This window comes from uncultured Pseudomonas sp. (genome assembly GCF_913774235.1).
Classification (GTDB): domain Bacteria; phylum Pseudomonadota; class Gammaproteobacteria; order Pseudomonadales; family Pseudomonadaceae; genus Chryseomonas.
In genome coordinates this window covers 112,082-223,631 of sequence record NZ_CAJYDW010000006.1, presented here as the reverse complement: position 1 = coordinate 223,631, position 111,550 = coordinate 112,082, and the positions used below count along the sequence as shown (strand labels likewise).

107 protein-coding genes (2 of these 107 cut by a window edge) are annotated in these 111,550 nt (G+C 66.4%); 62 read left to right on the top strand and 45 right to left on the bottom strand.

Annotation, left to right across the window (positions count from 1 at the left end):
• The 7 genes from QZ471_RS06210 to mntR form a co-directional block, all read right to left on the bottom strand.
• Nucleotides 1–292, bottom strand: partial view of a class II aldolase/adducin family protein gene (locus QZ471_RS06210; RefSeq protein WP_295461844.1) — the 5' end (the start) only. Its footprint begins 461 nt before the window's first position; the window shows 292 of its 753 coding nt (coding positions 1–292); it begins with the start codon at nt 290–292; its stop codon lies off the left edge, out of view.
• On the bottom strand, nt 289–1,839 hold the full coding sequence (locus QZ471_RS06205; RefSeq protein ID WP_295461842.1) for an amino acid ABC transporter permease/ATP-binding protein: 1,551 nt from the start codon (nt 1,837–1,839) through the stop codon (nt 289–291). Before QZ471_RS06205 ends, QZ471_RS06210 begins: the two co-directional genes overlap by 4 nt.
• Before the next feature lie 55 nt (nt 1,840–1,894).
• A complete protein-coding gene (locus QZ471_RS06200) occupies nt 1,895–2,689 on the bottom strand; it encodes an ABC transporter substrate-binding protein (RefSeq protein ID WP_295461840.1) in 795 nt (264 codons plus the stop codon).
• A gap of 28 nt (nt 2,690–2,717) precedes the next feature.
• A complete protein-coding gene (locus QZ471_RS06195) occupies nt 2,718–3,752 on the bottom strand; it encodes a 2-oxoglutarate and iron-dependent oxygenase domain-containing protein (protein WP_295461838.1) in 1,035 nt (344 codons plus the stop codon).
• Nucleotides 3,753–3,762: 10 nt separating this feature from the next.
• The gene (locus QZ471_RS06190; RefSeq protein ID WP_295461836.1) at nt 3,763–4,608 is read right to left on the bottom strand and encodes a TIM barrel protein; all 846 of its coding nucleotides are present in this window, start codon (nt 4,606–4,608) and stop codon (nt 3,763–3,765) included.
• A 207-nt stretch (nt 4,609–4,815) separates the two neighbouring features.
• Entirely contained in the window at nt 4,816–6,129 is a 1,314-nt protein-coding gene (locus QZ471_RS06185) for a PAS domain-containing methyl-accepting chemotaxis protein (protein WP_295461834.1), read from the bottom strand.
• 101 nt (nt 6,130–6,230) lie between these two features.
• On the bottom strand, nt 6,231–6,680 hold the full coding sequence (mntR, locus tag QZ471_RS06180; protein ID WP_017640022.1) for a manganese-binding transcriptional regulator MntR: 450 nt from the start codon (nt 6,678–6,680) through the stop codon (nt 6,231–6,233).
• Nucleotides 6,681–6,892: 212 nt separating this feature from the next.
• On the opposite strand from mntR, the gene QZ471_RS06175 reads away from it, so the two are divergent.
• Both QZ471_RS06175 and QZ471_RS06170 read left to right on the top strand, forming a co-directional pair.
• Nucleotides 6,893–8,242 (top strand): Nramp family divalent metal transporter, encoded by a 1,350-nt coding sequence (locus QZ471_RS06175; RefSeq protein WP_295461830.1) that lies wholly within the window; start codon nt 6,893–6,895, stop codon nt 8,240–8,242.
• A 104-nt stretch (nt 8,243–8,346) separates the two neighbouring features.
• The gene (locus tag QZ471_RS06170; protein ID WP_295461828.1) at nt 8,347–9,357 is read left to right on the top strand and encodes a hypothetical protein; all 1,011 of its coding nucleotides are present in this window, start codon (nt 8,347–8,349) and stop codon (nt 9,355–9,357) included.
• Between the two features lie 80 nt (nt 9,358–9,437).
• On the opposite strand, the gene QZ471_RS06165 is transcribed toward QZ471_RS06170, so the two are convergent.
• Nucleotides 9,438–9,995: a TetR/AcrR family transcriptional regulator gene (locus tag QZ471_RS06165; protein ID WP_295461826.1), complete on the bottom strand. Its 558-nt coding sequence runs from the start codon at nt 9,993–9,995 to the stop codon at nt 9,438–9,440.
• Nucleotides 9,996–10,090: 95 nt separating this feature from the next.
• Here QZ471_RS06165 and QZ471_RS06160 point away from each other — a divergent pair, with 95 nt between their 5' ends.
• Complete coding sequence (locus QZ471_RS06160) at nt 10,091–11,263, top strand: MFS transporter (protein WP_295461824.1); 1,173 nt, start codon at nt 10,091–10,093, stop codon at nt 11,261–11,263.
• Here QZ471_RS06160 and QZ471_RS06155 read toward each other — a convergent pair.
• On the bottom strand, nt 11,260–12,183 hold the full coding sequence (locus QZ471_RS06155) for a DNA/RNA non-specific endonuclease (RefSeq protein ID WP_295461822.1): 924 nt from the start codon (nt 12,181–12,183) through the stop codon (nt 11,260–11,262). The genes QZ471_RS06160 and QZ471_RS06155 overlap by 4 nt on opposite strands.
• Nucleotides 12,184–12,327: 144 nt before the next feature.
• Here QZ471_RS06155 and QZ471_RS06150 point away from each other — a divergent pair, with 144 nt between their 5' ends.
• Nucleotides 12,328–13,689 carry an OprD family porin gene (locus QZ471_RS06150; protein WP_295461820.1) on the top strand — a complete coding sequence of 454 codons (1,362 nt, stop codon included), beginning with the start codon at nt 12,328–12,330 and terminating at the stop codon, nt 13,687–13,689.
• Nucleotides 13,690–14,311: 622 nt separating this feature from the next.
• Here QZ471_RS06150 and QZ471_RS06145 read toward each other — a convergent pair.
• The 3 genes from QZ471_RS06145 to QZ471_RS06135 all read right to left on the bottom strand — a co-directional run bounded on the left by QZ471_RS06145 (nt 14,312) and on the right by QZ471_RS06135 (nt 21,635).
• Nucleotides 14,312–19,444 carry a DUF4011 domain-containing protein gene (locus tag QZ471_RS06145; protein ID WP_295461819.1) on the bottom strand — a complete coding sequence of 1,711 codons (5,133 nt, stop codon included), beginning with the start codon at nt 19,442–19,444 and terminating at the stop codon, nt 14,312–14,314.
• A gap of 140 nt (nt 19,445–19,584) precedes the next feature.
• The gene (locus QZ471_RS06140; RefSeq protein WP_295461817.1) at nt 19,585–20,967 is read right to left on the bottom strand and encodes a heavy metal sensor histidine kinase; all 1,383 of its coding nucleotides are present in this window, start codon (nt 20,965–20,967) and stop codon (nt 19,585–19,587) included.
• Nucleotides 20,964–21,635: a heavy metal response regulator transcription factor gene (locus QZ471_RS06135; protein ID WP_093254533.1), complete on the bottom strand. Its 672-nt coding sequence runs from the start codon at nt 21,633–21,635 to the stop codon at nt 20,964–20,966. Before QZ471_RS06135 ends, QZ471_RS06140 begins: the two co-directional genes overlap by 4 nt.
• A 120-nt stretch (nt 21,636–21,755) precedes the next feature.
• On the opposite strand from QZ471_RS06135, the gene QZ471_RS06130 reads away from it, so the two are divergent.
• From QZ471_RS06130 to QZ471_RS06110, 5 genes are all read left to right on the top strand, one after another.
• Nucleotides 21,756–22,367, top strand: a complete 612-nt coding sequence (locus tag QZ471_RS06130; RefSeq protein ID WP_295461813.1) for a hypothetical protein — start codon at nt 21,756–21,758, stop codon at nt 22,365–22,367.
• A 55-nt stretch (nt 22,368–22,422) separates the two neighbouring features.
• A complete protein-coding gene (locus QZ471_RS06125) occupies nt 22,423–23,049 on the top strand; it encodes a cytochrome b/b6 domain-containing protein (RefSeq protein WP_295461811.1) in 627 nt (208 codons plus the stop codon).
• Nucleotides 23,036–23,791 carry a molybdopterin-dependent oxidoreductase gene (locus QZ471_RS06120; RefSeq protein WP_295461809.1) on the top strand — a complete coding sequence of 252 codons (756 nt, stop codon included), beginning with the start codon at nt 23,036–23,038 and terminating at the stop codon, nt 23,789–23,791. The genes QZ471_RS06125 and QZ471_RS06120 overlap by 14 nt, the downstream gene beginning before the upstream one ends.
• Nucleotides 23,792–23,856: 65 nt before the next feature.
• Complete coding sequence (locus QZ471_RS06115) at nt 23,857–24,738, top strand: NAD(P)-dependent oxidoreductase (protein WP_295461807.1); 882 nt, start codon at nt 23,857–23,859, stop codon at nt 24,736–24,738.
• A 66-nt stretch (nt 24,739–24,804) separates the two neighbouring features.
• Nucleotides 24,805–25,632 (top strand): AraC family transcriptional regulator, encoded by an 828-nt coding sequence (locus QZ471_RS06110; RefSeq protein WP_295461805.1) that lies wholly within the window; start codon nt 24,805–24,807, stop codon nt 25,630–25,632.
• On the opposite strand, the gene QZ471_RS06105 is transcribed toward QZ471_RS06110, so the two are convergent.
• The gene (locus QZ471_RS06105) at nt 25,618–26,205 is read right to left on the bottom strand and encodes a LysE family translocator (RefSeq protein ID WP_295461803.1); all 588 of its coding nucleotides are present in this window, start codon (nt 26,203–26,205) and stop codon (nt 25,618–25,620) included. The genes QZ471_RS06110 and QZ471_RS06105 overlap by 15 nt on opposite strands.
• A 189-nt stretch (nt 26,206–26,394) precedes the next feature.
• Nucleotides 26,395–28,617, bottom strand: coding sequence for an ATP-binding protein (locus tag QZ471_RS06100; RefSeq protein ID WP_295461801.1), 2,223 nt, complete (start codon nt 28,615–28,617; stop codon nt 26,395–26,397).
• Between the two features lie 253 nt (nt 28,618–28,870).
• On the opposite strand from QZ471_RS06100, the gene tadA reads away from it, so the two are divergent.
• A complete protein-coding gene (gene tadA, locus QZ471_RS06095) occupies nt 28,871–29,374 on the top strand; it encodes a tRNA adenosine(34) deaminase TadA (RefSeq protein ID WP_295461799.1) in 504 nt (167 codons plus the stop codon).
• On the opposite strand, the gene QZ471_RS06090 is transcribed toward tadA, so the two are convergent.
• From QZ471_RS06090 to QZ471_RS06070, 5 genes are all read right to left on the bottom strand, one after another.
• The gene (locus tag QZ471_RS06090) at nt 29,371–29,769 is read right to left on the bottom strand and encodes a SufE family protein (RefSeq protein WP_295461797.1); all 399 of its coding nucleotides are present in this window, start codon (nt 29,767–29,769) and stop codon (nt 29,371–29,373) included. The genes tadA and QZ471_RS06090 overlap by 4 nt on opposite strands.
• Nucleotides 29,766–30,974: an aminotransferase class V-fold PLP-dependent enzyme gene (locus QZ471_RS06085; protein ID WP_295461795.1), complete on the bottom strand. Its 1,209-nt coding sequence runs from the start codon at nt 30,972–30,974 to the stop codon at nt 29,766–29,768. Before QZ471_RS06085 ends, QZ471_RS06090 begins: the two co-directional genes overlap by 4 nt.
• Before the next feature lie 50 nt (nt 30,975–31,024).
• Nucleotides 31,025–32,059 (bottom strand): 2,3,4,5-tetrahydropyridine-2,6-dicarboxylate N-succinyltransferase, encoded by a 1,035-nt coding sequence (gene dapD / locus QZ471_RS06080; RefSeq protein WP_295461793.1) that lies wholly within the window; start codon nt 32,057–32,059, stop codon nt 31,025–31,027.
• A gap of 73 nt (nt 32,060–32,132) precedes the next feature.
• Nucleotides 32,133–32,495: an ArsC family reductase gene (locus QZ471_RS06075; RefSeq protein WP_295461791.1), complete on the bottom strand. Its 363-nt coding sequence runs from the start codon at nt 32,493–32,495 to the stop codon at nt 32,133–32,135.
• A 130-nt stretch (nt 32,496–32,625) separates the two neighbouring features.
• Nucleotides 32,626–33,066, bottom strand: a complete 441-nt coding sequence (locus QZ471_RS06070) for a DUF1043 family protein (RefSeq protein WP_295461789.1) — start codon at nt 33,064–33,066, stop codon at nt 32,626–32,628.
• Between the two features lie 185 nt (nt 33,067–33,251).
• Here QZ471_RS06070 and QZ471_RS06065 point away from each other — a divergent pair, with 185 nt between their 5' ends.
• From QZ471_RS06065 to rpsI, 6 genes are all read left to right on the top strand, one after another.
• The gene (locus QZ471_RS06065; protein ID WP_295461787.1) at nt 33,252–33,887 is read left to right on the top strand and encodes an alpha/beta fold hydrolase; all 636 of its coding nucleotides are present in this window, start codon (nt 33,252–33,254) and stop codon (nt 33,885–33,887) included.
• A 33-nt stretch (nt 33,888–33,920) separates the two neighbouring features.
• Entirely contained in the window at nt 33,921–35,270 is a 1,350-nt protein-coding gene (locus QZ471_RS06060) for a tryptophan--tRNA ligase (RefSeq protein ID WP_295461785.1), read from the top strand.
• Between the two features lie 84 nt (nt 35,271–35,354).
• Entirely contained in the window at nt 35,355–36,449 is a 1,095-nt protein-coding gene (zapE, locus tag QZ471_RS06055) for a cell division protein ZapE (RefSeq protein WP_295461783.1), read from the top strand.
• A 54-nt stretch (nt 36,450–36,503) separates the two neighbouring features.
• Entirely contained in the window at nt 36,504–37,205 is a 702-nt protein-coding gene (gene nfi, locus QZ471_RS06050; protein ID WP_295461781.1) for a deoxyribonuclease V, read from the top strand.
• A gap of 206 nt (nt 37,206–37,411) precedes the next feature.
• The gene (gene rplM, locus QZ471_RS06045) at nt 37,412–37,840 is read left to right on the top strand and encodes a 50S ribosomal protein L13 (RefSeq protein ID WP_007160609.1); all 429 of its coding nucleotides are present in this window, start codon (nt 37,412–37,414) and stop codon (nt 37,838–37,840) included.
• A 15-nt stretch (nt 37,841–37,855) separates the two neighbouring features.
• Nucleotides 37,856–38,248, top strand: coding sequence for a 30S ribosomal protein S9 (gene rpsI, locus QZ471_RS06040; RefSeq protein ID WP_058764621.1), 393 nt, complete (start codon nt 37,856–37,858; stop codon nt 38,246–38,248).
• Between the two features lie 631 nt (nt 38,249–38,879).
• Here rpsI and rne read toward each other — a convergent pair.
• On the bottom strand, nt 38,880–42,125 hold the full coding sequence (gene rne / locus QZ471_RS06035) for a ribonuclease E (RefSeq protein ID WP_295461778.1): 3,246 nt from the start codon (nt 42,123–42,125) through the stop codon (nt 38,880–38,882).
• 707 nt (nt 42,126–42,832) lie between these two features.
• On the opposite strand from rne, the gene rluC reads away from it, so the two are divergent.
• The 3 genes from rluC to sppA are packed head-to-tail and all read left to right on the top strand — an operon-like array spanning nt 42,833 to nt 45,450.
• On the top strand, nt 42,833–43,786 hold the full coding sequence (gene rluC, locus QZ471_RS06030) for a 23S rRNA pseudouridine(955/2504/2580) synthase RluC (RefSeq protein WP_295461776.1): 954 nt from the start codon (nt 42,833–42,835) through the stop codon (nt 43,784–43,786).
• Complete coding sequence (locus QZ471_RS06025) at nt 43,779–44,465, top strand: HAD-IA family hydrolase (protein ID WP_295461773.1); 687 nt, start codon at nt 43,779–43,781, stop codon at nt 44,463–44,465. Before rluC ends, QZ471_RS06025 begins: the two co-directional genes overlap by 8 nt.
• Nucleotides 44,458–45,450, top strand: coding sequence for a signal peptide peptidase SppA (gene sppA, locus QZ471_RS06020; protein ID WP_295461771.1), 993 nt, complete (start codon nt 44,458–44,460; stop codon nt 45,448–45,450). Before QZ471_RS06025 ends, sppA begins: the two co-directional genes overlap by 8 nt.
• An 18-nt stretch (nt 45,451–45,468) precedes the next feature.
• Here the strand turns inward: sppA and QZ471_RS06015 are convergent, their stop codons facing one another.
• Entirely contained in the window at nt 45,469–46,047 is a 579-nt protein-coding gene (locus QZ471_RS06015) for a Maf family nucleotide pyrophosphatase (RefSeq protein WP_295461769.1), read from the bottom strand.
• Between the two features lie 99 nt (nt 46,048–46,146).
• Here QZ471_RS06015 and QZ471_RS06010 point away from each other — a divergent pair, with 99 nt between their 5' ends.
• The 13 genes from QZ471_RS06010 to QZ471_RS05950 all read left to right on the top strand — a co-directional run bounded on the left by QZ471_RS06010 (nt 46,147) and on the right by QZ471_RS05950 (nt 56,146).
• Entirely contained in the window at nt 46,147–46,674 is a 528-nt protein-coding gene (locus QZ471_RS06010; protein ID WP_295461767.1) for a YceD family protein, read from the top strand.
• A 10-nt stretch (nt 46,675–46,684) separates the two neighbouring features.
• The gene (rpmF, locus tag QZ471_RS06005) at nt 46,685–46,867 is read left to right on the top strand and encodes a 50S ribosomal protein L32 (protein ID WP_007160601.1); all 183 of its coding nucleotides are present in this window, start codon (nt 46,685–46,687) and stop codon (nt 46,865–46,867) included.
• Between the two features lie 6 nt (nt 46,868–46,873).
• On the top strand, nt 46,874–47,863 hold the full coding sequence (plsX, locus tag QZ471_RS06000; protein ID WP_363286812.1) for a phosphate acyltransferase PlsX: 990 nt from the start codon (nt 46,874–46,876) through the stop codon (nt 47,861–47,863).
• Nucleotides 47,864–47,945: 82 nt separating this feature from the next.
• Nucleotides 47,946–48,881, top strand: a complete 936-nt coding sequence (gene fabD, locus QZ471_RS05995) for an ACP S-malonyltransferase (RefSeq protein ID WP_295461760.1) — start codon at nt 47,946–47,948, stop codon at nt 48,879–48,881.
• Between the two features lie 16 nt (nt 48,882–48,897).
• Nucleotides 48,898–49,641 carry a 3-oxoacyl-ACP reductase FabG gene (fabG, locus tag QZ471_RS05990; RefSeq protein ID WP_295461758.1) on the top strand — a complete coding sequence of 248 codons (744 nt, stop codon included), beginning with the start codon at nt 48,898–48,900 and terminating at the stop codon, nt 49,639–49,641.
• Nucleotides 49,642–49,807: 166 nt separating this feature from the next.
• A complete protein-coding gene (gene acpP / locus QZ471_RS05985) occupies nt 49,808–50,044 on the top strand; it encodes an acyl carrier protein (RefSeq protein WP_007160597.1) in 237 nt (78 codons plus the stop codon).
• A gap of 137 nt (nt 50,045–50,181) precedes the next feature.
• On the top strand, nt 50,182–51,426 hold the full coding sequence (gene fabF / locus QZ471_RS05980; protein ID WP_295461752.1) for a beta-ketoacyl-ACP synthase II: 1,245 nt from the start codon (nt 50,182–50,184) through the stop codon (nt 51,424–51,426).
• Entirely contained in the window at nt 51,426–52,238 is an 813-nt protein-coding gene (pabC, locus tag QZ471_RS05975) for an aminodeoxychorismate lyase (protein WP_295462180.1), read from the top strand. The genes fabF and pabC overlap by 1 nt, the downstream gene beginning before the upstream one ends.
• 3 nt (nt 52,239–52,241) lie before the next feature.
• Nucleotides 52,242–53,300: an endolytic transglycosylase MltG gene (mltG, locus tag QZ471_RS05970; protein ID WP_295461750.1), complete on the top strand. Its 1,059-nt coding sequence runs from the start codon at nt 52,242–52,244 to the stop codon at nt 53,298–53,300.
• Nucleotides 53,297–53,935, top strand: a complete 639-nt coding sequence (tmk, locus tag QZ471_RS05965) for a dTMP kinase (RefSeq protein ID WP_295461749.1) — start codon at nt 53,297–53,299, stop codon at nt 53,933–53,935. Before mltG ends, tmk begins: the two co-directional genes overlap by 4 nt.
• Complete coding sequence (locus QZ471_RS05960) at nt 53,928–54,911, top strand: DNA polymerase III subunit delta' (RefSeq protein WP_295461747.1); 984 nt, start codon at nt 53,928–53,930, stop codon at nt 54,909–54,911. Before tmk ends, QZ471_RS05960 begins: the two co-directional genes overlap by 8 nt.
• Before the next feature lie 39 nt (nt 54,912–54,950).
• On the top strand, nt 54,951–55,307 hold the full coding sequence (locus tag QZ471_RS05955) for a PilZ domain-containing protein (RefSeq protein ID WP_059226680.1): 357 nt from the start codon (nt 54,951–54,953) through the stop codon (nt 55,305–55,307).
• A gap of 56 nt (nt 55,308–55,363) precedes the next feature.
• Entirely contained in the window at nt 55,364–56,146 is a 783-nt protein-coding gene (locus tag QZ471_RS05950) for a TatD family hydrolase (protein ID WP_295461744.1), read from the top strand.
• Nucleotides 56,147–56,364: 218 nt separating this feature from the next.
• On the opposite strand, the gene QZ471_RS05945 is transcribed toward QZ471_RS05950, so the two are convergent.
• Complete coding sequence (locus QZ471_RS05945; RefSeq protein ID WP_295461742.1) at nt 56,365–57,495, bottom strand: aminotransferase class V-fold PLP-dependent enzyme; 1,131 nt, start codon at nt 57,493–57,495, stop codon at nt 56,365–56,367.
• Between the two features lie 169 nt (nt 57,496–57,664).
• Between QZ471_RS05945 and QZ471_RS05940 the strand changes: the two genes are divergently transcribed.
• The 4 genes from QZ471_RS05940 (at nt 57,665) to QZ471_RS05925 (ending at nt 60,623) form a co-directional block, all read left to right on the top strand.
• The gene (locus QZ471_RS05940) at nt 57,665–58,306 is read left to right on the top strand and encodes a TetR/AcrR family transcriptional regulator (protein ID WP_295461740.1); all 642 of its coding nucleotides are present in this window, start codon (nt 57,665–57,667) and stop codon (nt 58,304–58,306) included.
• Between the two features lie 64 nt (nt 58,307–58,370).
• Nucleotides 58,371–59,339 (top strand): radical SAM protein, encoded by a 969-nt coding sequence (locus tag QZ471_RS05935; RefSeq protein WP_295461738.1) that lies wholly within the window; start codon nt 58,371–58,373, stop codon nt 59,337–59,339.
• 87 nt (nt 59,340–59,426) lie between these two features.
• Nucleotides 59,427–60,041: a DUF4823 domain-containing protein gene (locus QZ471_RS05930; protein ID WP_295461736.1), complete on the top strand. Its 615-nt coding sequence runs from the start codon at nt 59,427–59,429 to the stop codon at nt 60,039–60,041.
• A gap of 21 nt (nt 60,042–60,062) precedes the next feature.
• A complete protein-coding gene (locus QZ471_RS05925; RefSeq protein WP_295461734.1) occupies nt 60,063–60,623 on the top strand; it encodes a DUF1285 domain-containing protein in 561 nt (186 codons plus the stop codon).
• Between the two features lie 177 nt (nt 60,624–60,800).
• On the opposite strand, the gene QZ471_RS05920 is transcribed toward QZ471_RS05925, so the two are convergent.
• On the bottom strand, nt 60,801–62,450 hold the full coding sequence (locus QZ471_RS05920; RefSeq protein ID WP_295461732.1) for an electron transfer flavoprotein-ubiquinone oxidoreductase: 1,650 nt from the start codon (nt 62,448–62,450) through the stop codon (nt 60,801–60,803).
• A 293-nt stretch (nt 62,451–62,743) separates the two neighbouring features.
• Here QZ471_RS05920 and QZ471_RS05915 point away from each other — a divergent pair, with 293 nt between their 5' ends.
• From QZ471_RS05915 to QZ471_RS05895, 5 genes are all read left to right on the top strand, one after another.
• Entirely contained in the window at nt 62,744–63,496 is a 753-nt protein-coding gene (locus tag QZ471_RS05915; RefSeq protein ID WP_027599021.1) for an electron transfer flavoprotein subunit beta/FixA family protein, read from the top strand.
• Nucleotides 63,496–64,425, top strand: coding sequence for an FAD-binding protein (locus QZ471_RS05910; RefSeq protein ID WP_295461728.1), 930 nt, complete (start codon nt 63,496–63,498; stop codon nt 64,423–64,425). The genes QZ471_RS05915 and QZ471_RS05910 overlap by 1 nt, the downstream gene beginning before the upstream one ends.
• 218 nt (nt 64,426–64,643) lie before the next feature.
• The gene (locus QZ471_RS05905; protein WP_295461726.1) at nt 64,644–66,077 is read left to right on the top strand and encodes a PLP-dependent aminotransferase family protein; all 1,434 of its coding nucleotides are present in this window, start codon (nt 64,644–64,646) and stop codon (nt 66,075–66,077) included.
• A gap of 104 nt (nt 66,078–66,181) precedes the next feature.
• The gene (locus tag QZ471_RS05900) at nt 66,182–66,706 is read left to right on the top strand and encodes a hypothetical protein (RefSeq protein WP_295461725.1); all 525 of its coding nucleotides are present in this window, start codon (nt 66,182–66,184) and stop codon (nt 66,704–66,706) included.
• Nucleotides 66,707–66,807: 101 nt separating this feature from the next.
• Entirely contained in the window at nt 66,808–67,917 is a 1,110-nt protein-coding gene (locus QZ471_RS05895; protein WP_295461723.1) for a Gfo/Idh/MocA family oxidoreductase, read from the top strand.
• A 63-nt stretch (nt 67,918–67,980) separates the two neighbouring features.
• On the opposite strand, the gene QZ471_RS05890 is transcribed toward QZ471_RS05895, so the two are convergent.
• Nucleotides 67,981–68,148 carry a DUF2897 family protein gene (locus tag QZ471_RS05890; protein ID WP_295461721.1) on the bottom strand — a complete coding sequence of 56 codons (168 nt, stop codon included), beginning with the start codon at nt 68,146–68,148 and terminating at the stop codon, nt 67,981–67,983.
• A 48-nt stretch (nt 68,149–68,196) separates the two neighbouring features.
• Entirely contained in the window at nt 68,197–68,652 is a 456-nt protein-coding gene (locus tag QZ471_RS05885) for a multidrug/biocide efflux PACE transporter (RefSeq protein ID WP_295461719.1), read from the bottom strand.
• A gap of 84 nt (nt 68,653–68,736) precedes the next feature.
• On the opposite strand from QZ471_RS05885, the gene QZ471_RS05880 reads away from it, so the two are divergent.
• From QZ471_RS05880 to QZ471_RS05860, 5 genes are all read left to right on the top strand, one after another.
• Nucleotides 68,737–69,612 (top strand): LysR family transcriptional regulator, encoded by an 876-nt coding sequence (locus QZ471_RS05880; RefSeq protein ID WP_295461717.1) that lies wholly within the window; start codon nt 68,737–68,739, stop codon nt 69,610–69,612.
• A gap of 106 nt (nt 69,613–69,718) precedes the next feature.
• Nucleotides 69,719–70,417 carry an orotidine-5'-phosphate decarboxylase gene (pyrF, locus tag QZ471_RS05875; protein ID WP_295461715.1) on the top strand — a complete coding sequence of 233 codons (699 nt, stop codon included), beginning with the start codon at nt 69,719–69,721 and terminating at the stop codon, nt 70,415–70,417.
• Between the two features lie 102 nt (nt 70,418–70,519).
• Nucleotides 70,520–71,437, top strand: coding sequence for an AAA family ATPase (locus QZ471_RS05870; protein ID WP_295461713.1), 918 nt, complete (start codon nt 70,520–70,522; stop codon nt 71,435–71,437).
• Nucleotides 71,434–72,390, top strand: a complete 957-nt coding sequence (locus QZ471_RS05865; RefSeq protein WP_295461711.1) for a DUF58 domain-containing protein — start codon at nt 71,434–71,436, stop codon at nt 72,388–72,390. The genes QZ471_RS05870 and QZ471_RS05865 overlap by 4 nt, the downstream gene beginning before the upstream one ends.
• On the top strand, nt 72,387–74,381 hold the full coding sequence (locus QZ471_RS05860; RefSeq protein ID WP_295461709.1) for a DUF3488 and transglutaminase-like domain-containing protein: 1,995 nt from the start codon (nt 72,387–72,389) through the stop codon (nt 74,379–74,381). Before QZ471_RS05865 ends, QZ471_RS05860 begins: the two co-directional genes overlap by 4 nt.
• Nucleotides 74,382–74,398: 17 nt before the next feature.
• Here QZ471_RS05860 and QZ471_RS05855 read toward each other — a convergent pair whose 3' ends face one another.
• From QZ471_RS05855 to QZ471_RS05845, 3 genes are all read right to left on the bottom strand, one after another.
• On the bottom strand, nt 74,399–74,578 hold the full coding sequence (locus tag QZ471_RS05855; RefSeq protein WP_295461707.1) for a hypothetical protein: 180 nt from the start codon (nt 74,576–74,578) through the stop codon (nt 74,399–74,401).
• 74 nt (nt 74,579–74,652) lie between these two features.
• Entirely contained in the window at nt 74,653–75,927 is a 1,275-nt protein-coding gene (locus tag QZ471_RS05850; protein WP_295461705.1) for a methyl-accepting chemotaxis protein, read from the bottom strand.
• A gap of 160 nt (nt 75,928–76,087) precedes the next feature.
• Nucleotides 76,088–76,918, bottom strand: a complete 831-nt coding sequence (locus QZ471_RS05845) for a TatD family hydrolase (protein ID WP_295461703.1) — start codon at nt 76,916–76,918, stop codon at nt 76,088–76,090.
• A gap of 88 nt (nt 76,919–77,006) precedes the next feature.
• Here QZ471_RS05845 and QZ471_RS05840 point away from each other — a divergent pair, with 88 nt between their 5' ends.
• Together QZ471_RS05840 and QZ471_RS05835 are read left to right on the top strand one after the other, a co-directional pair.
• Nucleotides 77,007–78,437 (top strand): transglycosylase SLT domain-containing protein, encoded by a 1,431-nt coding sequence (locus tag QZ471_RS05840; protein ID WP_295461701.1) that lies wholly within the window; start codon nt 77,007–77,009, stop codon nt 78,435–78,437.
• A 153-nt stretch (nt 78,438–78,590) separates the two neighbouring features.
• On the top strand, nt 78,591–78,896 hold the full coding sequence (locus tag QZ471_RS05835; protein WP_295461699.1) for a hypothetical protein: 306 nt from the start codon (nt 78,591–78,593) through the stop codon (nt 78,894–78,896).
• A gap of 3 nt (nt 78,897–78,899) precedes the next feature.
• On the opposite strand, the gene greB is transcribed toward QZ471_RS05835, so the two are convergent.
• Genes greB through QZ471_RS05820 form a run of 3 tightly spaced genes read right to left on the bottom strand, consistent with a single transcriptional unit; the run spans nt 78,900 to nt 82,588 of the window.
• Nucleotides 78,900–79,403: a transcription elongation factor GreB gene (gene greB, locus QZ471_RS05830; protein ID WP_295461697.1), complete on the bottom strand. Its 504-nt coding sequence runs from the start codon at nt 79,401–79,403 to the stop codon at nt 78,900–78,902.
• 3 nt (nt 79,404–79,406) lie between these two features.
• Nucleotides 79,407–81,917 carry an FtsX-like permease family protein gene (locus tag QZ471_RS05825; protein ID WP_295461695.1) on the bottom strand — a complete coding sequence of 837 codons (2,511 nt, stop codon included), beginning with the start codon at nt 81,915–81,917 and terminating at the stop codon, nt 79,407–79,409.
• Nucleotides 81,914–82,588: an ATP-binding cassette domain-containing protein gene (locus QZ471_RS05820; RefSeq protein ID WP_295461693.1), complete on the bottom strand. Its 675-nt coding sequence runs from the start codon at nt 82,586–82,588 to the stop codon at nt 81,914–81,916. The genes QZ471_RS05825 and QZ471_RS05820 overlap by 4 nt, the downstream gene beginning before the upstream one ends.
• A 133-nt stretch (nt 82,589–82,721) precedes the next feature.
• On the opposite strand from QZ471_RS05820, the gene QZ471_RS05815 reads away from it, so the two are divergent.
• From QZ471_RS05815 to QZ471_RS05805, 3 genes are all read left to right on the top strand, one after another.
• Nucleotides 82,722–83,291 (top strand): arylesterase, encoded by a 570-nt coding sequence (locus QZ471_RS05815; protein ID WP_295462178.1) that lies wholly within the window; start codon nt 82,722–82,724, stop codon nt 83,289–83,291.
• A gap of 99 nt (nt 83,292–83,390) precedes the next feature.
• The gene (locus QZ471_RS05810; protein ID WP_059226706.1) at nt 83,391–83,672 is read left to right on the top strand and encodes a hypothetical protein; all 282 of its coding nucleotides are present in this window, start codon (nt 83,391–83,393) and stop codon (nt 83,670–83,672) included.
• 75 nt (nt 83,673–83,747) lie between these two features.
• Nucleotides 83,748–84,725: a L,D-transpeptidase family protein gene (locus tag QZ471_RS05805; RefSeq protein WP_295461690.1), complete on the top strand. Its 978-nt coding sequence runs from the start codon at nt 83,748–83,750 to the stop codon at nt 84,723–84,725.
• A gap of 127 nt (nt 84,726–84,852) precedes the next feature.
• Here the strand turns inward: QZ471_RS05805 and QZ471_RS05800 are convergent, their stop codons facing one another.
• Nucleotides 84,853–85,104, bottom strand: a complete 252-nt coding sequence (locus QZ471_RS05800) for an Lpp/OprI family alanine-zipper lipoprotein (protein WP_007160560.1) — start codon at nt 85,102–85,104, stop codon at nt 84,853–84,855.
• 442 nt (nt 85,105–85,546) lie between these two features.
• Between QZ471_RS05800 and QZ471_RS05795 the strand changes: the two genes are divergently transcribed.
• Nucleotides 85,547–85,828 carry a GNAT family N-acetyltransferase gene (locus QZ471_RS05795; protein WP_295461686.1) on the top strand — a complete coding sequence of 94 codons (282 nt, stop codon included), beginning with the start codon at nt 85,547–85,549 and terminating at the stop codon, nt 85,826–85,828.
• A 55-nt stretch (nt 85,829–85,883) separates the two neighbouring features.
• Here the strand turns inward: QZ471_RS05795 and QZ471_RS05790 are convergent, their stop codons facing one another.
• Nucleotides 85,884–86,963, bottom strand: coding sequence for a 3-deoxy-7-phosphoheptulonate synthase (locus tag QZ471_RS05790; RefSeq protein WP_295461684.1), 1,080 nt, complete (start codon nt 86,961–86,963; stop codon nt 85,884–85,886).
• Nucleotides 86,964–87,128: 165 nt separating this feature from the next.
• Between QZ471_RS05790 and QZ471_RS05785 the strand changes: the two genes are divergently transcribed.
• The 3 genes from QZ471_RS05785 (at nt 87,129) to cysB (ending at nt 89,185) form a co-directional block, all read left to right on the top strand.
• On the top strand, nt 87,129–87,455 hold the full coding sequence (locus QZ471_RS05785) for a thioredoxin family protein (RefSeq protein WP_295461682.1): 327 nt from the start codon (nt 87,129–87,131) through the stop codon (nt 87,453–87,455).
• A gap of 159 nt (nt 87,456–87,614) precedes the next feature.
• Nucleotides 87,615–88,097, top strand: a complete 483-nt coding sequence (locus QZ471_RS05780) for a universal stress protein (protein ID WP_295461680.1) — start codon at nt 87,615–87,617, stop codon at nt 88,095–88,097.
• Between the two features lie 113 nt (nt 88,098–88,210).
• The gene (gene cysB, locus QZ471_RS05775) at nt 88,211–89,185 is read left to right on the top strand and encodes an HTH-type transcriptional regulator CysB (protein ID WP_295461678.1); all 975 of its coding nucleotides are present in this window, start codon (nt 88,211–88,213) and stop codon (nt 89,183–89,185) included.
• Nucleotides 89,186–89,291: 106 nt separating this feature from the next.
• On the opposite strand, the gene QZ471_RS05770 is transcribed toward cysB, so the two are convergent.
• Nucleotides 89,292–90,215 carry a LysR family transcriptional regulator gene (locus tag QZ471_RS05770; RefSeq protein WP_295461676.1) on the bottom strand — a complete coding sequence of 308 codons (924 nt, stop codon included), beginning with the start codon at nt 90,213–90,215 and terminating at the stop codon, nt 89,292–89,294.
• 102 nt (nt 90,216–90,317) lie between these two features.
• Between QZ471_RS05770 and araD1 the strand changes: the two genes are divergently transcribed.
• Together araD1 and QZ471_RS05760 are read left to right on the top strand one after the other, a co-directional pair.
• Nucleotides 90,318–91,313: an AraD1 family protein gene (gene araD1, locus QZ471_RS05765; protein ID WP_295461674.1), complete on the top strand. Its 996-nt coding sequence runs from the start codon at nt 90,318–90,320 to the stop codon at nt 91,311–91,313.
• A gap of 151 nt (nt 91,314–91,464) precedes the next feature.
• Complete coding sequence (locus QZ471_RS05760) at nt 91,465–93,042, top strand: aldehyde dehydrogenase (NADP(+)) (protein ID WP_295461672.1); 1,578 nt, start codon at nt 91,465–91,467, stop codon at nt 93,040–93,042.
• A 203-nt stretch (nt 93,043–93,245) separates the two neighbouring features.
• On the opposite strand, the gene QZ471_RS05755 is transcribed toward QZ471_RS05760, so the two are convergent.
• From QZ471_RS05755 to QZ471_RS05720, 8 genes are all read right to left on the bottom strand, one after another.
• Nucleotides 93,246–94,394, bottom strand: coding sequence for an aldose epimerase family protein (locus QZ471_RS05755; protein WP_295461670.1), 1,149 nt, complete (start codon nt 94,392–94,394; stop codon nt 93,246–93,248).
• Between the two features lie 120 nt (nt 94,395–94,514).
• Nucleotides 94,515–96,254 carry an IlvD/Edd family dehydratase gene (locus QZ471_RS05750; protein ID WP_295461668.1) on the bottom strand — a complete coding sequence of 580 codons (1,740 nt, stop codon included), beginning with the start codon at nt 96,252–96,254 and terminating at the stop codon, nt 94,515–94,517.
• Nucleotides 96,255–96,336: 82 nt separating this feature from the next.
• Nucleotides 96,337–97,305, bottom strand: a complete 969-nt coding sequence (araH, locus tag QZ471_RS05745; protein WP_295461666.1) for an L-arabinose ABC transporter permease AraH — start codon at nt 97,303–97,305, stop codon at nt 96,337–96,339.
• Between the two features lie 37 nt (nt 97,306–97,342).
• Nucleotides 97,343–98,869, bottom strand: coding sequence for an L-arabinose ABC transporter ATP-binding protein AraG (araG, locus tag QZ471_RS05740; protein ID WP_295461664.1), 1,527 nt, complete (start codon nt 98,867–98,869; stop codon nt 97,343–97,345).
• 63 nt (nt 98,870–98,932) lie between these two features.
• Entirely contained in the window at nt 98,933–99,937 is a 1,005-nt protein-coding gene (locus QZ471_RS05735; protein WP_295461662.1) for a substrate-binding domain-containing protein, read from the bottom strand.
• Nucleotides 99,938–100,158: 221 nt separating this feature from the next.
• The gene (locus QZ471_RS05730; RefSeq protein ID WP_295461660.1) at nt 100,159–101,028 is read right to left on the bottom strand and encodes an SMP-30/gluconolactonase/LRE family protein; all 870 of its coding nucleotides are present in this window, start codon (nt 101,026–101,028) and stop codon (nt 100,159–100,161) included.
• An 81-nt stretch (nt 101,029–101,109) separates the two neighbouring features.
• Nucleotides 101,110–101,796 (bottom strand): FadR/GntR family transcriptional regulator, encoded by a 687-nt coding sequence (locus QZ471_RS05725; RefSeq protein WP_295461658.1) that lies wholly within the window; start codon nt 101,794–101,796, stop codon nt 101,110–101,112.
• A gap of 28 nt (nt 101,797–101,824) precedes the next feature.
• Nucleotides 101,825–102,577: a FadR/GntR family transcriptional regulator gene (locus QZ471_RS05720; RefSeq protein ID WP_295461656.1), complete on the bottom strand. Its 753-nt coding sequence runs from the start codon at nt 102,575–102,577 to the stop codon at nt 101,825–101,827.
• A 264-nt stretch (nt 102,578–102,841) separates the two neighbouring features.
• Here QZ471_RS05720 and QZ471_RS05715 point away from each other — a divergent pair, with 264 nt between their 5' ends.
• A complete protein-coding gene (locus QZ471_RS05715) occupies nt 102,842–104,152 on the top strand; it encodes an MFS transporter (RefSeq protein WP_295461654.1) in 1,311 nt (436 codons plus the stop codon).
• Here QZ471_RS05715 and QZ471_RS05710 read toward each other — a convergent pair.
• Genes QZ471_RS05710 through pabB form a run of 3 tightly spaced genes read right to left on the bottom strand, consistent with a single transcriptional unit; the run spans nt 104,125 to nt 107,476 of the window.
• Entirely contained in the window at nt 104,125–105,405 is a 1,281-nt protein-coding gene (locus QZ471_RS05710; RefSeq protein WP_295461652.1) for an MFS transporter, read from the bottom strand. The two genes, QZ471_RS05715 and QZ471_RS05710, sit on opposite strands and share 28 nt — an antisense overlap.
• Before the next feature lie 58 nt (nt 105,406–105,463).
• Complete coding sequence (locus QZ471_RS05705) at nt 105,464–106,084, bottom strand: phosphoadenosine phosphosulfate reductase family protein (protein WP_295461650.1); 621 nt, start codon at nt 106,082–106,084, stop codon at nt 105,464–105,466.
• A gap of 48 nt (nt 106,085–106,132) precedes the next feature.
• A complete protein-coding gene (gene pabB, locus QZ471_RS05700; RefSeq protein WP_295461648.1) occupies nt 106,133–107,476 on the bottom strand; it encodes an aminodeoxychorismate synthase component I in 1,344 nt (447 codons plus the stop codon).
• Nucleotides 107,477–107,630: 154 nt separating this feature from the next.
• Here pabB and QZ471_RS05695 point away from each other — a divergent pair, with 154 nt between their 5' ends.
• From QZ471_RS05695 to prpD, 4 genes are all read left to right on the top strand, one after another.
• Nucleotides 107,631–108,332: a GntR family transcriptional regulator gene (locus QZ471_RS05695; RefSeq protein WP_295461646.1), complete on the top strand. Its 702-nt coding sequence runs from the start codon at nt 107,631–107,633 to the stop codon at nt 108,330–108,332.
• Nucleotides 108,333–108,336: 4 nt separating this feature from the next.
• Nucleotides 108,337–109,221: a methylisocitrate lyase gene (gene prpB, locus QZ471_RS05690; protein WP_295461644.1), complete on the top strand. Its 885-nt coding sequence runs from the start codon at nt 108,337–108,339 to the stop codon at nt 109,219–109,221.
• Between the two features lie 55 nt (nt 109,222–109,276).
• The gene (gene prpC, locus QZ471_RS05685) at nt 109,277–110,404 is read left to right on the top strand and encodes a 2-methylcitrate synthase (protein WP_295461643.1); all 1,128 of its coding nucleotides are present in this window, start codon (nt 109,277–109,279) and stop codon (nt 110,402–110,404) included.
• A gap of 93 nt (nt 110,405–110,497) precedes the next feature.
• A protein-coding gene (prpD, locus tag QZ471_RS05680) for a 2-methylcitrate dehydratase (RefSeq protein WP_295461641.1) crosses the window boundary here: on the top strand, nt 110,498–111,550 show its 5' portion. It continues 432 nt past the right edge of the window; 1,053 of the gene's 1,485 nt are visible here — the first part of the coding sequence; its start codon is at nt 110,498–110,500; the stop codon falls past the right edge of the window.

Sequence of the window (111,550 nt, the reverse complement as noted above, 5' to 3'; positions counted from 1 at the left end):
CGGCGTGGATCGCCGAGTGGATGACGAAGCCGGCGACATTGACCAACTGTTCCCCGAAGGGGCCGGGCTGCGGACGGCCGTCCAGGTCGATCAGCACCAGATCGCTGGCGGTCATGCGCTCGAAGGGCACGCCGTATCTATTGATCAGGAACAGCTCGCTCGTGGCCGGCAGGCGCAGGGTGATGTGGGTGTCGATCAGATCGGTCATGCGGTAATGGGCGAGCAGCTGGTACAGCGCGGCCAGCTCGCAGCGCGCCTGCCATTCACCGGGGCGTAGCTCGGGATGGTTCATGGGGTGACTTCCTCGGCGACAGGGGCGGTGGCGGGGGCGGTGAGCCCCATGAACTGGCGGATGCGCGGATCGCAGTGTCCCTGGCGGATGGCCTCGGGCGCGGCATCGGTGTGGATCACGCCGTTCTCCATGAAGATCACCCGATCAGCGATGGACAGGGCGAAGTCCATCTCGTGGGTGACGATCAGCAAGGTCATGCCTTCGTCGGCCAGGGTGCGGATCACCTTGAGCACCTCGCCCACCAGCTCCGGGTCCAGCGCCGAGGTGGGTTCGTCGAACAGCATGATGTCCGGCGCCATGGCCAGAGCGCGGGCGATGGCGACGCGCTGCTGCTGGCCACCGGAGAGCTGGTGCGGATACTTGTGGGCATGGGCCAGCAGGCCGACCTTGTCCAGCAATGCCAGGGCGCGCTGGCGCAGTTCGCCAGCCTGGGCCGCGCGTTGCTGACGGGGTGCCAGGGTGATGTTGCCCAGCAGGGTCAGGTGCGGAAAGAGGTTGAAGCCCTGGAATACCATGCCCAGGTGCCGCAGCCCTTCGCGTAGCCGGCGCCGCGGCGTGCGCTCGCCAGCGCGGATGAAGCCTGCGCCGAACAGCAGGATCTCGCCGTCATCCAGGCTTTCGAGGCCATTGAGGGTACGGATCAGAGAGGTCTTGCCCGAGCCCGAGGGGCCGATCAGTGCCAGCACCTCGCCACGGCCGACCTTGAGGTCGATGCCCTTGAGCACCTCCTGGGCGCCGTAGCGCTTGCGTACGCTGCGCAGCTCCAGCACCGGCGGATCGCCCGCGCGGGGAGCGGGGAAGCGCGGACCGGCATCCTTGGGCAGGTCGGCCCTCAGGGCCGCTTCGGCGGGGCCGTCGAGGGTGCCCGGGCGGCGCCGGCCGAGGTCGAGTCGCCGCTCCAGCGCCTGCAGCAGCCAGCCGAACAGGGTGACGATGAGTACGTAGTAGACGGCTACCGCGGCCAGGGTCTCCAGCACCAGGAAATTGGCGGCATAGAGTTGCTGGCCGACCTTGAGGATTTCGGTCAGGGAGATCACCGAGATCAGCGAGGTCAGCTTGACCACGGTGATGTATTCGTTGATCAGGGTGGGCAGGGCGATGCGCAGGGCCTGGGGGATGACGATCAGCCGCTGGATGCTCAGGGTGCCCAGGGCCAGGGCGCGCCCGGCTTCACGCTGCCCCTTGGCCACCGCCAGCAGGCCGCCGCGATGGATCTCGGCCATGTAGGCGGTTTCGGTGAGCACCAGCGCCAGCAGGCCGGAAATGAAGGGGTTCGACAGCAGCGGGCCACTCACGGGCAACAGCTGCGGCAGGTTGTAGACGAACACCACCAGCACCAGCAGGGGGACGCTGCGGAAGAACCAGATGTAACCGCCCAGCGGCCAGCGCAGCCAGGCCGGCCCGTGCAAACGCGCCGAGGCGACCAGGAAGCCCAGCGCCAGGCCGATCAGCCAGGCCAGGCCGCTGAGCTGGACCACGGTGACGCAGGCCTTCCAGAAAGCCGGCAGGGAAAACAGCGAGAAGAAGTAGGGCCAATCGAATTGCATGGGGATCACCAGGCGTCGCCGCCACGGCGGGGGCCGTGGCGGCGACGCTCCTCGCTCAGTTCGCCGGGGCGTCTTCCAGGTTGTACTTCTTCAACAGGGCGGCGTAGTCGCCGGAGGCCCGCACCTTGGCGAAGGCTTCCTCTAGGGCCTGCTTCAGGGCCTCGTTGTCCTTGCGCAGGTAGATGCCGAGGGTCTCCTTGTACACCAGCTCCGGCGAGGTGATGCGCACCCGACCGCGGGAGCGCTCGACGATCTGGCTGGCGGCGCCGCCGATCTCCATCTGGGCGTCGACGTTGCCGGCGAGCATGGCCTGGGTGGCTTCCGGCGCGGAGGGGAACTCGCTCACGGCGATGGCGCCCTTGCCCTGGGGCACGCAGTAGTCGGCGGAGAGCTTCTGCAGCTTGGCGACCCAGGTGGTGCCGCGCTGCAGGCCCACCTTCAGACCGCAGAGGTCTTCCGGCACCTTGGGCGCCTGGGCGCCACCCGCTTTGGTCATGATGGCCGCGCCGGTGCGCGCATAGGGGATGGCCAGCGCCTGGGCGGTGCGTTCCGGGGTGATGTACATGCCCGAGATCACCGTATCGAAGTGATTGGACTTCAGGCCCAGGATCAGCCCGGCGAACTCGGTGTTGACGAAGTCGGCCTTGAGTCCCAGTTGCTTGGCCAGGTCGGTGGCGAAGTCAGGGTCCGACCCCACCACCTTGTCGCCATCGAAGGATTCGAAGGGCGGGTAGGTGATGTCCATGCCGACCTTCAGCACGCCAGGGGTGACGGTCTTGACCTCGGCCTGGGCCGCGCAGGCCAGGCTGCCCAACAGGATGACGCTCAGGGATTTGCGCAGGATGTTCATGGGGATGCTCCGGGGGTTGTCGTTATGGTCAGGCGTGGTTTTTCAAATGGCCGAAACTGGAGGTCTTGCGGGCGTGTTCCGGCAGGGCCAGCTCGCCGGCGGCGACCTTGGCGCGCAGGTAGCGGTAGGTCTGCAACGCCTGGCTCCACATGTGCTCGCCGATGGCCAGGGCCTCGTAGCCCTCGGCGCCCGCGGCGAACTGGGGGAGCGGCGCGATGCGGGTGTGGTAGTCACAGGCGTAGAACAGCGGGAAGGAATAGCGCTCGGCCTTGACCTTGCGCACCCGGTGGGCGGTGGCGACGAAGGCGCCGGCGGTCATCACCTCCAGCATGTCGCCGATGTTCACCACCAGGGCACCGTCCAGCGGTGGGGCGTCGATCCACTGGCCGGCTTCGTTCATCACCTCCAGGCCCGGCTGGTCGGCCAGCAGGATGGTGAAGCACTCGTAGTCGGTATGGGCGCCGATGCCGGGGGCATCCTCGGCGCTGGCGTCGAAGGGGTAGTGGATCAACCGCAGCTTGGACGGTGGCCGGCTGACCAGCGGATCGAAGGTGTCTTCCGGCAGCTCCAGCGCCAGGGCGAAGCCGCGGAACAGCTGGCGGCCGAGGGCGAAGGCCGCCGCGTAGTAGGCCTGGACCCGCTCACGAAAGCCCGGCAGGGCCGGCCAGGCGTTGGGCCCCAGCAGCGGGGTGCCGGCCAGTACCAGGGGATCGTCCGCCGCCACCTCGAAGCCGACGTCGAAGGCTTCCTTGTGGTCGGGCTTGCCGGTGCCGTAGATCTCCTCGCCCTCGGGTACGAAGCCCTTGTGCGAGGCCGAGGTGCCGATGTAGTGGCCCATCTTGGTCGCCAGTGGCTGGGCGAAATAATCCCGCGCCGCCTGGCGCAGGCCCTCGATCAACGCGGGGTCCAGGCCATGGTTGCGGATGTAGAGAAAGCCCACCTCGCGGGCTGCCTGGCCCAGTTCGGCGGCGACGGCCTGGCGCGCGGCCAGGTCGGGGCTGAACAGGCCGGCGATGTCCACCACGGGGATGGTCTGGAAGGCGGCATCTTGGGCGTCGGGCATGGCGAGCTCCTTAGGCGTGGCGGAGAAAGCGCTGGAAGTGTTCGCGCTGGGTGTCGGCCATCCAGCGGTTGAGGTCCCAGAGATCGGCGATGGGCATGCCGGTAAAGGGCAGGCGGAAGGTGTAGCCATCGGGACCGAATTCGGGGGTGAGGGTGGTGACCGGATAGCCGCGCTCGCGCTGGCTCTGCCAGACCGCTTCCCAGTGACGCTGGTGGAAGGCCAGCTCGCGGGCGTATTCCGGCGCGGCGGGGTGGGGCACCTGGGGGCCCTGGTCGTAGCCGACCCGAGCCTGGATGTGATGGACGCGACTGACGAAGTCGGCAAGGTCGTCGGCGGGATCGTCCAACAGCCGCTCGCAGCCCACCACCCAGTGGCTGATGTCGGTGGTGAACAGCAACTCGGGCAGTTGCCGCGCGATCTCCAGGGTGACCCAGGGGGTAGCCAGGCAGCGCGCGCGGTGGGTCTCGAAGCTGCACAGGTGACCGCCGCGTCGGGCGATTTCCTGGGCTTGGCCGAGGAAATCCAGCTGCTGCGCGGTGGACCAGCGATCATTGCCGGCCAGCACGTTGATGAAGCGCGGTTCGAGTTCGGTGGAGGCGTCCAACTGGCGGTCCAGGTCGCGCAGGTGCTCGGCTGGGGTGAGGCCCTGGTCGGGCAGCACGGCGCCGCCGGTGAAGAGGATGGCGATATAGGCGAGGCCTTCGCCCGCGAGTAGCGTGCCCAGTTCGCGGCGTTCGGTAGCGGTTGGCGGCAGCCGTGCCTCGATGCCGGAGAAGCCGGCGCCGCGGGCTTCGCGGCAGGCGCGCTCACGCTGCTCGGCGTGGCCCCAGAGGCTGCGGAAGAGGTCGAGTTTCATGCGGGCAACGGCCTCCCAGGGATGGGTTCGGATGAGGGCAGTTGCAAGGAAAAGCGGAGGCCGCAGCTCTAGAGGCTAGGTGCCGAGAGCCATCTTGCGGCGGGCGGGACCGCCATTGAATAGGCGGCGGCAAAAACTTACTTCAGAAATTTCACAACTGAAGGCGGCGACGGGAAGGCCCTCGTCACCGCCTGGGTAGGATATGACTCAGCTCAACCGGCGGGCGAACTGACCCACCGCACCGACCACCCGTTGAGCGCCGTCCTGGATCTCGGTGATGCGGCTGCCGGCGGCATTGGCCAGTTGCAGGCCCTGTTCCGCCTGATGCTTGCTCGCCGCCATGTTGGCCACGGCGGTCTGCGCCAGCTGCTGGTTCTGCTGCACCACGCCGACGATCTCCTCGGTGGCCTTGCTGGTGCGGCCGGCCAGTTGGCGGACCTCGTCGGCCACCACGGCGAAGCCGCGGCCCTGCTCACCGGCCCGCGCCGCTTCGATGGCGGCGTTGAGCGCCAGCAGGTTGGTCTGCTCGGCGATGCCACTGATGGTCTTGACGATGGTGCTGATCACCAGCGATTGCTCGCCCAGGGCCTCGATGCCATTGGAGGCCACCTGCAGCTCTTCGGCGATCTTGCGCATCACCGCCACGGTGTCCTGGACCACCTCCGCGCCCTGGCGCGCACTCTCGTCGGTCTGCTGGGAGATGTCGAAGGCCACCTTGGCGGCCTCGGCCACGGCCTGTTCCTGCTCCACCTGCTCGGTGATGACGGTGGCGAACTTGACCACCTTGTACAGTTCGCCACGGGTATTGAGCACCGGGTTGTAGGAGGCTTCCAGCCAGACCGTACGGCCATGGCTGTCGAGGCGCTTGAAGCGGCTGGCGATGAACTCGCCCCGGTTCAGCCGCGCCCAGAAGCTCTGGTACTCGGCGGAGTGGGCTTCTTCACTGGTGCAGAACATCCGGTGGTGCTTGCCCTGGATCTGCGCCAGGGAATAGCCCATACCTTGCAGGAAGCGGTCGTTGGCGGTGAGCACCTCGCCGGCCAGGTTGAATTCGATGACCGCGGTGGATCTCAGCAGGGCGTTGATCAGGCCGGCGTGTTCGGTGGAGGTTTCCACCTGTTCGGTGCGGTCGTTGCCGTAGCAGATGGTCCTGTGGATACGCCCCTCGGCATCGCGCAGCGGTTGCCAGGTCGCATAGAGCCAGGCCTCTTCGCCGTTGGCCCGCAGCAGGCGGTACATGCCGCTGGTCTGCTGGCCCTGGCTGAGGGCGTTCTTCAGATCCCGATAGCAGGGCAGTTGTTTGACGTATTCCGGAATGAAGGCGTCCAGCGGACGACCCACCACGTTCTCGGCGCGGTAGCCCATCTCTCGGCAGAAGCGCTCGTTGACCCGCTCGATGTTGCCGCGGTCGTCCACGGTAAGACTGAGCGCCTGGCTTTCGAAGCCAGCGTGCAACTGACGTAGTTCGGCGACCTCGGCACGCAACTGGGCGAGTTCGGTCTTGAGAGAGCGATTGAACATGGCAGGACACCGAGAGGAGTGAAAGTATGACTTCCACTACTTCGACGGTACCGGGAATTTCTTAAGGGAGGCGCAGCGACTTTCGACTAAAGCCGCAGCCGTCAGGCCTGACGGCTGGCGATGAAGCGGCGGAAGACCGCCAGGGTGGCCTCGCTGACATGGTGCTCCATGCCTTCGGCATCGCGCCGCGCGGTATCGGCGTCCACGCCCAGGGTCAGCAGGAAGGTCTCCACCACGTGGTGGCGCGCGCGACTGGCTTCGGCCAGGGCTTCGCCTTCCGGGGTGAGGAAGACGCCGCGATAGGGGCGCTGCACGATCAGGCCGGCGGCAGCCAGGCGCTTGAGCATCTTGGCCACGGTCGGTTGGGCCACGCCGATGCGGGCGGCGATGTCCACCTGGCGGGCTTCACCGCCGTCCCGGATCAGATCGGAGATGAGCTCGACATAGTCTTCGATCAGCTCCTGACGATGCGCCTCGCGGACCTGTTGAAAACCTTCCATGTGAATGGATGGATCGACCAACCGATTCAGCAGTTCGTCGTCCTTAGTCATGTTGCCCACCTGAATGACCTTCTCCGCAAGAGCAGTGCGACCCGACGGGCCGTTCGGGCGCCATTTTGACCGAGTTGCGGATAAACGCCAAAGCTTCCTTTACCAGCGGTGATTATCAAGGGACGACATAGAGATTTTTTATTGCCGGATGTGTGAATTTTAGCCTAGGCTAAATTCTCCAACGCAGAGTCCGATTCCCGCGCGAGCCCGCCATGAAAGAGTCCGCCCGCTACGCCGATCCCGCCTGGCAGGAGCCTGAGGCTCCCGCCCGGCCCAGCCTGGGGCGGATGAACGCCAGCGTGCCGGTGCCCCAGGGCGGTGGTTGGTTGCGGCGGTTGCTGGCCTTCATCGGCCCGGGCTACATGGTCTCGGTGGGCTACATGGACCCGGGCAACTGGGCCACCGACCTGGCCGGTGGCTCGCAATTCGGCTACCTGCTGCTGTCGGTGATCCTGCTCTCCAACCTCATGGCCATCCTGCTGCAAGCCCTGGCCGCGCGCCTCGGCATCGCCACCGGCCTGGACCTGGCCCAGGCCTGCCGCGCACGTTATTCACGACCGGTGAGTTTCCTGCTGTGGATCGCCTGCGAAATCGCGATCATCGCCTGCGACCTGGCGGAGGTGATCGGCACCGCCATCGCCCTCAACCTGTTGTTCGGCATCCCGCTGATGTGGGGCGCCATCCTCACCGCGCTGGACGTCTTCCTCATCCTGCTGCTGATGAATCGCGGTTTCCGCTGGCTGGAAGCCTTCGTCATCGCCCTGCTGACGCTGATCTTCGTCTGCTTCGGGGTGCAGATGGCGCTGGCCCAGCCGCCCCTCGCCGCGGTGCTCGACGGCTTCCTGCCCAAGGCGGAGATCGTCACCAATCCGGCTGCGCTGTACCTGGCCATCGGCATCATCGGCGCCACGGTTATGCCCCATAACCTCTATCTGCATTCCTCCATCGTGCAGACCCGCGCCTATCCGCGCACCGAGGAAGGGCGGCGCATGGGCCTGCGCTGGGCGGTGGCCGACAGCACCCTGGCGCTGATGCTGGCGCTGTTCGTCAACGCCGCCATCCTCATCACCGCGGCGGCGGTGTTCCACAGCGCCGGGCGCACCGACGTGGCCGAGATCCAGGACGCCTACCATCTGTTGTCGCCGATGCTGGGTGTCGGCATCGCCTCGCTGCTGTTCGCCGTGGCGCTCTTGGCGTCGGGGATCAACTCCACGGTTACCGCCACCCTGGCCGGACAGATCGTCATGGAGGGCTTCCTCTCGCTGCGCATCCCTGACTGGGCGCGGCGGCTGATCACTCGCGGCATCGCCGTCATTCCGGTGGTGGTGGTGACCGGTTTCTATGGCGAAAGCGGCACGGCCAAGCTGCTGGTGCTGAGCCAGGTGGTGCTGTCCATGCAACTGCCCTTCGCGGTGATCCCGCTGGTGCGTTTCGTCTCGGATCGCCAGCTGATGGGCTCCTTCGTCATCGGCCGGATGACCGCGCTACTGGCCTGGGCGGTGGCCGGTTTGATCCTGGTGCTCAACGCCAAACTCCTGATGGATATGGTGTTCGGCAATTAGGGCGATGCTCTGGCGTGAGGGTTTGGGAACTTGTCGCAGCGAAGCGGAATCCATTCGTTACGACAATAAGAAGTCCTTTCCCCAAACCCCTCGGAGCACTCGCCATGTCTCTCGACACTCGCCACACCCCTGCCTACGCGGCCCCCACCACCGCCACCGCACCGCTGCTCAAGCGCATTTCCTGGAGCTCGGTCATCGCCGGCGTGGTCATCGCCCTGACCGTTTCGCTGCTGCTCAGCCTGCTGGGCACCGCCATCGGTTCGGCGTCCATCGACCCGCAGCAGGAAGCCAATCCGCTGGCCGGCCTGGGCAAGGGCACCGGTATCTGGGTCGGCCTCAGCGCCGCCATCTCGGTGTTCGTCGGTGCCTGGATCGCCGGCCGCCTGGCCCAGCGTGAAGGTGCGCTGCACGGCATCCTGGTCTGGGCCACGGTGACCCTGGTCAGCGTCTACCTGGTGTCCAGCGCCGTGAGCGGCGTGGTGCGCACCGGTCTCAACGTGGCAGGCAGTGGTCTGTCCATGATCGGCAGTGGTATCTCCCAGGCCGCCCCGGCCCTGACCAACCAGGTCCAGGATCAGCTGCGTCAGCAGGGCATCCAGTTCGACCTGAGCGACCTGCAGAACGAGTTGGAAACCGCGTTGCGCCAGACCGGCAAGACCGAGCTGCAGCCGGAGAACCTCAAGCAGCAGGCCCAGGGTGCCGAGCAGGATGCCAAGAACACCGCCGAGAACAGCGCCAATAACCCGCAGCAGACCGATGACCAACTGAGCGCCTTGCTGGATCGTCTCAAGCAGCGTGGCGACCAGGCCTGGAACGCCGCCGACCGCCAAGCCCTGGTGAACCTGATCAAGGCCCGTACCGGCAAGAGTGATGCCGAGGCCAACGCCATCGTCGACAAGGCCCAGCAGACCTACCAGCAGGCCTATGCCAAGTACCAGGAACTCAAGGCCCAGGCCGAGCAGAAGGCCCGTGAAGCCGCTGACGTGGCCGCGCGCAAGGTCTCCCAGGCCAGTTGGATCCTGCTGATCAGCCTGGTGATCGGTGGTGTCGTCGGTGCCATCGGCGGGGCCCTGGGTCGTCGCACCCAGCCGGCCAACAAGGTGGTTGCCGTCTAACCAGGCGTTTCAGCGCGGCTGAAAGGTCGCTGCGAGGCCCGAATCGGAAGGTTCGGGCCTCGTCGTTTTCAAGTGATGAGTTAGCCGTCAGGACGCAAGGCGCGGGCGAGCAGGCGCTGGCACAGCTGGTTATCGGGCCGCTGGGCGCGAAACAGCGTCCGATAGACCAAGGGGGCGACCAGGCCATCCATTAAGACCTCCAGGCTGGGCACCGGCTCACCGCGGGCCTGGGCGCGTTCGAGCATGAGCTGCAGGCGTTCCCGGGTCGGCTCGGTGCAGCGTACCGCACAGCCTGGGTCGGTGGCGGCCAGGGCGTCCCTGAGCATGGCTTGGCCAGGCGTGGAGGCCAGGTCGTCGACATAGTCTTCAAGCCAGCGCTCAAGATCGCCTCTCAGGCTGCCCGTGTCCTCCGGTGGCTGATCCGGGCGCAGGCACTGCAATTCGACGTCGGTCAACAGACTGGGCAGGTTGCCCCAGCGACGATAGAGGGTGGACGGGGTGACCCCGGCGCGCGCAGCGATCATGGGCACCGTCAAAGACTCCCGCGGCTGTTCCTGCAGCAGGGCCAGGACGGCCTCGTGGATGGCTTGCTGAACCCGGGCACTGCGGCCGCCGGGACGAGATTGCTTGGTGGTCATGCCGCCAGGATACCTTCGCTTTAACGCAAACGCATTGCTTTTGTCTTGGGAAGGGTTCAGTCTCTAAAGCAATTACTTAGCTTTAGGGTTCGACCATGACCTCTTCGCCTGCTTCGCGCCTAGCCCTGCTCGGAGTCGTGCTGCTGACCTTCCTGGCAGCGTCCAGCGCGCCGACACCCCTCTATGCCAGCTACCAGCAGGCTTGGGGCTTTTCCACCTTTTGGCTGACCCTGGTGTTCGCGGTCTATGCCCTGGCGCTGCTAGCTGCCTTGCTGGTGGGCGGGCGGCTCTCCGATCACCTGGGGCGCCGCCCGGTGATCCTGGGCGCTCTGGTGCTGGAGATCCTCGCCATGCTGCTGTTCCACCAGGCCGAAGGGCTGGCAGACCTGGTGCTCGCCCGCACCTTGCAGGGCCTGGCGACCGGCATCGCCACCAGCGCCCTGGGCGCGGCGCTGCTCGACGTGGACGCTGAGCGTGGTCCCTGGCTGAACAGCCTGACGCCGTTGCTGGGCATGGCGGTCGGTGCCCTGGGCTGTGGCCTGCTGGTGGAATTCGCGCCCGCGCCCTTGCAACTGGTCTATCGGCTGTTCCTGCTGCTCTTCGTGCTGCAAGGCCTGTTGCTGCTGCGCCTGCCCGATAGCCTGCCGCGCCGGCCGGGACTGCTCGCCGCCTTGCGTCCACAACTGGCGGTCCCGCCGCAGGCGCGCGCCATGCTGTGGCGGGTGCTGCCGCTGGAGCTGGCCGTCTGGGCGGTGGGCGGTTTCTATCTGTCGCTGATGCCGGGGTTGATCAAGGCGGCTACCGGCGCCACCTCGATCCTGGTCGGCGGTGGGGTGGTGGCTGGCCTGACCCTAACCGGTGCGGCCTGCCTGCATGGCCTGCGCGGCTGGTCACCGGCCCGGCTGCTGCGCCTGGGCGCGAGCACCCTGGTGGCCGGGCCGGTACTGCTCTGGTTGGCGGTAGTCAGCGGTCAGCTGGGACTCTTCGCCCTGGGCACCCTGGTGACCGGCGTCGGCTTCGGCAGTGGCTTTCTCGGCGCCACCCGCAGCCTGCTGCCGCTGGCGGAGCCAGCCCAGCGCGCCGGCCTGCTGGCGGCCTTCTACGTCCTCAGCTACCTCGCCTTCTGCCTGCCGGCCCTGGCGGTCAGCACCCTGGTGCCGCGGCTGGGGTTGGCGGGCGCCGCCGAGCTGTACCTGGCCGGGGTGATCCTGCTGGCGGTGCTGGGGGTGCGTAATAGCCTGCCGCGTCCCTGCGTACAGCCGGGTTAGAGCAGGATATCGGCTGGACCGAAAATGGCTCGCTCGACCGAGGCCCCGGTGGCGCGCTCTTCATTGGAAAAGCCGTCGTAAGCGCTCAACGAGCCGAAGTCGATACCGGTCAGTTGCTCGATATGCAGCACGCTGCACTGGTAGGTGCGCAGTCGGCCGAAGGCGATGGACAGCGCGTCCAACTCGCGGCGTTGGTCGATCAGGTAGGCGCTGGCGGAGGGCTTGCCGTCGTCGCCGAGAAAGGCCACCACCTTCCAGAAGGCTTCAGGAATCCGGGCGTCGCGATAGGCGCGATCGTCGGCGCGCAGCACCGGGCCGCTGAAGACGCTGACTCGCGCCTGCCAGCGCTGGGTGTTGTCAAGGATATAGTCCTCCAGCTCCAGCCAGGTCTTCTGATTGAAGGCCGCCATCTGCGGTGCGCAGTTGGTGAAATGGAAGGTGTCTTTATTGGCCTGGTTGGCCTCGGGTCCCCAATTGGGGTCCTGGCGACGCACCAAGTGACCACGGTCGAGCAGATTGTCGGCATAGAGTGACTCGCCGAGCTGGGCCTCCAGCGGTACCCGGCCATCGTAGGCCCAGGCGTCGCGGCTGCGTGGCACCTCCACCGCCTGGCCACCGTCGATGTTGACGCCCACCCACAGCGCTATCCGCCGGCTACGCGACAGGGTCACGGAGAAATGGGTGTAGTCCAGGCGGTCGCCGCTGGCAGGAATGGGCAGGACGTCGCTGGCCAAGGCCGCGCTCGGCTGCGGCCAGGGCACTGGGAAGTCGCCAAGGAAGTCGGCGGCATAGCCCTGCCGATCCGCCAAGTCGGCGGCGGGGGTGATTCGTGGACCGCCGCGCAGCCCGCTGGCCGCGTCGGGCAGGAGCGGGCGCAGATCGGCGAGGCGAGGGCGGTAGGCGAGATCTATGGTGGTCATGGCGGGCCTCGGGATAATAGGTAGAGGCTAGCGCAGCAGATCGGTATTACCAGGGCGTGACAGGCCGGGCTGCCGCGGCAAAGGGTGAACTCAGTCGTCCTACGACGGTCTCCAACCCGTTATCCACCCGCTATCGAGACGCCCATGAATCGCCTGTCACTGTCTTCACTCCGTCCTCTTCGCCACCGGGCCTGGCTGCTGGGCGTACCCGGTCTGCTGCTCACCGGCGCGGCCCTGGCCAGCCAGCAGTCCGACGCCAAGGGCTTTGTCGAGGACGGCGACCTGACCCTGCTGCTGCGCAACTACTATTACCTGCGCCAGAACGAAGGCGATGGCCACGGCGCCGAGCCGCGCAACAGCCGCGATCCGCGCAGCTGGACCCAGGCCTTCCTGCTCAACTACACCTCGGGCTTCACCCAGGGCACCGTGGGCGTCGGCGTGGATGCCTTCGGCTATCTGGGACTCAAGCTGGACGGGGGTGATGGCCATGCCAATACCCCGAACATGCCGGTGGACGGCGACGGCAGCCAGCGTGACGAATTCAGCCGGGGCGGGGCGGCGGTCAAGCTACGCGTCTCCAACACCGTGCTCAAGTACGGCGACCAGCAGCCCACGGCGCCGGTACTGGCGGCGGGTGGCAACTGGCTGTTCCCCCAGACCGCCCGCGGCTGGAGCCTGGTGAGCCAGGAGGTCGATCACCTGATGCTCGAAGGTGGCCACTTCACCTCGGCCACCGCGCCGCGCACCACCAGCTCGGACGGCGGTATCTACGCGGGCTACGCCGGGGTCGAGGCCTCCTCCGCCAGCTACGCCGGAGGCGTCTACAAGTTCAGCGATCACCTCAGTGCCTCGCTCTACACCGGGCACTTCGAAGACGTCTGGGACCAGTACTATGGCAACCTGAACTACGTGGTGCCCCTGGCCGCCGAGCAGAGCCTGACCTTCGACGCCAACCTCTATCGCACCCTGGACGCCGGCAGCGCCAAGGCCGGCAGCATCGACAACACCGCCTGGTCGCTGGCCGCCGCCTTCCAGACCGGCGCCCATACCTTCACCCTGATCCACCAGCGCATCCATGGCGACGAACCCTTCGACTACGCGGTCTTCGGCGCACCGGTGCCGGGGTCCTTCGGCGATTCCATCCTGCTCGGCAACTCCATGCAGTTCTCCGACTTCAACGGCCCGGGCGAACGCAGCTGGCAGGCGCGCTACGACCTCGATATGGAAAGCTACGGCGTGCCGGGCCTGAGTCTGATGGTGCGGCATACCCGCGGCAGCGGCATCGACGGTACCCAGGTAGCCGCCGATTCGGCCTACGCCGGTCTCTATGGCGATGGCGAGAAGGAGCACGAGACCGATCTGGAGGCCAAGTACGTCCTCCAGGACGGCCCGGCCAAGGATTTGAGCTTCCGCCTGCGCCAGGCCTGGCACTCCGGCAGCCAGAGCACCGGCGGCACCGTGGCCGAGACCCGGCTGATCACCGAGTATCCGTTGAACATTCTTTGACGGCTTCGCGTCGGTTGGGCTGGGTGCAGCGAAGCCCATTGGTCCGTTGGCCATCGGCCTGTCCGGGGATACCCTCACCCCAGCCCTCTCCCAGGGGGAGAGGGGGTGGTTCGGTGTGATCAGGCGCTTGGTGGGTTGGCGCTGAATGCAGCGAAGCCCAACGGTCCGTTGGCCATCGGCCTGTCCGGGGATACCCTCACCCCAGCCCTCTCCCAAGGGGAGAGGGGGTAGTTCGGTATGATCAGGCGCCTGGTAGGTTGGCGCTGAACGCAGCGAAGCCCAACGGTCCGTTGGCCATCGGCATGTCCGGAGATACCCTCACCCCAGCCCTCTCCCAAGGGGAGAGGGAGTAGCCCCGCAGGATGGCTAACGGCGCTTTATCCACGTCTAGGTGCAGTTGATCAGTGGAAAACGCGGCGCGGTTTTCCACGCGACGGAGGCCTTGGCAGCGCGATACCAGGGGACGAGCCACCACCCGCGCCGGACCCAATCGCCCCCTCTCCCTCGGGGAGAGGGCCGGGGTGAGGGTTGCCCCACACCCGAACATCCGACTCGCTGCGCTCAACCTGGGTATCACAGCCTAGGTTGCCGCTGAGCGCGGCGAAGCCAAATAGCCCTTACCTCAGGCTTTCGCCCGCGATTCTTCCAGCAGCCGCTCGATCTCCCCATGCAGCCGCTCGGTGGCACCGGCCCGATCGATCCACCACTCGGTCGACCAGACGCGCAGCAGCGTCCAGCCGAGGCCCTGGAGGATGGCGCTGCGGGTCTTGTCGCGGTCGCGGGCGGTGGCGGCGCTGTGGTAGGTGGCGCCGTCGCATTCGATGCCGACCAGGTAGTCGCCCGGCCGGTCGGGGTGGACGATGCCCAAGTCGATGCGGAAACGCGAGACGCCGATCTGTGGCACCACCTGCCAGCCCTTGGCCTGCAGCGCCTGGGCTACGGCTTCCTCGAAGGGCGAATCGTGGCCGCCCAGGGAGCCCTTGACCGCGGCGGCCAGGGCCTGGGGCCCGCGCTGGGCGAATTCGAGGAACAGCTTGAGATCCCGTACCGCCCGGGCATTGGTGCGGTTGAGGTCGATCAGTCCTGGATCGAAGGAGGAGAACACCAGCATCTCCCGCCGCGCCCGGGTCACGGCGACGTTGAGCCGGCGCCAGCCGCCGTCCTTGTTCAGCGGACCGAAATTCATCGACATGCTGTTGGCGCCCGGCTCGGTGGGGCCGAAGCCGATGCCGAGCATGATCAGGTCGCGCTCGTCACCCTGCACCGTTTCCAGGTTCTTCACCACCACCGGCTCGGCCAGGTCTTCGGCGAAGTGCGCCTCGATCTCCGGGTGCTGCTGGCGCGCCCGGTCGAGCAGGTCGGTGACCAGCCGCTGCTGTTCGCTGTTGAGGGTGATGATGCCCAGGCTGAGCCCGGCGAAGGCCGGATCGAGCAGGCGTTTGACCGCCTCGGCGACCATGGCCTGGGCTTCCAGGGCGTTGTGGCGGCCCTTGCCCTTGGCATAGACGCCGTCCACCCGCCGCCACTCCACCGCGCTCGGACGGATCTCCGGGGCGGGGAAGGTGATCAGCTTGCCGTCGTAGTAATGGTGGTTGGAGAAGGCGATCAGGCTCTCGTGGCGACTGCGGTAGTGCCAGTTGAGGCTATGGCTGTAGGTGCCGGCGCCCAGGCATTCGTCGAGGATGCTTTCCAGGTCCTCGGCGGTGTCGTCCTCGCCGGCGGCGCGGTCGAAGAAGCGCGTCGGCGGCATCTGCCGGGGGTCGCCGGCGATCACTACCTGCACGCCGCGGGCGATGGCACCCACCGCGTCCCAGGGCGCGATCTGCGAGGCTTCGTCGAAGATCACCAGGTCGAACAGACCGCCGTCCGGCGGCAGGTACTGGGCGATGGACAGCGGACTCATCAGCATGCAGGGCGCCAGTCGGGCCAGGGCGTCCCCCATCTCCAGCGCCAGTTGGCGCAACGGCTTGTGCCGGCGCTGCTTCTGCAATTCGTGCTTGAGCACGGCGAAGCCGCCACCCTGGCGCGCGGCGTCGTTCTTCGGCGGCAACTCGCCGCAGAGGCGGGCGCGGATATGGCGCACGGCGAGTTGCTGCAGGCGGTCGTCGAGCCGGCGATAGGCCTGGATGTCGCTCTCGTGCTCGGCGGGGACGAAGTCGCGCAGCAAGGGCTCGGCGTCCAGGGCGGTGGCGGCGAACCAGCGCGCATAGGCGGTTTCGAAGACGGCCGCGAGATCCTCGGCGGAGCCGAGCGTGACCCGGGCGAGCAGCGGTGCCAGGCCCAGGGTCTGCGCCTCTTCGCGGACGCGCTGCCAGTCGCACCAAGCCTTGAGCTTGCCGGGCTGGCGCAAGAGGGCCGCAGCGGTGCGGACCAGGTCGGCAGCTGGGGTGTCCTCCGCCAATCCCGCCTGCTCGGCGAAGGCCTGGCGCGCCGACTCTGCCGCCGCGAGGGCCTGGGCGAAGGCACGGCTGGCCGGGGCCAGGGTGGTGTCTTCCGGCTGGTCCTCGGGATGCTGCAAGCGACGCGCCGCGGCCTGGCGCAGGGCCAGCAACTGCTCAGGGGTGTCCGCCAAGGTCGGCAGGGCCGCGTTGAGTTTTTCCGCCAGGGCACGGCGGGCGAGCAGGGCGTCGAGATCGCTGGCCACGCCCTGCCAGCCGGCGATGTCGGAGAGCGTCGGCGCCAGGTCGTCCAACTCGGTGACCAGGCTGCGCTGGCGGCGCAGCCGCGGCAGGTCGGCGGCCGCGTCGGGCTGGCCCTGGGTTTCGCCCTGGCGGGCGAGGTCCTGGGTGACCTGACGCTGGGCGCGGGTGGCGAAGATCCAGAAGCGCTGACCGGCGGCGTCCCAGGCGCCTTCCAGCTGGGTGAGGGCGATGCGGCGACAGGCTTCGGCGGCATAGGGTACCGACAGCTCGCGCTCCAGTGCCTGGTAGTCCCGCAGCAGCTCCAGGGCGCGGCCGAATTGGCGCTGGCGTTCTCCGGCACCGGGGCCGAAGGCGAAGCCCAGGTCCTGGCCAGCGGCGCTCTGCAGCAACTCGGCGAAGTCCAGTAGCCGCTTGGGCGCTACCTGCTCGGCCAGCGGCAGGCCGAGGACGTCGCGCAGTCGCTGTCGCGCTTGCTGAAGTGCCTGCTGGGTGTCGCGCAGCCGTTCGGCGGCGCTGACCAGGGCGTCCTGCCAGGCGTTGGACCAGGGATGGGCCGGCAGGAGGGCGAAATCCGCCGCCAGGCTGCGGCCGGTCTCGGCATGCAGCGCCAGGCGGCGCACGGCAGTGCGCAGCTCGGCCAGGGCCTCGGCATCGTGGGCGTCGGCGGTGGCCCAGGCCAGGCGCGGGGTGTCGGGGGCGGCGTCGCGCAGCACACGGCCGATGCTCTGTTGCAGGGTCAGGCCATTGGGCCAGCGACGGTGCAGGCGCTCGACCACGGCATTGAGGCGATCACGCAGGCGCTCCACCTCGGCGGCCTCGGCCAGCCATTCCTCTTCGTCGAGACCGTCGCGGGTGTCCCAGGCGCGCTCCAGCTGCTTGAGCACCTCGGCCTTGGAGGCCTTGCTCGAATGCAGTTCCAGGCAGAATTCGCCCAGGCCCTGGGCCTCCAGGCGGCGATAGACCACGTCCAGGGCCGCGCGCTTCTCGGCGACGAACAGGACCCGCCGACCGAGCGCCAGGTTGTGGGCAATCATGTTGGCGATGGTCTGGGACTTGCCGGTGCCGGGCGGGCCGTCGAGCACGAAGTCCTGGCCACCGGCCGAGGCCAGCACCGCCGCCAACTGCGAGGAATCCGCCGGCAACGGGGTGAAGAGTTCCGCCGGGGTGACCTGGCGATCCAGCTCGCGCTCGCGGGGAAAGCTGCCACCGCTGAGATAGGCGCCGGATTCCGTCGTACGCTCCAGCAGGTGGCGCACCAACGGGCTTTCCAGCAGTTGGTCGCTGCGCTCGGTGAGGTCCTTCCACATCAGGTACTTAGCGAAGGAGAACTGGCCGAGCAGCAGTTCGCTGCTGACCTCGAAGCCGGGCAGGTCGCGCACCGCCCGCCGGACCTTCGTCCAGATACCGTCTACGTCGATACCGTTGCCATCGCCGGGCAGCGGGCCGTCGAGGCCGGGGATGTCCAGGTCGAAGTCGTGGCGCAGGAGTTCCAACAGGGTCAGGTTGAAGCGCGGCTCGTCCTCGAACAGGTGCAGGGTGATGCCGCTGGCGGCGCTCTGGCGTTCCAGGCGCACCGGCAGCAGGATCAGTGGGGCGCGATAGTACTTGGGATCGTCGGCGGCCTTTTTCCAGCGCAGGAAGCCCAGTGCCAGGTAGAGGGTGTTGGCGCCGCCCTCGTCGAGATCGCTGCGGGCGCGGCGATAGAGTTCCACCAGCGCTGCATCCAGCTTGGTCGCCTCCAGCGGGGCGACCACCTCGCCACGGCCCAGGGCGCCGCGGGCGTATTCGTCTTGCAAATTCTCGTGTTCGCGGGCTTCGTGCAGCACGGCGTCGCGCCCGCTCACCGCCAGGTCCGGCAGCGGCACCAGGCGCAAGGCCCGGCCCTCGGCCAGGCGATCTTCCAGCGCCGCCGGCTCGGGGCAGAGCAGGGGCACGCTGCGGGCGTTGTCCGGCACATGCAGCAGGCGATTGCGGGTGGTGAGATCGAGCAGCTTGCGCTGCCACAGCGCCAGGCGACCGACCGGAGTGGTCGGCGGCGCCTCGACATCCACGTCGAAGGCCGGCAGCGGCGGGGCCTCTTCCAGGGCTTCGCCCGGCAGCAGCAGGCCGTCCGCCGTGGCCGCGAGTTGGCCGGGCACCGCCAGCGGGCGGATGCGTTGCAGACGGGCGCGACGGATATCCAGGGCCAGCACGAAGGACTCGTCGTCCAGCTGCCGCTCGGCCAGTTGCACCGCCTGGCTAAAGGACGGCGGCGGCGCGGCGGTGGCCTGGGTGGTCTCGAACACCAGCAGGTCCTTGAGCGCCACCCGCTTGCGCACCGGCTCGGCCTCGTCGGTGAGCAACTGGGCGAATTCCTGGGGCTGCAGCCAGACCCCGGCGAAGGCATGGCCGCGGGTGATGACCAGCAGCGGATTGAGCCCGGCCTGTTCCAGCGCCGCGCAGGCGAGCAGGGCGAGATCCAGGCAGGTGGCCAGGCCGCCGTCGAGGATGCTACCCGGTGTGCGGATCTTCTGGCCCTGGCGCTCGAAGCTGGCCGGCGGCACCGCATAGGTCAGCTGCAGACCGCACAGCGCCGACCAGAGCGCCGAACTCAGCTCCCAGACGCGACGCCGCGAACCGCCTTCATAGCCATCCAGCGCCGTGGACTTGCCGGCGCGCCGCAAGACCTCGGCGGCCGCGCCCAGCAGGCGATCTACCGCCGGGTCGTTGGGCATGACGAAGGCCGCGGCCAGCTCGGGCATGCTGTCCACGCCGCCCCATTGGTTGCGCGCCAGCAGCTCGACCGGATAGCGCCGCGTCTGCAGGACCTCTTCGCCCTGGCGCACCGTGAAGGTCAGCTGGGCGACCAGGCTTTCCTGCAGACTGCCGAGCAGAGCGGCGTCGAATTCGAGGTCGCGATCATCGAGATGGAGGGTGCCCTGGGGATCCAGGCGCTCCAGGTGCCAGGTACGCGGCACCACGAAGGCTGGCTCGGCGGTCACCGTCAGGCTGAGGTCGACCAGGGGGGCCTGGCCGCTGTGGGTGAGGCGCAATTCGCGCAGCACGGGCACCGCGTTCTGGTGCGCCGCAAAACCGATCTTGCCGGCCAGCACCAGTTCGACATCCACGCTCATCGCCTACCACCCTTGCTTATTGCCTAAGGTAGATGAATGTACAGTAGTAGGCGGGTCGATGCAGCCCATAGCCGGCCTGGGCAAGCGGAAAAAGTCCTTTGGTGACGGGCGGTTGCGTGGTTTGAGGGCTAGGTCGCGCTTCAGGCCGCCGCGGTGGGGAAGACCAGGCTGAAATGAATGCCCCGCGCGTCCTGGTCGACCTCGGCGCGCCCACCGTGCAGGCCCATGATGGCGGCGACGATGGCCAGGCCCAGGCCGTTGGAATCATGGGGCTGATGACGCGAGGGGTCGGCACGATAGAAGCGGTCGAACAGCCGTTGCAGGTGCTCCGGTGCCAAGGTGGGACCGGCATTGCTGACGCAGATGCGGCCACCGTCCGCCTGCAGGCGGATCTCGCCATCCGGCTCGGCATAGCGGATGGCATTGGCCACCAGGTTGCTCAAGGCGCGGCGCAAGAGCAGCGGATCGGCGACCACCTGACCGCCACCGGCCACCACCAGGCGCAGGCCGCGCTCGTCGGCCGGGCCTTCGAAATAGTCGGCGATACGTGCCAGCTCTTCGTCCAGCTTCAGCGGCTGCGGCGTCAGCACCGCCTGGGCGTCGTCGGCGCGAGCGAGGAAGAGGATGCTCTCCACCAGCCGCGAGATGCGCTCCAGCTCTTCCAGGTTGGACGCCAGCAGCGCCTGGTAGTCCTCGGTGCTGCGCTCCTGGCGCAGGGCGACCTCGGTGTGGCCCATGAGGGCGTTGATCGGGGTGCGGATCTCGTGGGCGAGGTCGGCGGAAAATTGCACCAGTCGGCCATAGCCGTCGGCCAGTCGCGCCAGCATGGCGTTGTAGTTTTCCACCAGCGGCTGCAGCTCGCGCGGGGCATCGGCTAGCTCCAAGGGCGCGGCCAGGCGGGTCGGGGTGATGCCGCCGGCATGGCGAGCGATGCGTCGCAGCGGTGCCAGGCCGCGTCGCAGCAGCAGATAGCCGAGGCCGGCGGTACACAGGAAGGCCAGGGTCACTGCGCCGATCAGGCCAAGGCGGAAATCGGCCAGGGTGGTGTCTTCGTTGCGCAGCACATGGGCGGCGGTCAGTTCCACCGGCCCTTCGGCGGTGTTCACCGCGACCCGGGCGGCGCGCCAGCGGGTGCCGTCGGCCAGTTGGCCTTCGCGCAGATCGGCGCGGGTCGGCCGCCGCGTCTGGGGAATGACGGGGAGGTCGGGAAGGGCGATCTGCAGAGGATTGGAGGCGATCACCGGCTTGGCGCCTGGCGCGCCGATGAGAAAGACGTCCTGCTCGTTGCCCAGCATGTTGGCGAACAGCTGGGGGCTGTGGCCGAGGGTCTCCAGCGACAGGTCGGTACTGAGCAGGCTGCGAAAATGCGCCAGGCGGCCGAGCAGGGCGTAGTCGGCGCGCTCCAGCACGGTACGTTCCAGGCTGTGGTAAAGAAAGGCGCCCGCACCGCCCACGGCCAGCAGGGCCACCAGGGCGAAACCCAGGGTGGCGCGCAGGATCAGCGAGGGTGAGCGCGCGCTCAAGGCCGTACCTCGCAGACATAGCCGATGCCGCGCACGGTATGGATCAGCTTGACCGGGTAGGGGTTGTCGACCTTGGCCCGCAGCCGCTTGATGGCCACGTCCACCACGTTGGTGTCGCTGTCGAAATTCATGTCCCAGACCTCGGCGGCGATCAGGGTGCGCGACAGCACCTCGCCTTCGCGGCGCAGCAGCAGGTGCAGCAGGGCGAATTCCTTGTTGGTCAGCACGATGAGGTCGTCGCCGCGGGTCACCCGCCGGCGCAGGAGGTCAAGTTGCAGGTCGGCCAGGTGGAAGTGCTCGGGCTCGCGCACCACGCCACGGCGCAGCAGGGTGCGGATGCGCAGCAGCAGCTCGACGAAGGAGAAGGGCTTGACCAGGTAGTCGTCGGCGCCCAGTTCCAGGCCGCGGATGCGATCCTGTAGGCCGTCGCGGGCGGTGAGAAAGAGCACCGGCACGTCGAGCTTCTTGCGCAGCACTTCCATGATCTGCCAGCCGTCGATGCCGGGCAGCATGACGTCGAGGATGACCAGGTCGTAACGGCCGTCCAGGGCCAGGTGCAGGCCATCGGCGCCGTGCTGGGTCCAGTCGACCGCATAGCCGGATTCGCCGAGGCCCTTCTTCAGGTACTCGCCGGTCTTCTGGTCGTCTTCGATGAGGAGGATGTGCATGGCGTAATGGTAGGGCCTCCGGTCGCTTGGCTGGGTGACATTTTTGTCATTCACCGGTCATCTTGCTGACCCCCCACGCGTCGCACTGTGGCGGGGCGATTCCCTATCCCAGGAGGCTTCATGCGTACCCAGACTCTGCTCCGCGGTTCCCTTGCCCTGCTGCTCGCCAGCAGCGCCCTGCTGGCCCAGGCCGCGCCCATGCCCACCGTCAAGCCCATGCGCGGCACCGTGGACAGCGTCCAGGGCGACACCCTGGCCTTCACCACCCGCAATGGTGCCCACCAGACCCTGACGCTGGATGACAAGACCAGCTATCGCGCCGTGTCCAAGGCCAACCTGGACCGCATCGAAGCCAACAGCTTCATCGGCTCCGCCGCCACACCCCAGCCCGACGGCACCCTCAAGGCGCTGGAAGTCACGGTGTTCGAAGCCAGCCTGCGTGGCACCGGCGAAGGCCACTACGGCTGGGAAAATGCCGACGGCAGCACCGGCACCATGACCAACGGCACCGTGGGCGAACTCAAGAAGGCCAACGGCCGCACCCTGACAGTGCAGTACAAGGGCGGCGAGAAGCAGCTGGTGGTGCCGGAAGACGTGCCCATCGCCTACGTCGAGAAGGGCGACCGCAGCCTGCTCAAGCCCGGTGCCAAGGTGGTGCTGTTCCCTGCCGAAGACGGCAAGCATGTGAAAGGCGTGGCCGTTGGTAAGGACGGTTTCACTCCGCCCATGTAAGACCCGTACGCGGTCCTTTGCGACCGCGTCCATCCCAAGGTGAAGAGGGACTCCCATGACCATCTCGCGACGGCGCCTGGTGCACCGCTGGCCGGTGCGCCTCACCCATTGGCTCAACGCCCTGGCGATGCCCTGCATGTTCATGAGCGGCTGGGCGATCTACAACGCCTCGCCGCTGTTCCCCTTCACCTTTCCCGCCTGGGCCACTCTGGGTGGTTGGCTGGGCGGCGCCATCGCCTGGCACCTGGCAGTGTTCTGGCTGCTGGTGGTGAATGGCCTGATCTATCTGCTCTATGGTCTGTTCAGCGGCCATTTCCGGTGGGACTTTCTCCCGCTGTCGCCGCGCGCCATCGGCCGGGATTTCGTCGCCGCCTTGCGGCTGCGCCTCGGCCACCAACTGGGTACCTACAACGCCGTACAGCGCCTGCTCTACTGGGGCGTGCTGGCCCTCGGCGTGCTGGTGGTGCTCTCGGGGCTAGCCATCTGGAAACCGGTGCAGTTGCAGGTACTGGCCGCACTGCTGGGCGGCTACGACACCGCCCGCTACGTGCATTTCTTCGCCATGGCCGGCATCGGCGCCTTCGTCGTCGTGCACCTGGCCCTGGTCATCCTGGTCCCCCGCACCCTGCCGCCGATGATCACCGGCCGGGCGCACGAGGAGGTGAATGATGAGTCGGCGTGAACGCCTGCGCCTGGAGCCGGCGCAACAGCGCCAAGTGGAGAGTTTGCAACGGCGGCTGCTGCTCAAGCAGGGTCTCACCGTGGGTGCCCTGGCCATGCTCAGCGGCTGCAACCTGCAGGACGGCGACAGCGTCGACAAGGTGCTCTGGTCCATGTCGCGCTTCAACGACCGGGTGCAGGCCTGGCTGTTCGGCCGCGAGCGTCTGGCGCCGACTTATGCCGCTAGCCAGATCACCAATCCTTTTCCCTTCAACGCCTTCTATCCCGAATACAACGTCCCGGAAATCGATCTCAGCGACTACCGCCTTGAGGTCTCCGGCCTGGTCGCCAACAAGCAGGCCTGGACCTTGGAGGAGCTGCGCCGCCTGCCGCAACGGGCCGACATCACCCGCTTCATCTGCATCGAAGGCTGGAGTGCCATCGGCCAGTGGGGCGGGGTGCCGCTGTGCACCTTCCTCGAACGCATCGGCGCCGACACCAGCGCCAAGTACGTCGGCTTCAAGTGTGCCGACCGCTACTACTCCAGCATCGACATGGCCTCGGCGCTGCATCCCCAGACCCTGCTGGCGCTGGACTTCGGCCAGGTGGCCCTGCCGCCGGACTACGGCTATCCGCTGCGGCTGCGGGTACCGACCAAGCTCGGCTTCAAGAATCCCAAGCACATCCAGGCGCTGTTCGTGACCAACGACTATCCCGGCGGCTATTGGGAGGATCAGGGCTATAACTGGTTCAGTGGCATCTAGCCCGCGGAACCCCGGCCATGGGCGACAGTCGAGATACCACCCACCCCTTACCCAGGAGTCTCGTCATGTCCGCCCATCCCTCGATCGGTTTCATCGGCTTCGGTGCCATGGCCCAGCGCATGGGCGCCAACCTGCGCGAGGCCGGCTATTCGGTCATGGCCTATGCCGAGCACCAGCAGGACGGCGAGCGCCACGGCACGCCCATGGAACCGCTGGCGACGCTGCTGCCCCAAGCCGAGGTGGTGATCGTCTCGTTGCCCAACGACGCCATCCTCGAACAGGTCCTGCTCGGGCCCGATGGCGTCATTGCCCGCCTGCAAAGCGGGCGTCTGCTGATCAACACCAGCACCAACTCGCCGGCCCTGGCCCTGCGCCTGGAGGAGGCCGGTCGTGCCCGTGGCATCGCCGTGGTCGAGGCGCCGGTGTCCGGCAGCACCCCCGAGGCGGAAAAGGCCCAACTGGTGGTGCTGGCCGGCGGCGAACCCGAGGCGGTGGAACGTGCCCGCCCGATCCTCGAAACCCTGGGTAAGACCGTGCACCACGTCGGTCCGACGGGGCAGGGCGCCGCCATCAAGCTGGCCATCAACGGCCTGATGGGCGCCGGTCTCGCCGCCCTGGCCGAAGCCCTGGCCTATGCCACCCGCGCGGGACTGGATGCCGAGGTGCTGTTCGAGGTCTTCGGCGATCTGGCGGTGCTCTCGCCCCATCACCAGCGCAAGTTGGCCGCCCTGCGCGAGGGCGACTTCGCCGCGCAATTCCCGGCGGCGCTGATGCACAAGGACATGGGCCTCTTGCTGGCCGAGCTCAACGCCACCTACCAGGGCGCCCCGACGCTCGCCGCTGCGGCGCAGCAACTGGCGCTGGGCGCCGAACTGCACCCGGACGCTGACTATGTCATCACCGCCGATATCCTGCTGGAAGAGGCCGAGGACGCCGCCACCCGCTGACGCCTGGCTTTCACCCTTCCGGGACGACTAGACTGATCCGGTCAGTCGTCCCGGAAGTCCTGCTGCATGACCGCTACCGGCACCGTCCCTCAGTTCTGGCGCGACCCCGCGCTACCTTTTCTCGAGGCGCGCTCCATCCAGGACGGCCGCGAACTCTGCTATGCCCCGCATTCCCACGAGACCTTTTCCATCGGTACGGTGCTGGGCGGTCGCAGCCGCTATCACAACGGCCCGACCCGCGAGCTGGTAGGGGCGGGCACTCTGGTATTGATGAATCCCGGCGACGTCCATGCCTGTAATCCCCAGGGCGAGGAAGCCTGGCGCTATCGCATGCTGCACGTGGATGCCGCCTGGCTGGCCGACCTGCAGCGTCCCGGTGCCGACGACTTCCAGCCGCTGGCGATGCAGCTGTCGCGGGACGATCATCTCTACCGGGGGCTGGAGGCGCTGCACGCCTGCCTGGTCGATCCGGACAGCCTGTCCCTGGAGCGCCAGAGCCAGGCAATACTGTACTTCGAAGCCGTACTGGCGCGTCTCGGTCGCACGCCCGTCGCGATGACGCTGAGCCGCGAGGATCGCCGCCTGCGTCGCGCCGCCGACTTCCTCGATGCCTACTGCGCCGAAGGCGTCAGCCTCGACCATTTGAGCGAGGTCGCCGACCTGTCGCCCACCCATTTGATCCGCAGCTTCAAGCGCCGCTACGGGCTCACGCCCCACGCCTACCTGATCGATCGGCGCATCCGCCTGGCCCGCCAGCGCCTGCGCCAGGGCGAGGAACTGGCCGAGGTCGCCCTGGCCACCGGCTTCGCCGACCAGGCCCATCTGCAGCGCACCTTCAAGCGCCTGGTGGCGGCCACCCCCGGTCAGTATCGCGCCGCTTCAGCCCTCCCATAGCAGCGAAGCGGCGCAAAGCACCAGCAGCGCGGCGAGGACGCGATTGAGCAGGCGCAGGCGACTTGGCGTCAGGGCGCGGCCACGCAGCCACTGGCCGGCCACCGCCCAGCAGGTCAGGGAGGCGAAACAGATCACCAGGTAGAGTCCGGCGAATAGCGCCAGGCGCAGGCGATCCTCGCCGACGAACAGCGCTATCCCCGCCGCCGCGGCCAGCCAGGCCTTGGGATTGAGCCATTGCAGCAGGGCGCCATCGCGAAAGCCTGGGCAGCCATCCCTTGGGCGGCTGCCCAGGTCGCCCGCCGCCCGGGCCAGCTTCCAGGCCAGGTAGAGCAGGAAGAGGGCGCCGGCCACACGCAAAATGTCGAGCAGCCGCGGCCAGGCGGTCAGCAGCTCGTGCAGGCCACAGCCCACCGCCAGCAGCAGTGCGACGAAGCCCAGCGTAGCCCCGGCGACGTGGCGCAAGGCTGGGCGCCAACCATGGGTGAGTCCGGTATTGAAGCCCACCAGGTTGACCGGACCAGGGGAGAGGGAAGCCACCAGGGCGAAGGCGGCCATGGACAGGATCAGCGTCATCTCGAAGTCTCTCGCTAAGGGAGACTCGCACGCTAGCTGGCGGCGTCAGCGGCGGTATTGAAGAAAATGACCCTGCTGTGCCCGACGGAAGGCGGGAATTCGAAGCGCTACCAGGGCGTCCATTGTTGCGAGCCCAGCGCTCCCCCGGTGGTTTCAACGTCGCTGTCGGCCACCGGGGATTTTCTTCTGCTAGTTGGCCAACGGCAGGGTGAAGCTGAAGGTACTGCCCTGGCCGAGGGCACTGGTGACGGTGAGGGTGCCGCCGTGGGCCTCGACGATACCCTTGGCGATGTAGAGCCCCAGGCCGTGGCCGGTAGGGTTGTCTTCCTGCACGTGCCAGAAGCGCTCGAATACCCGTGCCTGCTGGGCCTGGCTCATGCCGCGACCGTTGTCGCTCACGCTGACCTCGGCCATGCCGTCGACCCGGCGCATGCTCAGCTGCACCAGGCCACCCGGCGCGGTGAACTTGATGGCATTGCCCAGCAGATTCATCAGCACCTGGAAGATGCGCTCGGCTTCCGCTCGCACCTCGATGTCTGGATCGGCCGCGAACTCCAGGCTGATCGTCTTGCTCTCCGCCAGGGGCCGCGACAGCAGGATGGGTTGGGCGCAGAGATCCACCAGTCGCGTCTCTTTCAGCTCCAGGCTCAGGCGGTCCGATTCGATCTTCGACAGATCAAGCAGATCGCTGATCAGCGCATTCATGCGCTGGGCGGCCGTCTCTATCACCTCCAGCGAGCTGCCGAGTCGCTCGTCGCCCACGGCGAGCTTCTCCAGCAGGCGCTGCAGCATGCCCACCTTCATCAGGATGATGGTGATGGGGCTGCGCAGGTCGTGGGAAACCGCCGCGACGATCTCGTCGCGCAGCCGCACGGCCTGGCGCTCGCGTTCCACCTGGCGCGCCAGATCGATCTCGACGGCCGAGCGGCGCAGGTCCTTGGCGGCGAACAGGTCGGCAGGACGCCAGCGTTCCGAGCGCAGCTGCACCAGCTCCTTCCAGGCGTCGAAGGAACGCCGCGGATGGGGATAGTTGAGTCCCGTGCCCAGCGCCGGGGCAGCGGTCTCCAGCTTGGCCGGATTACCGCTCCAGACAACGGTGGTGACGATTTCCGGACGGAACCACAGCACCAGGTTGCGGACCGGCTTGGGCAGGGCCAGGGCGAGCAGGCCGCTGGCACGGTCGCTATAGCGGCGCGCCTCGGGCAGTTCGTCTGCCAGGCAGCGCGTCGCATAGATGCCGGAGGCGTCCATCTCGGCAGTGACCCAGGCGGCCAGAGTGCGGATGTCCTCGGCGCCCGGGCATTCGCCCTGGATGCAGAGTTCGTCTTCCACCAGCACTGCAGCGCCCGTGGCATTGACCAGCTCCAGCAGCTGCGTGGCATGTTCACACAACCCGCCGAGCACCTCGCCCCGGCTATCGCACATGCCCTGGATCAGCGCGGCCAGCTGGGCTTCCCGCGCCTCTATCTCACGCTGCACCTGGCGATTGTCCAGCGCCCGAATCATCAGCGAGACCAGCACCCCTATGGAGCGGCAGGCCATCCGGGTGCGGAAGGGCAGGTACAGCGGTTCGCGATGGCCACAGCTGATCAGGCCCCAGAGCTGGTCATCGCTGATCAGCGACACACTCATGGAAGCCCGCAGCCCCTGGTTGCGCACGTACTGGCAGTGGATGGGCGACACACTGCGCAGCACGGCGTGGGTCAGGTCGATCGGGTCCTTCTCGGTGCCGTGCCGGAAGCCGGGCACCAGCGACACGGCCTCGTAGGCTGCGTCGGGAATGTTGCGAATCCAGTTCTCGTGGTAGAGCGCGCGGGCCTGGGCCGGGATGTCACTCGCCGGGAAGTGCATGCCCAGATAGCTATCGATCTCCGTGACCCTATCCTCGGCGACCACCTGGCCGTCACCACCGTCGTCGAAGCGGTAGACCACCACCCGGTCGAAACCGGTAAGGGCACGCACCTCCCGCACTGCTCCCTCGCACAGCTCGGCAAGGGTCCGTGCCTGTTGCAGTCGAGCCAGGGCGCGCGCCAGGCCGGCCGGCTCGACGCCACCGTGGTCGTCGGGCTCGAACTCCAGGAACACCAGGTTCTCACTGCGGTGCAGGATCACGTCCATGTCTCGCGTCGGCCGGCTCCAGCCGAGCGGATTGGCTTCCTCCAGGTGTTCCAGCGTCAGCGCCTGCTGCACCCGCGCGAACAGTTCCTCCGGTAGCACCTGTGCCAGGGGGCGATCCAGCAGCTCAAGCTCGGTCTTGCCCAGCAGCTCAGGCAGGTTGCGACTGATATGTCTGACTTGTCGTTCCGACTCGTCGAACGCCAGAAGATAACCATGCGCCTGGATCGCGCCTGGAATGCGGATTGGCTCGCTTTCACAGCTCTGCAGCGACTGACCAGGGGGTGCAGCTATCATGCGACTGTCTCAGATGAACTCTTGAATGGGACCACGCGCCGCCGCGCCTGTTGAAGTTATAGCGCCGAATCCGCATCTATGTGACGCAGGTCACTTCAGGCAGCGAAGGCCTTTAGTCATTCTTTCATCTGATTGCTTCGATAACGATTGTTGCGATCCTTTTTTGGGAAAGTGTGCGCCAGCACTCGTGAATCACCGCGGCTGGTCTCGGCCGACAGGGGCGGTATCATTGGCCTTTGTCCAGAGTTCAGCCATGGCCCGCTTTCGTCCGCTCCCCATCATCGACCGCAGTCGAGATGACCTCTTCATGCGCGAAGCGCTGGTACTGGCGGAGCAGGGCGCCCAGCAGGGCGAGGTGCCGGTCGGGGCGGTGGTAGTGCTGGACGGCGAAATCATCGGCCGCGGCTTCAATCGTCCCATCGGCGCCCACGATCCCAGCGCCCACGCCGAGATGGAGGCCATCCGCGCCGCCGCCGCGCGCCTGGCCAACTACCGGCTACCGGGTGCCACCCTCTACGTCACCCTGGAGCCCTGCAGCATGTGCGCTGGATTGATCGTCCACAGCCGCATCCAGCGACTGGTCTATGGCGCCAGCGAACCCCGCGCGGGCATGGCAGCAAGCCGCGGGCGCTTCTTCGAGCAGGATTTTCTCAACCACCGGGTGCTGGTGGAGGGCGGGATACTGGCCGAGGCTTGCGGCCAGGTGCTGACCGACTTCTTCCGCGCTCGCCGCAACCCCGCGTCAGGTGAGGGCTAAGCGGCTAATTCGCGCATCCTTGCCAATACCGCGTTCAACCCGTTGCTGCGCGACTGCGACAGCTGTCGCTCCAGGCCCAGTTCGGTGAGCCAGCCATGGATATCGAGCCGCGCCAATTCCTCGCGAGTGAGACCGTTGGCGCGGACCAGCACCACGGCGAGCAGTCCCTTGAGCACCCGGGATTCGCTGCTGGCACGGAAGAAATGGCGATCGCCCTGGGCTTCGTGGGTCAGGCGCACCCGGCTTTCGCAGCCCTGTACCAGGTCCTCGTCACGCTCTTCCAGTACCGCGGGCAAGCGCTCCGCCCATTGCAGCAACAGGCGCGAGCGTGCCTCCCAGCCCTTGGCGATGACGAAGGCGCGGCGGGCTTCCGCCGCATCGGGAAGCAGATTCATCGCAGCAGCTCCAGGGCGTTGTCCAGCGCGGTGAAGAAGCGCTGTAGATCCTCGGCGTCGTTGTACAGACCCAGAGACACCCGCAGCGCGCCAGGCGCTTGCAGGGTCTGGAACAGCGGCATGGCACAGTGCTGACCGGCGCGTACCGCGATGCCCTGTTCCCCCAGCAAGTGGGACAGATCGCCGACGTCCACGCCCTCCACCCGGAAACTGGCCAAGGCGATCTGCGGCTCACCGAAGATCCGCACCCCGTCGCGCGCGGCGAGACCGGCCAGCAGCTTCAGGCTCAGCGCCTGCTCGTGACCGCGGATCAGCGTCTCGTCCTGGCCCTGCAGCCAGTCCACCGCCGCGCCCAGGGCAATGGCCGCGCCGATGGGCGGCGTGCCGGCCTCGAAGCCCATAGGCGCGGCATGGAAGCGGGCCTCGTGGAAGGTGGTGTGGTGCACCATCTCGCCGCCGAATTGCCAGGGCTTGAGCTGTGCCAGGCAGTCGGCCTTGCCCCAGAGCACGCCAATGGCCTCGGGCGCATAGAGCTTGTGGCCGGAAAAGACATAGAAATCGGCGTCGAACTCGCCCGGGCGGTGACGGCCGTGGACCGCGCCCTGGGCTCCGTCCACCACCAGCCAGGCCGGTGAACGGGCGCGCACCAAGGCGGCCAACTCCGCCAGCGGTTGCCAGGTGCCGAGCACGTTGGACAGCTGGCTGACCGCGACCAGGCGAGTTCTAGGCCCCAGCAGTGTCTTGGCCGCGTCCAGGTCCAGATGACCGCTCGGGGTCAGGGGGATCACCTTCAACAGCAGGCCCCGGCGCTGCGCCAGCTGCTGCCAAGGCAGCAGATTGGCGTGGTGCTCCAGAGCGCTGATGAGGATCTCGTCACCCGCCGCGAAGGCGTCTTCCAGACCATAGGCCAGCAGATTGAGCGCCTCGGTCGCGCCGCGGGTCAGCACCACCTCTTGCGGCGAGGCAGCGCCCAGCCAGGCGGCGATCCGTCCACGGGCGCCTTCGTAGGCGGCGGTGGTCCGCTCGGCAGCCCAGTGCTGGGCGCGGTGCACATTGGCCGCGCCCAGGCTATAGCTGGCCAGCAGGGCATCCAGCACCACCTGGGGCTTCTGCGCCGTGGCGGCGCTGTCGAGGTAGGTGATGCCGTCGGCGGCGAAGGCGCTGAAGGCCGGAAACTCGGCTCTCCAGGGGGAGGGTAGCAACATGGCGACAGCTCCGGGGTAGCCCGCGCGCGGCGGGCTGCCCGGTGGTGGACTCAGTTGTGCGCGTGCAGCGCTTCGTTGAGTTCGATGGCGGTCTTGTTGGTCTTGCACTCGACCGCGCCGGTCTCCGAATTGCGGCGCAGCAGCAGATCGCTCTGGCCGGCCAGCTCACGGGCCTTGACCACCCGCACCAGCTGGTTCTGGTCGTCCAGCACCGCCACCTTGGTACCCGCGGTCACATAGAGGCCGGATTCCACGGTGCAGCGATCGCCCAGCGGGATGCCGATGCCGGCGTTGGCACCGATCAGGCAGCCTTCGCCGACGCTGATGATGATGTTGCCACCGCCCGACAGGGTACCCATGGTGGAGCAGCCGCCGCCCAGGTCCGAACCCTTGCCGACGAAGACGCCCGCGGAGACGCGGCCTTCGATCATGCCGGGGCCGGCGGTGCCGGCGTTGAAGTTGACGAAGCCTTCGTGCATCACCGTCGTGCCTTCACCCACGTAGGCACCCAGGCGCACCCGGGCGGTATCGGCGATGCGCACGCCGGCCGGCACCACGTAGTCGGTCATCTTGGGGAATTTGTCCACCGAGAAGACTTCCAGCAGCTTGCCGCGCAGGCGGGCTTCCAACTGCTCGGCCGGCAGCTCGGCCAGGTCCACGGCGCCCTGGTTGGTCCAGGCCACATTGGGCAACAGGGCGAAGATGCCGCTGAGATTCAGGCCGTGCGGCTTCACCAGGCGATGGGAGAGCAGGTGCAGCTTCAGGTAGGCCTCGGGGGTGGAGGCGGGCGCGGCATCTTCGGCCAGCAGGGTGGCCACCAGCGGCTTGGTGCTTTCGGCCAGGCGGGTCAGCAGCGCCGACTGCACGGCATCGATGCCCTTGAGCGCCTCGGCCAGGCCACGGGCCTGGGCCGGCGCGAAGGCGATGGCCTGGTTGCCGCCCTGGTAGTCGAGCAGGGGCGCGACCGCCGCCACCAGCTCGGCAGCGGGATTCAGCAGGGGCTGTGCATAGAAGACTTCCAGCCAGGCGTCCTGGCGATTCTGGGTGCCGACACCGAAGGCGATACTGAAGAGGGCATTCGACATGAGACTTTTCCTTTGCAAAGGCACCGATCCGGTCGGTGCGAGATGTTCGGTAGTAGGGGCGGTGGCCGCGGGGTCAGTTCAGGGTCGCGGCATAGAGCTCGGGCTTGAAGCCCAGCAGGGTACGATCGCCGAGATCGAGCACGGGTCTCTTGATCATCGAAGGCTGCGCCAGCATCAGGTCGATGGCCTTGGCGGTATCCAGATCGGCCTTCTGGGCCTCGTCGAGCTTGCGGAAGGTGGTACCGGCGCGATTGAGCACCTTGTCCCAGCCATGCTCCGCACACCAGGCCGCCAGCCGCTCGCGGTCGATGCCACTCTGCTTGTAGTCATGGAAGTGATAGGCCTGGCCGTGCTCGTCGAGCCAAAGGCGGGCCTTCTTCATGGTGTCACAGGCCTTGATGCCGTAGAGGCTCAGGCCACTGGCCGCTGCGGGCATGGCGTTCTCCTGCGAAAGACTGCAACCGCGGATTATGCCATGTCAGGCCGGAAAAGGGCCGAGCGTCGAACCTAGAGCAGGAAGGTGACGTAGGAAAGAAAAAGGCCGGGACAGTGCCCGGCCTCTGGGATCAACCGCGGCTTTTCACGCCGTAGGTTTCGTCCAGGGTGCCGGGGGCGCCATCGCCCTTGGGCGCATAGTCCCGCGGCGCTTCGGTCGGACCGTCGATGCGCTCGCGGCTGGTGGGGTAGCGCTGCTCGGCGCTGTGCAGCGAGGCCAGCAGGTGCTGGCGGGTCAGTTCATCCTGGGCCAGGCGCTCGGCACCTTCGGACAGGTGCGACTGCATGTCCTGGTAGGTCTGGGTCAGCTTGCGCACCAGGCCGGCGGTGGTGCTGAAGTGGCTGGTGACCTCGTGCTGATAGTCGTCGAACTTCTTCTGCAGGTCATCCAGCTGGCGCTGCACCCGGCTCGGCGCGGCACCCGGCACCAGGCGCGCCAGCAGAAAACCTATCCCGACCCCGATCAGCAGCGCGACCAGGGGCAACAACCAGGTAGTGAGCGACTGTTCCACGAAACTTCCTCTATGAGCGGCTTTGCTTTACGGTAACGGCAGACCGGCGAGCCTGTACACTGGGTTGCGTCATCTGCCATTCGCTGGGCGTCATCATACCCCGCACTCAGGCATCGCGCAGGATCGACCCTATCAAAATCAATTCCTTGGATGAGCACTGCGCGTCCGGGGTCACGGAGTCAAACGTGTCAGCCCGTGAAGAATCCCTGCTGCTGGAGGGCCCCGCGGGCACTCTGGAAGCCCTGTACCAGAGCCCGGCCGAACCCACCGGCGCGGTGGTGCTCTGTCATCCCCATCCGCTCCACGGCGGTACCATGCAGAACAAGGTGGTCGCCACCCTGCAGCGCATCGCTCGGGACGCGGGTCAGGCTACCCTCAGATTCAACTTCCGCGGCGTCGGTGCCAGCAGCGGCGTGCATGCCGGCGGCGAAGGCGAAATCGACGATGCCGCGGCCGCCGTGGCCTGGCTACGCGCGCGCCATCCCGAGCTGCCGCTGACGCTCTGCGGCTTCTCCTTCGGCTCCTGCGTCGCGGCCTGCCTGGGCGGTCGCCTGGAGGGCGAGGGCGTGGCGGTGGAGCGCCTGTTCATGCTGGCGCCGCCGGTGGAGCGCTTCACGGTCGACGGCCGCCTACCCAAGCAGGCGCGGCTGACCGTCATCCAGCCCGAAGCCGACGAAGTGGTCACCCCCGAGCGCGTCTACGCCTGGTCCGCCAGTCTCGATCTGCCCCACGAACTACTCCGCGTTCCCGAGTGCAGCCATTTCTTTCATGGCAAACTCGTCGAACTCAAAGATCTGGTCCTGCCCCGCCTGCAGGCCTGACCCTCGTTAGTCTCTCGGATTCCCAGCGCCTCCATGACCACTCGCATCCTCACTGGCATCACCACCACCGGTACCCCGCACCTGGGCAACTACGCCGGGGCCATCCGTCCCGCCATCCGCGCCAGCCTGGCCGACGATGCCGACTCCTTCTATTTCCTCGCCGACTACCACGCCCTGATCAAGTGCGACGACCCCGCGCGCATCCAGCGTTCGCGCCTGGAGATCGCCGCCACCTGGCTGGCCAGCGGCCTGGACCCGGAGCGGGTCACCTTCTATCGCCAGTCCGACATCCCCGAGATCCCCGAACTGACCTGGTTGCTCACCTGCGTCGCCGGCAAGGGCCTGCTCAACCGCGCCCATGCCTACAAGGCCGCGGTCGACCGCAACCTGGAGCAGGGCGAGGATCCCGATGCGGGCGTGACCATGGGCCTCTACAGCTATCCGGTGCTGATGGCGGCAGACATCCTCATGTTCAACGCCCTGCGCGTGCCGGTCGGCCGTGACCAGATCCAGCATGTGGAAATGGCCCGCGATATCGGCCAGCGCTTCAACCATTTGTTCGGCAATGGCCGCGACTACTTCGCCCTGCCCGAGGCGGTCATCGAGGAAAGCGTCTCCACCTTGCCCGGTCTCGATGGCCGCAAGATGTCCAAGAGCTACGACAACACCATCCCGCTGTTCGGCAGCGCCAAGCAGCTCAAGGACGCCATCGCCCGCATCGTCACCGATTCGCGCCTGCCCGGCGAGCCCAAGGACCCGGACAGTGCCCACCTCTTCACCCTCTACCAGGCCTTCGCCACCCCCGAGCAGAGCGCGGCCTTCCGCGAAGCCCTGCTTGGCGGCCTGGCCTGGGGCGAGGCCAAGAGCCAGCTCTTCGAGTTGCTCGACGCCGAGCTGGGCGAGGCCCGCGAGCGCTACGCGACGCTGATCGCCCGTCCCGATGACCTGGAAGACATCCTGCTGGCCGGTGCCGCCAAGGCCCGCCGCTACGCCACGCCCTTCCTCGGCGAACTGCGCGAAGCCGTGGGCCTGCGCTCGCTCAAGACCCAGGTCGCCACCGGCTCCACCAAGAAGAAGGCTAGCAAGACCGCTCGCTTCGTCAGCTTCCGCGAAAGTGATGGCAGCTTCCGCTTCCGCCTGCTCGATGCCGACGGCACCGAACTGGCGCTCTCGATCCCCTTCGCCGAAGCCAAGACCGCCGGCATCACCAGCAAACAGCTGATCACGACACCGGCCCTCGTCCAGGCAGGGGAGGGCAATAGCTTCCAGCTGCTGCTGGACAACCTGGTCGTGGCCGAAGGCGCCTCCAGCGATTCTCCTGCCGCCCGCGATGCCTTGGTCGAGCGCACCCGCGCCGCCCTGGCGCAATTGGCCGAAGGCTGACGGCACCTGCGGTCCCCGGCGTTGTCAACGCCAGGGACCGCCATTACAGTGACCACCCTTTTTTCCACCCGACCAGAAGCCGCCATGACCCCCCTCGAGCGTTACCAGGCCGACCTCAAGCGCCCGGAGTTTTTCTACGATGCCGCCCAGGAAGAGGCCGTCCGCCACCTGCAACGGCTCTATGACGACTTGCTCGCCGAGCCAGCCGCCAAGGGCGGTCTGTTCGGCAAGCTGCTCGGGCGCAAGACGGTCACCCCGATCAAGGGCCTGTATTTCTGGGGCGGGGTAGGGCGCGGCAAGACCTATCTGGTCGATACCTTCTACGACGCCCTGCCGTTCAAGCAGAAGATGCGCACCCACTTCCACCGCTTCATGAAGCGGGTCCATGAAGAGCTGCGCACCCTCAAGGGCGAGAAGAATCCGCTGACCATCATTGCCCGTCGTTTCGCCGACGAGGCGCGGGTGATCTGCTTCGACGAATTCTTCGTCTCCGACATCACCGACGCCATGATCCTGGCGACCCTGCTGGAAGAGCTGTTCAAGAACGGCGTCAGTCTGGTCGCCACGTCGAACATTGTGCCTGACGGTCTCTACAAGGATGGTCTGCAACGCGCGCGCTTCCTGCCGGCCATCGCCCTGCTCAAGGAACACACCGAGATCGTCAACGTCGACAGCGGCGTGGACTATCGCCTGCGTGCCCTGGAACAGGCCCAGCTCTACCATTATCCGCTGAGTGAAGCCGTCGAGGCGGCGATGGCCAAGAGCTTCCGTTCGCTCACCGTCGAGTGCACCGATCTCTGCGAAGACGTGCCGCTGATGATCGAGAACCGCGAGATCCGTGCCCGCCGCACCTGCGAAGACGTCGCCTGGTTCGACTTCCGTGCCCTCTGCGACGGTCCGCGCAGCCAGAACGACTACATCGAGCTGGGCAAGATCTTCCAGACCGTGCTGGTCAGCAATGTCGAGCGGATGGATGCCCTCAAGGACGACATGGCGCGGCGCTTCATCAACCTGGTCGACGAATTCTACGATCGCCAGGTCAAGCTGATCCTCTCCGCCGAGGTCGAGCTCAAGGACCTCTATTCCGGTGGTCGGCTGGAGTTCGAATTCCAGCGCACCCTCAGCCGCCTGCTGGAGATGCAGTCCCACGAGTACCTGGCCCGTCCGCACAAGCCCTGAACCCTGCCGGAGTTGGAGGATCAATCCTTTGACTCAGGTGCTTGGGAGCTGCTCGTGAATTCCAACCCCTTCGCCGACTGGGACGGCTCGGCCGCCCAGGCGCGCATCCTGCAGAAGCAACTGGCCACCGAGGTCCGCCTGGATGACGACTTCGGTGCGCCGCGCCGTTACGCCGGGGTCGACGTGGGCTTCGAGGAGGGCGGCGCAATCACCCGCGCGGTGGCCGTCCTGCTGGATGCCGAGACCCTGCAGCCCCTGGCCCATGCCATTGCCCGCATCCCTACCGTGATGCCCTATGTGCCGGGGCTGCTGTCCTTCCGCGAACTCCCGGCGCTGCTCCAGGCGCTGGAGGAACTGCCGGAGGTGCCCGAGCTGGTGTTCTGCGACGGCCATGGCATCGCTCACCCGCGCCGCCTGGGCATCGCCGCTCATCTGGGGGTGGTCACCGGTCTACCGACCATCGGCGTCGCCAAGAAGATTCTCACCGGCCATCACGGCGAACTGGCCGAAACCCGCGGTGCTCAGGTCGACTTGCTGGATCGCCAGGGGGAGGTGATAGGGTCGGTGCTGCGCAGCAAGGACAGGGTGAAGCCACTGATCGTCTCGCCCGGTCATCGCGTCAGCCTGGCCACCGCTCCCAGGCTGGTCATGGCCTGCGTCAGGCGCCATCGGCTGCCGGAACCGACGCGGCTGGCGGACCACCTGGCCTCTCGCCGTCAAGGGTCGGTGGCCACCCAGGCGCTATTTTCTTTCTAACTTTCAATTGCTTTTTCGTCCTGAACGGGTATCATGCCGCAGCTTTCTTGGCGGGGGATGCCTAAGCCTGCCGAGATCGCCGTAGCGGACGCCGACCCGAGCCCCCGAAGAGCGTCTGTTTCCGGCTGCCCCTGACTTGTCTGGGGTTGCACTGTTGTGTAGAATTTGCCGTCTTTTTACCAGGGCGGCCTCTGAGGCCATAGAGAATGAAAACTTTCACCGCAAAACCGGAAACCGTTAAGCGCGACTGGTACGTCGTCGACGCTGCTGGCCAGACTCTGGGTCGTCTGGCTACTGAAATTGCCACTCGCCTGCGTGGCAAGCACAAGCCCGAATACACCCCTCACGTTGACACTGGCGACTACATCGTCGTCATTAACGCCGAGCAGGTTCGTGTGACCGGTGCCAAGACTACCGACAAAATGTACTACCATCACTCCGGTTTCCCGGGTGGCATCAAGTCGATCAACTTCGAAAAGCTGATCGCCCGTGCTCCCGAGCGCGTCATCGAGACCGCCGTCAAGGGTATGCTGCCGAAGAACCCGCTGGGCCGCGACATGTATCGCAAGCTCAAGGTGTACAAGGGTGCGAACCATCCGCACACCGCTCAGCAGCCCCAAGAACTCAAGTTTTAATCGGGATAGTAGAACATGTCGGCAACTCAAAATTACGGTACCGGCCGTCGTAAGACTGCCACCGCTCGTGTCTTCCTCCGTCCGGGCACTGGCAAGATCTCCATCAACGATCGCACCCTGGATACCTTCTTCGGCCGCGAAACCGCGCGCATGGTCGTCCGTCAGCCCCTCGAGCTGACCGAGACCCTGGAGAAGTTCGACGTTTACGTTACCGTCGCTGGCGGTGGTGTGAGCGGCCAGGCCGGTGCCATCCGTCACGGCATCACCCGCGCTCTGATCGAGTACGACGAAGGCTACCGCAGCTCCCTGCGCAAAGCCGGCTACGTCACTCGTGACGCCCGTGAAGTCGAGCGTAAGAAAGTCGGTCTGCGCAAAGCGCGTAAGCGTCCGCAGTACTCCAAGCGTTAATCCTTCGGGATTCGCTCGAAAAACCCAGCCAAGTGGCTGGGTTTTTTTATGCCCAGGATTTCTCTATTGACAGTGGCGGGATGGCGCCTTGGCTGGCGGCCTGGCTCAAGCAGCGTGCTGAAAGGTCGGTGGTGGATGGATTCGCCAGTCTGCTGTCCGAATGTTCAGGGCGGGCGTTGACGCTAAGGGCATAGCTGTCGAATGGGGGCGAAGTCTTTCCTTTGGCAGCCCCAATGCGCAGGCCCTGTCATCGTTCGCTAAGCTTGGTGCCTACTGGTGTCGAATCGTCCAGGCGCTATTGGTTGGGTTGGTGCGCCATCGCCAGGGCCCAGCCTTCAAGTCGCGTCTGGGGTATCCGAGTGCCATGGGGCGCGGCGGATCCACCCTGGCAGGCGCTTGGGTCTTAGATCGCTGAGTGCTCTGGTTGGGAGGGGGCGCTATCGGCAAAGCCTGGACAGTCGCTCTAGGTTGAGCGCCGGAGGCTCAGCCGCTATCTCCGGCTTTGCCGGTGGCGCAAGAATCCTATTTCCGCTGCACGGCTTCAGTGCTAGGTCTCTTTGAGAGCAGGCATGGAGAAATCGCAGGGATAAAAAAGGGGCGCCTGAGCGCCCCTTTCCGTTAACGCCAAGAATCAGCTGGGATGGTTTTCCCGCGATTCGTTGCGCTTGCGCTCGAGCTCGGATTCCGCCCGCTTGGCTTCCTCTTCCGTCGATGCCTCTGCCTTGGGCTCTTCCTGCGCGGTGACTTCCTCGGCAAGCGGAGCGACAGCGGCCGGTTCTTCCTGGGCTGCGCTGGGCGCGATTTCGGCGGGCTGTTCGATCACGACCGGAGCCGATTCCGCTTCAGCGGCAGGGACTTCCTCTTGAGCTGCAGGCGCCTCCTGCGGCTCCACGGTTCCTACCGCTGCGGTAGCGAAGGTTTCCTCGGTCTCGGCGATGGCGCCCAAGGTGGGTGCCTGAGCGTCCTGCTCAGCCTGCTTGGCGCGTGCCGCTTCGGCTTCGCGGGCCAGGCGCTCACGGCGACGACGCTCACGTGGGTCGTTGGAGGCGCGACCAGCGGCCGATTCGGTGGCTTCGGTCTCGACCGGGGCAGCCGGGATGGGCGCCGTGGTCGTCACGGGGGCGACCTGCTCGGCGACCGGGGCGGCGATCTCCACGTCCTGGTGCGGCGCACGCTCGTCCTGCAGCTGGCTCGCGCTGGGCGTGAGGATTTCCGGCTGGGCAGGTGCCTCGGCAATCGGCTGTTCCGCCGACGTCTCCACGGCAGCTTCAACAGCGGGAGTGTCGGCCACAGTTGCCGGCGCCTGCTGATGCGCTTCGCGGACCTCTTCCTGGGTGGCGACGGCGGTCACGCTCTCGCTGACCACGACGGCGGTGCCCAGGGCGACCGCGGCTGGCGCGACAGGGGCGTCGGTGGCTACAGCAGTTTGCTCTTCGTCGTCGATGAAGTTGCCATTGGCATCACGCTGACGTTCGCGACGGTTGCTGCGACGGCGCTGACCACGGGAACGGCGACGCGGACGCTCTTCGCCTTCTTCCAGTTCGTCGTTGCCTTCCAGTACTTCTTCTTCGTTCAGCTCTTCGGCACTGGCTGCAGCCTGACGCTCTTCGCGAGCCTTGCGTTCTTCACGGGGCTGACGCTCTTCGCGCGGCTTGCGCTCTTCGCGGGGCTGACGCTCTTCGCGAGCCGGACGCTCTTCGGCGCTCACGCGCCCTTCGCTGGGCTGGCGCTCTTCACGGGGCTGACGCTCTTCGCGAGCGGCGCGTTCTTCGCGGGGCTGACGCTCTTCACGAGCGGCGCGTTCCTCGCGGGGTTGGCGCTCCTCGCGGTTGGCGCGTTCCTCGCGCGGTTGGCGCTCTTCACGCGGCTGGCGGTCTTCGCGAGCGACCCGCTCTTCACGGGGTTGACGCTCCTCGCGAGGCTGACGCTCTTCACGCGGCTTGCGCTCTTCCCGAGCCGGACGATCGCTGCGTTCGCCACGGTCGGCGCGCGGCTGGCGTTCTTCGCGGGGCTTGCGCTCGTCATCGCGACGGCCTTCGCGGCGGCGATTCTGCTGGCGGCCGTTACGGCGTTCGTCCTGGCGGCGCTGCTCGTCGCTGCTCTTGGTCGCTTCGGGGGTGGCGATAGTCTTGTCGGCCAGCGGCTGCTCTTCGGTCTTGCCGGCGAACAGGCTGACCAGGGACTTCACCAGGCCCTTGAACAGATTGGGCTCGGCGGCCGGCTTGACTGCCACCGGGGCGGCCGGGGTCACGACGTCGGCGGTGACGGATGTCGGTGCCGGGGCGCGCTCGGGCGCTACCTTCACCGCGGCTTCCTGGCGCACCAGGGTCCGGGTGGAGCTAACCGGCAACACTTCCTCGGCTTCGGTGTTGGCCATCTCGTAGCTGGACTGGCTGTTCAGCAGCTCGGGATTGTCGTCACGCAGGCGCTGCACTTCGAAGTGCGGAGTCTCGATGTGGTCATCCGGCAGGATGATGATGCGCACGCGGGTGCGCAGCTCGATCTTGGTGATGCTGTTGCGCTTCTCGTTGAGCAGGAAGGAGGCGACCTGGATCGGCACGTGGGCGCGAACCTCGGCGGTGCGATCCTTCAGGGCTTCCTCTTCGATCAGGCGCAGGATGGCCAGCGACAGGGATTCCACGTCGCGGATGATGCCCTGGCCGTTGCAGCGCGGGCAGACGATGCCGCTGGTCTCGCGCAGGGAAGGGCGCAGGCGCTGACGAGACATTTCCAGCAGGCCGAAGCGGGAGATACGACCGATCTGCACGCGGGCGCGGTCGGCTTCCAGGGCTTCGCGGACGCGGTCTTCCACGGCGCGCTGGTTCTTCACCGGAGTCATGTCGATGAAGTCGATGACGATCAGGCCGCCGATGTCGCGCAGACGCAGCTGGCGGGCGATTTCCTCAGCCGCTTCCAGGTTGGTCTGCAGGGCGGTTTCTTCGATGTCACCGCCCTTGGTGGCGCGCGCCGAGTTGATGTCGATGGACACCAGGGCTTCGGTGGGGTCGATGACGATGGAGCCGCCCGACGGCAGCTTCACTTCGCGCTGGAAGGCGGTCTCGATCTGGCTTTCGATCTGGAAGCGATTGAACAGCGGGACGCTGTCCTGGTACAGCTTGATCTTGCTGGCGTACTGCGGCATCACCTGGCGGATGAAGCTCAGGGCTTCTTCCTGGGCTTCGACGCTGTCGATCAGGACTTCACCGATGTCCTGGCGCAGGTAGTCGCGGATGGCGCGAATGATGACGTTGCTTTCCTGATAGATCAGGAAGGGGCCCTTGCGCTCGCCCGAGGCTTCGGTGATCGCGGACCAGAGTTGCAGCAGGTAGTCGAGGTCCCACTGCAGTTCTTCGGTGCTGCGGCCCAGGCCGGCGGTTCGCACGATCAGGCCCATGTCGCCGGGGGCGTCCAGGCCGTTCAAGGCTTCGCGCAGTTCGTTGCGCTCTTCACCCTCGATGCGGCGGGAGATGCCGCCCGCGCGGGGATTGTTGGGCATCAGCACCAGATAGCGACCGGCGAGGCTGATGAAGGTGGTCAGGGCGGCGCCCTTGTTGCCGCGCTCTTCCTTTTCGACCTGGACGACTACTTCCTGGCCTTCGGAGAGCACTTCCTTGATGTTGACGCGGCCTTCCGGGTTCTTCTTGAAGTATTCCCGGGAGATTTCCTTCAGCGGGAGGAAGCCGTGGCGATCGGCGCCGAAGTCGACGAAGGCGGCTTCCAGGCTGGGTTCGATGCGGGTGATGCGGCCTTTGTAGATGTTGGCCTTTTTCTGTTCGCGGGCACCGGACTCGATGTCCAGGTCGAACAGGCGTTGACCGTCGACCAGGGCAACCCGCAATTCCTCGGGCTGGGTCGCGTTGATGAGCATTCTTTTCATGTAATACCACTACGTTCCGGGCTCTCGGTCCGCGTGGTGGCAACAGGATTCGAAAGAAGGGTGCGCGGGGGTCGTATCGAAGCCGGATAAGACCGGCCTTCGTGTCCAGCAGCAGGCCCGGGGGCGTGCCGCGACTACGTCTCCTGCAGGCGCTCGAGCGACTGCCTTTGCAGCTCCACAGGAGGAGGAATCAACCAGGCATGGTGCGGGCGTGACAGCCGAAAGGCTCGGGCAGCCGGGTCGTCGCTGGATTCGTGTCAGGTGTCGCTCGGTTGGAGCATCGGCCGTTGGCCTCGAGGCTTCCACCTGCGATCGTCACCTTGGCCGAAGCTGGGCGCGAAGCGGGCTGCAGGCGTACTGTCAGGCTACGCGATACGCTGGTTGTGCATCTCCATCCTGCACACAATCTTCAGTAATCAGGTGCCGCCCGCAAGGTCCGGAGCGGTTGTCGTTTTACAGCTGGCACCCTGGGTGCCGCTGCCTTGGTTACCAGGCGGATCGCGGATCGCCACTCACCCCCTTGGGTAGAATCGGCGGTCCGCTGGACGGCCAGACGTCCAGTGACTATTGCATTTGCAGCTTCTGTTTCGCAGGCGGAATCGACGGCCTCGCGAGCGGTGCCGTCCAGACAGGACTGATAACCGCCTCCGGACTATAGCAGCAAGCTTTAAGTGCTTCAAATAAGGGAAAATTGCTATCATCCACCGATGACTAAGCCTCCTTCTCCCAGCACCGGCGTTCAACTGCTCGATGTGCCCGCCGACTATGCCGGTCAGCGCATCGACAACTTCCTGCGTACCCAACTCAAGGGTGCGCCCAAGACCCTCATCTATCGCATCCTGCGCAAGGGTGAAGTACGGGTAAATAAGGGGCGCATCAAGCCCGATTATCGCCTGCAGGCTGGTGATCAGATTCGCGTGCCGCCGCTGCGGCTGTCCGAGCCCGACGAGCCGGCACCCCTGGCCAAGGGGCTGCTCGAGCGCCTGGAGGACTCCATCGTCCACGAGGACAAGGCCCTCATCGTCATCAACAAGCCGGCGGGCATCGCCGTGCACGGTGGCAGCGGTCTGTCCGGTGGGGTCATCGAAGTCTTCCGCCAACTGCGTCCCGAGGCGCACGACATCGAATTGGTCCACCGTCTCGATCGGGATACCTCCGGGCTGCTGATGATCGCCAAGAAGCGCAGCATGCTGCGTTTCCTGCACGAAGCCCTGCGCGGCGACGGCGTCGACAAGCGCTATCATGCTCTGGTGCGCGGCCATTGGCCGGCGGCCAAGAAGAAGATCAACGCCCCGCTGCTGAAGAACACCCTCAGATCCGGCGAGCGCATGGTCGAGGTCAATGATGAGGGTAAGGAGGCGCTCACCGAATTCCGTGTGCTGCGCCGCTACGGCGAGTTCGCCACCCTGGTGGAGGCGCGTCCGGTGACCGGGCGCACCCACCAGATTCGCGTCCACGCCCGCCATGCCGGTCATGCCATTGCCGGCGATCCCAAGTACGGCGACGAAGACTTCTCCCAGGAGATTCGCGAGCTGGGCGGCAAGCGTCTGTTCCTGCATTCGGCGAGCCTGGTGATTCCCCTGCCCGAAGGTGGTGAGTTGCGCCTGGAGGCGCCGGTCGATAGCACCTGGAGCCAGACGCTGGAGCGTCTGGATGCCTGATTACCAACTGCTCATCTTCGACTGGGACGGCACCCTGGCCGACTCCATCGGCCGCATCGTCGAGGTGATGCACGTGGCGGCCGAGCAGTTGGAGTTGCCGCCGCGCAGCGACGCGGCCATCAAGGGCATCATCGGCCTGGAACTGGTCGCCGCCATCCAGACCCTCTATCCGCACCTGGTGACCCAGGCGCAGATCGAGGGCTTCCGCGATGCCTACAGCGCTGAATTCGTTCGCCGCGAGCAGACGGCCTCGCCGCTGTTTCCTGGTGTGCTCAGCGAACTGCAGCGCTTTCGCGCCCAGGGTTACCAGTTGGCCGTGGCGACGGGTAAGAGCCGTCGCGGCCTGGCCCGTTCGCTGCAGCAGCATGGCCTGAGCGAGTTCTTCGACATCACCCGTTGCGCCGACGAGGCTGCCGGCAAGCCCGATCCGCAGATGGTGCAGGAAATCCTCGCCCATTGCCGCGTGGCGCCAGAGCGCGCCCTGCTGGTCGGGGATGCGGTATTCGACTTGGAAATGGCCCGGCGCGCTGGGGTCGATGCCGTTGGCGCCGGCTATGGTGCTCAACCGGCCGAGGTGCTGAGGGATTTCGCGCCGCGGTTGGTGATCGAAGCTTTCGCGGACCTGGCGCTATGGCTGGGTGATAACGATGTGGTCAGGAGAGAAGTCGGGCATGGCTGATGAATGGAAAGAAGAGCGCGGGCAGGTGCGTCCCTCCGACGACAAGACCTGGTCCCTGATCGAGAAGACCATGCTCGCCAGCGTGCAGGAGCAGCGGCGGGCGCGGCGTTGGGGCATCTTCTTCAAGCTGCTGACCTTCGCCTACCTGATTCTCATGCTGGTGCTGTTCACGCCCCTGTTGTCGCTGGGCAAGAAGGGCGGGGTGACCGAGTCCGGTGCCCACACCGCGCTCATCGAACTCAAGGGCGTGATCGCCGACGACGAAAAGGCCAGTGCCGACAACGTGGTGACGGCGTTGCGCAAGGCCTTCGACGACAGCAATACCCGTGGTGTAGTGCTGCGCATCAACAGTCCGGGCGGCAGTCCGGTGCAGTCCGGCTACATCTATGACGAGATCAAGCGGCTGCGTGGTCTGCATCCCGACATCAAGCTGTACGCGGTGATCACCGACCTGGGCGCTTCGGGGGCCTACTATGTGGCCAGTGCGGCCGATGCCATCTATGCCGACAAGGCCAGTTTGGTTGGCTCCATCGGCGTGACCGCGGCGTCCTTCGGCTTTGTCGGCACCATGGAGAAGCTGGGCGTTGAGCGCCGGGTCTACACCTCTGGCGAACACAAGGCCTTCCTCGATCCCTTCCAGCCGCAGAAGCCCGAGGAAACCCGCTTCTGGCAACAGGTGCTGGACACCACTCACCAGCAGTTCATTGACAGCGTCAAGAAGGGCCGTGGTGATCGGCTCAAGGTCGAGGGTCATCCGGAGCTGTTCTCCGGGCTGGTCTGGTCCGGCGAGCAGGCGCTCTCCCTGGGGCTTATCGATGGCCTCGGCAGCGCCAGCTACGTGGCGCGGGACGTGGTCAAGGAAGAGCGCCTGGTCGACTACACCCAGGAAGACTCGCCCTTCGACCGTTTCGCCAAGCGCCTGGGCGCCAGTGTCGCCGAGCGCCTGGCGCTCTACATGGGCTGGCAGGGTCCGGCGCTGCGCTAGGGCGACAGCCTGCAGGTCTCAAGGGACCTGCAGGCCAGCCTCCCGCAGCAATGCGGCGAGGCGGATGAGAGGGAGGCCGATCAGGCTGGTCGGGTCGTCCCCCTGCATGGCTTCGAACAAGGCGATGCCCAGGCCCTCGGCCTTGAAGCTGCCGGCGCAGTCATAGGGTTGTTCCGCCAACAGATAGCGGTCGATGGTCGCGCCATCCAGCTGACGAAAGCGCACCTGGAAATCCACCACCTCGCTACGGCACTCGCCGCTTCGACTGTCCAGTACGGCCAGCCCGGTATGGAACACCAGGGTGCGCCCACTGGCTCGTGCCAGTTGTTGATGAGCTCTTTCATGACTCAGGGGTTTGCCCAGGATTTCGCCATCGATGGCGGTGGCCTGATCCGAGCCGATGATGAGGGTGGCTTCCGGCTGATCGCCGAGGGCTGCGGCCTTGGCTCGCGCCAGGCGCTCCACCAGCGCCCGCGGCTGCTCGCCGGGGAGAGGGGTTTCATCGATGTCCGGCGACCGATGAATGAAGGGCAGGCCGAGCCTTTCCAGCAATTGGCGGCGGTAAGGCGAGCTGGAAGCGAGTAGAATACGGGGCATCAGTTTGTTCTCGGGCGAGGCCGACCAGAGGTCGGTCGGTGTCGCTTCGGGGTTAATTTCCTTTGACAGCCGTAAGGCCGTCCCTATAATGGCGCGCTTATGTTGAATGGGCCAATTCCACCTCAGGTCGATCCTCGCAAATTGGCGGATCGCGGCGTAACCCTTAAGGGTGAGCTGCCTCTCGCGAACATGCGGCGTGTCGGCGAGCAGCTCGTGAAGTCCGAAGGCGCGGTAGCCGTCGTCCTCGACTTCGGGCGTGATCAACAAAGGCAATTCGTCATCCATGGTGTCCTGGATACCAAGGTCGAGATGATATGCCAGCGTTGTCTGGAGCCGGCAGTGCTTCCCATCCACAGCGAATTCGATTTCGCCGTGCTCTGGGAGGGGCAGTCGGCCGATGCCTTGCCACAGGGTTACGATGCCCTGGAGGTTGGCGAAGATCCCCTGGATCTGCATAGCCTGGTCGAAGAGGAGCTGCTGCTCGCGCTACCGATCATTCCTGTGCATCCAGAAGGGGCTTGCCAGCATCCGGAAGGTTTCGAGGCGCCCGAAGAGCCGGCGGACGAGGAAAAGCGACCCAACCCGTTCAGTGTACTTGCGCAGTTGAAGCGTGACCCAAACGTTTAGGAGTTAAATCATGGCTGTTCAGCAGAACAAAAAATCCCGTTCCGCTCGCGACATGCGTCGTTCGCACGACGCCCTCGAAGCGAACGCTCTGTCCGTGGAAAAGAGCACCGGTGAAGTTCACCTGCGCCACCACGTGTCGCCCGACGGTTTCTACCGCGGTCGCAAAGTGATCGACAAGGGTTCCGACGAGTAATCCTCGATCGAAACCGTCATCGCGATCGATGCAATGGGCGGGGACTTCGGTCCCCGCTGCGTTGTTCCCGCTGCAATAAGCGCTCTCGAGCGTTTTCCCGCCCTACGTCTTCTCCTCTGTGGTCAGCGCGACGCCCTGTCGACCTGGTCACCGCCCGCTTCCCTCGCCACTCGCCTACAGTTCGAATACGTCGACGCCGCCGTGGGTCCCGATGAGCGGCCAGCTAGTGTCGTGCGCAGCCGTACCCGTACCTCCATGCATGCCGCCCTGGAAGCCGTCCAGCAGGGGCGCGCCCACGGCTGCCTGAGCGCCGGCAACACCGGTGCCTGGATGGCACTGGCGCGGCTCATTCTGGGAACGCTGCCGGACATCGACCGGCCCGCCATGATGTCGGCCTTGCCCGGCCGGGGGGAGCATCAGTCGCTGCTGCTCGATCTGGGCGCGAATCTCGATACCTCCGCCGAACAGCTGGTGCAGTTCGCCTATCTCGGTGCCGGCGCGGCTCAGGCGCGCGGTCTAGCCAGGCCGCGGGTCGCCTTGCTCAATGTCGGTCGCGAGCCGGGCAAGGGGACGCCGGTGATCCAGGAGGCGGCGCGGCGACTCGCTCAGAGCCAGGCCTTCGACTTCATCGGCTTCGTCGAGGGCAGCGATCTCTATGAAGCCGTCGCTGACGTGGTGGTCTGCGACGGCTTCACCGGCAATGCGGTGCTCAAGTCCGGCGAGGCTTTGCTGCGGCTGGTAGTAGAGCGGTCCGGACGAGCGTCCTGGCTGGAACGGCGGCTGTTGCAGCCTTGGCTCGCTCGGCGGTTTCGTCACTGGGATCCGGAGCTACGCAATGGGGCGAGCTTCCTCGGCTTGAACGCCGTGGTGGTGAAGAGTCACGGCGCAGCGAGCGAAGTCGGTCTCGTTCAGGCCATCGAGCGAGCCCGGCGCGATGTGGAGACTGATCTCCCGCAACGTATCCGGTTAAACTTGGCGGCCCTGAAAGCGGTGTGACCGACCGGTCGACACCGACATCTCAGTCTATCCGTGGCGGAACAGAGCTTTCGCCAGCAATGGACCTACAAGAGAACTGCCTATGTCTGCCTCTCTCGCTTTCGTCTTTCCCGGCCAGGGTTCCCAAGCCCTGGGCATGCTGGGCGAACTGGCCGCGCACCATGCGCTGATCGGCGAAACCTTCGCGGAAGCTTCCGCCGTGCTCGGCTACGATCTCTGGGCGCTGACCCAGCAGGGCCCGCAGGAGTCGCTCAACCAGACCGACCGTACCCAGCCCGCCATCCTGACCGCCTCCATCGCGCTGTGGCGGCTGTGGCTGGCCGAAGGGGGCGCCAGGCCCGCCTACGTCGCCGGCCATAGCCTGGGCGAGTACTCCGCGCTGGTCGCGGCGGGTAGCCTGCCGTTCGCTGAAGCGGTACGTCTGGTGGCGCGTCGCGGTGAACTGATGCAGCAGGCCGTGCCGGCTGGGCAGGGCGGCATGGCCGCCATCCTCGGTTTGGAAGATGCCCAGGTCCAGGCGGCCTGCGCCGAAGCCGCTCAGGGCGAAGTGGTGAGTGCCGTCAATTTCAATGCCCCGGGTCAGGTGGTGATCGCCGGTGCCGCGGCTGCCGTGGAGCGTGCCATCGAAGCCTGCAAGGCGCTAGGTGCCAAGCGCGCCGTCGCCCTGCCGGTGAGCGTGCCCTCCCACTGCGAACTGATGCGTCCGGCGGCCGAGCGCTTCGCCAAGGACGTGCGTGGCTGCACCTGGACTCAGCCGGAGATTCCGGTGGTGCAGAACGTCAATGCCGGGGTGAACACCGACCTGGCCAGCCTGCAACAGGATCTGCTGGCCCAGCTGTACAGCCCGGTGCGCTGGGTCGAGTCCGTGCAGTACCTGGCGGCCCAGGGTGTCACTCACCTGGTGGAGTGCGGTCCGGGCAAGGTGCTGGCCGGTCTGAACAAGAGATGCGTCAAGGGCGTGGAAACGCTGGCCCTGGATACCCCCGACGCCTTCGCCGCCGCGCGTGCGGCTTTTTGAATCCGAGGAAAACGAGATGAGTCTGCAAGGTAAGGTCGCCCTGGTCACGGGCGCCACCCGTGGTATCGGTCAAGCCATCGCCCTGGAATTGGGTCGGCTCGGCGCTACCGTGATCGGTACCGCGACCAGCGAGGCGGGCGCCCAGCGCATCGCCGAGTCGCTCAAGGCCAATGGCATCGAAGGCACTGGCCTGGTGCTCAACGTGTCCGATAGCGCTTCCGTCGCGGCTGCACTCGAGCAGGTCCAGGCGCAATTCGGCGCTCCGTCAATCCTGGTCAACAATGCCGGCATCACCCGCGATAACCTGATGCTGCGGATGAAGGACGATGAGTGGTTCGACGTGATCGATACCAACCTCAACAGTCTGTTCCGCCTGTCCAAGGCCGTGCTCAAGGGCATGACCAAGGGCCGCTGGGGTCGGATCGTCAGCATCGGCTCGGTGGTGGGTGCCATGGGCAACGCCGGTCAGGCCAACTACGCTGCCGCCAAGGCCGGTCTCGAGGGCTTCACCCGGGCCCTGGCCCGCGAAGTGGGGTCGCGCAACATCACCGTCAACGCAGTGGCCCCTGGTTTCATCGATACCGACATGACCCGTGAGCTGCCGGACGCCCAGCGCGAAGCGCTGCTGACCCAGATTCCTGCCGGTCGCCTCGGGCAGGCCGACGAAATCGCCAAGGTGGTGGGCTTCCTGGCGGGTGAGGGCGCGGCCTATGTGACCGGCGCCACGATCCCCGTGAACGGCGGAATGTACATGAGCTGACCGGCGTTACCCCGCGCGGCTATTGCGCTAAGCTGGTAAACTGTCGGACCAGCAATGGCCGCGCATACGTCTTGATGTCGCGTCAGCTTGAAATACGGAAATCCCTTTCTATACACTTACGCGCAATCCGTTGTGCGGATTTTTCCTTTAGGAGTGAGAACACGGTATGAGCACCATCGAAGAACGCGTTAAGAAGATCGTCGCTGAGCAGCTCGGCGTGAAGGAAGAGGAAGTTACCAACAGCGCTTCCTTCGTCGAGGATCTGGGCGCCGACTCCCTTGACACCGTCGAACTGGTGATGGCTCTGGAAGAGGAATTCGAGACCGAAATCCCGGACGAGCAGGCTGAGAAGATCACCACCGTCCAGGAAGCTATCGACTACATCGTTGCTCACCAGCAATAAGTAGCCGTCAGTTTCGGACACAAAAAGCCGCACGTCCTGTAGGGCGTGCGGCTTTTCTTTAGGTCCAGGGTTCAGCTCGTTGGAATCGGCTTTTTTCAAGAGGGGTGGCCGCCCCGGAAGGACAAGAGGAGTTGGGTGTGTCGCGTAGACGTGTCGTGATCACGGGTATGGGCATGGTATCGCCGCTTGGCGCGGACGTAGCCAGCAGCTGGGAAGGCATCCTTGCCGGCCGCAGTGGCATTGCGCCGATCGAGCATATGGACGTCTCTGCCTTCAGCACGCGGATCGGCGGATCGGTCAAGGGATTCGATGTGGAGCAGTATCTGTCCGCGAAGGAAGCCCGCAAGCTGGATCTGTTCATCCAATACGGTCTCGCTGCCAGCTTCCAGGCCATGCGTGACAGCGGCATCGAGGTCAACGATGACAACCGTGAGCGCATTGGTGTCGCCATGGGTTCGGGCATCGGTGGCCTGACCAACATCGAGGCGAATTGCCAGTCGCTGCTCGAACAGGGTCCACGCCGCATTTCCCCCTTTTTCGTACCGGGCTCCATCATCAACATGGTGTCCGGTTTCCTGTCGATCCACCTGGGTCTGCAGGGCCCCAACTATGCCATCGCCACCGCCTGTACCACGGCGACGCACTGCATCGGCATGGCCGCGCGCAACATCGCCTACGGTGAGGCCGATGTGATGGTGGCCGGCGGTTCCGAGATGGCGACTTCCGGCCTGGGTCTGGGTGGCTTCGGTGCCGCCCGTGCCCTGTCGACCCGCAACGACGATCCGACCCGCGCCAGCCGTCCCTGGGATCGCGACCGTGACGGCTTCGTGCTGTCGGACGGCGCCGGTGCCCTGGTGCTGGAAGAATACGAGCACGCCAAGGCGCGGGGTGCCCGCATCTATGCCGAGCTGATCGGCTTCGGCATGAGCGCGGATGCCTTCCACATGACCGCACCGCCGGAAGACGGCTCCGGCGCCGCGCGTTGCATGAAGGCGACGCTCAAGGACGCCGGCATTGCCCCGGAAGCGGTCGACTACGTCAATGCCCACGGCACCTCCACGCCGGCCGGTGACCTGGCCGAAGTGGCTGCGCTCAAGCAGGTGTTCGGTGACCAGGCCAAGCGCCTGAGCGTGAGCTCCACCAAGTCCATGACCGGTCACCTGTTGGGTGCCGCGGGCGCGGTGGAAGCCATCTTCACCGTGCTCGCCCTGCGCGACCAGGTGGCACCGCCCACCATCAACCTGGACAACCCCAGCGACGGCTGCGATTTGGACTTCGTACCCCACGAGGCGCGGCAGCGGCCCATCGAAGTGGCCCTGTCCAATTCGTTCGGCTTTGGTGGCACCAACGGCAGTCTGGTGTTCCGGCGCTTCCACGCTTGATCCAGGACTGGCTCAACGGCCAACCGCTGGGCGCCGGCCTGCAGCGCGACCGGGGTCTGGCCTATGGCGATGGGTTGTTCGAGACCATCGCCGTGCGCCGGGGCCAGCCCCGGTTGCTGGAGCGGCATCTGCAGCGGCTGGCCACGGGTTGCCAGCGGCTGCGTATTCCCTGTGACATCGCCCAGCTGGACGCCGAGATCCGCGCCTACGCGGCGCTGCTGGGAGAGGGCGTCGCCAAGTTGCTGCTCACCCGCGGCGATGGCTTGCGTGGTTACGCCCCGCCGGCCGAGCCCGAGGTGCGCCGGCTGTTGCTGGGCTCGCCTGCGCCGGCCTATCCCGCGGTCCATGCGGACCAAGGCATCACCCTCTATCCCTGTGCGACGCGCCTGGCCTGCCAGCCGCTGCTGGCCGGGCTCAAGCATCTCAATCGGCTCGAACAGGTACTGGCCCGCGCCGAGTGGAGCGGTACCGAATACGCTGAGGGGCTGATGCTGGACCAGGAAGGCCGACCCATCGAAGGGGTGTTCAGCAACCTGTTCCTGGTCCACGCCGGTCGGCTGCTGACTCCGGCGCTCGACCGCTGTGGCGTGGCTGGGGTGATGCGCGGTCTGATCCTGGACGTCGCCGCTCGGGAAGGTTTCGAGGCCGAAGTCCTGCCACTTTCGTTGGACGATCTGCTGCAGGCCGACGAGGTTTTCCTCTGCAACAGCCAGTTCGGTATCTGGCCCGTGCGCCGGTACGCAGCCGCGAACTGGTCGGTGGGGCCGCTGACCCGTAAACTGCAAGGTTCGATAAACGAGATTCTGGAATAGCCGATGCGCAAGGCGAGAGCTCTGCTGACGGCGCTGCTGGCAGTCGGCGGCCTGCTGGTGATCCTCGCCGGCTGGCGCCAACACCAGGCGCTGGTCCAGCCGCTGAAGGTCGAAGGCGAGCAATTGTTCGAGATCGGCAAGGGTGCCACTCCGGGCGGTAGTCTGCTGCGCCTCGAACAGGAGGGGGTGCTGAAGGGCGCCTTCTGGTTACGCCAATACTGGAACTTCAACCTCGCCGATCAGACGCTGCACAGCGGTGAATATCGCCTGACGCCCGGCATGACGGTGCAGGATCTCTTGGCCCTGTGGCGCAAGGGCGAGGTCGTGCAGTACGGCGTCACCCTGGTGGAAGGCTGGAATTTCCGCCAGGTCCGTGCCGCCCTGGCGCGGCAGCCCAAGCTGGAGCATGACACCGCCGGCCTGGACGATGCCGCCCTGATGAAGCGCCTGGGCCTGGATGGGCAGCACCCCGAGGGACGCTTCTTCCCCGACACCTACCGCTACGTGAAGGGTCAGCGCGAATCGGACCTGCTGCGCCAGGCCAACCAGCGCCTGCAGGCTGTACTGGATAAGGAATGGCAGGAGCGTGATCCCGCGGTTCCCTACCAGGACGCCTACCAGGCCCTGATCATGGCCTCGCTGGTGGAGAAGGAGACCGGCGTACCCGAAGAGCGCGACGAGATCGCCGGCGTCTTCGTACGCCGCCTGGCGGCCGGGATGCTACTGCAGACCGATCCCACGGTGATCTATGGCATGGGCGAGCGCTACAGTGGGCGCATCACCCGCGCTGATCTGCGCGAGCCGTCGCCCTACAACACCTATCTGAATGCGGGGTTACCGCCCACGCCCATCGCCATGCCCGGACGCGAGGCCATCCATGCCGCCCTCCATCCCAAGGACGGCGACAGCCTCTACTTCGTCGCTCGAGGTGACGGCAGCCACGTCTTTTCCAAGTCACTCGACGAGCACAACCAGGCGGTGCGCGAATTCCAGCTCAAGCGGCGCGCCGATTACCGCTCCAGTCCCGCGCCCCAGACGTCTGAAACCAAGGAAACGCCATGACGGGAAACGGCCTGTTCATCACCCTCGAAGGCCCTGAGGGCGCCGGCAAGAGTACCAACCGCGACTATCTGGCCGAGTTGCTGGGCGCTGCCGGGCGCGAGGTGGTCCTGACCCGCGAGCCGGGCGGTACGCCCCTGGCCGAGCGCATCCGCGAGATCCTGCTGGCCCCAGCTGCCGAGCCCATGGCGGTGGATACCGAGCTGCTGCTGATGTTCGCCGCACGCGCCCAGCACCTGGCCCAGGTCGTTCGTCCTGCATTGGCGCGCGGTGCCCTGGTGCTCTGCGACCGCTTCGTCGATGCGACCTATGCCTATCAGGGCGGTGGTCGTGGCGTGCCCACGGCGCGTATCGCCACCCTGGAAGCCTTCGTGCTCGGCGATCTGCAACCCGACCTGACCCTGGTATTCGATCTGCCGGTGGAGATCGGTCTGGCCCGGGCGGCCCGTCGCGGCGCCCTGGACCGCTTCGAGCAGGAGCAGCGGGCCTTCTTCGAGGCCGTGCGCCAGACCTATCTGGAGCGCGCCCAGGCGGTGCCGGAGCGCTATCGCATCATCGATGCCTCGCGCTCCCTGGCCGAGGTGCAGGCCGATCTGCGGACACTGGTGGCGCACCTGGAGCCGACGCTCGGTGGCTGACGTCTATCCCTGGCAGGCAGAGCTCTGGGCGCGGATCTGGCCCCGGCGCCAGCACCCCCATGCCTATCTGCTGCACGGTCCGCGTGGCATCGGCAAGCGCGACCTGGCCGAACGCCTGGCCCAGCTGCTGCTGTGTCAGTCGCCCCAGGGCGCAGCGCCCTGTGGTCAATGCAAGGCCTGCGCCCTGCTCAAGGCCGGTACCCATCCGGATTACTGCGTGATCCAGCCGGAAGAGGCCGAGAAGCCGATTCGGGTCGACCAGATTCGCGGTCTGGTGGACTTCGTCACCCAGACCGCGCAACTCGGCGGGCGCAAGCTGATCCTGCTCGAGCCGGTCGAGGCGATGAATCTCAACGCCGCCAATGCCCTGCTCAAGAGTCTGGAGGAGCCCTCGGGCGCCACTGTGCTGTTGCTGGTCAGTCATCAGCCAAGCCGGCTGCTGCCCACCGTGCGCAGCCGCTGCGTGCAGCAGGCCTGCCCCGTCCCGACGCGGGCGGCGAGTCTCGCCTGGCTGGGCGAACGCCTGCCGGAGCTCGATGAGGAGGTGCGCACGCAACTGCTCGTGCTGGCCGGCGGTTCGCCATTGGCGGCGCTCCGTCTGCATGGCGAAGAGGTGCTCGCCCGCCGCGCCCTGGTGGTGGACGGGGTCAAGCGGCTGCTCAAGCGCCAGGCTGCGCCCAGCCAGTTGGCCGAGAGCTGGAATGCCGTGCCCCTGCCGCTGCTGCTGGACTGGTTCTGCGAATGGACCCATGGCGTGCTGCGCCAGCTATGGGGTGGGGCGGATACGGAAGCGGCGCCGGACATGGCCAAGGTGCTGGGCTATCTGGCGGAGAAAACCACAGCGACCGAGGTCCTGGCCGTACAGGAGTGGCTGCACGCCGAGCGGCAGAAGGTGCTGGGCAAAGCCAACCTCAACCGCGTATTGTTGCTGGAGTCGCTGTTGATCCGCTGGGCCGGCCTGGTGCCTGGCCGCTAGCGATCCGCTCGCCCGTATCGCCCGTCTCGAGAGAACTTCATGAGTTTGCCGCAGAACCTGAGTCCGCGTAATGGCATCCTGTCGCTCACCATCAAGGACAAGTCGGTGCTCTACGCCGCCTACATGCCCTTCATCCGCAACGGTGGCCTGTTCATCCCGACCGGCAAGACCTACAAGCTGGGCGACGAGGTCTTCATGCTGCTGAACCTGATGGACGAACCGGACAAGATCCCGGTCGCCGGCAAGGTGGTGTGGATCACGCCCAAGGGTGCCCAAGGCAATCGGGCAGCCGGTGTCGGCGTCCAGTTCAACGATGGCGACAACACGGCACGCAACAAGATCGAAACCTATCTGGCCGGCTCCCTGAAGTCGGACCGTCCCACCCATACCATGTGATCGGCCGCCGTCCCGTTCGGGACGGGGCGTTCTCCGCGATTCAAGGCTAGTTTCCCGTGCATTTCGTCGACTCCCACTGTCACCTGGATCGACTCGATCTTTCCCTTCACGATGGCTCCCTGGACGCAGCGCTGGACGCTGCGCGCGCCCGTGGCGTCAGCCAGTTCCTCTGCATTGGCGTCGATGCCAACAATGCACCCACGGTGCAGGCCCTGGCCGAGCGATATGCCGATGTCTATTGCGCGGTAGGTATCCACCCGCTGGATGCCGCCCAAGGCAGCCCCATCGATCTCGACTGGCTGCTGGAGCGCCTGGCTCATCCGCGCGTCGCCGCCATCGGCGAGACCGGACTCGACTACCACTACCAACCGGATACCGCCGAGATCCAGCAGCGCTCCTTCGCCCTGCATCTGGAGGCGGCCCGGCGCACGGGGCTGCCCCTGGTAATCCACACCCGCGAGGCGCGCGCCGATACCCTGGCGATGCTGGCCGACGCCGAGCTGCCTGGGGCTGGGGTGCTGCACTGCTTCACCGAGGACTGGGCAACGGCCAAGGCGGCGCTGGACCTGGGCTTCTACATCTCCTTCTCGGGCATCCTGACCTTCCGCAATGCCGCCGACTTGCGCGAGGTGGCGCGCCAGGTGCCGGCCGATCGCCTGCTGGTGGAAACGGATTCGCCTTACCTGGCGCCCGTGCCGCATAGGGGCAAGGCCAACCTGCCGCAATTCGTGGTGGAGGTGGCCGAGTGCCTCGCCGACGTCCGCGGCGTCACCCTCGAGACCCTCGCCGAGCAGACCACCGCCAACTTCCACCGGCTGTTTCCGCGCGCAGTCTGCTGATCTGAAAAAATGGCCCGGGTATCCAGGGGGATACCCGGGCCGGACCAGCGGTTCGCCTGAGGAGGACCGCCTCCCTGGCTCGCGCCGCGGGGGTCGGCGCGACCAGTCACCTGAGTATTGGTCAGCCTGGGCAAAGGTCCAGTTCTGATTGGACATTTTTTAAACAGTTTTGGAATAGCGCTGCTGCGACACTGGCTATCCCGGACCTTTCGGCCCGTTCAGAAGCGGGCCAGGGCGCGGATCAGGTCCAGCGTCTGCTCCAGCACGTGCTCGCTGGTGTAGAAATGCGGCGACAGGCGGATGCCCGGTCCGCGCTGGGCACAGATGACATCGGCGGTCTTCAGCCGCTCGAACAGTTGGCGGTTGTCCCAGCCTTCGAGGGAGAAGGTGAGGATGCCGGAGCGTCGTGCGCCCTTCACCGGGGAGTGCAGCACCGCGCCGGGCAGTTTGCGGATGTCGCTGTCCAGCAATTCGACCCGTGCCAGCAGTTCCTCGCCCACCTGGGTCATGCCGGCGTCTTCCAGCAGCGACAGGCTGGCCTCCAGCGCCACCGCGCCGAGCATGTTGGGGCTGCCGCATTCGAAGCGCATGGCCGTCTTCGCCGGTTGCCAGTCGCGCTGGCTGTAGTCACCGGCGTTATCCAGCATGTGCCAGCCGTATTCGTGTAGCTTCAGTTGCTCGCGCAGGTCGGCGCGGCAGTAGAAGACCCCCAGGCCTTCGGGGCCGAGCATCCATTTGTGGCCATCGGCCATGGCGAAGGCGCAGTTGCAGGCCTGGACGTCGAAGGGCAGGGCCCCCAGCTGCTGGATGGCGTCGACGCACAGCAGCACGCCCTTGGTCTCGCAGCCCTGGCCCAGGGTGGGCAGGTCGAGCCGCAGGCCACTGGCGTACTGCACGGCGCTGATAGCCATCAGTCGCGTCCGCGGACCGCAGGCGGCCAGCAGATTGGCCTCGGGCGTCTCACCCAGGGCCACTTCCACCACCTCGACGCCGAAGCGCGCCAGGGCTTCCCAGACGATCCGGTTGGACGGGAACTCCTCGTCGCTGATCACCACCTGGTCGCCGCTCTGCCAGTCCAGGCCGAAGGCGACGAAGGAGAGCGCTTCGGAGGTATTCTTGACCAGGGCGATGTCGCTGCTCGCCGGGGCATTGAGCAGGCGTGTCAGGCGCTCGCGCAGGCGCTGCTCCAGGCCCAGCCAGGTCGGATAGTTGCGCGCGCCGTACTGGCAGTTTTCGGCAGCGAACTCGGTGACGGCCTGGGCCGCGCGTTTGGGCCAGGGCGCCACGGCCGCATGATTGAGGTAGCGCATGGCATACGCCTGGGGGAACTCGTGCTTCCAGGAAGACATTGACTCGATCCGTACAATCTGGGTGTGATGGGGCATAATAAGGGGCACGCCGGCGCTGTTCACCGATCCCATCGGTTGAGCCCGCCCAAGGTGTGACGAAGTGCCGGTAAGCCGAGGGGTAGCCGGTGGTTCGAGGCCCTATCCCTTTGAAAACAACAAGTGGGCTGCTATGCAGAAAGAATCCCGCAAGGTCCGCGAGTTCCGTCGCCGTGAGCAGGAAATTCTCGATACCGCGCTGCAACTCTTCCTTACCGAAGGAGAAGACAGCGTCACCGTCGAGATGATCGCCGAGGCCGTCGGCATCGGCAAAGGCACCATCTACAAGCACTTCAATTCCAAGGCCGAGATCTATCTGCGGCTGATGCTGGATTACGAAAGGGACTTGGCAGAGTTGTTCCAGTCGGACAACGTCGCCCGAGATCGCGAAGCGCTCTCCCGCGCCTATTTCGAGTTCCGCATGAGCGATCCGCAGCGCTATCGGCTGTTCGACCGGCTCGAGGAGAAGGTGGTCAAGACGCGCCAGGTGCCCGAACTGGTCGAGCAACTGCACAGCATCCGGACCTCCAACTTCCAGCGGCTGACCAGCCTGATCGAAGGGCGGATCGACGAAGGCAAGCTGGAAGACGTGCCCCCCTATTTCCACTACTGCGCCGCCTGGGCGCTGGTGCACGGCGCCGTGGCCCTTTACCATTCGCCGTTCTGGCGCGACGTGCTGGAGGATCAGGAAGGTTTCTTCCAGTTCCTCATGGACATCGGCGTGCGCATGGGCAACCGCCGCAAGCGAGACGTCGAAACGCCTGTGCGATCCTAGGGTCCGATAGAGGCAAGGGATGCCGTGCCATCCCTTTTCTCTCGTAGCAGTGGAGTCCCCAACGATGATCGTCGACCGCCAGGGTAGGGCGTTTCGCAACTTGCGGATCAGCCTCACGGCGGCCTGCAACTATGCCTGTACTTATTGCGTGCCCAACGGCAAGCGACTCGTGGCTGCGCAGGACGAACTCAGCGCCGAAACCATGGCCCGGGGCGTGGAATACCTCATCGATGCCGCGGGCATCGAGCGCCTGCGCATTACCGGCGGCGAGCCCCTGGTGACTCCGCGGCTGGAGCCGTTTCTCGCCCGCGTGTCCCAACTCGGCCTCAAGGACATCAGCCTGACCACCAACGGTCAGTTGTTGCCGCGCAAGCTGGATTTCCTCATCGACCATGGCATCCGTCGGCTGAACGTGTCCTTGGACACCCTCGACGCCGAGGCCTTTCCGCGCCTGGCGCGCGGTGGCGATCTGGCGACGGTGCTGGCCGGCCTCGAAGCGGCCCACGCCGCCGGTCTCAAGATCAAGCTCAATATGGTGCCGCTGCGTGGGCAGAATCTCGATCAGGTCCTGCCCTTGCTGGAGTACTGCCTGGAGCGTGGCTTCGAACTCAGGTTCATTGAGCTGATGCGCATGGGACATCTGGCCAAGGATCCCAAGACCTTCAACAACCAACTGGTGCCCCTGGCCGAGTTGCTGGAGATCATCGGCTCGCGCCATGCCTATGTGCAGGCCGATGCGCCGGTGGATTCCACCGCCCTGCGCTACCGGGTCGAAGGCGGTGGCCACTTCGGCATCATCGCCAACGAGAGCGTGCCCTTCTGCCGTACCTGCTCGCGGCTGCGGCTGTCGTCCACCGGCTGGCTGCACGGCTGCCTGTCGTCGAGCAATCGCCACTATGTCGGCGACCTGCTGGACAAGCCGCGCCACCTGGCCCTGCCGGCGTTGCAGCGACTGCTGGTCAAGGCGCTTGGCGACAAGCAGGACCTGGCGTTCTCCGGCGGGGTCACGGTGATGAAGATCATAGGCGGCTGATTCATCGGCCGCATCTCGGGCTGGCGCGAAAGCTGCTAAGGCCCCTGTATCGACGGCATCTTGGCGCCGGACAGGGGCTTTGTTTCCATGATTAATCTGCGTGTGCTGGTCATCTCCACCTTGCTGGCCTGCCTGGGCGGCTGCATGAACGTCAGCGACATGGCGTCGGGCGTCGAGTATCACCTGCGCGATGCCGGGCTGCTCGACCACAGCAAGACCCAGCGGCTGAACAACTTTCGGCTGCAGGCCGACTCCTACATTTACATAGCCCAAGGTGCCTTCGTCCCCATCGGACATCCCTATGCCCGTCCGAACGTGGTGGCGGAAGAGGCCTTCAAGGGCTTCGTGGAGTACTTTCCGCGAGTGAGGCGGGCGGACAAGCCGGAGGGCTTCGACGATGCCATGGCCAAGGCGCGGCAACTGGGCGCCCACTACCTGCTCTACACCCGTTTCGCCGGTGCGGACGACCGCATCGGTACCTGGGAGGAACTTGAGGATCAGGATGACATCGGCAGGGTAGGTCGTGATCGCAGTTCGGTGCAGATGATGCTGGTGGAGGTCGCGACCTTCCGCCTGGTGGACACGGCCAGTATCCGCAGCCGTGGCGGCTTCTTGACGTTCTATGACGAGCGCCCTGAAGACCTGCTCGGGCCGGCATTGAACGAGTACGCCCAACGCCTGTTGGGATTGGGGCCTAGATAAAGATCCACAGAGGAGAAGGGCGTGAGCCAGGTCGACGTGACACGGAATCTGCTGGCGCAGTTGCCGGCCAGCGAAGAGGGGCGCCTGCCGCCCGTGGAACGCTGGCATCCGCCGTTCTGCGGTGACATCGACATGCGCATCGCCCGCGACGGCACCTGGTATCACCAGGGCACGCCCATCACCCGGCCGGCTATGGTGCGGCTGTTCTCCACCATCCTGCGGCGCGATCCCGAGCGCTTCGTGCTGGTGACCCCCGTGGAGTGCGTGGGCATCCAGGTGGAAGACGTGCCATTCCTTGCCGTGGATGTCGAATGGAGTGGCAGCGGTACCGAGCAGATTCTGGATTTCCTCACTAACGTCGGCGACCGGGTTGGCGCTGGCGCCGAGCATCCGCTGCGCTTCGAAACCCACGATGAGCAGCCAGTGCCCTATCTGCGGGTGCGCGGCGGGCTGGACGCTCGGCTCAATCGAGCGGTCTTCTACCGGTTGATGGACAGGGTCGAGCAGGGCTTTTACGAGGGGCGGACGTGGCTCGGCCTCTGGAGTCGTGGGACGTTCTTCCCCGTCGCTCCCGCCGAATGAAGAAAGGGTCCCGAGGGACCCCTTCTTTTATCGCTTAGAGCCTGTTCAAAGGCTCGCGAGCTAGAGGCAAACAAGGCGAAAATGGCTGAGGAAGCGGAGTTTACAAGTAGTAAATGAGCATTCCGAAGCCATTTTCAACGCCGTTTGACCGACGCGCAGCAGCCTTTGAATAGGCTCTTACATGTTGGGGTAGTTGGGGCCACCGCTGCCTTCCGGCGCCACCCAGGTGATGTTTTGCGCCGGGTCCTTGATGTCGCAGGTCTTGCAGTGCACGCAGTTCTGGGCGTTGATCTGGAAGCGCGGCTCGCCGCCATCGCGGACCACCTCGTAGACCCCGGCCGGGCAATAGCGCTGGGCGGGTTCGTCATACAGCGGCAGGTTCTGGGCGATGGGGATCGACGGGTCCTTGAGCTTCAGATGAACCGGCTGGTCTTCCTCGTGGTTGGTGTTGGAGAGGAACACCGAGGACAGCTTGTCGAAGCTCAGCTTGCCATCCGGCTTGGGATAGCTGATGCGCGGCGCCTCGTCGGCCTTCTTCAGGCAGGTGTGGTCCATGCGCCGGTCGTGCAGGGTGAAGGGCAGGGCGCCACCCAGCAGGTTGTGCTCGACGAAGGCGAAGGCCGGACCGAGCAGCGGACCGAACTTGTGCATGGCCGGGCCGAAGTTGCGGCTGGCATGGAGTTCTTCCTGCAGCCAGCTGCCCTTGAAGCCGTCGACGTAACCCTGGAGTTCATCACCTTCGCGACCGGCCGCCAGGGCGGCGACGATGGCGTCAGCGGCGAGCATGCCGGACTTCATGGCGGTGTGACTGCCCTTGATCTTGGCCGGGTTGAGGGTGCCCAGGTCGCAACCGATCAGGGCGCCGCCGGGGAAGACCATCTTCGGCAGGGAATTCAGGCCGCCCTTGACCAGGGCGCGGGCACCGTAGGAGACGCGCTTGCCGCCTTCTAGGTACTGGGCCACCACCGGGTGGTGCTTGTAGCGCTGGAATTCGTCATAGGGCGACAGGTGCGGATTGCTGTACGCCAGGTCGACGATAAGGCCGACCACCACCTGGTTGTCTTCCAGGTGATAGAGGAAGGAGCCGCCCGGATTTTCCTTGTCCAGCGGCCAGCCGGAGGTGTGGATCACCAGGCCCTGCTCGTGCTTGGCCGGATCTATCTCCCATAGCTCCTTGATGCCGATGCCATAGTGCTGCGGATCGGCGCCCTCGCCGAGTTTGAATCTCTGGCCGAGCTGCTTGCCCAGGTGTCCACGGCAGCCTTCGGCGAACAGGGTGTACTTGCCGCGCAGTTCCATGCCGGGGGTGTAGACCCCCTCCTTGGGCTGGCCCTCGCGATCCACGCCCAGGTCGCCGGTGATGATGCCGCGCACCACGCCCTGCTCGTCGATCAGCGGCTCCTGGGCGGCGAAGCCCGGATAGATCTCCACGCCCAGGGCTTCGGCCTGCTGGCCCAGCCAGCGGCAGAGATTGCCCAGGGAGATGATGTAGTTGCCTTCGTTGTGCATCGGCTTGGGCACGAAGAAGTTGGGCACCTTGGTGGCCTGGCGCTCGTCCTTGAGCAGGTAGATGTCGTCGCGCTTGACCGGGGTGTTGAGCGGCGCGCCCAGTTCCTTCCAGTTGGGGAAGAGCTCGTCCAGCGCCCGTGGTTCGAAGACCGCACCGGAGAGGATGTGGGCGCCCACTTCGGAGCCTTTCTCCACCACGCAGACGCTGATTTCCTGGCCCTGTTCGGCCGCCTGCTGCTTGAGGCGACAGGCCGCGGACAGGCCCGCGGGGCCGGCCCCGACGATCACCACGTCGAATTCCATGTATTCGCGTTCCACGGCTCACTTCTCCTCAGGCAAAACTCACGATCTGGTTATGTATGTAGGGGTACAACAAAAGACTTCATTATATCTGGGGTGCTCCCTGACACCCATTCAAACGTTTGTTTAAATTTTCTGCAAGCCTGTTAGACTCGGTAGTGGCTGGCCCCTGACGGACTGTCGCGTTGACCCCTGCTGCCGTGGAGGTCAACATAGGAAGAATTTGCAACAAGGTTGGATCGGCAGGGGTCGTGTCCAACGCAAGGCCGCCTTGGCGTCCTGTTTATTCACCAGAATAAATCGAGGGATTCATGAAGGTTCTCGTAGCTGTCAAACGCGTGGTGGACTACAACGTCAAGGTCCGCGTCAAGGCCGACCAGACCGGGGTCGATCTGGCCAACGTCAAGATGTCCATGAACCCCTTCTGCGAAATCGCCGTGGAAGAAGCGGTGCGCCTGAAGGAAAAGGGTATCGCCAGCGAGATCGTGGTGGTGACCGCCGGTCCCGCCCAGGCGCAGGAGCAACTGCGTACCGCCCTGGCCCTCGGCGCCGACCGCGCCGTGCTGATCGACACCGGCACCGCCGAGCTGTCCTCGCTGACCACCGCCAAGCTGCTCAAGGCCGTGGTGGACAAGGAACAGCCGCAGCTGGTGATCCTTGGCAAGCAGGCCATCGACAGCGACAACAACCAGACCGGCCAGATGCTCGCCGCCCTGACCGGCTTCGCCCAGGGCACCTTCGCCTCCAAGGTGGAGCAGGCCGGTGACGGCCTCAACGTGACCCGCGAGATCGACGGCGGCCTGCAGACCGTGGCGCTCAAGCTGCCGGCGGTGGTGACCACCGACCTGCGTCTCAACGAGCCGCGCTACGCCTCCCTGCCCAACATCATGAAGGCCAAGAAGAAGCCGCTGGAAACCCTGACCCCCGACGCCCTGGGCGTGGCGGTGAAGGCCTCCTACGAGGTGGTCAAGGTGGAAGCCCCGGCCGGTCGCCAGGCGGGCATCAAGGTCAAGTCCGTGGCCGAACTGGTCGAAAAACTCAAGAACGAAGCGAAGGTGATCTGATGGCCATTCTCGTCATTGCCGACCACGACAACGCCAACCTCTTCGGCGCTACCCTGAACACTGTCGCCGCGGCCCAGGCCATAGGCGGCGACATCCATGTGCTGGTCGCCGGCCAGAATGCTCAGCCGGTCGCTGACGCTGCCGCCAAGGTCGCCGGTGTCAGCAAGGTGCTCTTGGCCGACAACGCCGCCTACGCTCATCAACTGCCGGAAAACGTCGCGCCCCTGGTGGTCGAGCTGGCCGCTAACTACAGCCACGTCCTGGCCGCCGCCAGCACCAACGGCAAGAACTTCCTGCCGCGCGTCGCGGCGCTGCTGGACGTCGACCAGATCTCCGAGATCATCGCCGTCGAATCCGCCGACACCTTCAAGCGGCCGATCTATGCCGGTAACGCCATCGCCACCGTGCGCTCCACCGCACCGATCAAGGTGATCACCGTGCGTGCCACCGGTTTCGATCCGGTCGCCGCCGAGGGCGGTTCCGCCGCCATCGAGGCCGTGGGCCTGGTCAAGGATGCCGGCATCTCCAGCTTCGTCGGCGAAGAGCTGGCCAAGTCCGATCGTCCCGAGCTGGGTGCCGCCAAGGTGGTGGTCTCCGGTGGTCGCGGGCTGCAGAACGGCGACAACTTCAAGATCCTCTACGCCCTGGCCGACAAGCTGGGTGCGGCGGTAGGCGCCTCGCGCGCCGCGGTGGACGCCGGCTTCGTGCCCAACGACATGCAGGTCGGCCAGACCGGCAAGATCGTCGCGCCGCAGCTGTACATCGCCGTGGGCATCTCCGGTGCCATCCAGCACCTGGCGGGCATGAAGGATTCCAAGGTGATCGTCGCCATCAACAAGGACGAGGAGGCACCTATCTTCCAGGTGGCCGACTACGGCCTGGTGGGCGATCTCTTCGAGCTGGTCCCGGAACTGGAAAAGGCCATCTAAGGCCTTTTCGCTCCAAAAAAGCCCGCCTTCTGGCGGGCTTTTTCATGAGCGTGGAAATCCTTATCGCAGAGGCGTTGGTGTCAAATAGGGGTGCGCCGATTCTTTGTCGTTTTTGGGCATTGCCGCTCTGGGAGCCTAGGGGGTAAGGTCAGCGCTATCTGTACCGGTATACCTCCAGGGTAGCCTGCTACTGTTCCGCTTTCGTCCAGGAAGACGCCATGACCAACCTGTTGCTCTATCAGCGTATCGCCCAGCAATTGGCGAACGACATTCGCAAGGGTGTCTACAAGCCCGGCGAGCGGGTGCCTTCGGTGCGCAAGCTGAGTCAGCAACTGGGCGTGAGTCATGCCAGCGTCCTGCAGGCCTACGCGACCCTGGAGGACCAGGGGCTGATCCGCGCCCGGCCGCAGTCCGGTTTCTATGTGCACCAGACCCCGGCGCTGACCGCGCCGACGCCGGACATCGCCACGGTGGAACGCCCGAGTCTGGTGACCCGCGCCGGCATCATCAGCCAGGTACTGGCCGAGTCCCGCCGCGAAGGGGTAGTGCCCCTGGGCATGGCGGTGCCCCAGACCGATTACCTGCCGTTGCGGGCGTTGCACCAGCAGCTGTCCAAGGTCACCCGCTTCCAGGCCCGCGCGGCCTTCTCCTATCTGCACAGTCCCGGCTTCGAACCCCTGCGGCGCCAGGTGGCCATCCGCCTGCGCGATGCCGGCGTGGTGGTAGGCCCGGAAGAGGTGGTGATCACCCATGGCTGCGTGGACGCCCTGCAGATGTCGCTGCGGGTGCTGACCAAGCCGGGCGATCTGATCGCCACCGAATCGCCGTCCTACTACGGCCTGCTGCAACTGGCCGAGGTGCTGGGCCTCAAGGTGATCGAGATCCCCTGCGATCCCGATACCGGCCTCAGTGTCGAGGCCTTGCAGCTGGCGGCCAGCCAGTGGCCGGTCAAGGCGCTGGTGGTGACGGCGCGGCTGAGCAACCCCATGGGTAGCAGCATGCCGGAGGCACGGCAGAAGCAGCTGCTCAAGCTGGCGACCGAGCGCAACATCGCCATCGTCGAAGACGACATCTATGGCGAGCTGACCTACGAGAGCGGCTCCAAGGCGCTCAAGGCCCTCGACAAGCAGGGACGCGTCATCTACTGCTCGAGCTTTTCCAAGACCCTGTCGCCCGGGGTACGCATTGGCTGGGTGGTGGCTGGCCCCTACCAGGACGATATCTGCCGGTTGCAGACCTTCACCACCCATTCGGCCTGCAGCGTGACCCAGATGGGAGTCTCCGCCTACCTGGAGAACGGTGGCTACGACCGCCACCTGAGGGCCATCCGCCAGGAATACCGGCGCAACATGACGGCTTTCCAACTGGCGATCCAGGAACACTTCCCGGAAGGGACCCAGATGAGCCGACCCGGTGGCGGTTTCGTGCTCTGGGTCAGCCTGCCGGTGCGGGTGGATACCCGGCTGCTGCACCAGCGCGCCCTCGACCAGGGGGTGAGCATCGCGCCGGGGATGATCTTCAGCAACACCGATCAGTTCAACCACTGCATCCGCCTCAATTGCGGCCTGCCCTGGGGGCGTGACGCCCAGCGGGCGCTGATGACGCTGGGCCTGCTCGCCCGTCAGCTCTGTCAGGAAACCCTGGCCGCCTAGCGGCCTCTCTGGAACCCGCCGAGGAGCGCTGGGTCGGTTGTAGGGACTGATCCTGCCGGGCTCGCCAAGCGGCGAGCGACGGCCCTGGCTGGGTGGTGGACCCTATGCGCGGATATCTGGCTGCGGTGGCAACGACGGCGCTCCTGTTCCTGGCCGGCTGCGATGGCGATTCCCCGCCGCCGGCAGCCAAGGCACCGGCCACTCCGGTGTCGCCGGTCGCCAAGGCACCGCCTTCAGCGAGTCAGGGTGACAGCAGTGCTGCCGAGTTGCGCGCCCTGCGCCTGGACCCGCTGCCTGCCAAGGCCCTGGTCCTGCCGGAGCCGCCGCCGAAGAAAAAGGATTTGGCGAAGAATACCCAGCTGAAAAAGCCTGCCCCGACCAAGGAGGCCGCGGTGATCCAGCGACCACTGGATCTCAGCGTGCCTGGCGATCTCGACAAGCCCCGGACCCTGGCCCCCCAGCGTGCCGCGGGTCATACCGAGCAGACGGTGGCCGAGTCGGGTTTGCTGCCGCCGTTGTTTCGCAGCGACAGCGATCCCGGTCGCTTCCAGCTGGGCGGGCGGGTCATCAGTCGTGATCGCAGCGACGACTTCGAGGGGGCAGAAGTGGAATTGCGCTTCCGGCGCTGAGCCGGGCCGCAGCTGAAACCGCTATCGGAACTTCATCGGCCCCGCGCTTGCCGACAGTTCAGGTGGTGGACACGTCGTCCGCCTGGCTGAGGGAGCGTTCCATGCCCAGTGCGACAGGCAAGATTCGTTATGCGGTGGTAGGCGGTGGTTGGATTTCCCAGGGCGCCTTCATGCCGGGGATCGGCCAGACCAGCAACTCCGAGATGACCGCCCTGGTCACCGGCGATCCGATCAAGGCGCGCGACCTGGCCGCCAAGTACGGTCTCAAGAGCTATACCTACGAAGAATTTCCGACGCTGCTGTCGTCCGGTGAGATCGATGCGATCTACCTGGCGACGCCCAATTTCCGCCATCTGGAATTCGCTGTACCGGCGCTGGAAGCCGGTATCCACGTCCTGCTGGAAAAGCCGATGGCGATCAGCGAGGAAGAGTGCCGCGCGATCAACGCCGCGGCTGAACGCTCCGGCGCCAAGCTAATGATCGCCTATCGTCTGCATTGCGAACCGGGCACGGTCGAAATGATCGAGCGGGTGCGCAATGGCGAGATCGGTGATCCGCGACTGTTCACCTCGACCTTCGTCCAGCCGCTCGACACCGCCAATCATCGAGCGCAAAACGGTTTCTGGGCGGGTCCGGTCACCGACATGGGGCCTTATCCGCTCAATGCCGTGCGCGGGCTGTTCGGCGATGAGCCCATCGAGGTCAGTGCCGTGGGTGCGCGGACACCTGGGCGTGACGTCACCACCTGGGATGCCGTGAGCGTGACCCTGAGGTTTCCGCAGGACCGCCTGGCCACCTTCACCGTCAGTTTCAGCGGCCCCAACACCGAGCGCTTCCAGTTGGTGGGCAGCAAGGGCGAGATCGAGGCGTCGCCGTGTTTTGGCTTCGGCGAAGGCGTCGCCATCGGCTACCGCCTGACGGTGGACGGCGAGACCAGCGAGCACAAGGCGCCGGTGGTCGATCATTTCGGCGGCGAAACGGCCTATTTCTCCGACTGCATCCTCCAGGATCGTCTGCCGGAGATGGACGGCGAGGAGGGCTGGCGCGACGTGCGGGTGCTGGCAGCCATCGAGCGGGCGCTGGAGACGGGCCAGGTGCAACGCCTGGAGCCGCTGCCCAAACGCCAGGGGCCGACTCGCGAGCAGGTACGCAGTCTGCCACTGGCCAAGGTGCCTGAGTACGTCAATACCAAGGAGCCACTGGAGTCCTGAGACGACGAGGCCCTGCGGCACGGAGGTGCGGCAGGGCCCCGCTCAGCAAGTCAGGTTACGCGTTCAGCGGTCCTGGGCCTCCTTAGCGTCCATCTCGGCATTGCGCTGCCGAATCTTGGCTTTCTGTTCGTCGGTCAGGGGCACCTTGCGGGCGGTGTCCTTGAGCATGAATAGGCCGCCGACCACGGAGCCGATGGCGACCAGCAGGATCAACCAGGCATACCAGGGCATCTGTCTTCTCCTTGAGTGGCTATGATCCTTCGACCACGGGAGAGCTTATCAGTGCGCCCGGCAGGGGGCGTTATCGCGTTTGCGCCAGGCGGCGTAACCCAGGTCGTAGAGCCAGTTGAACGCCAGGGTGTAGGGCAGGAAGAACAGCAGCAACCCGAGATCCAGCAGGAAGGCTTCCCACAGGCCGGTGGACAGCCACCAGGCAGCGAGGGGCACCAGCATCACGACCAGTCCGCCTTCGAAGCCAAGGGCGTGGAGCAGGCGGATGCCGAGGCCGCGCTGGAAGCCCAGGCGCTGCTGCAGGTGGTCGAACGCCAGGTTGAAGAGCAGGTTCCAGACCATGGCGACGGCGGAGAACGCCGCGGTGAGCAGACCCAGGTGCACCAGGGATCTGTCCAGTAGCCAAGCGAGGGTCGGCGCGCAGAGCAGGATGGCGATACCTTCGAACAGCAGGCTGTGCAGCACACGGGCAGCGGCTGGGCGGTGGGTGAGGGCGGTGGACATGTGGCGTCTCCCCTTGATGGACAGGGCCCTAGTCTCATCGGCTAAGCTAGGGAGATCAAAGTGGGTCCCATAGGCTGAGCCGATATGTATCCCAATGCAGATGCCCTGGAAGCCTTCGTCGAGTCGGCCACGGCGGGCTCCTTCAGCGCAGCGGCACGCGCGCTGGGCAAGCGTCAGTCCAGCATCAGCGAGAGCATCGCCCGCCTCGAAGACGAACTGGGCGTGACCCTGTTCGACCGCCAGGGCCGCTATCCGCGGCTCACCGCCGCTGGCGAGCAGTTACTCGACCAGGCCCGCGCCGTGCTCTCGGCCCACGACCGTCTGGCCAATCGCGCGACTCAGCTGGCGGCCGGGGTGGAGCCGCGCTTGACCCTGGTGATCTCCGATACCTACCAGCCTACCCGCTACGAAGCCCTGCTGGCGGAGCTGGACCAGCGCTATCCCGATCTCGAATTCGAATGCCTGATCGCCGAGGATGCCGATGTGCTCAGCCTGGTGCAGGGACGGGCCGACCTGGGCCTGCTGGCCGCCCAGCCGCCCTATCCGGCGGACATCGAGGCGGCTACCCTGGACGGCCTGGTGACCTTCGGCCTGTACGTCGCAACCGATCATCCCTTGGCGGCGTTGCCAGCGGTCACGCCGGCAGACCTTGCGCCTTATCGGCTATTGCGCCTGAGCACCGTGACCGAGTCGGCGCGCCAGGCCTGCCATCTGCCGGATACCCGAGGGCGGTGCTGGTCGGCGCCGGACTATCTGTTGCTGCTGGACATGGCGGTGCAGGGCTTTGGCTGGGCGGAATTGCCGCTCTGGCTGGTGGCGACCTTCGGTCAGGAGCGCCTGGTGGAACTGGCCGTACCCGGCTGGCCGCAGCGGGTGGCGGTGGATGTGGTCTGGTCGCGCCGTCGGCCGCTGGGACCGGCCGGCAACTGGCTACGCGAACGCCTGCTCAAGCCCGGTTGAGGTAGGGGTGGACAGTGGCGCCGAGACCCTGGCGGGCAGCCGACGAGTGCCCGCGCCGCGCTTTTCTGCGAAAATGCCGGCCTTTGCCGTTTTGCCGAGAGCCTCCATGTCCGCCTGCCCGTCCCCGATCATCGTCGCCCTGGATTTCCCCTCGTCGTCCGCCGCCCTGGCGCTGGCCGACCGGCTTGACCCCGCCACCTGCCGGGTCAAGGTGGGCAAGGAGCTGTTCACCGCCAGCGCTGCCGGCGTGGTGGAGGCCCTGCGCGCACGCGGCTTCGAGGTCTTTCTCGATCTCAAATTCCACGACATCCCCAATACCACCGCCATGGCGGTGAAGGCAGCGGCGGAAATGGGCGTCTGGATGGTCAACGTCCACTGCTCGGGCGGCCTGCGCATGATGACCGCCTGTCGCGAGACCCTGGAGGCCTTCAACGGACCCAAGCCGCTGCTGATCGGCGTGACCGTGCTGACCAGCATGGAACGCGAGGACCTGGCCGACATCGGCCTGGACGTCGATCCCCAGGAACAGGTGCTGCGCCTGGCCGGTCTGGCCGCTCGCGCCGGCCTGGACGGCCTGGTCTGCTCGGCCCAGGAGGCGCCGGCGCTCAAGGCCGCGCAACCCGGGCTGCAACTGGTCACCCCCGGCATCCGTCCGGCCGGCAGCGCCCTGGACGACCAGCGTCGCATTCTCACCCCGCGCGAGGCCCTCGACGCCGGCTCCGACTACCTGGTGATCGGCCGTCCCATCGCCCGCGCCGCCGATCCGGCCCGCGCCGTGGAAGACATCCTCGCCAGCCTGAAATAAGCGTTAAACCTCCGGCGCGAGGCTGCCGGCGGCGGGGGCTGCTATTCTCGTCCTGCAGGCCGACGCCTTCTTGTGTCGGCGCACGGCGAGAGACCTCAGGGTATGCACGATAGGTTGAACGCCTGTCTCAAGGCGGTAGACGGCGTTTTGTTGGGCAAGGAAACCCAGGTCCGGCTGGCGCTGGCCTGCCTGTTGGCGCGGGGGCACCTGTTGATCGAGGACCTGCCCGGCATGGGCAAGACCACCCTCAGCCACGCCCTGGCCAAGGTGCTGGGGTTGTCCTTCCAGCGCATCCAGTTCACCTCGGACCTCTTGCCCGGCGATATCCTCGGCACCTCGGTGTTCGATCGCGACAGCGGCCAGTTCGTCTTCCATCCCGGGCCGGTGTTCGCCGAGTTGCTGCTGGCCGACGAGATCAACCGCGCCACGCCCAAGAGCCAGAGCGCCCTGCTCGAAGCCATGGAGGAGGGCCAGGTGACCATCGAGGGCGCCACCCGGCCGCTGCCCGAGCCCTTCTTCGTCATCGCCACCCAGAATCCCATCTCCCAGGGCGGCACCTTCGCCCTGCCGGAATCCCAGCTCGACCGCTTCCTGATGCGGCTGTCTCTCGGCTATCCCGGTCGCGCCGCGGAGCGCGCCCTGCTGCTCGGCGGCTCCGGGCGCGAGCAACTGCCGCGGCTGGAGCCGCTGCTGGATCATGCCCAGCTACGGCTGATCCAGGCCGAGGTGCCGCGTATCCATGCCAGCGAGGCGGTAGTGGACTATGTGCTGCGCCTGGTGGAGGCGACCCGCAGCCAGGCTACCTTCGCCCTGGGCCTGTCACCCCGCGGCAGCCTGGCGCTGCTGGCCGCGGCGCGCGCCTGGGCCCTGCTGGCCGGGCGCGATCACGTGCTGCCCGAGGACGTCCAGACGGTGCTGCCGGCGGTGGCTGGCCATCGCCTGCGTGACATCGCCGATCCCGCCGGGCATGGGGGTGGCGCCCTGGTGCAGTGGCTGCTGCGCGAAGTCCCGGCACTGTGACCGGCGGCGCCTGGCAGCGCTATCGAGACGGCTGGCTGGCGCGGCGGATTCCGCCGGCCAATCGCATCACCCTCGATCAGCGGCGGATCTTCATCCTGCCCACCCGCCAGGGGGCGGCCTTCGGCCTGGCCTTGGCGCTGATGCTGCTGGCTGGCATCAACTATCAGAACAGCCTGGCCTATGGCCTGACCTTCCTGCTGTTCTCCCTGGCTCTGGTGACCATGCTGCACACCTATCGCAACCTGGCCGGCCTGCACCTGGCGGGTGGTGGCGCCAGCCCGGTGTTCGCCGGCGAGGCGGCGGGCTTTCGCGTGCGCCTGGAAAGCGAGCGACGGGCGCACCAGGCCATCGGGCTGGGCTGGCGAGACCAGCCGCTGGTGCTGAGCGACGTACCCGCGGGTGAGGGGGTGGCCCTGCAGCTGTTCCACACGGCGCCGAAGCGTGGCTGGCTGCGACCCGGACGCCTGCGGGTGGAAAGCCGCTTCCCGCTGGGTCTGTTCGTCGCCTGGAGTTGGCTGGATCTGGACGTTCGCGGCCTGGTCTATCCGCCGCCCCTGTTGAACGCCCCCTTGCCGCGCAGCGGACTGGATGCGGGGGGCGAGGAAGGACAGCGCAGCGCCGGTCAGGGCGCCGATGATTTCCAGGGGCTGCGTGCCTACCAGCCGGGCGACTCCCGCCGCCGCCTGGACTGGAAGGCGTTTTCCCGCGGACAGGGACTGTTGGTGAAGGACTTCAGCGCCCTGGTGGGCAGCGAACTCTGGCTGGATTTCAGCGTACTCGATGGCGACACCGAGACGCGGCTGTCCTGGCTGTGCCAGGCGGTGTTGGATTGCAGCACCCGTCAGTTGCGCTTCGGCCTGCGCCTGCCTGGGGTGGAGCTGGCACCCGCCACTGGCGAGAGCCATCGTGACGCGGTGCTGCAGGCCCTGGCGCTGTTCGGGCGCCCCGCATGAGCACGGCTGCCCCCCAGGCGATTCCCCGCATCGCCCTGATCTGGCTGCTGGTGGCCCAGGCGTTGGTGATCCTGCCGCACCTCACCCATCTGCCGCCCTGGGTCGGCCTGCTCTGGGCCTTCTGTGCCGGTTGGCGGGTACTGCTGTTCCGCATGCAGGTACGGGCGCCGACGCGGATCGAGAAGGGTGGCCTGCTGCTGCTGACCATGGGCGGCATCTGGCTGTCGCGCGGCTCCTTCATCGGCCTGGATGCCGGTGCCGTGCTGCTGCTGGTGACCTTCGCCTTGAAGCTGATCGAGCTGCACAGCCGGCGCGATGCTCTGGTGGTGATCTATCTGGGCTTCTTCGCCGTGGTGATCGCCTATCTCTTCGAGGACGGCCTGCTCGCGGCGCTCTACAGCCTGCTGCCGGTGACCGCCCTGGTGGCGGCCCTGATCGGCCTGCAACAGAGCGCCCTGGCCACGCGGCCGCTGGCGACCCTGGCGGTGGCGGCCAAGCTGCTGTTGCAGGCGGTGCCGCTGATGATACTGCTGTTCCTGGTCTTTCCTCGGCTCGGCCCGCTTTGGTCGCTGCCGCAGCCGGGCGACCAGGCGCGTACCGGGCTGGGCGAGAGCATGGCACCGGGGGAGATCGCCCAGCTCTCGCAGTCCGCCGAGCGGGTATTCCGGGTCAGTTTCGACGGCGAGCGTCCCGCCCAGCGCGACCTCTATTGGCGCGCCACCACCTACGAGCGCTTCGACGGAGCCCGCTGGTCGGTCGATCCCGATACGGCCTGGAGTCCGGAGCCAGCCTGGACGCCCAGCGGCCCCAGTCTGGGCTATCAGATCATCATGGAGCCCAGTGGGCGCCCCTGGCTCTACGGTCTGGACGTGGCGCGCAGCGATCAGCGGGACGTGCGGCTGGCCAGCGACTTCCATCTGCAACGTCGGCGGCCGGTGGACCAGGCCCTGCGCTATCAGGTGACCAGTTGGCCGCAGGCGGTACGCGAAGCGGGGCGGCTATCCGCCTCCAGCCAGCGGCGGGTCCTGCAATTACCGGCTGGTGGCGAACCTCGCACCCGTGCCTGGGTGGCCCAGCTCAAGGCGCGCGATCCGCGGCCTGCGGCCCTGGCCGAGGCGATCCTCGCCTATTTCCGCCAGCAGCCCTTCGTCTATACCCTGCAACCGCCCACGGCGAGCGTCGACGCCATCGACGCCTTCCTGTTCGATAACCGCCGCGGCTTCTGTGCGCATTACGCCGGCGCCATGGCCTTCGCCCTGCGGGTGGCGGGTATCCCGGCACGGGTGGTGGCGGGCTACCAGGGCGGGGAATTCAACGCCGCGGGGGGCTACCTGCTGGTGCAACAATTCGATGCCCATGCCTGGGTGGAGTTCTGGCTGCCGGAGCGCGGCTGGGTCAGTGTCGACCCCACGGCCCAGGTGGCGCCCACACGAATCGAACGGGGTCTGCAGGAGGCCCTGGCCGCTCAGGGCGCGGCCAACGAGTTTCTGGCCGACAATCCCTTCGCCGCCAACCGCTATCGCAACCTGGCCTGGCTCACCAGCCTGCGGCTGGGCTGGGACCGGATCAACTATGGCTGGCAGCGCTGGGTACTCAACTACGAAGGAGAGACCCAGGGCGAGCTGTTCAAGCGGCTGCTGGGTGACAGTGGCCTGCAGCGACTGGGCCTGGTGCTGGCGCTGCTGGTACTGGCCGTGCTCGGGCTCATGGCGCTGCTGGTGTTGCGACCCTGGCAACGTACCCGCGATCCGCTGTTGGCGCGCTTCGCGCAGTTCGAGCGGCTGCTGGCGCGCCAGGGGGTGGTGCGTCAGGGCGGCGAGACGGCCGGAGCCTTCGCCCGGCGGGCGATGCAGTCCTTGCCGGCGGCACAGGCGGAAATCGCCGCCTTCAGCGACGCCTTCCAGGCGCAGCGCTATGCCGGCCGGCCGCAAGACCTCGCGGTGCTCGAGCGGGCGCTGAAACGGCTGCGACGACAGTTGCGCGCGGGCTAGCTCCGCCGCCCGGGCCGCTAGGCGCGCAGGGAGACGCCCGTGGGCAGGCTGTCCGGCTCCTGCAGGGCGAAGGCCACCAGGCAGACCAGACCAGCCAGGATCAGGGATTGCGGATGGGCACTGCCCAGGGCCTGGGCGACGCAGCCCAGGCCCAAAAACAGCAGGACGACGGAGGTGAGGGTAGTGACCGAGCGCATGACGGGTCTCCAGAAAGGTGCGGGCATCTTGCCGCCTGTCGGGCAACCGTGCGAATGCGCTCTCGCTATGGGGGCTATAGGCGCAACTGGCGGATCGCCTGGTTCAGGGTGCCTGCAAGACCGGCCAGTTCGGTGCTGGTGGCGGCCGACTCCTGCGTGAGCAGCATGGTCCTTTCGGTGACGTCGCGGATGCCTACGACCGACCTGCTCATCTCTTCCGCCACCTGGGCTTGCTGTTCCGCAGCGACGGCGATCTGGGTGTTGCTGTCGCGCATCTGGGTCACGGCGGCGGTGATGTCGGCCAGGGCCTGACCGGCGGCGCCGGCCTGGACCACGCAGTCGTCGGCCTTGAGCGAGCTGTCGCGCATGAATTCCACGGCGTCGCGGGTGCCGGCCTGGAGGCCGTCGACCATGCGGGTGATCTCGTCGGTGGACCCCTGGACGCGTTTGGCCAGGTTACGGACCTCATCGGCCACCACGGCGAAGCCACGGCCGGCTTCTCCGGCGCGGGCCGCCTCGATGGCGGCGTTGAGGGCCAGTAGGTTGGTCTGCTCGGCGATGCCATGGATGACGTTGACCACGCTGGTGATGCGCTCGCTGTTCTCGGCCAGCTCCTGGATCATCACCGCGGTCTGCTGCACGCCCTGGGAAAGGTCGGCGATGGAATGGCTGACGCGCTCCACCGCCTGTTGGCCGGCATTGGCCAGGCGGTCGGCTTCCTGGGACTGGTCGCGGGTACCGGCGGCGTGTTCGGCGATCTGCTGCACCGTGGCGCTCATCTCGTTGATCGCCGTGGCGGCCTGGTCGGTCTCCTGCTGCTGATCCTGCATGCCGCCCCGCACGCCCTGCATACCGCTGACCAGGCGCCCGGCGCCTTCGTCCAGTTGCGCAGCGCTGGCGGCGACGGTGCCGACCACCCGGGTATAGCTGTCCTGCATGGCGTTGAAGGCCTGGGTCATCTGCCCGACCTCGTCGCGCCCGCGCACCTCGACCCGGGCGGTGAGGTCACCCTCGCGTTCCACCCGCAGCATGGTGTCCTTGAGCCGTTGCAAATTGCCGAGGATGAAGCGAATCAAGAGCTGCGAGGCCACCAGCAGCACCAGCATCAGTACCCCCACGGCCAGGGCGTATTCCGGGGCGCGGGCCAGGAAGATCTCGCCGAAGGTCGGGGCGCTGAGAGAGGCAGCTGCCTCGCCCACGGCGGCCTTGACCGCCTTGAGCTGCTCGGCGCGGCCGGCGACTTCCAGCTGCATGGCGAACAGTACCAGCAGCAGACTGGTGAGGAAGGCGACGGCATTCACCGCCCAGAACTTGTACTTGAGGGAGATATCACGCAGCCAGGCGAACATAGGGGGCATCCAGTCGGCGGGGCGGCATAGCCTGACAGGCCGGCGCGCCTCGAATCTTGACTGGCGTCAACGTCCTGCAGGGAGGAGGGCGACGCCGTGGAATAAGCCCTGAGGTTAACGGCTTGCGCCTTCACGACTTTAGCGCAGCGGCGCCCCGCGCCTAGTCGTATTCCTCGACCCGCTCTGGCACGGCGATCTCCGGCAGTCCGAAGAAGGCGCGGGCGGTGGCAGTGGTGTGCAGGGCGGTCTGCTCGGGCGTTTCGTTGCGCAGCCGGGCCACGGTACGCAGGATCTCCGGCAGGAAGGCCGGCTCGTTGTGGCCGTGGCGTGGCTTGGGTCTAAGGGTGCGTGGCAGCAGGTAGGGGGCGTCGGTCTCCAGCATCAGCCGGCCGACCGGGATCTGGCCGACCAGCTCGTGCAGGTGCAGGCCGCGGCGTTCGTCGCAGATCCAGCCGGTGATGCCCAGGTGCAGGTCGAGATCCAGGTAGCCATAGAGCGCCTTGCGCTCGCCAGTGAAGCAGTGCACCACCGCAGCCGGCAGGTGGTCGCGGTAGTCGCGCAGGATCGCCAGCATCCGCTCGCTGGCGTCGCGCTCGTGGAGAAATACCGGGCGGCGCAATTCGGCGGCCAGCGCCAGTTGTTCCTCGAAGCAGCGCTCCTGCTGCGGACGGGGCGTGAAGTCGCGATTGAAGTCCAGGCCGCATTCGCCCAGGGCGCGCACCTTGGGCTGGCTAGCCAGGTCGCGCAGGATCTTGGCGGCAGCGGCATCCCAGGTCGAGGCCTCGTGGGGATGGACCCCGGCAGTGCTGAACAGGGCCTCACCCGCATCCAGGCGCAGGCAGAGATTCAGGGCGTTCTCGCTGTCCTCCAGGGTGGTGCCGGTGAGCACCAGTTGCACCACGCCGGCGGCCTGGGCCCGCTCGATCACCGCGTCCACCTCCTTGAGCAGGCTGGGGTGGGTGAGGTTGACGCCGATGTCGATCAATTGCATGGTGCGGACCTTCTACGAACTCTATTTCCTCATTCTATCCATAGTCCGGGTGCTATCGGCGCTGTCCCGGCCAGGTCAGGAGTCCTGGATGCCGTTTCGATTCACCCTGGCCGTGCTCGGCTGCCTGCTCGCCTGTTCCGCCCAGGCCCGTCTGGGTGCCTTGCCGCCCGAAGCCCCGCGTCACGTCGCGGCGCGCGACCTGGCTGCCATCGAGCGCGCAGGGGAATTGCGCGTGCTGGTCAACCAGAGCCGCCACAGCTCCGGTGAATGGAACGGCCAGGCGCTGGGCATCGAGTATCGGCGGCTGCAAGCCTTCGCCCGTTATCTCCAGCACCAGCCCGGTGGCCGGCCGCTACGCCTGGTGTTCGTACCCAAGGCCAAGGACGATCTGCTGCCGGCGCTGCAACGTGGCGAGGGCGATCTGGTGGCACCCGGGGAGACGCTGCTGCCGCCACCGCATTCGGCCCTGCTTGCCGCGCCGGTGGCGGCGCCCGCCAATCTGGTGGTGGTCGGCGGTCGTGGTCAGCGCCTGCCGCGGCATCTGGAGCAGTTGGCGGGGCGTCGAGTGGTCCTGCCCCAGGGCAGCGAGGCCGGTCCTGCCTTGGCGCGGCTCAATACCCAGTTGGCAAGGCGCAAGCTGAAACCGGTGCAGATCGAGTGGGCCGATCCGACCCTGGCGGTGGAAGACGTGCTGGAGCTGACCCAGGCCGGCATCTACCCGCTCAGCGTGGTCGAAGCCGGCCTGGCCCATCGCTGGGCGCGGGTACTGCCACGGCTGCGGGTGGCCGACCGGCTGGTGGTGGCCCATGACCAGGCGCAGCTCTGGTATCTGCGCGCCCCGGCGCAGCAACTCGCCGCTCGGGTACGGGCCTTCGCCCGGCAACCCCAGGCGCGGGACGACGACCAGGCCTTCCGCCAGGCCTATGCACGGCGCTACCAGGTGCGTGATCCGCTGCAGGCCCAGGATCGCAAGCGCCTGGCCCAGGTCCGGCCACTGCTGCAACGCTACGCCAAGGCCTATGACTTCGATTGGCTGACCCTGGCCGCCATGGCCTACAAGGAATCCGGTCTCGATCCCCATGCCCGTGGCGCCGGACGCGCGGCGGGGCTGCTGCAGATCACCCCGCGAGCGGCGCGCAGCGTCGGGGTGCGCAACCTGCATTCCGCCGACGACAACGTCAAGGCTGCCACCCGCTATCTGGCGCGGCTGCGGCGGGAATTCTTTTCCAGTCCGCGGCTGACCGAGCGGGAACGCCGCGCCTTCACCCTGGCGGCCTACAACCTGGGTCCGGAACGCGTCCAGGCGTTGCGGGCCAAGGCGCGCAGGCAGGGACTGGACGGCGACCGCTGGTTCTTCCAGGTCGAGCGCATCGCCGCCGAGGAGGTGGGTATCGGCGTGGTCAACTACGTGGCCAGCGTCAACAAGTACCGGGTGGCCTTCAGCCGTGAGCGGGCGCGCCTGGAGGCGCCAGCCGTGGCGACGACGAGCACCGCGGATGCTCGGCACAAGGACGGTTGAAGCCCGCTTGACAGGGCAGCCGGGCCCTCCCTAGGATGATCCCGCGCCGATTTAAACAGCAACTTGCGGGGCGCTCCCAAATACCGCTAAAGCGCTGGACGGAACAGGCCTCGTACTACCGCCCAGCTGGATCTACGAGGCGGAATTTCGTCCATGCTTCCTCTCCCGCTACGCCTTACCCCGCTGACCCAGGGCAAGCTCGCCTGCCATCCCGCCATTCTCCTCGGCGGGCCCGACCAGCCCACGTTGCTGCGCTATCTCGAAGGCTGGCCCAAGCGTTGGCCCCACAGCCGTACCCTGCAGATCCGCTTCGCCGATCAGGCCGAACAGCTGCGTGCCTTCGGCAACGACAGCTTCGACTTCGCCGTGGTGCAGTCGCCCGGCCAGGCCGGTCTCGAACCCCTGGTACGGGAACTGACTAGGGTCGCGCGCCAGGGCGTGATCACCCGGCGGCGCTAACCGTCACTCCTCGGGATAGGCGATCTCGACGATATACCAACGCTGCTCACCGGCTGGGGTCTGCAATCGCACCTCGGCGTCCAATGCCTTGCCCACCAGGGCGCGGGCCAGGGGCGAATCGATGCTGATGAGGTTCTGCTTGAGGTCCAGCTCGTCCGGACCGACGATGCGATAGCGCGCCTCGATGCCCTCGTCGTCTTCCAGGGTGACCCAGGCGCCGAAGTAGACCTTGCTCGGATCGGCCGGGCGCTCGTGGATCACCTTGAGATTCTCCAGGCGCTTGCGCAGGAAGCGCACCCGGCTGTCGATCTCGCGCAACATCTTCTTGCCGTAGATGTACTCGGCGTTTTCCGAGCGATCACCCAGGGCCGCCGCCTCGCTCACCGCCTGGGTGACCTGGGGCCGGCGCACGTTCCAGAGTTCGTGGAGTTCGGCACGCAACCGGGCTTCGCCAGCGGGGGTGATCAAGGGGGTGCCGGCGGTGCGCGGTGGTCGGTAACGGCTCATGGATCAGCTTTCTCTCAGGATCAGTAACGGACTGGCGGTGATGGCCCGCCGTGTGCCCAGCAGGCCGGCGGTTCCGACCAGCAGGGCGCCCAGCACCGGCAGCAGGAGCAACCAGGGGTGGGGCTGCCAATCCAGGTCGAAGGCCAGCCGATAGAGCAGGGCGCTGACGATCTCGCAACCGAGCGCGGCGAGCAAGCCGCTGGCACCGCCGAGCAGGATGAATTCGGTCCGTCGCGCCCGTTGCAGCAGCTCGCGCCGCGCACCCAGGGCGCGCAGCAGGGCGCCCTGGCGGATGCGCTCGTCAAGGGTCGCCTGCAAGCCGGCCAGCAGCACGGCGATGCCGGCCGCGAGCACGAACAGCAGTACGAACTCCACCGCCACGCTGACCTGGCGCAGGATGCTGCGCAACTGATCGAGCAGGGCGTCGATGGGCAGCAGGGTCACCGCCGGGAACTGCCGCGCCAGGGCCAGCAGCTCGCGGTCGTGGCCGGGCGGTAGATAGAAGCTGCCCAGGTAGGTCACCGGCACGCCCGCCAGGGCCCCCGGGGCGAAGATGACGAAGAAGTTGGGCTGGAAGTTGTCCCAGCCGACCTGACGCAGGCTGGTGACCCGCGCCTCGATCTGGCGGTCGCCGATGACGAAGCCAAGGGTATCGCCCAGGCCGACCCCCAGGCTACGCGCCAGCTCGCTTTCCAGCGAGACACCGGGCAGGTCGCCCGCCGGCACCGCATCCCACCATTGGCCGGCTTCCAGGCGATTGCCGGCCGGCAGCTCGGCCGACCAAGTCAGGTTGAGGTCGCGCCGGGTGGCGCGTCCGCCGCGGGAGTCGTCTTCCAGGCCCTCCTGGGCCGGATGCCCCTTCACGCTGACCAGGCGACCCTGGACGATGGGATAGAGCGGGCTGGCGTGGGGCGAGAGACCGGCCACCGCCGCGGCGAAGGCCTGGCGCTCGTCCGGCAGCACATTGAGCGCGAAGTGGTTGGGCGCCTCGGCCGGCAGTTGCGCCTGCCAACGCTCCAGCAATTCGCCCCGCAGCAGCACCACCAGGCTCATGGCCAGCAGGATCAGGCCGAAGGCCAGGGTCTGGCCTACCGCCGCCAGGGGGTGACGAAGCAGCTGACCCAGACCCAGGCGCCAGGCCAGGGGCGCGCCCTGCATGACCCGGCGCAGGCCACGCAGGGCCAGGTAGAGCAGGCTGCCGAACAGCAGTCCGGCGACCAGGCCGCCCACCAGCAGCGCCAGGGTCAGGCGCAGATCCAGCGACAGCCGCCACATGATCAGTCCCAGGGCGAGCAGGGCGCAGCCATAGACGGCCCAGGTGCGCAGGGGGACGGGTTGCAGATCGCTGCGCAACACCCGCAGCGGCGGCACCCGGCCCAGGGCTGCCAGCGGGGGCAGGGCGAAGCCGACCAGGGCGACCAGCCCGGTGCCCATGCCGGCCAGTGCCGGGGCGAGCCCGGCGGGTGGCAGCCGCGCCGGCAGTAGGCCATGCAGCAGCTCGAACAGCACCAGCTGCGCCAGCCAGCCGAGCAGGGCGCCGAGCAGACTGGCGGCCAGGCCCAGCAGCCCCAGTTGCAGGCCATAGAGCGTCAGGGCATCGCGCCGAGTCAGGCCGAGGCAGCGCAGCAGGGCGCTGGCATCGAAGCGCCGCGTGGCGAAGCGATTGGCCGACAGGGCCACGGCCACGCCGGCTAGCAGCACCGCCACCAGACTGGCCAAGCCCAGATAGCGTTGGGCGCGCTCCAGGGCATTGCCCAGCTGCCGATTGCCGTCGCCCGGTCCTTCGAAGCGCTGGTTGGCGGCGAGATTCGGTGTGAGGGCCTGGCGGTAGGCCGCCAGGGTGGCCGGTTCGCCGCGCCAGAGTTCTCGATAGCGCACCCGGCTGCCGGGCTGGATGACCCCAGTGGCGGCCACGTCGGCGAGATTGATCAGTACCCGTGGCGTCAGGCTATAGAAGTCGCCGGCGCGATCCGGTTCGTAGGTGAGGACCCGGGTGATGGTCAGGGGTTTGCGGCCGATGTCGAGACGGTCACCGACCTTGGCGTCCAAGGCCAGCAGCAGCCGGGGTTCCACCCAGGCCTCCCCGGGTGCCGGAGCGCCGCCCGGCTGGTCGGGGGCATCCGGCGCCGCCGCGCTGCGCACTTCGCCGCGCAAGGGAAAGTTGGTCTGCACCGCCTTGACGCTGGCCAGTTGCAAGGCCTCGGCACCGGCGGCCATGGTGCTGAAGTTGAGCGTCTGGCTGTGCTCCAGACCCAGGCGCAGGCCGGCGTCCACCTGCTCGGGGCGCGCCGGTTCGCTACCGAGCAGCACCAGGTCGGCGGCGAGGAATTCGCTGGCGCGATTTTCCATCCCGGCGCCCAGGCGCGCGGTGAAATAGCCGATGGCGACGCTGGCGGCCACGGCCACCACCAGGGCGAGGCAGAGCATGCGGATCTCGCCAGCGCGAATCTCCCGCAGGCTCTGCCGCCAGGCCAGCCCGAACAACCGCGCGAGGGGCAGACCGGCGCTCCTCATGCCGCGACCTGCCGACCGCCTTCCAGGCGCAGTTGGCGGGCGCAGCGGGCAGCCAGGCGCTCGTCATGGGTCACCAGCACCAGGGTGGTGCCGCGCTCGCGGTTGAGCTCGAATAGCAGGTCGCAGATGTGGTTGCCGGTACGGCTGTCCAGATTGCCGGTGGGCTCGTCGGCGAAGAGGATGCTTGGCCGCGGCGCGAAGGCCCGCGCCAGGGCCACCCGTTGCTGCTCGCCCCCCGAAAGCTGGCGTGGATAGTGGCGCAGTCGCTCGCCCAGGCCGACCCTTGCCAGCAGGGCGCTGGCCTCCGCGCGGGCCTCGCGTGCGCCTTCCAGCTCCAGCGGCAGCATCACGTTCTCCAGGGCGGTGAGGCTGTCGAGCAACTGGAAGGACTGGAAGACGAAGCCCACTCGCTCCGCGCGTAAGCGGGCACGGGCATCTTCGTCGAGGGCGTCCAGGCGCTGTCCGGCGAGATGCACCTCGCCGGCGCTGGGCAGATCCAGTCCGGCCAGCAGGCCGAGCAGGGTGGACTTGCCGGAACCCGAGCTGCCGACGATGGCCAAACTGTCGCCGGCCTGCACCTCCAGATCCAGCGCCTGGAGGATCGGCAGGGCGCCTTCCGCGCCCGTGACGACCTTGCTAAGGTTTCGCGCCATCAAGATGACTTCGCTCATGAGGTTTCCAATGCCGTATCCGAAAGGCCCGCAGACGGGCGGTTGTGGCGAGTTAGAGTCAAAAACCCGGGCGAAGTCCAGCGCGCCTTTGCGGCAAGGCATTGCCTGGCTGCTGGCGCTGCTCTGCCTGGTCATGACGCCGCTGGCCCTGGCGCGCACCCTGCTGGTGGTGGGCGATAGCATCAGCGCCGGCTACGGCCTGGCCGAGGGGCAGGGCTGGGTACGGCTGCTGGAGCAACGCCTGCAAGCGCAGAAGAGCGACTACCAGGTGGTGAATGCCTCCATCAGCGGCGATACCACCGCCGGTGGCCTGGCCCGGCTGCCGCCGCTGCTGGCCGAGCACCGGCCGGACGTGGTGGCCATCGAACTGGGCGGCAACGACGGCTTGCGCGGCCAGCCGCTGGCCCAGTTCCAGCGCAATCTCACCGCCCTGGTGCAGCGGGCCAAGCAGAGCGGTGCCCGCGTCCTGCTGCTGGGCATGCGCCTACCCCCCAACTACGGGCCGCGCTACACCGATGGCTTCGCCCAGGTCTATGTCGACGTGGCCAAGGCCGAAGGGGTGGCTCTGGTGCCCTTCCTGCTCGACGGGGTAGGGGGTGATCCGGCGTTCATGCAGCCGGACGGCATCCATCCACGGGCCAACGCCCAGCAGCGCCTGCTGGACAACGCCTGGCCGCAGTTGCAGCGAGTGCTGCGTGACTGAACGCCGGACTTTTCCCCGGCGGGCCTTTCCGCTAAGGTTGCGCGCCCCCGCCGGTCCGGCCGATCGACCGCCCGGCGGAACCGCCCCTGGAGTATCCCCATGTCCCGCCTTTCCCGGTCCATGCATGGCTATCAGCTGATCCAGCCCGATGCCCAGCTCGACCTGTTCGCCTGCCGCGAGGGCCGGGTCCATATCGTCGCCCGCCAGCTGGAGCTGGGCTCGCCCACGGACCGCACCCTGTGCGGCACCCTGCTGCCGGCGCGACCGCGCCTGCATCCGCTGGATCGTCGCGCGCTCGGTCTCAAGACCCTCTGCCCGGCCTGCATGGAGCGTTTGCAGGGTGCCAAACGAGGCTTGCCCAATCCGTTACAGGCTTTTTGAGGCTCTGCCGGACGCCGAGCGAGCCGTGTACAATTCGCGCCGTCACCTTTCATTGCTCCTGCAAGGATTCATCCCATGCCCGCGCGCGTTTCGACCCTGGTCGGTTCCCTCTCGCTGTTTGGTCTGTTGAGCGCGGGTACGGCGCAGGCACTGGAGTTGCCGCTGCCGCCGCCCGGCGAAGACCTGGTCGGTGAAGTTCAGGTAATCAAGGCCGCCTACGAAGATACCTTCGCCGACCTCGGCCAGAAGTATGACCTGGGCTACAACGAGATGGTCGCCGCCAACCCGGGCGTCGATGCCTGGCTGCCGGGTGCCGGTACCGAGATCGTGCTGCCGACGCGCTTCATCCTGCCGCCGGGGCCGCGTGAAGGCATCGTCATCAACATCGCCGAATACCGCATGTACTACTACCCCAAGGGTGGCCACACGGTGTTCACCTATCCGCTGGGTATCGGCCGTGAGGGCTGGGGCTCGCCGGTCGGCGTCGCCAAGGTGGTGGACAAGATCAAGGACCCGGCCTGGTATCCGCCGGAGTCCATTCGCGCCGAGCACGCCGCCGAAGGCGATCCGCTGCCCAAGGTGGTGCCGCCCGGTCCGGACAACCCCCTCGGCCCCTACAAGATCCGCCTGACGATGCCGGGCTACCTGATCCACGGCTCGGACCGCAAGTTCGGGATCGGTACCCAGACCAGCCACGGCTGCTTCCGCATGTACAACTTCAACGTCACCGAACTGGTGGGCATGCTGCCGATCGGCACCCCGGTGCGCATCATCGACGAGCCTTACAAGTTTGGCGTGAGCGGCGGCAAGCTGTACCTGGAAGCCCACCAGCCGGTGAATCTCAAGGGCGATCCGACCGAGATCGATCGCCAGGCCGCAGTGGTCAATGCGCTGATCAAGCGTGACGACCTGCTGCAAGCCAACAGCGCGGTGAACTGGAATACCGTGCGCGATGTGGTGCAGGGCCAGGACGGCCTGCCGGTGGAAATCGCCGACCTGCCCGCCGGGGTGGCTCCGGGGACGGTGGCCAAGGCGCCTGCCAAGACCCTGTGATGCCGGCCGGAGGCGCCCAGCGAGGCGCCTCCGAGCAGCCAAACAAAAAGCCCGCCATCGAGATGGCGGGCTTTTTGTTTGCTCCGGGAAAGGCGACTGTTGCCACTCGCCTTCCCAGCCGGGGCGCTTACTTGCGGCTGGCTTTTTCCAGCATACGCAGGGCGCGCTCGTTGGCTTCGTCAGCGGTCTGCTGAGCTTTCTGAGCGGCGGCCAGGGCCTCGTCAGCGTGACGGTAGGCTTCATCAGCACGAGCCTGAGCGCGGGCAGCGGCGTCTTCGGTAGCGGTCAGGCGAGCTTCGCTTTCCTTGTTAGCGGTGCTGCAACCAGTGGCCAGAGCAGCGGCCAGAGCCAGGGCGGCGAATTTCAGAGCGTTGTTCATCGTAAACCCCTTGAGGTAGACATCCTGTTTTAAGGTCAATTTTCCAAGTGGAAAATTGCGGCTACATACTACTCATTACCGGTCGTAAGTAAACTGAGCGAACCCGTTGAAAGAGGAATTTTTGCGGAAATTCTTCTCTCAGGCTCCGTGCGCTCACCAAGAACGCTTGCGACCGGTATCAGCCACAGCTTTGATGGCGGAAAGCCTAGAACGTTTCAGAACGTTAGAGGATAGGCGAAAGATGTCAAGCGAGCTGAGGCTGCGTGCGGGGGATGGCGCCTGTTATAGTCGGTTTTTACGGTGCGACGGCTGGTTAGAACCTGCCTCTTCCGTGGAGGTCTGACGCGCTGTGGCTCAGACCTGCACAGGAAGGGTGCGTTCTCGTCTTCGGGTGTCATCGATAACAATGGATAAGGCGGAGCCAAACCGCCAAGGAGTAGTCATGAACGAATCCCTGCAGGTGGAGCACGATGAGGCCAATCATCAGTTCCATCTTTCTGTCGACGGCCAGCGCGCCTATCTCGCCTACATGGATCTGGGCAAGCAGACGATGGATTTCTATCGCACCTTCGTCCCCGATGCCCTGCGTGGGCGCGGCCTGGCGGCGCGACTGACCGAGCACGCGCTGAACTACGCCGAGAGCCGCGGCTACAGCGTCATTCCCTCCTGCTCCTACGTCGAGCACTATCTCGAGCGCCGCGGCCAGGTCACACCCTTGGCCTGAAGCGGAACACAAAAAAACGCCGGGCTTAGCCCGGCGTTTTCGTCTGTGCCCTGGATCAGTCGCGGGCGCGACGCGGCAACACGTCCTTGAGCTTGCGGTGCATGTCGAGAATGCTCTTCTCGGTCATGGCCCAGTCGATGCACGCATCCGTCACCGAGACGCCATACTCCAGCTGCGACAGGTCCGCCGGGATCGGCTGGTTGCCGAAGCCCAGGTGGCTTTCCACCATCAGGCCGACGATGGAGGTGTTGCCCTCGACGATCTGGTTGGCGACGTTGTCCATTACCAGCGGTTGCAGGGCGGCGTCCTTGTTGGAGTTGGCGTGGCTGCAATCGACCATGATGTTCGGCTTGACCTTGGCCTTGACCAGCGCCTGCTCGCACAGGGTGACGCTGACCGAATCGTAGTTCGGCTTGCCGTTACCACCGCGCAGCACCACGTGGCCGTAGGGGTTGCCCTTGGTCATCACCACCGAGACCTGGCCGCGCTGGTCGATGCCGAGGAAGCGGTGCGGGCTGGAGACCGACTGCAGGGCGTTGATGGCGACCGTGAGGCTGCCGTCGGTGCCGTTCTTGAAGCCGACCGCGGAGGAGAGGCCAGAGGCCATCTCGCGGTGGGTCTGGGATTCGGTGGTGCGCGCGCCGATGGCCGACCAGCTGATCAGGTCCTGCAGGTACTGGGGCGAGATCGGGTCCAGGGCTTCAGTGGCGGTGGGCAGGCCCTTTTCCGCCAGGTCCAGCAGCAGCTGGCGACCGATGTGCAGGCCGTCCTGGATCTTGAAGGAGTCGTCCAGGTAGGGGTCGTTGATGAGGCCCTTCCAGCCCACGGTGGTGCGGGGCTTCTCGAAGTAGACGCGCATGACCAGATAGAGGGTATCGCTCACCTGGGCAGCCAGGGTCTTGAGGCGCTCGGCGTATTCGTGGGCGGCCTTGATGTCATGGATCGAGCAGGGGCCGATCACCACGAAGAGACGGTGGTCCTTGCCGTCGAGGATGTCGCGGATGACCTGGCGGCCCTGGGCGACGGTGTCAGCGGCGAGATCGCTCAGCGGGATCTCCTGCTTGAGCTGCTCGGGGGTGATCAGCGGCTCGTTGGCTTCGATGTTGAGGTCATTAAGGCGGGGCTGTGCGGCCATGGTGCTACTCGTCGGTCACGGCGCTGCGACAGGTCGGGGCCCGCGCAGGCAAAATGCAAAAGAAGGGTGGGGCACCTTAACGCTTGTACCGCCCGCTCACAATGGCTACGACGTGATTGGCGACGCCAGCGGCGTACTTTGACGATGATCGCAACGGGGTTGGCGATGGAACTGGATGATGGGACGGCGGATGCCGTGTTGCTGGCGGCGGCAGGGCGCTCCTTGCTGATCTTCACCAGCGTCGGCTGCGCCAGCTGCCGTCTGGCGCGGCAGGTGCTGCCGGCAGCGCGGCTGCCGGTGGAACGCCTGTACTGGGTGGATGCCGAGCGCAGCGGCGGCCTGGTGCAGCGCTATGGCGTCTTCCATCTGCCGGCGCTGTTCCTGGTGCGCGACGGCGACTTCCTCGGCCCGGTGCAGGCGCCGCTGCGGGAGCCGGCGCTGGTGGCGGCCATCGAGGCGGCGGAAGGCCGCGAGCCCGAGGAGCTGCCCTGAGCGGCTACCCGGGTTGGTAGGACTTTCCAGGCTGCGACCGCCGAATGCCCGAGGGGGCTCTAGCGCGTGGTTCCCGGCGAAACTGGCAATAGGCTGCTAGGCTGAAAGAGCTAACCCGCGTCGGACCGGCCAGGTCGGGTGACCTTGCCAGGAGGAATCGTGATCCGCTCCCTGCTCTATGCCACGGACCTGGGCCTGTGTTCGTCCTATGTCTTCCAGCACGCCTTGAACCTGGCACGCATCCACCAGGCCAGGCTGTACGTCGTCCATGTCGTCGAACCCCTCGGTCTGTTGGCATCCACTCTGCTGCAACAGCATCTGGACGGGGAGTCCCTCGATCGCCTGCGCAACGGCGGACTGGACCTGGTGCTGGAGACCATCGAGCAACAGGTCTTCGAATCCCTGCGCGAAGACCTGCTGGAGACCCCGGCGACCCTGGGCCTGGTGCGGGCCGTACGGGTGCTCCAGGGGGACCCGCCGCTGATCATCCTCAAGCAGGCCCAGGAGTTCGCCGCCGATCTGCTGGTGATCGGCAGTCGCAGCCAGGGCGACGATCAGGTCGCGCCGCTGGGGCGGACGGCCAGCCGCCTGCTGCAGACGGCCCGCATCCCCATCTATCTGGTGCCGCTGCGTCAGGGCTGATTGGCGGGACAGTCGCTCATGCCTCTGAGCGACTTAATTCGATTTTGGTCTAGAAAAAGCTTAAGGGCTGCATTACTGTTATATGCTTGCGCATGGGTTAGCGAGGAACAGGCATGAAGCTGCAACAGTTGCGATACATCTGGGAAGTCGCCCACCACGATCTGAACGTTTCTGCCACCGCCCAGAGTCTCTATACCTCGCAGCCCGGCATCAGCAAGCAGATCCGCCTGCTCGAGGACGAGCTCGGGGTCGAGGTGTTCGCCCGCAGCGGCAAGCACCTGACCCGGGTAACGCCCGCAGGCGAGCGGATCATCCAGACCGCTGGCGAGATCCTGCGCAAGTGCGAGAGCATCAAGCAGATCGCCCAGGAATTCTCCAACGAGCGCAAGGGCACCCTGTCCATCGCCACCACCCACACCCAGGCGCGCTATGCGCTGCCGGACGTGATCAGCGAATTCATCAAGCAGTATCCGGACGTGGCCTTGCACATGCACCAGGGCTCGCCGACCCAGATCGCCGAGATGGCCGCCGACGGCACCGTGGACTTCGCCATCGCCACCGAAGGCCTGGAGCGCTTCAACGATCTGGTGATGATGCCCTGCTATCGCTGGAACCGCTGCGTCATCGTGCCCCAGGGCCACCCCCTGGCCAAGGTGGAGCACCTTACCCTGGAACACTTGGCGGAACAGCCGCTGGTGACCTACGTCTTCGGTTTCACCGGCCGCTCCAAGCTCGACGAGGCCTTCGCCCGTCACGGCCTGGAGCCCAACGTGGTGCTGACCGCGGCGGACGCCGACGTGATCAAGACCTATGTGCGCCTCGGCCTGGGCGTGGGGATCGTCGCCGACATGGCGGTGGATCTCAAGGCCGATGCCGACCTGGTCTGCCTGGACGCCAGCCACCTCTTCGAAGCCAGCGTGACCAAGATCGGCCTGCGCCGCGGCACCTTCCTGCGCGGCTTCATGTGCGACTTCATCGGCCGCTTCGCCCCGCACCTGACCCGTGACGTGCTGACCGAGGCCATGCAGACGCCAACGCGCCAGGAGCTGGAGACCCTGTTCCATGGGGTGACGCTGCCTACGTATTGAGGTGCCTTTTTAGCGGCGTTATCGCGGCCATGGGCCGCTCCTACAGGGCGTGATGCTTTTGTAGGAGCGGCCGCATCGGCGGCCCGCCATGGCGGCGATAGAGGCATTACCCCGCCAACCGCCACTGCTCCAGCAGCAGCTGCGCCGCCGCCGACAGCCCCGCGCCCTGGCGCACCAGGATCGAATAGGGCTCGTTGCGGGTGCGCTGGACCACCGGCAGGCGGCGCAGCAGGCCGTGTCTTTCGCCGAACTGGGCGATGTCGCTGGGCAGCATGGCCACCTGGTTGGCGTCTTCCTGCAGCAGGCCGAGCAGGGTGAAGGTCGAGGAGGTTTCCACCGGATAGCGGGGAAACTCCAGCTCGGCCGCGCGAAATTCCCGTTCCAGGGTCAGGCGCATGGGCAGGTTGGCCGGATAGACGATCCAGCGACTGTCGACCAGCTCGGCGAGTCCCAGTGTCTCCGACTTCGCCAGTGGATGGCGCGGATGGCAGACGATCTCCAGCCGCTCTTCGCGCACCTCCAGGCAGTCATAGGCATCCGGCCGGCGGCTGACGCTGCTGCGGCAGATGGCCAGTTCGATGCGACCGGCGTCGAGCAGGTCGAGCAGGCGCACGCTGGTGTCCTCGATGATCTCGATCCCCAGCTGGGGTTGCGCCGCGCCCAGGCGCGACACCGCGGCGATCAGCCGGGGCACGGCGCCCATGATCACCCCCACCGCCAGACGACCCCCTTCGCCCTGGAGAATGCCGAGCATCTCTTCGCGCAGATGGGCCAGGTCGCTCTCGATCAGCCGCGCATAGCGGATCACGCAGCGGCCCAGGTCATTGGGCTGCAGGCCCTGGTGGGTGCGCAGGAAGAGGGTGGCACCCAGGGTGCTCTCGATCTCGTGCAGGGCCTTGGTGGCGCCGGGCTGGGAGATGGCGATGCGTTCGGCGGCCTTGTGCAGCGAGCCTTCCTCGTCGAGGGCGATCAGCAGGCGCAGTTGCCGCAGGCGCAGACGGGAGGCGATGGAGCCCAGGGATGGCAGCATGGGAATAACCGTTGGTTATCGCGGGATAGGGAGCTCTCATTAGGCAGGCCCCGTAGCGCCGAGTAAAGTCTCCTTCAGGCGATAACCAACAAGGAGAATGCCATGCACCTGATTCAGTTCGAAGACCAACAGGGCCAACGCCGCGTCGGTGTGGTCGAGCGCGGTAAAGTCCAGCAGGTCCGCGGCGCGACCAGCACCCGGACTTTGGCGCTGCAGGCCATTCGTGCCGGCGTTTCGCTGGAGTCCCAGGTGCAGACGTTGGGCCTGGAGCCCGGCCCAGCCTATGCCGAATTGCTCGATGCCGGTCGCCTGTTGCCGCCGCTGGATCATGAGGACCCAGCGCACTGCCTGGTCACCGGGACAGGTCTGACCCACCTGGGCAGCGCCGCCACCCGCGACAAGATGCACCAGCAGAACAGCCAGGAAGAGTCCAAGCTGACCGACTCCATGCGCATGTTCAAATGGGGTGTGGAGGGCGGTCGGCCTGCAGCGGGCACTGCCGGTGCCCAGCCGGAATGGTTCTATAAGGGCGATGGCGGCATCCTGGTGCGTCCGGGCGGCGACATCCCGCTGCCGGAATTCGCCGAGGACGCCGGTGAAGAGCCTGAACTGACCGGTCTCTATGTGATCGGCGACGACGGCAAGCCCTATCGGCTGGGTTATGCGGTGGGCAACGAGTTCTCCGATCACGTGATGGAGCGCAAGAACTATCTCTACCTGGCCCATTCCAAGCTACGCTACTGCAGCTTCGGACCGGCCTTGCGCACCGGTGAACTGCCGCGCCACCTGGCAGGTACCAGCCGTATCCGTCGCGGCGAGCAGGTGGTCTGGGAGAAGGAATTCCTCTCAGGCGAGGACAACATGTGCCACAGCCTGGAGAACCTGGAGTATCACCACTTCAAGTACGCGCAGTTCCTGCGTCCGGGCGATGTCCATGTGCATTTCTTCGGCACGGCGACCCTGTCCTTCGCCGATGGCATCCGCGTCGAGCCAGGCGACAGATTCGAGATCGCGGTGCCGGAATTCGGCGAGCCGCTGAGCAATGGCGTCAGGGCAGGCACGGCAGCCTTCCAGCCCGGACAGGTCCGCCAGCTCTGATAGTTGTATGATGACTGCTGACTATGCGAATGCTAGAGTGGGTATCGCACAGGCTGGCCCGGCCGCTCGGACATTGAGCGTGCCACCTTTTCGAAGGCCGTCCCAGGTGGGCGGTCTTCCCTGAACCCCTAGGTATAAGGAGTCGAGAACAATGCAGATCCAAGGCAAGAACTACATCGGTGGCGCTCGCAGCGGCGAGGGCGAGGTGCGGGTCTACAGCATCGACGCCACCACCGGCGATCAGTTGCCCTACGAATTCTTCCAGGCGTCGCCGGCCGAGGTCGATGCCGCCGCCCGCGCCGCCGAGCAGGCCGCGCCTCTGTACCGCAAGCTGAGCGCCGAAAAACGCGCCACCTTCCTCGACGCCATCGCCGACGAACTGGATGCCCTGGGCGACGACTTCGTCCAGCTGGTCTGCCAGGAAACCGCGCTGCCGGCTGGCCGCATCCAGGGTGAGCGCGGTCGTACCAGCGGCCAGATGCGCCTGTTCGCCAAGGTGCTGCGCCGGGGTGACTTCCACGGTGCGCGCATCGATACCGCGCTGCCCGACCGTAAGCCGCTGCCGCGCCCTGACCTGCGTCAGTACCGTATCGGTCTGGGTCCGGTGGCCGTGTTCGGCGCCAGCAACTTCCCGCTGGCCTTCTCCACCGCTGGCGGCGACACCGCTGCGGCCCTGGCCGCCGGTTGCCCGGTGGTGTTCAAGGCCCACAGCGGCCACATGGTCACCGCCGAATACGTGGCCGACGCCATCATTCGCGCTGCCGAGAAGACCGGCATGCCCAAGGGCGTGTTCAACATGATCTATGGCGGTGGCGTGGGCGAGCAGTTGGTCAAGCACCCGGCCATCCAGGCGGTGGGTTTCACCGGTTCCCTGCGCGGCGGTCGCGCCCTGTGTGACATGGCCGCGGCCCGTCCGCAACCGATCCCGGTGTTCGCCGAGATGTCCAGCATCAACCCGGTGGTGGTCCTGCCCGAGGCGCTCAAGGCCCGTGGCGACGCCATCACCGGCGAACTCGCGGCCTCCGTGGTCCTGGGCTGCGGTCAGTTCTGCACCAATCCGGGTCTGGTCATCGGCCTGCGTTCGCCGGAGTTCAGCGCCTTCCTCGAGCGTCTGGCCGGTGCCATGAACGAGCAGGCGCCCCAGACCATGCTCAATCCGGGCACCCTGAAGAGCTACGAGAAGGGCGTCGCGGCGTTGCTGGCCCATTCCGGCGTGCAACACCTGGCCGGTGCCAAGCAGGAAGGCAACCAGGCGCGTCCGCAACTGTTCAAGGCTGATGTGAGCCTGCTGCTGGAAAACGACGAGTTGCTGCAGGAAGAAGTCTTCGGCCCCACCACCGTGGTGGTCGAGGTGGCTGACGAAGCCCAGCTGCACCAGGCGCTGCAAGGTCTACACGGCCAGCTGACCGCGACCCTGCTGGCCGAGCCGGCCGATCTGCAACGCTTCGAGGCCATCATCGGCCTGCTGGAGCAGAAGGCCGGGCGCCTGCTGCTTAATGGCTATCCCACCGGGGTGGAAGTCTGTGACGCCATGGTCCACGGTGGTCCCTATCCGGCGACCTCCGATGCCCGCGGCACCTCGGTCGGCACCCTGGCCATCGACCGCTTCCTGCGCCCGGTGTGCTACCAGAACTATCCGGATGCCTTCCTCCCGGAAGCCCTGCAGAACGCCAACCCGCTGGGCATCCAGCGCCTGGTGAACGGCGAGAACACCAAGGCGGCGATCTGATCGTAGTGCTTTGAGGTGGTAAGAAACCCGGCGTCGTGAGGCGCCGGGTTTTTTATTGGGTGATGGGAAGGGGCGGGACAGTGGAAAAGGCTGCGCCGTTTTCCACGCTACGAGGGCGAGGGGCGCTCCGGACTAGCCCCCTCTCCCTCTGGGAGAGGGCTGGGGTGAGGGAAACGGAGCTGCCCCTTGCCTAAGCGATGCCCCTACTTGTCGGAAAACTTGAAGATCGTCGTCTGGGTGTAGGTCTGGCCGGGGTCCAGGCGGGTGGTGGGGAAGTTCGGCTGGTTCGGGGCGTCCGGATAGTGCTGGGTTTCCAGGGTGAAGGCACCCCAGTGGCCGTAGGTCTTGCCGGCCTTGCCCTTGATGTTCCCCTCCAGGAAGTTGCCGGTATAGAACTGCACGCCCGGTTCGGTGGTGTAGAGGGTCAGGGTGCGGCCGGAACCCGGGTCGGTCACCACGGCAGCGGCCTTCTGTAGATCGCCAGCGGTGTTAAGCACCCAGTTGAAGTCATAGCCACCCTGCTTGGGTTCGGCGTACTTCAACTGCTGGTTGTCGTCGGCGATGTGCTTGCCGATGGCGGTGGGCTTGCGGAAGTCCATGGGCGTGCCGGCCACTGGCGGCAGTTCGCCGGTGGGGATCAGCTTGGCGGTCACCGGGGTGTATTTGTCGGCATTGAGCATCGCCACCTGCTTGAGCACGGTGCCGCTGCCGGCGCCCGCCAGGTTGAAGTAGCTGTGGTTGGTCAGGTTGAGCACCGTCGGCTTGTCGGTGGTGGCGCGGTACTTGAGGGTCAGCTGGTTGTGCTCGTCCAACTGGTAGGTCACCTGGGTGGTGAGGGTACCGGGAAAGCCCATCTCGCCATCGGGAGAAACATAGCTCAGGGTCACGCCGACCCAGCCGTCGCCCTTGGCCGGCTCGGCCTTCCACACCTTGGTGTTGAAGCCCTGGGGCCCGCCGTGCAGGGCGTTGGTCTTGTCGTTCTGGGGGATCTGGTAGGTCTTGCCGTCGAGGCTAAAGCGGCCCTCGGCGATGCGGTTGCCGAAACGGCCGATGGTGGCGCCGAAGAATACCGTGGGGTTGTCGAGATAACCCTGGACGTCATCGAAGCCCAGCACCACGTCTTCGCTGTGGCCCTTGCGGTCGGGCACCTTGAGCGCCTGTAGCACGCCACCGTAGGTGATGACGGTGGCCTGCATGCCGTGGCTGTTGGTCAGGACGAACTTCTCGATGGGGGTGCCATCGGGCAGCTTGCCGAAGCTCGACTGCTGGCTGCTGAGGCCGGCCGCCTGGGCGGTAAGGGTGCTGATCATGAGTGACAGTCCAAGTCCGGTGAGGGCTAACGTGCGTTTCATCTCGACCACCTTTTCGGTTTGTTGTTGTGCAAGGCTGGGTCAGGTGACCCAGGAGTCGGAGGAGAGGCGGTGAAGCCCCTCACCCCAACCCTCTCCCGGCGGGAGAGGGGGTAGAGCGGGTCAATGGGAGTGGCGTGGCACCTCGGCGCCACGGCAGCCGACCAGGAAGTCGAAGTCGCAGCCTTCGTCGGCCTGCAGCACGTGGTTGACGTAGAGACGGCGATAACCGCCGGCCAACAGCTGTTCCGCCGGCGGTTGCCAGTCGGCCAGGCGCGCGGCCAGTTCTTCGTCGGGGATATCGAGGTGCAGGCGCCCGGAGGCGCAGTCCAGCTCGATCATGTCGCCCTCGCGGACCACCGCCAGCGGGCCACCGGCCGACGCCTCGGGGGCTACGTGCAGCACCACGGTGCCGTAGGCGGTGCCGCTCATGCGGGCGTCGGAGATCCGCACCATGTCGGTGATGCCCTTGGCCAGCAGCTTGGGCGGCAGACCCATGTTGCCCACCTCGGCCATGCCCGGATAACCCTTGGGTCCGCAGTTCTTCAGCACCATCACGCAGGTCTCGTCGATGTCCAGGTCCGGATCGACGATGCGCGCCTTGTAGTCTTCCAGATTCTCGAACACCACCGCGCGACCGCGATGCTGCATGAGCGCCGGGGTCGCAGCCGAGGGCTTGAGCACCGCGCCCTTGGGCGCCAGGTTGCCGCGCAATACGCAGATGCCACCGTCGGCGCGCAGGGGGTTGTCCAGGGCGCGGATGACTTCGTCGTCGCCGTAGATAGGGGCCTCGGCGCAGTTGGCCCAGAGGCTCTTGCCGTTGGCGGTCAGGGCTTCGGGATGGGGCAGCAGGTTGGCTTCACCCAGGCGGCGGATCACCGCCGGCAGGCCGCCGGAATAATAGAACTCTTCCATCAGGAAGCGTCCGGAGGGCTGCAGGTCGACGATGGTGGGGGTGCCGCGACCGACCCGGGTCCAGTCGTCCAGCTCCAGGTCCACGCCGATGCGGCCGGCGATGGCCTTAAGGTGGATCACCGCGTTGGTGGAACCGCCGATGGCGGCGTTGACGCGGATGGCGTTCTCGAAGGCTTCCTTGGTGAGGATTTTCGACAGCCGCAGGTCTTCCTCCACCATCTCGACGATGCGCATGCCGGACAGGTGCGCCAGCACGTAGCGGCGCGAATCCACCGCCGGGATGGCGGCGTTGTGCGGCAGCGAGGTGCCCAGGGCTTCCGCCATGCAGGCCATGGTGGAGGCGGTACCCATGGTGTTGCAGGTACCGGCCGAACGCGACATCCCGGCTTCGGCGGAGAGGAATTCGTTGAGGTCGATGGCGCCCGCCTTGTAGGCCTCGTGCATCTGCCAGACGATGGTGCCGGCGCCGATGTCGCGGCCATGGTGCTTGCCGTTGAGCATGGGGCCACCGGTGACGACGATGGCCGGCACGTCACAGCTGGCGGCGCCCATCAGCAGGGCCGGCGTGGTCTTGTCGCAGCCGGTCAGCAGTACCACGGCGTCCACCGGGTTGCCGCGGATGGCTTCTTCCACGTCCATGCTGGCCAGGTTGCGAGTCAGCATGGCGGTGGGTCTGAGGTTGGATTCGCCGTTGGAGAACACCGGGAATTCCACCGGGAAGCCGCCGGCTTCGTAGATGCCGCGCTTGACGTGTTCGGCGATCTTGCGGAAGTGGGCGTTGCAGGGGGTCAGCTCGGACCAGGTGTTGCAGATGCCGATGACCGGCTTGCCCTGGAATTCATGGTCCGGGATGCCCTGGTTCTTCATCCAGCTGCGGTACATGAAGCCGTTCTTGTCGTTGCTGCCGAACCACTGGGCGGAGCGGAGCGGGCGTTTGGGCGTGGTCATTGTCTTGTCCTCGGGCATTTCACGGGCAAAGCGGTCCCCAGCACGGCGCACCTGGCGCCGCGGGGGAGGGCAGAGTCTGGGTTTAGCGCTGCTTGAAGCGGTCGATGACCACGGCCAGCAGCAGGATGGTTCCGCGGATGACGTACTGGTAGAAGGTGTCGATGTTCTTCAGGTTCATGGCGTTCTCGATGATCGCCAGGATCAGCACGCCGGCGATCACGTGGCGGATCATGCCGATGCCGCCCGCCAGGGAAACCCCGCCCAGCACGCAGGCGGAGATCACCGTGAGTTCGAAGCCCTGGCCGATCATCGGCTGGCCGGAGGTCATGCGCGAGGCCAGCACCACGCCGGCCAGGGCGCCGATCACCCCGTGCATGGCGAAGATGATGATCTTGGTGCGGTCGACGTGGACACCGGCCAGCAGCGCGGCTTCCTCGTTGCCACCGATGGCCATGGTGTTGCGACCGAAGGTGGTGTAGTTGAGCAGCCAGCCAAAGAACAGGATGCACAGCAGGGTGATGACGATGGGCACCGGCAGGCCGAACAGCTGGCCGTTACCGAACACGAAGAACTGCTCCTGGGAGACGCCCACGGCCTTGCCGTCGGAGAAGATGTAGCCGAGGCCGCGGACGATTTGCATGGTCGCCAGCGTGGTGATAAGGGCGTTGATCTTGAGCTTGGCGATCACCAGGCCGTTGATCAGCCCTACCACCAGACCCATGGCCAGGGCGGCGGCGACACCGAGCAAGACGCTGTCGAAATCACGCATCACCACCGCCGCGACCACCCCGGCGCAGGCGATCACCGAACCCACCGAGAGGTCGAAGTGGCCGGAGGCCAGGCAGAACAGCATGGTGCAGGCGGCAATGCCCACGGTGGAGATCGCCAGGCCCAGACCGCGCATGTTCAGCGGCGAGAGGAAGTTCTGCACGAACAGCGCGCAGAGGGCGAAGATGACCACGGCGGCCAGCATCATGGCCCAGTCGTCGAGGAAACGACGGGTGTCGAAGCCGCGGCGCGGCGGGGTCAGGCTGTGGGGTTGGGCGGACATGGACTGGACCTCTGTTCTTGTCTTGTTGTCAGGCCGTTCAGGCACGGGTACGGGGCAGGGCGAGCTGCAGCAGGCGCTCGTCGTTGAAGTCGGCGCGGGCCACCTCGCCGGTGATGGCGCCTTCGCTCATCACCAGGATGCGATCGGCCACGCCCATGACTTCCATCAGGTCGCTGGAGACCACCACCACGGCGATGCCGCGGGCGGCGAGGTCGTGGATGATGGCGTAGATCTCCGACTTGGCGCCCACGTCGATGCCGCGGGTGGGCTCGTCGAGCAGCAGCACCTGCATGGGCATCGACAGCCAGCGCCCGAGGATGGCCTTCTGCTGGTTGCCGCCGGAGAGATTCTTGATCTTCTGCCCGGCATGGGGCGTCTTCACGTTCAGCGCGCGAATCTGCTTTTCGGCATTGGCCTTTTCCCAGCGACCCTGGATCAGGCAGCCGAGGCTGGCGTGATGGGCGCGGGCGCTGATGTTGATGTTCTCGGCCACGCTGGCCAGGGGCACGATGCCTTCCTTCTTGCGATCTTCCGGGCAGAGCAGGATGCCGGCGGCGATGGCGTCACGCGGGGATTTCAGGCTGACCGGCGCACCCTTGAGACTCAGGCTGCCGGCCTGTTGCTTTTCCAGACCCGCCAGCAGGCGCAGCAGCTCGGTCCGCCCGGCACCGACCAGGCCGAATAGGCCGAGGATCTCGCCCTGGCAGACCTCGAAGCCCACCGGTTGCTGCAGGCCCTGGCCCAGCAGGCCCTCGACCTTGAGGCAGCCGCCGCCGATCGCGCGCGGGCGGTAGTCATAGATGTCGGCGAGATCGCGGCCGACCATCAGGGTGATCAACTGGTCGGGGGTGATGTCGGTCAGGCGCTCGATGGTGCGCACGTGGCGACCGTCTTTGAACACCGTGACCGCGTCGCAGATGCGGAAGACTTCTTCCATGCGGTGAGAGACATAGAGCACCACCCGGCCTTCGTCGCGCAGCCGGGCGATGATGGTCATCAGCCGATCGGTCTCGCGGGCGGACAGGGAGCTGGTGGGCTCGTCGAAGGCGATGACGCGGGCGCCCCGGGAGAGCGCCTTGGCGATCTCCACCAACTGGCGCTGGCCGAGCGACAGGCGCCCAACCTTGGTATTGGGGTCGATCTCTTCGGCCAGTCCCTTGAGCAGGTCCAGCGCCTGGCGCCGCAGGTGGCCGCGATTGACGATGCCGTAGCGCGCCGGCAGATGTCCGAGAAAGAGATTTTCGGCGACGGTCATCTCCGGCACCAGCTGCAGTTCCTGCTGGATCACGGCGACGCCGGCGCGGATGGCTTCGGCGGTGCTCTTGAATACCAGTTCCTGGCCATCGATGTTGAGGTGGCCGGTGGTGGGGGCGTGGTAGCCGCTGAGAATTTTCAGCAGGGTCGACTTGCCGGCGCCGTTCTCGCCCATGAGGGCATGCACCGAGCCGGGACGCACGCTGAAGGAGATATCGGTGAGCGCCTTGACGCCAGGAAAGGTCTTGCCGATGCCGACGAAGCCGAGGCTGTCGGCGCTGCGCGCGGTGGTTTGTTCCAGGGCTGCCATGGTGAGGCCACTCCTGTCAGAAAGAAGAGGGTGGCGGCGCCAGCATGGGCGCCGCCGGGGTCATCACTTCCAGAGGCCGATCTTTTCCAGCTCCTGCTGGAAATTGGCGCGGGTGATGAGGGTGACCTTGTCCATCGCGGTGTACTTGGGCGGTTCCTTACCGGTGGTGACCCATTCGTACATCATGCTGGCGGTCTGGTAGCCCTCTTCGTGGGGGCTGGGTAGCATGGAGCCGAAGAAGCCGCTGTTGGGTTTCTTCAGTTCACCGATGGCATCGGTGCCGTTGATGCCGATGCCGATCACCTGGTCGGCCTTGAAGCCGGCGCTTTCGGTGGCGCGCACGCCGCCCAGCACGGTGTTGTCGTTCATGCCGCCGATGATCAGGTGCTTGGCGCCCGAGGGCAGCTTGACCAGCGCCGAGTTGGTGGCGTCCATGCTCCCGGGTACGTCGAGGGTCTTCTGCGGCGCGAAGATGATGTGGTCGGCGGGCAGGCCGGCCTTCTTCAGTGAATCCACCGAGCCATCGGTGCGCTTCTTGCCGGTGTCCAGTTCGTTGTAGGTGTTGATCACCGCGTAGGTGTCATCCCACTTCCAGCCACGCTTCTCGGCTTCGGCGGCCATGGCGGCGCCCTGCTGCTGGCCGACCTCGAAGGCGGCCATGCCCAGGTAGGGCACGTCTTCCATGAACTTGCCCTTGGCGTCGACGAAGCGGTCGTCCACCGCCATCACCTTCAGGTCGTTGAGCTTGGCCTTGGCCACGATGGCTGGGCCGAGCGCCACGTCGGGCGGGCAGATCACGAAGCCCTTGGCGCCGTTGGCGGCCAGGCTATCGATGGCGGCGAGGGTCTTCTCGCCGTCGGGTACGGCGATCTTGAGCAGGGTGAACCCCTTGTCCTTGGCAGCTTTCTCGGCGAAGGCCCACTCGGTCTGGAACCAGGGCTCCTCGGGTTGCTTGACCAGGAAACCGATCTTGACCGGATCGGCGGCAAAGGCGGATAGCGACAGGCTGACGGCACCGGCAGCGAGGGCGGCACGCAGCAGGGAACGAACTCCCGGGACGCGGAACATAGCTGGAACTCCTTGTTTTTATTGGTGTGGCCAGGCAATGCGAGGCGGCGGGCCGTCGTGATGGAGGTCAGACGACACCGCTCTTCATTGATATTATGATTGGATGGGTGCGGGTGCAAGAAAAAGGTGACGAGATTTTTCTTCACCTCTGTCACCAAGCTGTTACATAGGGCTGGGAGCGAAAAGGCGCCGCAGAGGGGCGCCCGGTTCGGTAGGATGAATCAGCCGGCGAATCTGTGGCAGGGCATGCCGGCGACAGGGGCAGGCGCACTCAGGATGGCGCCGTCGAGGGTGCCGTCGGCCGCCGCGCTGGTGACGAACAGGGTGCGCAAGTCCGGTCCACCGAAGACGCAACTGGTGGGGCGCTGGATGGGCAGTTCGACGATCTCCAGCAGCTCGCCCTCCGGCGAGAAGCGCAGCAGGCAGTTGCCATCCCAACGTGCATTCCACACGCAGCCTTCGCTATCGATGGCCGAGCCATCCGGCGAGCCGCGCTCGTGGGGACCGGCCCAGACGGTGGGGGTGCCCAGGTTGCCCGCGGCATCCAGCGGATAGCGATAGAGGGTGTCCTTCAGGGTGTCGGCGCTGATGACGTGGTGGTCCGTCGCGCTCCACACCAGGGTGTTGGCGATGCCCAGATCGCTGGCGTGGCGGCTGACACTGCCGTCCGGATCGATGCGGAACAGCCCGCCCGAATGCCGGTCGATGGCCACGTCGCCGCCCTGGGCATCCAGGTTGTTCTGCATGGTGCCCAGCCAGAGGCGGCCCTCGGCATCGCAACGGGCCTCGTTACCGCGATTGCCTGGATCGGGATCGGCGACGCAGAAGAGCTCCAGCGCGGGACGCTCTTCGGGGGAGTCGAGATCGAGGCGGAAGACCCCATCCGGCAGGGTCACCAGGGCGTCGCCGCGCACCGTGGGAATGAAGGCGGAGCAGGGGCGATCCAGCTGCCATTCCTGATACTGCTCGCCGCGCAGGCGGCAGGCCTTGAAGCCGGCGATGTCCACCCAGTAGAGCGCCTGGGTCTGCTGATCCCAGAAGGGGCCTTCCGCCAGTTTGAAGCGCTGGGGAAGTAGCGGCTGCCAGTCCATCGTTCACCTCTCTTGTTATGGCGTGACGGGAAATCCAGGTATAGGAACCTGGACGAGCGAGGAGGTTGCGCAGGCGGGGCGTCAGTCGGTGTAGCGCGCCAGGGTCACGGCGGCGCTGTCGATCAGCATCATGCAGGCCCAGACGGCACGGGCGGAATCGCGGGAGGCGATGCCGTTGGCCAGGTCCTTGTGCAGCGGGAGGGTGCGCCGCAATTCGGCCGGATCGGCGGATGACAGGGTAAAGGAAGCGGCCAGCAGGGCGCCCAGCGCGGGCACCATCTGCTCGATGAACTGATTGTGGCTGGCGGCCAGAACGCATTCGTGGAAGTGTTGATCGGCAGCATTGTAGTCGCCGCCGTCCAGCGAGGCTTCCAGCTGCTGGTAAGCGACCTGGATTGCCTTGACCTGATCGGGCGTGGCCCTCTCGCAGGCCCAGCGCACCGCCGCCGGTTCGATGGCGTGGCGCAGGTCCAGCAGGTCCTTGACGAAATGGGCGGGCAGGCCGCCGGTGGCCAGCCAGCCCACCACCTGGGTGTCGAACAGATTCCAGCGACTCAGCGGCAGGACGCGAGTACCGACCTTGGGGCCGACCTCCAGCATGCCCTTGGCCGCCAGGGTCTTGATCGCCTCGCGCAGGATGGTACGGCTTACGCCGAGTTCCTGGCAGAGCTCCGCCTCTACCTTCAGCGCGCTACCCGGAGGAAATTGCCCGGCCGCGAGACGCTGGCCGAGCTGTTCAACGGTAGAGGCGTGGTAGCTGCTGGACATGAGGTCGTACCGCTAGAGGAGACTTTCCTCAATGATCATACGAAACCTCCTCCCTGGACAAGGTCTCCGACCGAAGGGTTTCGGTCACCAGATTATCCACGCCGGCCAACTGGGCGATGGCCGCATGGCGCGCGCAGAGCGGATCGCGGTGCTGGATGGCCGTGAGGATCGCCTTGTGCCTCGGAACCAGCAGACTCAGGGCGTCGTTGTCGAACATAGGTGCGGAGTTTTCGAGATAGTCGCGCACCGGCAGCAGCAGGACGCAGTAGAGGTGGATCAGCAGCTCGTTATGCGTCGCATTGGCGATGGCCATGTGGAAGTCCATGTCCGGCTGGGCCATGCCCATCAGGTCTTCCGCGAGCTCCATCCGGGCATAGGCCGCTTCGATGGTCGCGAGGTCTTCCGGGCGGGCATTGGCGGCGGCCATGGCCGCGACCTCCGGCTCGACGATGTTGCGCACCTTGATCAGGGTTTCATAGAAACTGTGCCGCGAATCGCTCTGCAGCAGCCAATGCAGGACGTCCGGGTCGAGCAGGTGCCACTCGTGGCGAGGCTTCACGACGGTGCCGACCTTGGGCTTGGATCTCACCAAGCCCTTGGCGACCAGCACTCGGGTGGCCTCCCGCAGGACGGGGCGGCTGACGTCGTAATCGGCGCACAGTTGAGCCTCTGGGGGCAGACGCTGCTCGGGCTGGAAGTGGCCTGAGACGATCTGGGTTCCCAGCTCATTGACGATGCGGGCGTGTCGGCTTTTACGCGGCAACGGGGTCTGGTAATTCATCGAAAGGCATCCGAATCATCGTGCCATCACTATAACACCATCAGCGCGATAACCGTTGTCGTGGAGGGCCGGACGGCTCTGGAATGGGGATTAGCGGATGTAAAGATGTGCGATATCCTAGTACGTAATTTTTTATTCATAGTACTAAAGTGAGGAAATGTCGCGATAAGCGGCATATGAAGTGTGCTTCCGGCATCATTGATATTACGTTAGGCTTTTCCGGTATCGCTCCCGCCGCACAACAACAACAAGTCGGAGAATGCCATGCGCCCTGAGTCCGTCCTCATCCGTCGGATCACCTCGAAGCTGATCCCCTTTCTCGTTCTGCTCTATCTCGTCGCCTACATCGACCGCTCTGCCGTGGGCTTCGCCAAGCTGCACATGGGCGCCGACGTCGGCATCGGCGACGCCGCCTATGGCCTCGGTGCCGGCCTGTTCTTTATCGGCTATTTCCTCTGCGAGGTGCCCAGCAACCTGCTGCTGGAGCGCTTCGGCGCCCGCCGCTGGTTCGCCCGCATCCTGGTGACCTGGGGTGCCATCACCATGGGCATGGCCTTCGTCCAGGGGCCCACCAGCTTCTATGTCATGCGCTTCCTGCTGGGGGTGGCCGAGGCCGGCTTCTTCCCCGGGGTGCTCTACTACCTCACCCAGTGGTTCCCGGTACGGCATCGCGGCAAGATCATGGGGCTGTTCATCCTCTCCCAACCCATCGCCATGCTGGTGACGGGACCGTTGTCGGGCGTGCTACTGCAACTGGATGGCGCCCTCGGGCTGCACGGCTGGCAGTGGCTGTTCCTCTGTATCGGCGCACCGGCAGTTCTGCTCGCCTGGCCGACCCTGACCCGCCTGCCGGATGGCCCGCAACAGGTCTCTTGGTTGAATGCGGAGGAGAAGCGCTGGTTGGCGGCGGAGTTGGAAAAGGACCTGCACCTCTTCGACCAGACCCGCCATGGCAATCCGCTACACGCCCTCAAGGACCGCCGGGTGCTGCTCTTGGCGCTCTACTACCTGCCGGTAACCCTGAGCATCTATGGCCTGGGGCTGTGGCTGCCGACATTGATCCACCAGTTCGGGGGCAGCGATCTGACCACCGGCTTCGTCTCCGCCATTCCCTATGCCTTTGGCATCCTCGGCCTGCTGATCGTGCCGCGCAGTTCGGATCGCCTGGGTGATCGCTACGGGCACCTGGCGGCGCTATACGCGGTGGGCGCCCTGGCCATGGCCGGTAGCGCCTGGTTCGGCAGCGCGGTGCTGCAACTGGCGGCGCTGTCGGTCGTGGCCTTCTGCCTGTTTTCCCTCACCGCGCTGTTCTGGACCCTGCCCGGACGCTTCTTCGCCGGGGCCAGCGCTGCAGCCGGCATCGCCCTGATCAATTCGGTGGGCAACCTCGGCGGCTATCTAGGCCCCTATGGCATCGGCGCGCTCAAGGCGGCTACCGGTACCCTGGCCTCGGGGCTCTATCTGCTGGCCGGGGTGCTGGTGTTCGGCCTGCTGCTGACCGGGCTGGTCTATACCGGGCTCGAACGCAGGAGTCGTCGCGAAGAAGGTTATGCCGCGGAGCGCTCCGCCGGCTGACGGCCCGGGCAGGTCTCGGCGGCGAACCAGGCGGCGCCGAGGCAGACCAGGTTGGCCACCAGCAGGTAGGCGGCCGGCGCCATGCGATCCCCGGTGGCGCCGAGCAGCCAGGTCACCACGATCTGGGCGGTGCCGCCGAAGGCCGCTACCCCCACCGCATAGACCAGCGAGAAGCCCGTCGCCCGCACTCGTTGTGGAAAGCTCTCCACCAGCAGCACGATCAGCGCGGCGCCGCTCATGCCGTGCAGGCCGGAGAGCACCGCCAGGGTCAGCAGGAAGGTACCCGGCCCGGGTGCATGGATGATCAGCTCCAGCGCCGGATAGAGCAGCACCAGCAACAGCAGACGCGGCAGGATCAGGATGATGCGCCGACCATAGCGATCGCTGAGGATGCCCCCCAGGATCGAGCAGACCGCCATGGCCGCGCCCATCACCAGGGTGGCGAGCATGGCGATGTCGGCGGGCAGCTTGAGTTCGACCAGGGCGAAGGTGGTCATGTAGTTGAGGAAGTACTGGGTGATGGTGCTGCCAGAGAGGATCAGCAGACCCAGCAACAGTGGCCGGCGCTGGGTGGTCATCACTTCGCGCAGCACCGCAACTGTCCCACGCGTCTCGCCCGCGTGGGTATCCACCAGGCCGCGGCGGATATAGAGGCCGATGGGCAGAATCACCAGGCCGAGCAGGAAGGGCAGGCGCCAGCCCCAGGCCTGCAGTTGTTCGGGCGTCAGCCAGAGGGTCAGACCGTAGCCGATCAGGCCGGCCGCCACCGCCGCCAGGCCCTGGGCCACTACCTGCCAGCAGGCGTAGGTCCCTCTTTTGTGCAGCGGCGCCGCTTCGAGGATGTAGGTGGTGGCCGGTCCCGCTTCGCCGCCCCAGGCCAGGCCCTGCAGTAGGCGGGTCACTACCAGCAGGATGGGCGCGGCGATGCCGATCTGCTCGTACCCTGGCAGCACGGCGATGCCGCCGGTGCCCAGGGCCATCAGCACCATGGTCAGCAGCATCGCCGGCTTGCGCCCGACGCGATCGGCCCAGGCGCCGATGAGGATGGCGCCCAGCGGCCGCACGACGAAGCCGACGCCGAAGGTGATGACGCTGGCCATCAGGCTGGCAAAGGCGTTTTCCGAGGGAAAGAACACCTGGCCGATGAGCACGGCGAAGGTGGCGTAGACGCCGAAGTCAAAGAACTCCACGGCGTTGCCGAGCACCACGGCGAAGACGCCCTTGCGGGAGTGGGTAGGGCGGGAAGCGTTCATGGGCGGCAGTTCAGCAGAGCAGGGCGCGCCCGGTAACGGGCGCGCGAAAGACGTCGACTCAGTGGGCGAGGTGCAGGCCGCACTCGCGATTCTCTTCACCCTTGGTGGGGTCGAAGTAGTCGAATTCGTTGGGCAGGTCGTGGGCGGTGAGGTACTGGTAGAGGTCCTTGGAGGTCCAGTGCAGTAGCGGCGCGACCTTGATCAGACCGTCCGGATTGACGCTGACCGGGTCCATCTGGGCGCGCACGGCGGTGTCGGTGGCACGCAGGGCGGTGAACCAGACCTCGGGCGCCGTCTCGCGCAGGGCGCGGGCGAAGGGTTCCAGCTTGACCTCTTCGGTGAAGGCGGCGTGGCGCGGATCGTCCAGCCCCGGGACCGGGCCGTCGATGGCCTCGCGGTGGGCGCGCGAGCGCTTGGGCAGGTAGGTCACCAGGTTGAGATTCAGCTTGCGCACGATCTCATCGGCGCAGCGGTAGGTGGCTGGGGTGTTGTAGCCGCTGTCCATCCAGACCACCGGGATGTCCGGCTTGACCTGGCTGACCAGGTGCAGGATCACCGCCTCGAAGGGCCGGAAGTTGGTGGTGACGATGGCGCTTTTGCCCAGGCCCAGGGCCCAGGCAACGAGTTTTTCGGGGTCGCGGCCGAGGTCGGCGTTGACGCGGGCGAGATCGAGGGACATGGCGGGCTCCAGGCAGGGAGAAGATGACGCCATGGTAACAAAGCCCGATCAGCTGTGGGCTTCCAGCGTCTCCAGCAGCACCCGTACCTTGGCCAGGGACTCGGCGTATTCGTCTTCCCAGTGGGAATCCATGACGATGCCACCGCCGCCCCAGCAACTAAGCATGCCGTCTTCGGCCAGCAGGCTGCGGATGAGGATGGAGCTGTCGCTCTCGCCGCGCACGTCCAGGTAGAGCAGCGAGCCGCAGTAGGGACCGCGGCGGGTCTCTTCCAGCTCGTCGATGATCTGCATGGCGCGGATCTTCGGCGCCCCGGTGATGGAGCCACCGGGAAAGCTGCCGGCCAGCAGGTCCAGGGCGTCCAGGCCCTTGGCCAATTCGCCGGTGACGGCGCTGACCAGATGGTGGACGTTGGGATAGCTCTCCAGGGCGAACAGCTCGGGCACCCGCACCGAGCCGATGCGGCAACTGCGCCCCAGGTCGTTGCGCAGCAGATCGACGATCATCAGATTCTCGGCGCGATCCTTGGGGCTGGCCAGCAGCGCCTCTGCTTCGGCGGCATCGGCGGCGGGATCGCTGCGCCGCGGCCGGGTGCCCTTGATCGGCCGGGTTTCCACCTGGCCACGGCTGACCCGCAGGAAGCGTTCGGGCGAATGGCTGAGCAGGGCGCCGCGGTCCAGCGCCAGATAGCCGGAGAAGGGCGTCGGGCAGGCCGCGCGCAAGGCGAGATAGGCGGTCCAGGGCGAACCCTGGAAGGGCGCGCGAAAGCGCTGGGCGAAGTTGACCTGGTAGCAGTCGCCGGCGGCGATATAGGCCTGGATGGCTTCGATGCGCTGGCGATAGGTGTCGCGGTCTATGTCGGCGGCGAAGGGCGCAGTGAGGCTGAAAGCAGCGGTCGCCGGCGTTTCCTCAGCGTCGAACAGGGCAATCAGTCGCTGACGTTCCGCTGCGTCCAGCGCCGGATGGCAGACCAGCTGACTGGTCCCTGCCTGGTGATCGGTGATCAGCGCCCAGGCATAGAGCCCCAGGCAGGCGTCGGGCAATTGTAGATCGGCGCGGGCACCCTCGGGCAGTCTTTCCAGGCGCCGCCCGAAGTCGTAGCCGAGATAGCCCAGCAGGCCACCAGCGAAGGGCAGCTCCGTACCCTCTGGTAATTCCGCCCGACCCAGGCTGGCCAGGGCGGCACGCGCCCGGGCGAAGAAGGCGCGGCCCTCCTCGCCGGCTGCCGGTTGCAGCTCTTCCAGCGGCCAGGCTGCCATGAGGTCATAGCGACCGCGCTCCGCTACCGGCCGTCCAGAGTCCAGCAGCACCGCCCCCGGCTCGCCGTGCAGCAGGGCGAAACGCGCCGTGGGCTCGGCGTGGTAGGGCAGCGGATGCAGGTAGCAGAGGGGCATGGCGAGGTCGGCTGGGGAGGACGGCGCGCTAGTTTAGCGAACCGCTGGGAGGGCGGGGGAGATACAGACTGTCACAGCTGGATTGTCGACAAAGATTGACTGATAAGGCGTTCAGGCGTAGTTATTCGGCCTATAAACACAAAAGGTGTCGACAATGATCGATAGCCCTCTCTTGGCGGAAGCGCCCGAGACCGAAAGCGGGACCCTCTCCGAGCAGGTCTTCCGGCGCATCCGCGAGGCCATCGTCCGCGGTGATGTGGCGCCGGGTAGCAAGATCTCCGAACCCGAGCTGGCCCGTACCTACGGCATCAGTCGCGGTCCGCTGCGCGAGGCCATCCACCGCCTGGAAGGTCAACGGCTGGTGGTGCGGGTGCCCCATGCCGGCGCCCGGGTCGCCGCCCTGAGCCTCGCCGAGCTGGTCGAACTCTACGAAATCCGCGAATCCCTCGAAGGCATGGCCTGCCGCCTGGCGGCCGAACGCCTAACGCCCCAGGGCATCGATGAATTGCGCCAGCTGCTGGATACCCACGAGCGCGACCCGGCGTTCCAGGCCGGTACCGGCTATTACCTGCAGGAAGGCGATCACGACTTCCACTACCGCATCATCCAGGCCAGCGGCAACGGCATGCTGGTGCGGCTGCTGTGCGGCGAGCTCTACCACCTGGTGCGCATGTACCGACTCAAGGTCTCCGCCACTCCCAATCGGCCGCGCCAGGCCTTCGCCGAGCACCATCGCATCCTCGATGCCCTGGCCGAGGGCGATGGCGAGTTGGCCGAGCTGCTGATGCGTCGCCACATCGCCGCGTCCAAGCGCAATCTGCAGCACCACCCCCTAGTCCAAGCTCAGTCGAGGTAACGCCATGCCTGCCGTCAGTCCCGGTCAGAAATTCCGTGCCGCCGTCGCCGCCGAACGTCCGTTGCAGGTGGTCGGCACCCTCAACGCCAACCATGCGCTGCTGGCCAAGCGCGCTGGCTTCCAGGCCATCTACCTGTCTGGCGGCGGGGTCGCGGCCGGTTCCCTGGGCCTGCCGGACCTGGGCATCAGCGGCCTGGAAGACGTGCTGATCGACGTGCGTCGGATCACCGATGTCTGCGACCTGCCGCTGCTGGTGGATGTCGACACCGGCTTCGGCGCCTCGGCCTTCAACGTGGCCCGCACCGTCCGCTCGCTGATCAAGGCCGGCGCGGCGGCTATGCATATCGAGGATCAGGTGGGCGCCAAGCGCTGCGGCCACCGGCCGGGCAAGGAGATCGTCAGCCAGCAGGAGATGGTGGATCGCATCAAGGCCGCGGTGGACGCCCGTACCGATCCCGACTTCGTCATCATGGCCCGCACCGACGCCCTGGCGGTGGAGGGCCTGCAGGCCGCCATCGACCGCGCCTGCGCCTGCGTCGAGGCCGGCGCCGACATGATCTTTCCCGAGGCCATGACCGAGCTGCCCATGTACCGCCAGTTCGCCCAGGCGGTGGGGGTGCCGATCCTGGCCAACATCACCGAATTCGGCGCCACGCCGCTGTTCACCACCGAGGAGCTGGCTGGGGCCGAGGTCAGTCTGGTGCTCTATCCGCTGTCGGCCTTCCGCGCCGCCAACCGCGCTGCCGAGAACGTCTACACGGCGATCCGCCGCGACGGTACCCAGCAGGCGGTGGTCGACACCATGCAGACCCGCGCCGAGCTCTACGACCGCATCGACTATCACCGTTATGAAGACCAGCTGGATCGCCTGTTCCAGCAGAAACACTGACGCCCCACCCTGAACGCCCGCTTTTTCGCATAACAACTCCAAGAGGAGCGAGACGATGGCAGACAGCAAAACCCTCGGCGGCGCCGGCCTGCGTGGTCAGGTCGCCGGCCGCACCGCGCTTTGCACCGTCGGCAAGACCGGCGCCGGCCTCACCTACCGGGGCTACGACATCCGTGAACTGGCCGCCGAGGCCGACTTCGAGGAAGTCGCCCACCTGTTGCTCTATGGCGAGCTGCCCACCCAGGCGCAACTGGACGCCTACCGCCAGCGCCTGGCCGCGCTGCGCGACCTGCCACAGCCACTCAAGGAAGGCCTGGAGCGCATTCCCGCCAGCGCCCACCCCATGGATGTGATGCGCACCGGCGCTTCGCTGTTGGGCACCCTGGAGCCGGAGCGCAGCTTCGCCGACCAGCAGCTGGTGGCCGACCGCCTGCTCGGCGCCTTCCCGGCGATCCTGCTCTACTGGCACCACTTCAGCCAGAGCGGCACCCGCATCGAGTGCAGCAGCGACGCCCCGGACATCGCCAGCCACTTCCTCACCCTGCTGCACGGCAAGGCGCCCAGCGAGTTGCACGCCCGGGTGCTGAACGTCTCGCTGATCCTCTATGCCGAGCACGAGTTCAACGCCTCCACCTTTACCGCCCGGGTTTGCGCCTCGACGCTGTCGGATCTCTATTCCTGCGTCACCGGCGCCATCGGCTCCCTGCGCGGGCCACTGCACGGCGGCGCCAACGAGGCGGCCATGGCGCTGATCGAACGCTTCGCCTCACCGGAGGAGGCGGTCACCGGCCTCAAGCAGATGCTCGAACGCAAGGAAAAGGTGATGGGCTTCGGCCACGCCATCTACCGCGACAGCGATCCGCGCAACGAGGTGATCAAGGACTACGCCCGGCAGCTGGCGGCGGAGGTGGGCGACAGCGTGCTGTTCCCGGTCTCGGAAGCCATCGACCGCACCATGAAGGAAGAGAAGGGGTTGTTTCCCAACGCCGACTTCTACCATGCCTCGGCCTACCACTTCCTCGGTATTCCGACGCCGCTGTTCACCCCGATCTTCGTCTGCTCGCGCACGGCCGGCTGGTGTGCCCACGTCTTCGAGCAGCGCGCCGACAACCGCATCATTCGGCCCAGCGCGGATTACATCGGGGTCGAGCAGCGACCGTTCACGCCCATCGCCAATCGATGAATGTTTGATCGCGGCCATGGGCCGCTCCTACAGGAGCGATCCATGACCAAACTTGTAGGAGCGGCCCGTGGCCGCGATAAGGAACCAAAACCCATGAGCGCCAACGTCGATCTCAACAACCGGCCCGATTACGACCAGGTCATCCAGGACCTGGCCGATTACGTGCTGACCTACCAGGTGACCTCCCGCGAGGCCCTGGACACCGCCCGCAACTGCCTGATGGACACCCTCGGCTGCGGCCTGCTGTCCCTGAGATTCCCCGAGTGCACCAAGCTGCTCGGGCCCCAGGTGGAGGGTACCGTGGTCCCCCAGGGCGCGCGGGTGCCGGGTACCAGCTATCGCCTGGATCCGGTCAAGGCGGCCTGGGACATCGGCTGCATCATTCGCTGGCTGGACTACAACGACACCTGGCTGGCCGCCGAGTGGGGCCATCCTTCCGACAACCTCGGCGCCATCCTGGCGGTGGCCGACCACCTCTCCCAGCGCCGCGTGGCCCAGGGCGAGGCGCCCCTGACCATGCGCGAGGTGCTGGAGGCCATGGTCATGGCCCACGAGATCCAGGGGGTGTTCGCCCTGGAGAACTCCTTCAACCGCGTCGGCCTGGACCACGTCTTCCTGGTCAAGCTGGCCTCCACCGCGGTCAGCGCCAAGCTGATGGGCGCCAATCGCGAACAGCTGCTCGCGGCCCTGTCCCACGCCTTCGTCGATGGCCAGGCGCTGCGCACCTATCGCCATGCGCCCAACGCCGGCAGCCGCAAGTCCTGGGCCGCCGGTGACGCCTCCAGCCGCGGCGTACGCCTGGCCGACATCGCCCTGCGCGGCGAGATGGGTATTCCCGGCGTGCTCAGCGCGCCCCAGTGGGGCTTCTACGACGTGCTGTTCAGCCACACCAACAAGGACCTGGCCACCAAGCCGGCCGACCAGCGCCAGTTCCGCTTTCCCCAGGGCTTCGGCAGCTACGTGATGGAAAACGTGCTGTTCAAGATCAGCTTCCCGGCGGAATTCCATGCCCAGACCGCCGCCGAAGCCGCGGTGCTCCTGCACCCCCAGGTGCGCGACCGCGTCGATCAGATCGAGAAGATCGTGGTGACCACCCACGAATCGGCCATCCGCATCATCTCTAAGCAGGGGCCCATGGCCAATGCC

Coding starts and splice junctions, on each gene's coding strand:
- QZ471_RS06205 (WP_295461842.1), bottom strand. CDS start 1,839: ATGCAATTCGATTGGCCCTACTTCTTCTCGCTGTTTTCCCTGCCGGCT.
- QZ471_RS06200 (WP_295461840.1), bottom strand. CDS start 2,689: ATGAACATCCTGCGCAAATCCCTGAGCGTCATCCTGTTGGGCAGCCTG.
- QZ471_RS06195 (WP_295461838.1), bottom strand. CDS start 3,752: ATGCCCGACGCCCAAGATGCCGCCTTCCAGACCATCCCCGTGGTGGAC.
- QZ471_RS06190 (WP_295461836.1), bottom strand. CDS start 4,608: ATGAAACTCGACCTCTTCCGCAGCCTCTGGGGCCACGCCGAGCAGCGT.
- QZ471_RS06185 (WP_295461834.1), bottom strand. CDS start 6,129: ATGTTCAATCGCTCTCTCAAGACCGAACTCGCCCAGTTGCGTGCCGAG.
- mntR (WP_017640022.1), bottom strand. CDS start 6,680: ATGACTAAGGACGACGAACTGCTGAATCGGTTGGTCGATCCATCCATT.
- QZ471_RS06175 (WP_295461830.1), top strand. CDS start 6,893: ATGAAAGAGTCCGCCCGCTACGCCGATCCCGCCTGGCAGGAGCCTGAG.
- QZ471_RS06170 (WP_295461828.1), top strand. CDS start 8,347: ATGTCTCTCGACACTCGCCACACCCCTGCCTACGCGGCCCCCACCACC.
- QZ471_RS06165 (WP_295461826.1), bottom strand. CDS start 9,995: ATGACCACCAAGCAATCTCGTCCCGGCGGCCGCAGTGCCCGGGTTCAG.
- QZ471_RS06160 (WP_295461824.1), top strand. CDS start 10,091: ATGACCTCTTCGCCTGCTTCGCGCCTAGCCCTGCTCGGAGTCGTGCTG.
- QZ471_RS06155 (WP_295461822.1), bottom strand. CDS start 12,183: ATGACCACCATAGATCTCGCCTACCGCCCTCGCCTCGCCGATCTGCGC.
- QZ471_RS06150 (WP_295461820.1), top strand. CDS start 12,328: ATGAATCGCCTGTCACTGTCTTCACTCCGTCCTCTTCGCCACCGGGCC.
- QZ471_RS06145 (WP_295461819.1), bottom strand. CDS start 19,444: ATGAGCGTGGATGTCGAACTGGTGCTGGCCGGCAAGATCGGTTTTGCG.
- QZ471_RS06135 (WP_093254533.1), bottom strand. CDS start 21,635: ATGCACATCCTCCTCATCGAAGACGACCAGAAGACCGGCGAGTACCTG.
- QZ471_RS06130 (WP_295461813.1), top strand. CDS start 21,756: ATGCGTACCCAGACTCTGCTCCGCGGTTCCCTTGCCCTGCTGCTCGCC.
- QZ471_RS06125 (WP_295461811.1), top strand. CDS start 22,423: ATGACCATCTCGCGACGGCGCCTGGTGCACCGCTGGCCGGTGCGCCTC.
- QZ471_RS06120 (WP_295461809.1), top strand. CDS start 23,036: ATGAGTCGGCGTGAACGCCTGCGCCTGGAGCCGGCGCAACAGCGCCAA.
- QZ471_RS06115 (WP_295461807.1), top strand. CDS start 23,857: ATGTCCGCCCATCCCTCGATCGGTTTCATCGGCTTCGGTGCCATGGCC.
- QZ471_RS06110 (WP_295461805.1), top strand. CDS start 24,805: ATGACCGCTACCGGCACCGTCCCTCAGTTCTGGCGCGACCCCGCGCTA.
- QZ471_RS06105 (WP_295461803.1), bottom strand. CDS start 26,205: ATGACGCTGATCCTGTCCATGGCCGCCTTCGCCCTGGTGGCTTCCCTC.
- QZ471_RS06100 (WP_295461801.1), bottom strand. CDS start 28,617: ATGATAGCTGCACCCCCTGGTCAGTCGCTGCAGAGCTGTGAAAGCGAG.
- tadA (WP_295461799.1), top strand. CDS start 28,871: ATGGCCCGCTTTCGTCCGCTCCCCATCATCGACCGCAGTCGAGATGAC.
- QZ471_RS06090 (WP_295461797.1), bottom strand. CDS start 29,769: ATGAATCTGCTTCCCGATGCGGCGGAAGCCCGCCGCGCCTTCGTCATC.
- QZ471_RS06085 (WP_295461795.1), bottom strand. CDS start 30,974: ATGTTGCTACCCTCCCCCTGGAGAGCCGAGTTTCCGGCCTTCAGCGCC.
- dapD (WP_295461793.1), bottom strand. CDS start 32,059: ATGTCGAATGCCCTCTTCAGTATCGCCTTCGGTGTCGGCACCCAGAAT.
- QZ471_RS06075 (WP_295461791.1), bottom strand. CDS start 32,495: ATGCCCGCAGCGGCCAGTGGCCTGAGCCTCTACGGCATCAAGGCCTGT.
- QZ471_RS06060 (WP_295461785.1), top strand. CDS start 33,921: ATGACCACTCGCATCCTCACTGGCATCACCACCACCGGTACCCCGCAC.
- zapE (WP_295461783.1), top strand. CDS start 35,355: ATGACCCCCCTCGAGCGTTACCAGGCCGACCTCAAGCGCCCGGAGTTT.
- rplM (WP_007160609.1), top strand. CDS start 37,412: ATGAAAACTTTCACCGCAAAACCGGAAACCGTTAAGCGCGACTGGTAC.
- rpsI (WP_058764621.1), top strand. CDS start 37,856: ATGTCGGCAACTCAAAATTACGGTACCGGCCGTCGTAAGACTGCCACC.
- rne (WP_295461778.1), bottom strand. CDS start 42,125: ATGAAAAGAATGCTCATCAACGCGACCCAGCCCGAGGAATTGCGGGTT.
- rluC (WP_295461776.1), top strand. CDS start 42,833: ATGACTAAGCCTCCTTCTCCCAGCACCGGCGTTCAACTGCTCGATGTG.
- QZ471_RS06025 (WP_295461773.1), top strand. CDS start 43,779: ATGCCTGATTACCAACTGCTCATCTTCGACTGGGACGGCACCCTGGCC.
- sppA (WP_295461771.1), top strand. CDS start 44,458: ATGGCTGATGAATGGAAAGAAGAGCGCGGGCAGGTGCGTCCCTCCGAC.
- QZ471_RS06015 (WP_295461769.1), bottom strand. CDS start 46,047: ATGCCCCGTATTCTACTCGCTTCCAGCTCGCCTTACCGCCGCCAATTG.
- QZ471_RS06010 (WP_295461767.1), top strand. CDS start 46,147: ATGTTGAATGGGCCAATTCCACCTCAGGTCGATCCTCGCAAATTGGCG.
- rpmF (WP_007160601.1), top strand. CDS start 46,685: ATGGCTGTTCAGCAGAACAAAAAATCCCGTTCCGCTCGCGACATGCGT.
- fabD (WP_295461760.1), top strand. CDS start 47,946: ATGTCTGCCTCTCTCGCTTTCGTCTTTCCCGGCCAGGGTTCCCAAGCC.
- fabG (WP_295461758.1), top strand. CDS start 48,898: ATGAGTCTGCAAGGTAAGGTCGCCCTGGTCACGGGCGCCACCCGTGGT.
- acpP (WP_007160597.1), top strand. CDS start 49,808: ATGAGCACCATCGAAGAACGCGTTAAGAAGATCGTCGCTGAGCAGCTC.
- mltG (WP_295461750.1), top strand. CDS start 52,242: ATGCGCAAGGCGAGAGCTCTGCTGACGGCGCTGCTGGCAGTCGGCGGC.
- tmk (WP_295461749.1), top strand. CDS start 53,297: ATGACGGGAAACGGCCTGTTCATCACCCTCGAAGGCCCTGAGGGCGCC.
- QZ471_RS05955 (WP_059226680.1), top strand. CDS start 54,951: ATGAGTTTGCCGCAGAACCTGAGTCCGCGTAATGGCATCCTGTCGCTC.
- QZ471_RS05945 (WP_295461742.1), bottom strand. CDS start 57,495: ATGTCTTCCTGGAAGCACGAGTTCCCCCAGGCGTATGCCATGCGCTAC.
- QZ471_RS05940 (WP_295461740.1), top strand. CDS start 57,665: ATGCAGAAAGAATCCCGCAAGGTCCGCGAGTTCCGTCGCCGTGAGCAG.
- QZ471_RS05935 (WP_295461738.1), top strand. CDS start 58,371: ATGATCGTCGACCGCCAGGGTAGGGCGTTTCGCAACTTGCGGATCAGC.
- QZ471_RS05930 (WP_295461736.1), top strand. CDS start 59,427: ATGATTAATCTGCGTGTGCTGGTCATCTCCACCTTGCTGGCCTGCCTG.
- QZ471_RS05915 (WP_027599021.1), top strand. CDS start 62,744: ATGAAGGTTCTCGTAGCTGTCAAACGCGTGGTGGACTACAACGTCAAG.
- QZ471_RS05910 (WP_295461728.1), top strand. CDS start 63,496: ATGGCCATTCTCGTCATTGCCGACCACGACAACGCCAACCTCTTCGGC.
- QZ471_RS05905 (WP_295461726.1), top strand. CDS start 64,644: ATGACCAACCTGTTGCTCTATCAGCGTATCGCCCAGCAATTGGCGAAC.
- QZ471_RS05900 (WP_295461725.1), top strand. CDS start 66,182: ATGCGCGGATATCTGGCTGCGGTGGCAACGACGGCGCTCCTGTTCCTG.
- QZ471_RS05895 (WP_295461723.1), top strand. CDS start 66,808: ATGCCCAGTGCGACAGGCAAGATTCGTTATGCGGTGGTAGGCGGTGGT.
- QZ471_RS05890 (WP_295461721.1), bottom strand. CDS start 68,148: ATGCCCTGGTATGCCTGGTTGATCCTGCTGGTCGCCATCGGCTCCGTG.
- QZ471_RS05885 (WP_295461719.1), bottom strand. CDS start 68,652: ATGTCCACCGCCCTCACCCACCGCCCAGCCGCTGCCCGTGTGCTGCAC.
- QZ471_RS05880 (WP_295461717.1), top strand. CDS start 68,737: ATGTATCCCAATGCAGATGCCCTGGAAGCCTTCGTCGAGTCGGCCACG.
- pyrF (WP_295461715.1), top strand. CDS start 69,719: ATGTCCGCCTGCCCGTCCCCGATCATCGTCGCCCTGGATTTCCCCTCG.
- QZ471_RS05870 (WP_295461713.1), top strand. CDS start 70,520: ATGCACGATAGGTTGAACGCCTGTCTCAAGGCGGTAGACGGCGTTTTG.
- QZ471_RS05860 (WP_295461709.1), top strand. CDS start 72,387: ATGAGCACGGCTGCCCCCCAGGCGATTCCCCGCATCGCCCTGATCTGG.
- QZ471_RS05855 (WP_295461707.1), bottom strand. CDS start 74,578: ATGCGCTCGGTCACTACCCTCACCTCCGTCGTCCTGCTGTTTTTGGGC.
- QZ471_RS05850 (WP_295461705.1), bottom strand. CDS start 75,927: ATGTTCGCCTGGCTGCGTGATATCTCCCTCAAGTACAAGTTCTGGGCG.
- QZ471_RS05845 (WP_295461703.1), bottom strand. CDS start 76,918: ATGCAATTGATCGACATCGGCGTCAACCTCACCCACCCCAGCCTGCTC.
- QZ471_RS05840 (WP_295461701.1), top strand. CDS start 77,007: ATGCCGTTTCGATTCACCCTGGCCGTGCTCGGCTGCCTGCTCGCCTGT.
- QZ471_RS05835 (WP_295461699.1), top strand. CDS start 78,591: ATGCTTCCTCTCCCGCTACGCCTTACCCCGCTGACCCAGGGCAAGCTC.
- greB (WP_295461697.1), bottom strand. CDS start 79,403: ATGAGCCGTTACCGACCACCGCGCACCGCCGGCACCCCCTTGATCACC.
- QZ471_RS05825 (WP_295461695.1), bottom strand. CDS start 81,917: ATGAGGAGCGCCGGTCTGCCCCTCGCGCGGTTGTTCGGGCTGGCCTGG.
- QZ471_RS05820 (WP_295461693.1), bottom strand. CDS start 82,588: ATGAGCGAAGTCATCTTGATGGCGCGAAACCTTAGCAAGGTCGTCACG.
- QZ471_RS05815 (WP_295462178.1), top strand. CDS start 82,722: ATGACGCCGCTGGCCCTGGCGCGCACCCTGCTGGTGGTGGGCGATAGC.
- QZ471_RS05810 (WP_059226706.1), top strand. CDS start 83,391: ATGTCCCGCCTTTCCCGGTCCATGCATGGCTATCAGCTGATCCAGCCC.
- QZ471_RS05805 (WP_295461690.1), top strand. CDS start 83,748: ATGCCCGCGCGCGTTTCGACCCTGGTCGGTTCCCTCTCGCTGTTTGGT.
- QZ471_RS05800 (WP_007160560.1), bottom strand. CDS start 85,104: ATGAACAACGCTCTGAAATTCGCCGCCCTGGCTCTGGCCGCTGCTCTG.
- QZ471_RS05795 (WP_295461686.1), top strand. CDS start 85,547: ATGAACGAATCCCTGCAGGTGGAGCACGATGAGGCCAATCATCAGTTC.
- QZ471_RS05790 (WP_295461684.1), bottom strand. CDS start 86,963: ATGGCCGCACAGCCCCGCCTTAATGACCTCAACATCGAAGCCAACGAG.
- QZ471_RS05785 (WP_295461682.1), top strand. CDS start 87,129: ATGGAACTGGATGATGGGACGGCGGATGCCGTGTTGCTGGCGGCGGCA.
- cysB (WP_295461678.1), top strand. CDS start 88,211: ATGAAGCTGCAACAGTTGCGATACATCTGGGAAGTCGCCCACCACGAT.
- QZ471_RS05770 (WP_295461676.1), bottom strand. CDS start 90,215: ATGCTGCCATCCCTGGGCTCCATCGCCTCCCGTCTGCGCCTGCGGCAA.
- araD1 (WP_295461674.1), top strand. CDS start 90,318: ATGCACCTGATTCAGTTCGAAGACCAACAGGGCCAACGCCGCGTCGGT.
- QZ471_RS05760 (WP_295461672.1), top strand. CDS start 91,465: ATGCAGATCCAAGGCAAGAACTACATCGGTGGCGCTCGCAGCGGCGAG.
- QZ471_RS05755 (WP_295461670.1), bottom strand. CDS start 94,394: ATGAAACGCACGTTAGCCCTCACCGGACTTGGACTGTCACTCATGATC.
- QZ471_RS05750 (WP_295461668.1), bottom strand. CDS start 96,254: ATGACCACGCCCAAACGCCCGCTCCGCTCCGCCCAGTGGTTCGGCAGC.
- araH (WP_295461666.1), bottom strand. CDS start 97,305: ATGTCCGCCCAACCCCACAGCCTGACCCCGCCGCGCCGCGGCTTCGAC.
- araG (WP_295461664.1), bottom strand. CDS start 98,869: ATGGCAGCCCTGGAACAAACCACCGCGCGCAGCGCCGACAGCCTCGGC.
- QZ471_RS05735 (WP_295461662.1), bottom strand. CDS start 99,937: ATGTTCCGCGTCCCGGGAGTTCGTTCCCTGCTGCGTGCCGCCCTCGCT.
- QZ471_RS05730 (WP_295461660.1), bottom strand. CDS start 101,028: ATGGACTGGCAGCCGCTACTTCCCCAGCGCTTCAAACTGGCGGAAGGC.
- QZ471_RS05725 (WP_295461658.1), bottom strand. CDS start 101,796: ATGTCCAGCAGCTACCACGCCTCTACCGTTGAACAGCTCGGCCAGCGT.
- QZ471_RS05720 (WP_295461656.1), bottom strand. CDS start 102,577: ATGAATTACCAGACCCCGTTGCCGCGTAAAAGCCGACACGCCCGCATC.
- QZ471_RS05715 (WP_295461654.1), top strand. CDS start 102,842: ATGCGCCCTGAGTCCGTCCTCATCCGTCGGATCACCTCGAAGCTGATC.
- QZ471_RS05710 (WP_295461652.1), bottom strand. CDS start 105,405: ATGAACGCTTCCCGCCCTACCCACTCCCGCAAGGGCGTCTTCGCCGTG.
- QZ471_RS05705 (WP_295461650.1), bottom strand. CDS start 106,084: ATGTCCCTCGATCTCGCCCGCGTCAACGCCGACCTCGGCCGCGACCCC.
- pabB (WP_295461648.1), bottom strand. CDS start 107,476: ATGCCCCTCTGCTACCTGCATCCGCTGCCCTACCACGCCGAGCCCACG.
- QZ471_RS05695 (WP_295461646.1), top strand. CDS start 107,631: ATGATCGATAGCCCTCTCTTGGCGGAAGCGCCCGAGACCGAAAGCGGG.
- prpB (WP_295461644.1), top strand. CDS start 108,337: ATGCCTGCCGTCAGTCCCGGTCAGAAATTCCGTGCCGCCGTCGCCGCC.
- prpC (WP_295461643.1), top strand. CDS start 109,277: ATGGCAGACAGCAAAACCCTCGGCGGCGCCGGCCTGCGTGGTCAGGTC.